Raw genomic sequence first — 115,343 nt, 5'->3', positions numbered from 1 at the left:
GTTCACGTTCATAACCCAAAGTGTGAACTTGCCCGCCAAAACCATCAAAAGGGTCTCCTAAATTATTGAGAGTATGTTTCAATAAACGAGCAAACATAGAACAGTCGCTGGTAGATTGATTGATTTGAAGTCCAAAACATTTTTTTCTCTCTTTACTAAAATAGTTATCCAACTTTTGGATTTCCTGTTTTTCTAAAACATTATTTTTCATTGTTAAATTTCGGGTTATAAGGTCATATTTATCCAGTCAAATATTTATACTTGTTCAAGCAGAAAAGTTGATAGAACAACAGATTGAACAATAATTATTAATTCATTCCTGACAAAGCCATGAAATCGAATTGGGACTTAGATAAAGTTTCAGTTTAGAGGATAATCGTAATAATCTTAGAGGTGGGGCAAAACAGATGATGAAGGTAGGAGTAAAATATAAGAAGTACCGTGTATAAATAGTTTTTTGCTTTTACTATGCTTGATTGTCAAATCATTGATTAGTCCTAATTATCTACACAGAGGGTACTTCTGTCAAAAATTTTAATGTGCTATTATAATTTTGCGAGGTCTTCTTCGCAGACTTTTTTCAATAAAGAAAGTCCTTTTTCGTTGGTCAATCTCATATCTTTTCTAAGGTCTGTCAAATGAGCAATAATATTTGCTGGAAAATCCATCTTCACCTTAAACTCTTGTCTGACATAAGTATTGTTGCCTTTTTCCAAAAAAGAATAGTTAAATTCTGGTTTAGCATCATAAGGTACTGTGATATTACATTTAATATTTACAGCCTTATTTTCCTCCAAACCAACTATTTCCTGATAGCCTTCGCTGGTTTCTTGAACACCAACCCAATGAAACTTAGAGCCAACTTGTCCATCAACTGCGGTGATGTCAAATTTTTGTTGCGGGTCTGTCAATCTAAACGGCGACCAACTCGGGTAGTTCTTGAAGTTTCTAACCTTGTTGTAAACTACACTGGCAGGAGCATCAATTTTCTGCTCAGAAACAATTACGATTTCTTTCTCGTCTGAAGAAATCATATTAAGAATAACAACCGCAATAACGATGATTCCTAAAAAAATACCCAAGAACTTGATTCCTTTTTTCATGATATTGTTGTTAAACGTTGAATTGTCTTAAGTGATGGTCGATATGCTTGTAATTATATTCTCCAACTTGCGTTTTGGTCATTTTACCAAAGAAAGGATGTGAAAAACCTTCGTAGTCGGCTTCACTTTTGCTCTCAAATTGGTTTATCAAATTAATCCATCTCATTCTGTTGTTTGAGATATAGCCATTTTCCTTAATCTTAAATTCTGGATGCGTAGGCTCATTTTGTTTAAATGGCGTTTCATCTTTTACCAGACTTTTAAGGGACATCTGACCAAAAATTCTTCCAATAAATAATCTATCGTAGCTTTTGATACGGAGGTACATTTCTTCCGTTTTGATACAATGTATTATCATTTGGTAAACATTCATTTTACCCCAATTTGAAGAGCTGCTATCTGATAGCTTTTCAATACGTTGAATTAACTCTTCTCTTACTTGTTTATCGAATATTGATTTCATGATATTTGTTGTTTAATAGAATTGTGTAAAAGTCCTAAGTATTAGGTATCAAGAGTAAGTACATTGTTCCGAATAATTTAATTGCAAAACCTATTCTCAATTTATTTATTCTCTGTACTTAAAATCTTAATACCTCGGACTTAATACTTTTCGGAAGTATATACTTAATGTCGCAAGTTAAATTTGAGTCGAAAAAACCTCACCCCCAACCCCTCTCCGATGGAGAGGGGAGCATTCGACCCCATTTTTCTCCCCTCTCCATCGGAGAGGGGTCGGGGGTGAGGTTTTGCGACATTAAGTACATACTTCCGATACTTTTTATAAAATCCCAAATGAGAAAGTAGTTTTTACTACATCGGAATAAGGTCTCTAATCTCAACGTTTCCGCCAATTTCTAAAATTGGAGAACCTTTTGCCAAAGTCAAAGCTTCATCTAAATCTTGTGCATTAATGACCATATCACCAGCAAGCACTTCTGAGCCACTCATGTGAATATTATCTACAAAACTGCCATCACTTTTCAATACTCTTCCTGAATATCCTAATTGATTTGTACCAACAAACTGACCATTTTGGGCTAAACTTCCAATCCATTGTCCCCATTTTTGACCTTCTACTTCCATTTCTTCTGGTGTAGGTTGATAGTTAGGATTGAAATCGTAGCGAAAGATTAATTTAAACTGTTTCATTTTTTTAGATTTTAGTTATTAGTTAAATATTTGATTTTAAAAGAATTACATTGGTACTACGTCTCTAATTTCAACGTTTCCACCAATTTCTAAGATTGGAGAACCTTTTGCCAAAACCAAAGCTTCATCCAAATCTTGTGCATTAATGACCATGTCACCAGCAAGCACTTCTGAGCCACTCATGTGAATATTATTGATAAAACTGCCATCACTTTTCAATACTCTTCCCGAATATCCTAATTGATTCGTACCGACAAACTGACCATTTTGGGCTAAACTTCCAATCCATTGTCCCCATTTTTGACCTTCTACCTCCATTTCTTCAACAGTAGGTTGGTAGCTTGGATTAAAGTTGTAGCGAAAGATTAACTTAAACTGTTTCATTGTTTTAGATTTTTAGTTAAAAAATAAAGTAATTATTATAAATATTTTTGTTGCAAAATTTAAGTAAGGGTTGGGATTTAGGGCTTAGAATGTAGTATCAAAACCCTTATTAATCAGGCTGTTACCTACCAAAACGCTAACACCTAAATCCCAATTCCTATTTACATTGGAATCACGTCTCTAATCTCAACGCTTCCACCAATTTCTAAGATTGGAGAACCTTTTGCTAAACCTAAAGCTTCGTCCAAATCTTGTGCATTAATAACCATATCACCAGCAAGCACTTCTGTGCCACTCATGTGAATATTATCTACAAAACTGCCATCACTTTTCAATACTCTTCCTGAATACCCTAATTGATTTGTTTCTACAAACTGACCATTTTGGGCTAAACCACCAATCCATTGTCCCCATTTTTGACCTTCTACTTCCATTTCTTCTGGTGTAGGTTGATAATTAGGATTGAAATCGTAGCGGAAGATTAATTTAAATTGTTTCATTGTTTTAGATTTTTGAACGCCCTCTTAGCTTTAATACCAATCAGACTATTCGGTTTATTATTTATTTGTATTTGTAATTGTGTATAAATCTTGAACACTACCAAGTCCTCCGTGCTGAGAAATTATCTTACTAACCTTCAAGTTTTTTTCTTTGATATAGTCCAAGAGATATTGAGAATTGTTCTTGATACTAACCTTTGCTTTTTCTGTAAATCCTCTTGGGGTATATCCACCCCAAACTTTCATAAATGTGCCGCTCCAAAGCTGGTCAGCCTGAATAATTATTTCTTCCTCTGGCAAATAAACAATTAACATATCTGACGAGTGAGGCGTAGCCGAAGACTTTGTAGCATTCAATCTGTGGATTTCAATTTTTCCATTTTCCAAGACAGTTACATTCTTCACAGGGTTGATTGTCAACGGCTTAGGGTTTGTAGCAAATTTATCTTTATTAAGGCTATGGTCTGCCGAAGTAACTTTTTTCAAAAACGGTACAGATTCTTCAGCAAGATAAATATTCCCCGTTTCTGTCAATCCTTCTCTGATTCCAGCAAAATGGTCATGATGGCAATGCGTTGAAATAATACCTTTGATGTTATTTTCATTAAAAGCTTTCTTGGCAGCATCAATCAAACTTCTTGTCCAATCTTGGTTCAAGGGTGTATCTACTAAATACAAGCCACCCGAAGTTTTTATCGCTACATTCCATAATCTGTTATCAGGTCTTCCAATGATTTTAACTGTCGGAGAAACATATTGTGGCTCCATTTTGTATGGTTTCATATCTACCGTTCCCAAATCAACTGCTCCATCGTTTACAGGTTCTGGCCATCCAAGATTCCAGGCGTTCCATCTCATGATAAATTGAGAGTTATATACCCCAATTTTAGATTGAACATCATCATAAGGTATTGGATCATTCACAACCTCTGGATTGAAAAAGCTATCACTAAATGAAGGATTTATTTTGATGTTTGAAATCGTTTCTTTTCTCAATAAATTCTTGTTATGATAGTGTTCCAGCGTAGTTGGGTACTGAATGCCGTTTACTTTTGTCCAGTTCTTGAAAACAACTTCGTATTTTACATTTCCTTGTAAAAAATCAACTTCATCCGTGCTTACTTTGGTAGGCAATTTGGTGTCTTTATCAAAAAATACCTCAAAAACAATAGAAGGAAATTTCTCATGACTGAAACTCAAAACTAAATTTTTCGTGTTTACGGTTTCTTTATTTTTGCTAAGAAGCACCTTTAATAATTGAAGTGGATTAGACATCATTTGAACTTTTAAATGAGCCTCAATTTCCGTCGAGAACATCGCCACAGGAGTGACTTCATTAAAGTAATATGATTTCCAAATATATTGGTCTGATTGAGAACCAACTCTGTCCGAAATGAATACATTTGGTCCTGAAGTTTCATAATATGCAGGCTGATTAAATTCACAGTAACTATAATCCATTTTCAACTTTCGGGCAGACAAATTACTATAACATTCATAAATATATTTGTTGCTCACCAAAGGCGTAGGCAAAGAAGGAATATCTTGTTCGTATTCATAACTCATTCCATCTACTTTAAAGGACACTGTTTTGTAATCTTGAATTGCTTGAGCATTGCCTGCTACTGAATTTAAGGCTTCTGATAATTGAATTTCATTGGGTGGGGTACTATTTTCTGCTTCCTTACAAGAAATAGTCAAGAAAATAACCGCAACTAATGCGTAAAGTGATTTTTTCATGGTTTTAGAGATTTTTAATTTTTGATACTAAAATAATTTGATTTTAAAATTTTGTGTTTCCGAAAAGGCAAGCAATTTCCCTGATGATATTGGGATATATCATCTTAAAACCTCTTTCTACGTCTTCAAATACAGATATTATCATCACCCTTTGATATATACGTCATACATCAAAGGGTGTTAATGGGGTAAGTTTTAGTTAGATTTTTATTCTTAATGAACTGATTAAGCCCGTTTCAACATGAAAACTCAATCTCTACTTTCCCTCACTTTTACTTATTTTGAAATTATGAATCAATTCTTCAAAACTACGATATGGTATTGGCTTTTCTAACCAATCAAAATATTGAACATTTTTATCTTGAAATTGCGATGCTCTGTAAGCACTGGTAAAAACAATGTTAATTAGTTTGTCTTCGCCTGTTTTTAACAAATGTTCAATACTTGATTCTTTATTTAATTGAACGTCCAAAAAAACAATATCTACGTCGTAATTGATACTTTTCAAATAATCAAAACCTCCTTTTAAGGTATCAAATGTATCCAATACTACTAAATCATTTGCTCTATTAGCAAAATTTACGAGTATAAGGCTTGCCCGTGGCTCATCGTCTATTATCACACATTTAAGTTCCATCCTGAATCGTTTAAGTGGTTTCGGTATATTAATTAAAAAATTTAATAGGTCAATTTATGATTTCCACGTCACATTATTAAGAAATTTGTCATTCTTTTTTGCTTTATCCTCTATTGGAGGGTGATCGCATTAATTTCTCATTTTGGTCACTGTTTAGCGTGTTTAATTATTTTTCCCTTTTTGTTGAATCAAAGCTACCTAAAACTTAAAAACCATGCTTTCTTCTTAGACTTGTTTCGATATATTTTCGACAGAATACTTGATTTGTTAGATATTATTTTTGACAAGTCCCAAACTGGAAGTCCCCAATCAAACACTTCAGCATAAATTATCCTAAAATTTATCTGAACTATCAATGGTTTGTTGCAGACAAACGATAGACCACAGATAGAACGGATTATACTGATTTTCGCTGATTATTCTTTATTTTATCTGATTGCGTCCCAGTGTAAATCAGTTCAATCTGTGGTCTAAATTTGTCTGCGACAAATAGTGTTTGAAATACTTTAATTTGACGGATATTTCATAGAATAATACTTTTGTTTTACTCATCTCTTTTGTTTTGCGGTCTCTTTTTTTTAGCGGTCTGACTATCGTCTGACCGAGGTAGAATAAGAATACTCGGTCAGACGATAGTCAGACCACTAAAGCAAGCCAAATTAAAGTTTTTCAAGCAATAGTATATCCTTCCGAAATTTATTAAACGGTGTATTCAATAACAGATAATAGTTTCAGATAGAAGCTCAATCCAATATTCATAAGAATTCAACCTATTTTATGCACTCAAATTCAATTTGTTAGTATACGTTAAATATACTGTGGCGATTTATTTGTAAATTTATTGTCATAACCATATTGATGATGTTTTACATAACCGATGGTAAACATTATTAAAAGTACAATTATATATTCCTATCCTCTGTTTGCTTAAATATTAAACTCTATCTCGAATCTAACTCATATACCCATGAAATTAACTTGTATTTTTGTTGAGGATGAAACTCCTGCTATGAATCTGTTGAAGATTTATGCAGACCGAACCCCAACCCTTGAAGTATTAGGTTTTTTTGATAGCTCAATGGAAGCTATTCAATTTTTATCAGAAAACCCCGTTGATGTAATTTTTACGGATGTCAATATGCCTCAACTCACAGGAATAGAGTTAACTCAATCTCTCAGGAATAAACCCTATATCATTTTTATTACGGCAAATGCCGAATATGCTGTCAATGGCTTTGACCTGGATATTGTCGATTTTTTAGTGAAACCTGTTACGTTTGAACGATTTATAAAATCGGTTAATAAAGTATTTGACCGAGAAGATAAAAAGAAGTTGGGAATTGTAAGTCACCATAATGAAAACGAAAATAAAGAAGAATTGGAAGACTACTCCATGACGAGTATTTATGTAAAAGAAAGTGGGAAAGTAATCAGAATTGACTTTGATGAAATTATTGCGATTGAAGGGTTAAAAGATTATGTCAAAATCATTACAGATGAAAGACCTATTGTAACGCACTTGACAATGAAAAAATTGGAGGAGCAAATTTTACCCAAATCTAAGTTTATGCGTGTCCACAAATCCTTTATTGTGGGGCTTCGTCAAATCCGAAAATTCGATGGTTTAGACTGCTATCTTGAACTGCAAAATAAATTACAAATACCCGTAGGGCCGCAATACAAGGAAGCTTTGATGGTAAAACTCAAACCAGTGAATTAGTATGCAAAAAATAATAGAATGGTATCTCAATTTTTACCCAACCAGTGGAGTTCCCCTAAAACGTAAATTAACCATCCATACTACATATTGGGTAATGTGGGGAATATTCAGTGTATTAGCTTTTATTGCACCATCAAGTATGGAGGATAAACTTTTAATTACTTTTTTCACAATACTGCAAAGTTGTACCATTTTCTATGGTATTACTTATTTTGCAATTCCTAATTTAATTTCTCCAAAACGATTTATTCTTGGAGTATTAGTTCTCTTTATTATCTATTGTGTGAATTACTCAGAAAGAATGGTATTTAATGTTTTAGTATTAAAACATAATTTATTTCCAATCAATGGTAATACATATAAATACGCCCAAATTTATGTCAAAAAAGGGATGTTTGGCATATTTACGCCTCAAAATATAATTTTTGAAATCTTTATTACATTAAGTAATGTTGCCCTTCCATTTATGCTAAAACTCAGTAGAGTAATTACAGATTACTCTATGCGAGTGGCAAGGCTAACCAAAGAAAAAACCGATTTAGAAATTGACTTTTTGAGAACTCAATTAAATCCTCACTTTTTGCTAAATTCTCTGAATAATATTTACAGTCAAGTGGTTAGTAAAGATGAAACCGCAGGAGATTCTATCATTGTACTGTCTGACCTGATGAAATATATTCTTTATAATTCGGGAGAACTACTGGTGGATTTAGACCGAGAGATTCATTTTCTCAGAGACTATGTTGATTTAGAAAGATTACGTGGCAATCGGTATTTAAAGATTCAATTTTCGCAAGAAGGTGCCATGAAAGGTTATAACATTGCTCCCTTGATTCTAATTAATTATGTTGAAAATGCTTTTAAACACGGAGGAATACCTTATGGAGATACTTTATTGATAGATATTGACATAAAATTTATTGATGAAACATTATATTTTAGAATTGAAAATGACTTTGTTGAGAAAATTGATAAGGGCAAAAAAAGCAAAGAAGGTGGCGTAGGTATTATCAATACCAAAAAAAGGTTAAAATTATTATACCCCGACAGGCATAGTCTGATAATCAAGAATGATAACCATAAGTTTTGTGTTGAAATAATGATAAAGTTGAAAAAAGAATAACTTTTGTCGAATACAAAATGGGGAAGTCTAAGGAAAATGAAATGTTGTCGAAAAGATTGTTGTTTAGGTCGAGTGATAAAAAAAGAGAGCTTTTCAATTTCTAATTTTGACTCAACAAAAAACAACAATCATAAACCTTTAAACAATGTTAACTATGAAAAATCAATTAATCTCTGCATTATCATTTGAAAAGAAAACAATTACATCCTTTGAAAACTCAAATGATGAAAATAGTAAAAACAATAAATTGGGAAAAAGTTTTCCTGCTTGTACAGAATATGTTTAATTTTTGAAGAGTATCCTAACATCTATAACGTATCCATTTTATTATTTTAATCATCATACACCAAATCAAATCTTCAAATGAAACTAACCTGCCTAATAATAGAAGATGAGCCACTGGCGAGAAGCCTTATAGAGAACTTCGCTAAGCGTACCAACAAGGTAACTGTTTTAGAACATTTTGAGGATTTGGATGAGGCGTTTAATTATCTTGAAAAAATTGAATACGAAGTAGATTTTATTTTTTTAGATGTTCTGGTTAGACAAAAGTCGAGTGTTCTTATGTTAGCCCAAACTGGTAAAGACAAGGAGGTACAAATAGTCTTTGTCAGTGCTTACCCTCCGAACCTATTTAAAAACTATGATATTCAGTACTTCGAATGGTTACAAAAACCCATTCCCTATCAAGATTTCGAGGAAGTTATCCAAAAACTCCATCTTGATAAAACCGCAAAATTTGGCGATGATGTATCGTCAGAAGAAGCATAAGCCCTAAAACCACCATTGAAGCATAGCCCCAATACTATTTCCAGTACCAAACTGGCTGTATTTTGCTATGCTTCAAAATTAGGGTTGATTTATTTAAGTAAATAGTTTGGGCGTAAAACCCGACTAACGTATATATAAATGCGTTTGGCAAACAATATCCTCAAACGCCAATCAATTTTTCTTTAGTTTGGCTTTTATGACAAAATCTGTAACCGTAAAATAATTAAAAAGGATAACTAAAAATTAAATAAAATGGACAAAACAGTATTAACAATGCTCGAAAACCTGAAAGAAAAAACAGGTCATTCTTTGGAAGAATGGAAAGAATTAATTTCAGGTCAAGGTTTTTCTAAACATGGAGAAATTGTAAAATTTCTAAAAGAAAAACACAATGTTACACACGGATACGCTTCTGAAATTGCTCTAAAAGTATTAGGTTCTGATGCTGACTCTGCCTCAGATACAGATATTTTGATTGAAAATCAGTATAAAGGAAAAGAACATTTGAAGCCATTTTACGAAAAATTAATTGCCGAAATTCAAAAATTTGACGGTGATTTTGAAATTGCTCCAAAGAAAACTTACGTAAGTTTGAAAAGAAAAAAACAATTCATCATCTTAAATCCAGCTTCAAAAACAAGGTTTGAAATCGGGTTTAATTTAAAGGGAGTTGAAGCAAACGATAAGTTGAAAGCTGAAAAACCAGATGGTATTTGCTCGCATAAAATCAACCTTTCTGATATCAATGAAGTTGACACAGAAGTGATTGATTGGATTAAAATGGCATTTGATAAAGCTGCATAAAACCTGTCAGACCGTTTTTGCCCCAACTCTTTTTTTCTTCTGTATTTCTATATTGTAGGAACATGAAGAGAAAAAGAGTTTTATTTTGCCCAAAGAAACGAAAAGCCGTTGAGTGCAAAATTCTTTCCTGTTTCTCTGATGCTCATGTATCAAAAACCATTCAGACACACCGTTGCAATTTATTGAGTATAAAATTATCACCAATGGAATTCACGACAAACATAGAAATGAGGCGGGGAGATAAAACTTTTTTATCGTCATTTGCCTTGATAGAAAATTGCTCTAAATTACGGCTTCAGCAGGTAGAATCAGCACTACATACCATTGAATATCAACGATATATATCATTTACTACCGATGTTAGAAAAGTAAGTTTCCTATTGGGAAGATACTGTGCCAAAAAAGCAATTGCCTCCTTGTTTAACATCAAGTCTCTCAATCAAATATATATTGATTCAGGGATTTTTAATCAGCCTATCATTAAATTACCCAATATCCCTAATATGCGAGTGAGCATCTCGCATGACGGCGTTTCGGCAGTAGCACTCGCTTTTCCCGAAGAACACCCAATGGGTATTGACATTGAAAGTATTGATGAAGATAAATGTTCAGAGATTTCTACTTACTTCACCAACCATGAAAAAACATTATATCAAGGAATCAATCATTCAAAAATCCAGATTGATACCATTCTGTGGACTGCAAAAGAAAGTCTATCCAAAGTATTGAAAACAGGTTTGACCACTGGGCTTGAAATTATGGAAGTAGAATCACTTGAAAAAGTAAATCAACGATACTTCAGAGGAACATTTACGCATTTTTCTCAATATCAGACTATCTCTATCATACACGGCGACAAAGTGATAACGCTATTATTACCCAGAAAAAGCATTGTAGAATTAGATAAAAACAGCAACTTATTTAACTAAAAATATCATGTTTAAGAAAAATATAAATTTACAAAATGTCCAGTTGGTGATGAATGCCTTAGAGCATCTAACCGATGAATTTGAGGTTTTGGAGAGTGGAGATGTATTTGGAGGTTATTCTCAATGGGATGAACTAAGAGAATTTGTAAACAAAGAAGACAAGTATTTTCCACCAAAAAGATAATATAAAACGGAACTATTTGTCGCAGACAAGATTAGACCACAGATTTAACAGCTTCGATGGATTTACACTGGGACACACAGTCAGATTATTCTTGATTTTATCAGCCTGTGCGTTGTCCCAGTGAAAATCTGTATTATCCGTAGTCTGATTTTATCTTGCGACAAACTCTTTATAGTTTCGAAACAAAATCAACTTGTCTGAAGGTTGATTTTTTAGGTCGAAGAAATGATTGCTTTTGTCGAAAATCATAAGAAAATCAATTCATAAGGGTAAAATTTGATACAACTAAACAATAAACCTATGAAAAACACTTCGAGTAACCTTTGGAATAATTTATCCTCAAAAGCAACTAATAACAGACTCGTATTGGCTGATATTGAATTCATTACAGATGATTTTGCTCATCAAATCAGAGGGGGTGATAAATATTATACGCCCATGTATGAATTAGAAACAAATTCAAGAACGAGGTTTTTTCTACCATCAATACTTTTAGAACCTTAAAAAAATAAAATGATGTCAAAGAAATTTTTTAGTATTCCTAAGTCAAACAAACGACTCAGAGAAAAAACAATTGAACACCTCGAACACGAAGGATTAATAGATTCAGATGAGGTTTTGGGCGGTAAACAAAACGACAAAGAACGTAATCAAGGCGGGTGGATTAAGGTTGAAAAATCTAATCAAACAAACCTCAATTTTCAAGATTCCAATGATTTCTTATAATGAAAGTTTCGGCAAATATCAGAGGAGTCGTGTTAAAGGTAGCAAGCCGATGTAATCTGAATTGTGAATATTGCTATATGTATAATTTGGGTGATGAAACGTATAAACTTCAACCCAAGTTTATGAGTGATGAAGTAGTTGATAATTTATTACTTCGCATTCAAAATTATATCTCTAAAAACAATATTAAAGACTTTCAATTCATATTTCATGGTGGCGAGCCTCTTTTGATTCAACCAACATTTTATCAAAAATTTATAAAAAAGGCAAACCTACGGTTTATAAACCAAATTTCTCTTGATTATATTATTCAAACAAATGGTGTCTTGTTAAGTCCTAAATGGTGTAAAATTTTGGGCAATTTAGGGATAAAAATAGGAATAAGCATCGACGGGATGACCGAACAAGCGAACCGTTTTAGGGTAAATCATCAAGGAGTAAATTCTTTGGCAGAAACATTAATTGGCATTAAAAACGCCCAACAATCAAGGCATTTAAAATACTTACCGAGTATCCTGACCGTCATTAATTCGGCTTTAGAGCCAAAGGATTTGTATCAACAATATAAAGAAAAAGGTATCAGAAATATTAATGTGCTTTTGCCCGATGGCACGTATGACAATCTACCTTTTGGACACCATTTTGACGATACCGTTTATGGTAATTGGCTCATTGAGCTTTTTGATAATTGGTTTTATGACACCGATAAAAACAAACCCCAAATAAGCGTTTTCAATCAATTGATACATTTAATATTGGGGGGCGACGGCATCTTTGATAGTTGGGGAGGCAGTGGCAATGTGTATTTAATCATCGAAACCAATGGAGATATTGAACCCCAAGACAGCCTGAAGTCGTGCGGGGACGGATTTACCAAAACCCATCTCAATGTACAACAAAATGAGTTTGAAGATATTTTTGAACATCAACTTTTTAAAAAATGTCTTGATAGTCAACAACGATTAAGTAAAAAATGTCAAAGTTGCGAAGTAGTAGATGTTTGCAACGGAGGCTTTATTACTCATAGATTTAGCCATCTTTCAGGCTTTGACAATCCGTCTATTTATTGTAAAGATTTAGAAAAACTGATTCGACACATCAGTGAAAGCATTGAACTTCAGATAGTTACAAAACAATAAATATCCTTTAGCCTGATAAGTTTCACCGTTAATCGAAAGTACGACATCAACGTAATAGAACCCAAAATAAACCCTTGAAAACAAAATGAATAGCAAGTTTAAATTCTTCAGACAACTTGATTTCATGGATTGTGGACCTACCAGTTTAAAAATGGTTGCCGCTTTTCATGGAAAAGACTATTCTATTGATTTTCTCAGAGCCAGTACCTATATCCAGCGTTCAGGCGTTAGTTTGAATGGCATTAGTGAAGCTGCCGAAAAAATAGGATTCAAAACACTAAAAGTAAAACTTACCGTTGAGCAATTAATATCTCAAGCTCCACTACCCGCCATTTTACACTGGAATCAAGACCATTTTGTGGTTATTTACCAAATCAAAAGAAGTTTTTGGGCTTTTTTGCCTTGGGTCAAAGATAAAGATGAAAAATTGGTAATTGCTGACCCTGGACATGACTTGGTGGTGGTTGACAAAACGACCTTTTTGAAATGTTGGGTAAGTGATGGAAACAACAAGGGAATTGCTCTTTTGCTTGAACCTACCCCAGAATTTTATCAAAAACAAGATACTACTCCTCAAGCAAAAACAGGGTTTAGTTTCTTGTTTTCGTACTTAACTCCATACAAAAAATACCTGACGCAAATATTCATCGGAATGATTTTTGGGAGTATTCTGAGCATGATTTTTCCTTTCCTGACCCAAAGTTTGGTAGATTTTGGAATACACCGACACAATATGGGTTTTATCCACCTCATTTTGCTGTCGCAATTGTTATTATTTATTGGGGGCGTTGCCGTAGATATGATTCGAAACTGGATACTTCTGCATATCAGTACCCGTGTGAGTGTTACGATTATTTCTAATTTTTTAGTAAAACTGATGCAATTACCCATTAGTTTTTTTGAAACAAAAAACGTTGGAGACATCACTCAACGCATCCAAGACCATCACCGTATCGAAACTTTTTTGACGGGAACAACGCTCAATACCTTTTTTTCTATCATAAATCTTATCGTTTTTTCGGTAATTCTGGGTATTTATAGCACCACTTTATTAAGCATATTTTTTGTTGGAAGTGCCTTGTCTGTGCTTTGGATTATGATTTTCTTGAAACAAAGAAAAAATTTAGACTACAACCGTTTTCAGCAAATGCGTGAAAATCAGGACAGTATCTTTGAGCTGATAACAGGAATGCAAGAAATAAAACTAAATAACTGCGAAAAAGCCCGTCGCTGGGATTGGGAACGTATTCAGGCAAAGTTATTCAAAATCAATATCAAGGGTTTAGCCTTAGAACAATATCAAGAGGCAGGCGTAACGTTTTTTACCCAACTCAAAAACATCATGATTTCGTATGTCGCTGCCACTCAGGTAATTGACAATAAAATTTCGCTCGGTGTTATGTTGAGTATCTCCTACATCATCGGTCAAATGAATGGCCCACTTAGCCAATTAATGGTATTTGTACGAAGTATTCAAGATGCCAAAATTAGTCTAGAACGGCTCGGGGAAATCCATAATAAGCCTAATGAAGAATTGGAGGAAGAACATTCTTTTGAAAAACTAAATGATATACTTCATACAAATAGCTTATTATCAGACAATTACATTCATAAAAACGACCCAACGCTTTCTCTTTTTAACAATAGAAATACCAAAGGAATTTGCTTACAAAATACATCATTTAGCTATGGAGGTCCAAGCTCACCGATGACTCTCAATCAGCTCAATTTACTTATCCCCGAAGGTAAAGTAACCGCTATTGTGGGTACAAGTGGAAGCGGAAAAACCACTTTATTAAAATTATTACTCAAATTTTATAGCCTAACCGAAGGACATATATTTATCAATGGCTCAGACCTAACGGATATGTCTGCCAAAAAATGGCGAAATGAATGCGGGGTAGTTTTACAAGATGGTTATATTTTCTCTGATACCATTGCCCGAAATATTGCCATTGATGGACAAAAAATTGACGAAGATAGACTCATTGAGGCAATTAGAGTTGCCAATTTACAAGAATATCTTAGACGATTACCTTTGGGACTTGCTACCAAAATTGGAAGTTCGGGCTCTGGATTAAGTGGCGGGCAACGCCAACGAATATTCATTGCTCGTGCGGTTTATAAAAATCCCAAATACATTTTTTTCGACGAAGCCACCAGTGCATTAGATGCTAATAATGAAAGAGTTATCATGGAAAACCTCCATGATTTTTTCCAAAATCGTACAGTTGTTGTCATTGCCCACAGGCTTAGTACGGTCAAAAATGCAGACCAAATTATCGTTTTGGAAAATGGTGAAATCAAAGAAGTTGGTAATCATCAAAACCTTACATCAAAGCGAGGAGTGTATTTTGACTTAGTAAAAAATCAGTTGGAATTAGTAGCGTAGCTTGACATTTGAGTTTTAACATTCCAAAACTCTTTAAAATTTGAGATTATATTTCATGACGATTTAAGACTTACTTCCCTTAAAAAGATGCCAGAGCTAAACCTACATATCCCCGACCGCAGTGATGAGATGCAAGAAATCATTGGGTATGTCCCTCATTGGGTTATTCGCTGGGGAGTATCCGTCATTTTTATTTCTTTAGCAATCATTTTACTAACTTCGTTGATGGTACAATACCCTGATACTCTGGTGGCAAATGCTCTTATCAATGCTCGTGAACAACCCCAAAAAATTACTTGGTATCCCACAGACCCTGACGTTACCTATGAATCAAAAGTAAAAAACGCCCAAAATGTTATTAATGGCGATACTTTGGTCATAGAAACCGACCATAAACTCAACACGCAACTTCCAATTATTTCTAAAGTAAGAGGTAAAACGTATCTATTGAAAGGCATCGAAAACAAACCAAAAGCTTGGATGTTATTAGTAGTCCCGCAAGTCGTGAACTTTGAAGTCCAGCTACAATTGCCCTTATATGGGGCAGGAAAAGTAAAAAAAGGACAACGGGTACTCTTACGCTTAGATGCCTATCCCCACAACGAATTTGGTTTTTTGGAGGGAGAAATCTCTGAAATTGTACCCGTTGTGATTAATAATCATTATCGTGCCAATGTAAAATTGACCAATGGATTAAAAACAAATATGGGGAAATCATTAGCCATTCAGCCCTTACTTCAAGGCTCTGCCGAAATAATGCTTGATGAACAAAAACTTTCAAAACGAATTTTTAGTACCCTTTTTTGAAATAGTAACTGTTTAAAACATTTACGGAATTGTCCTCAACTAAGTAATGGAACAAATTAATTCGACGCCACTTCGGGAACAGTTTTTTTATAAACCTGAAAGGGAACATTATTATCCATTAAAATCTTATAGACAGTTGTAGTAGAGGGAATAGAAAATGCTTTCATAATCTCTCGAATACTCCTTTGCTCTTTATAAGCACTTATCACCATTGGGGCAATTTCTTGGTAACGTGGAGACAAACCTTTGGGTCTTCCCCCCATTCTACCTCTGGCTCGTGCGGCTGCTTGTCCTGCTTTTGTTCTACGAATCAATCTTTTTCGTTCATGTTCCGCCAATAAAGCAAATAATTTAAAGACAAATTCCCCCGTTTCGGTCGTCGTATCAATCAAAGACTGCGAAAGGCTTTTGAACAAAATTCCCTTTTGATTTAGTTCATCAACCAACATAATCAATTCGAGGGTTGTTCTTCCTAAACGGTCAATATCCCAAACGACCAATTCGTCGCCAGCCCTCAAAATCTCTTTCACTTTTTCATACTCAGGTCTTAATTTAGAAACCCCTGAAACCTTTTCGTGAAAAATTTTATCACAACCATATTTTTTGAGAGCATCCATTTGGAGTGCTTCATTTTGTTCTTCTTTGGAAACTCTTACATATCCTATTTTCATACAAATCCTCTATTTTATAATACTTGATATAAATATAATAAAAGATAATTTGATTTTAAAAACAGAAATATTAAACACTGTGCTTAGTCAATACTCACTTCTCAATAATTTATCGTAAATTAAAACAGTAGCTTGATGAACTAAAATCTCAGGTTCTAAATAAAAAGTTTCTTTATCTCAAACAAACATGATAAACTTAAAAAGTATCCAGACAGAAATTGATGCCAGTTTTTTATACAAATTACTCGCAGAAAATGAGGAAGACGAAAACGTGGCGGCAGTATTTCATCAAATGAGCGAAATTGAACAAAGCCACGCTATTGCTTTTGCAAACAAAAATGGATTAGACCTTTCTAATTTGCCTTTACCATCTACACGGGCAAAAACACTTAAATTAATTGGAAAAATTTTCGGGTACGACTATGTTTTGGGGGTTCTTTTGGATACAGAAAAGAGTATTTCAAATGCAGTGGTAGGTGCAAGAAAAAAGAACAAGATGGCGAGTTCCATTTCTGACACCGCTCATGTAACAATTCTTAAAAATATTCTCGACAATAACCAAAAGGTGTCTGGTTCAAACTTAGCCAGATTTGAAAAAAGACATCGGTCTGTGGGTGGAAATGCTTTGAGAGCTGCCGTTTTAGGCGGAAATGATGGTTTAGTTTCTAATTTTAGTTTGGTCATGGGGATTGCAGGAGCAACCAATGGAAAAAGCGAAGTGCTTTTGACGGGACTTGCGGGAATGTTGGCAGGAGCATTATCCATGGCATTGGGAGAGTGGATTTCAGTCAAAAGTTCTCAAGAACTTTTTGAAAATCAGATGGCAATCGAAATGGAAGAATTAGAAACAAATCCAGAAGGTGAAGAAAAAGAATTAGCGCTCATTTACTATTCAAAGGGAATTCCAGAAGAACAAGCCAAAAAAATGGCAAAGGAAATTATGACCAATAAAGACCTTGCTCATGAAATTTTAGTAAAAGAGGAATTAGGAATCAATGCCGAAGATTTAAAAGGTTCAGCAATGGAAGCCGCCATCACTTCATTTATACTTTTTGCGTTCGGGGCAATCATTCCTGTCATTCCATTTTTCTTTTTTGGGGGTTTACAAGCCGTTTTATTGAGTGCTTCATTCAGTGCAGTTGGTCTTTTTGGCATTGGTGCCGCAATTACTTTATTTACTGGAAAAAGTGTTTGGTACTCAGGTTTTAGACAAGTTGTTTTTGGTCTAATTGCCGCCGCCATTACTTTTGGAATTGGGAAAATAATAGGCGTTTCATTAGCCTAAACAAGGTTTCAGAGAAAATACTTATTTTTTAATGGAACAACATAAAACACGATTTTTAAAACCCCACAAACCATTGATAATCAAGATTATGACAAAAATAATTCGTCATTATACTTACTTATTAATGCAAAGGCAAAATGAGCAGATTACAACCCTTTCATGCGTTTTAAACGATTGAAAGGGTTTATTTTATGCTAAAAAAACCTGCATTAGTAAATACATCGTTCCGATTTTTTATTCAAAATTGATTAATCCAATGGATTTTGAATGAGCTATCGCCTCATCAGTATGTTTGAATTGTAAAGCACAGATATCTTTATTGATAAGTTTACTGAATATTTCGTTTGTAGGTTTTTCTTTCTCCAAACTGATATTTCTGATGTAAATGGCTACAATTTTCTGTGGAAATTTATTCGCAATACTCACATAAATTTCGGGGTCTTTTTGTGAATTATCACCTAATAAGATGAATCGTTGTTTGGGAAATACCTCCAAAATTCGCCTTACTCTTATCAATTTTCCCTGATGTTTCGTTTTCCCTGTTTTGAATAATTGATACCATTTTTTAATTTCATTCAATAAAAAAGCTCCTTTGGGAAGGTCATTGTATTTGAAAAATTCATTCAAATCATCATATAAATTCCACTCACTACTCGAAACATAGAAAAACGGATTCAATAAATTGGGAGTTGTGTGGGCGAGCGATAACATTTGATAATATTTTACTACATCTGCAAATGTCTTCCTGCTTCTTGGGTTTTTGGTAAACATCACCCTCAATTTCTTGCCAGTTTCAGCCGAGTGCGACACCAAAACAGTATCATCAATATCCGAAATAAAGCCATATTGAGTAGAATGAGGAATGAAAATTTTGCCTTCTCCCGATGCCACAATGGCTTTATTTTCATCAACTGAATTGACAATAACAGGATGCCAACCAGCACTTACCGAATCATTTGATTTCCACTCAAACTTAAAAAAACCATCTTTTGCGGTTTTAGTTTCTAATAATTGATTATTCCAAGTCAATTGCACAACCTTGTTGGGTATTGGTTTTACGAAGAATAATTTAATCAAATGAATGATGTTCAGGAGAAGATTATCGGTAAATCTGTTTTTTATAGGTGGTTTATGAGCCAATACGTGTCCATAAACAACTAAGTTTTCTTTGTGACCGTAGCCATGATAAACTCGAATGGTAGATTTGGGTTGGTATGATGTTTTATTCATAATTTACTTGAATGAATGGGGTGTTTAATAAGTTTGGGGGAAGTTCCCCAAAAAACATTATCGAAAACTATGACTAAAAAAGATATACAAAGATTGTTTTTTGTGATTAATTCTGTATCTGGAAGCAATACAAATAATTGGGAGGCGATAATTACCGATTATTTTACCCAAACTCCCCATATTGTAGAATTATTTTCCCTTTCCAAAAATACTTCTATTCAACAAATTAAGGACAAAATTCTAACATTCAAACCCAACCAAGTCATTGCGGTGGGTGGTGATGGAACGGTAAAGTTTGTCGCCGAATGTTTAATGGGTTCTAAAATTGTCTTAGGGATTTTGCCTGCGGGTTCAGCCAATGGTTTAGCCCGTGAATTGGGCATTTCTGAAGACCACAAAACTGCTCTAAGTATAATCACAGACGGTAAAAATCAGGAAATTCATACAACCACAGTCAACCAACAACTGTGTATTCATTTAAGTGATATAGGCTTAAATGCGTATTTGATGAAACGGTTTGAGCAAAAAGGTGGTCGTGGAATGTGGGGATATTTTTTAGCATCGCTAAAAGTATTTTTACAAAATTCTCCTATGCAACTCGAAATGCACATTGATAATAAACAAGTTATGAAGTCGGCTTTCATGGTAGTCATTGCCAATGCAACCATGTACGGAACTGGAGCTGTTATTAATCCAATTGGTAAATTAGATGACGATTTATTTGAAGTGGTAATTATCAAAAAACGTTCGTTGTTGGAGGTTTTCAAAATGGTTTTTACCCACGAGAAGTATGATGAGGATAAAACCGAAATTTTCCATACCAATCAATTAACTATTAAATCTCGCAAAAAAGTGCATTTTCAAATTGACGGTGAATATTTAGGTAAAGTTAAAGAGGTCATTGCCGAAATAAATCCCAAATCATTAGTCATTAGAATTCCAAACTAAACTATTCATGTTGATTTTATGTGCTATTCATTTTAAAATTCACAACTCAACACAATTTTATTAAAAAAATAGAGAGCATTTTGAGTTGTGAATTTTGAAATAATTATTTCCGATAATTGAATCTTATCAGAAATAAAACTAAACTTCTTCAAAAATCATTTTCCAAAAATATTTCAGAGAATTGTTCCAATCCGAATGAGTTATGTCAACACTTTTGAAAGTCATAGAATCTAAAAATGGTTATAAAGCGAATCCGCAAGAGGACACCGTTTTTTATGTACCAATTCTATCATAAGGGAAATTGTAAAAAATAACGTACCATATTTGGCTTGGACAAACTTCCCGAAAGTTTTAAACTTTCGGGAAGTTCAGCGGCGAATAGTTGGTACTTTTAATTTTACAATTTCCCTAAACTAATTCATCCTTTTCATTGAACTGATAATATTAAAAAAATTGGTTATCATTCGCCAATAATTTCAAAATACTTACTCTACCACGACTCTCACTCGTTCAAGATTTTGAATTTTAGCAAAAGGTGAGTTATCAACTTTTCGTTGAGAAACTCCCCGAAGCGTAACAAAATAAGTCCCTTTCTTTTTAAAGGTGTATGCAGTGTTCAAAGTCACCTTAGAGCCTTCTGAATTTACAGACTTTATGATTCCTTTCACAGGGAACTTACCCTCTCCGTCAAAATCCCATTCAGCAGAAATAACCTTTCCAGCATTTTCTGGCACGTCAATGATAGCCGTAAAATTGACAGGCTTACCGATTTTTGTTTTTGTACTAACGGTACCGTCAGCTTTAAGTACAATTGTTGGTTGGATTCCTTTACGTTCTTTGGCTGTTGATGGAACAATTACTTGTCCATTATCAAGTTGATAAGAAGTGTTAGCTGGCGGGCTAACACCCTTCTCAACCCATGTACTCAGGTCTCGTAAGGCTTGTTGGAGTACACCAAGATAACTTACGAGATGAGTAGGGTCGCCTGGATTGGTAAAATCGGCATGATTGGCATGGTCGGTAAACCATACTCGGAAATTATTATCAATATTTTCTCCCAAATTTTCTTTTACTTTTGAGCGATACCAGTCTGCTTGCCACGGAAAAGCTTCGCTATCCCATAAGGATTCTAATAAAATCATTTTTCCTTTAAACTTACCCGATGGTAATACCCCAGAAGCAGCTCTTGTAAATAAAGGGCCTAATTGCATGGGGCGTTGCGGATAAAGCGGTTTACCATCGGCATCTCGAAACTGATTCCATACAGTATATTCTTTACTCGGTACTTGATGACGATGATAAGTTTGTGCCGCAAGAAAATTAGAATTATCAACCTGTACTTCATCTCCTATTTGAATAGAAGCAAGCACTTTGGGGTCAGTTGTGCCAACAACAATTTTATCCCCAGAAATTTTTGAAAGAAATATCTTTTTGCCTATTGCTACACCCGTTTTAATGATAAGGTCACCACCCAAAAAATCAACATCTGGCAAAATATCTTCTATTTGGAAAGCCACAGGCATCGAACCTTCTTTTCCACCTATGTTTTTCCATGCGGCATCGGCACTTCCACGAGCCTCTCCTGCCGTAGGTGCAGGAACTAAGCCCATTTTACCACCTTCTTCGGCAGTAATAATCATCTTTATTTTACTCTTTTGTTGAATGCGTGCTTTTAGTAATGAGGCAGTTGGATTAGCTCCAAGATAGCCTTGAACTTTCCAAAAATCTTGAAAATAGGGAGCATCAGCCATTGACATTCCTTGATAAAGAGCCGCAAAAGCATGAATTCCCATAGTTTTATAATTAAACCATGCTTTGGTAGGAAAGCCCATTTGTGTTACTTCTTTCAAGGCTTCTCTTTCTTCTGCATTCAACCCAGCATACATATCGCCACTTCCTCCTGGTTCTAAGGCATCCACAATTTGAGGAAATTTATCCTTTAATACTCTCATTGCGTGCATACGAACACTAAATACATTTGGAATAGCCACAGGTGAACCTACCACAAAAGGAACTGCTCCGTCCCAAGTATTGGTATTTTCTATTGCTCCGATAGTTCGATAAGCTCCGCCACTACCCCCAAAACAATAGCCATACGTGCGATGTGACCCATAGATTTCTGCTGCTTTTATTCTCGAATATTGAGCTGCCGCTTCATTGGCCTTAAAAGCTACAATTAAGGCATCTTTTCCAAAACCAGCCGCAGGGTCTGTAATTCCACCACCATTGGTTTCTACAAAATAAGCCCCACTGGCAATCGAAAAACCAATTTTGTCGCTCTCGCCTGTTGCACCTTGCGAAAGATTTTCATTATCAGGAACGGGCGTGATATATTGGAAAAAACGCCCCTGATATTGTTCTTTTACAGGAAAATAAAATGAAAAACGTGTTTCTGTACCTTTAAAACCACCATGAATATAACGGTGCTTTACTGGTTTTTCACGCCATTCGTCAATGTCTGTATAGGGATTTTTAAAAATTGGCTCTGTAATAGATACTTCTTGTGCAAAAGAGAGTTGTCCTGCAAATAGTACAATACAGCCAATGATTATGCTAATTGATTTTTTCATTGTCTAATTTTTAATAAGTTTTGATTTTTATAACCCCACTTTTCAGTCCTTGTGCCTCGGCTTTTATGATAGTTTCGCCTGATTTCCCCGTTGGTTGAACAATCGCTAACCCTCTTCCTTGAAATACCTTTTTCTCTGGTTTCTGGAAACTTGACATATCTCTTGGATTAGCATTTCCTACGCCTATAATTTTACCATTTCCTTCAATATTGAATTTTACTAAAACATTATCTACCGATGGAACAACATTCCCAAATTCATCCACGATTTCTACATTGATGTAGGCAAGGTCATTTTTACTGGCATTAATCGTGGCTCTATCGGGTTTTAAGCGAACAGCTACGGGTTTTCCTGCCGTTGTGATTGTTTCAGAAGCCACTTCTTTATCTCCTTCATAGCAATGAGCGATTAATTTTCCAGCTATATAAGGCACTTTAAATGTGGTAGTTATCGAACCTTTTTCAAGCGTTTTTTCTGCAATGATTTTTCCATTTAATTCAAGTTTTACGCTTGAACTTCTCGTAAAAACTCTTACTTGTAAAGAGTCATTTTCATGTCCCGTCCAAGTCCAAGATTTTAATTCATCTGGAAATCCATAAAAGCCCGTTTGTTCTTTGTATCCTTTTGGTAAAGGACGATGCACCATCATTTCAATTTTACTTCTTCGCCAAACAACATCTAAATAATATGATGCCGATTTTTTGTTACCAATCAAATCTAATTCTCCCGTGTATGAATTAAATATGGGCCATTGTGGCGACATAAAATCTTCTACAAAGCCATTCCATTTTTGATTTGTTCCTTTTGTTCGAGCCAAGCCAATGCCTGCTTCGCCCAAATAGTCGATGCCTGCCCAACTAAAAACTCCAATGACATAAGGATTTTTTTCAACTGCATTCCAGTTTTCTAATGCTTTTGGTGGAAAATATTCCGTAGCCATCATCACTCTTTTGGGAAATTTTTGATGGTCTTTTTCATAATATTGCATAGCATAATTGTAGCCTCCAACATCAAGCGGAGCAAATGAAGGAGCTGTTTCATCCCATTTTTTTCTTTTCATCAACGGAATATGAAATGGAATTGCTGCCGTTACAGGTCTGCTTGCATCTAAATTCCGCACAAAATCAGCTAATTTTTTAGACGTTTCATAACCCAAACTATCCACAACTTCAGGAATTTCGTTTCCAATACTCCACATAATGATTGAGGGATGATTTACGTCTTTTTGAATCATGGAAGTCAAATCTTTTTGCCACCAATCTTTGAAATAATCGGCATAATCATCGGGCGTTTTGTTGATGTTCCACATATCAAAAGCTTCATTGATAACCAAGATTCCCAATCTATCGCAAGCGTCTAAAATCTCAGCAGAATACGGATTATGAGCAAAACGAACGGCATTGTAACCATTATTTTTTAGTAATTCTATCTTTCGTTCTTCGGCTCTATCAATCGCCATCGCCCCAAGTACGCCGTTGTCATGATGAATACAAGTACCTTTGAGTTTTATGCTTTTTCCATTTAACGTAAAGCCCGTTTCAGCATCGAAATGAATACTTCTGATACCAAATTTTTGGGTGTATTCATCAATGATTTTGCCGTTTTGTTTCAAAATCATGTTGGCTTTATACAAATTGGGATTTCCAATATCCCACAGTTTGGGATTTTTAAGAATAATGGTTTGCTCAACTTTATTTTCCTTAGAAAGTTGCGTTGTATTTGTCGCAACTAATTTATTATCAGTCGAATACAATTCTGTCGTAAGTGAAATGTCAGCTATTAAATTTTTAATTTTTGTCGAAATAGAAATTTCTGCTGATTGTTCCGAAACCTTACTTGAAACAATTTGAACACCCCAATTTTCAATCTGTGTTGGATTAACGATATTTAGCCAAACATGACGATAAATACCCGAACCTGAGTACCAACGAGAATTATCTCCTTCGTTTTTCACTTCAACAGCAATCACATTTTCCTTACCAACAGGATTTAAAAAAGCCGTCAAGTCATACCCAAAAGCCGTATAGCCATTTGGGTGATTTCCTAAATGATGCCCATTAATCCAGACATCTGAGTTCATATAAACACCATCAAATTGGACATAAACCTTCTTGTCTTTTGCTGATTTATCCAATACAAAGTGTTTTCTGTACCAAGCCGTTCCACCCACTGTAAATGCCGTAGCATTTTTACCAATAGCATTTTTGTAAAAGGGTCCCCGACTGGATAGTCCCCGACTGGATAGTCCCCGACTGGTATCAGTTAGACTTTCGGTTAAATCTTCAATACTCCAATCGTGTGGAACATCCAATTTTCGCCAGTTGGAATCATTAAAATTGGTGGCTTTTGCGTCAATTCCTTTGCCTTTTTTAAATTTCCAATTGGCATCAAATGGCTGATTTCTTCCTGTTTTTATTTGAGAAAAAGCGGCTTGAAATGAGCATAAAATAATGATACTGAGTACTACGCAAATTTTCATGTTTTGTTATTTAATTTCTAATATTTTCACTTCACCTACCAATCCATTCGACATCAATTGTCCATCTGATTTTTTGAATTGTTTATAATGTGGATTTCCTTTTACGGCTTCGCCAATAAAATGGTTCAATAACGTTGGTAATACCCTGATTTCTATTTGATTAATACCACTTTTCAAGTATTTACCAATCGCTAAACGATAAGGCGAAATGATTCTTTTTCCTGCCCATTTTCCATTGATAAATACTTCGGCGGTATGATATACTTTGCCCAAATCGAGAAAATAGTTTATGTCAGAATCAACGCCTTTTATGTCAAATGAACTTTGATAAATCGCTTCTGTACCGATGTATTTAAAGGAATCATTGGTTTTCCAGTCGAATAAAGCACTATTACTTATTTTCACCGTATCTGCTTGAATCGACCATTTATCAATGGTTAAAAGCGTTTTGGCATTTGTTGGATTGATTGGGACTTTTGAAAGCGATGATTTATCAGCCATTGACTTGGTAGAAGCATACAAAATAACCGAACTATAAGGCGGAATTTGATAGTTTATTTTCGACTGATTGTCATTTTGTGTAATTGTGCCGTCTTCTGCATTCATCCAATAGCTTTCTATATATTTTTTATCCAAAGACAAAGACATTGTTTGCCATTGGTCGCTTTTATTCCAAATAAATTGAATACGGCTTCCATCGCTCATTTCTCGTTGAATTTGACGAGTAAAATGGTATAAATCGTTGAACTTTACGCTTTGTTTCAAAGAAGCAATCCAAGCATCAACTTGCTCATTTTCAACAATTTGAATACTATTTTTCTGTTGAATTGCTAATTTTAAAAGGGTAGCTACTTTTTTGTCATTTTCGGCCCAATTTAGAAAAGATGGTTGCTTGGTAGGCAAAGAACCTGCATTTAAAAAACGCATTCCTTGACTCGCCAATTTGGTAATTTGTTGGGCTGATTGGAGTTCAATTGTTGAATTCTCTGATAAAATAAGAGCTTGATAAATATTACCTCTAATATTGATTTGTTTGTCGTTGGTAAGTTTGGCTTCTTGAATAGATTTATCATTTACCCATTCCCAAGTAATGCCTTTTGCTTCGAGTTGGTTAATAATTTTCCATGTTTTTTCTGCCCATTTACTTTTTTCATCTGCTTGTTCTTTGGCTTTTTTCAAAGGAGGTTCAATGCCAGAAATTTCTCCCATTGTCATAATTTCCGTTGGGTTTTCGGGCATTTTATCAACATTCATGTAAGGAAAATAGATTAATACATCGGTTTTAGCTTTGCCAGCTCTCAACGCATATTGTGTCCGTTGGATGTACTGATTAAGGTCTTTTTGATATTTCCAGAAAATATCACTTTCGCCAAAATGAGAAGAAAAATTGACAGGTAAAACAGCACTTGAAAAGGGATACCAACCTTCTTTAGCAAAATCCTTTGGAAAATAGCGATAAGGAATGCCATGATAAATAATTTGATTCGCTCCTGCTGCAAACAATTTATCTACCGCCAAACGAGTTTTTTGTGGCGTTGTCATATAAGCTCTATTGACAAATACAACCGATTCGGAAGAAACAAGCGGACGATTGTACAAATGAGCTCCCGAAGAAACAATCTTCATATTTGCCTCCGAAGCCAACATACTTTCCATTTCTGGAATAGAAGCTAAACCAGCAATTGCCATCATATCCATGTTCAAACCATAAGTCTGAGTACGGTGCAATAAGCCTTGTTTTTCCATGAAATCTTTACTTGTTTTCAAGAAATGTTCTCCCAATAATTCACTCAACGTAAGGTCATAGTCATGACGAATACGAGTGTCTAATTCAGCATCAAACGTAAAATCTTTGGGAGCATTTGGATTGGCAAACGAAACATAATTATAGCCCCGTTGCATATTTGCCGACAAATAAGGCACAGGGTCATAACCACGATGTTTTTTAAACCAATTAATAAAGTCAACCGAGTAATGTCTGTCTGCTTTAAATTCATAGCTATCATTGAAAATGGCTCTCATCGGATTTCCAAAATATGGCTTTAAACCAGTACGTTCCCCAAATAAATAGTTGTATAACTTCAACACTTTTTCCGAATTAAAATGGTCAACAACATAACCCTGTTTTGCTTCAGCAGTCATTGTCATCTCGCCACTTGGCAAACTCCAATAAGCGATTACCTTCCAGTAACCAACTGGTAATGTACACGTTACAGAATCATTTACAACTTGCTGAGTAAGAATTATAGTTGAATTAATATCCAAAGGTGTTGTTCTAAGCGATACATTTTCTTTTCCTCCAGCAATCTGGGTTGCCACTACCGCCTGTAAAATAGAACTTCCAATTTTACTGGAAACTTTGGGCAAAGCTACCGTTAAGCGTTTTCCCCCTTCTACGGTAATTGCATTAAATTTCAGATTACGAAAACCGTCATTTCCCTGTAAAATTGAACTACCTGCTGGCCAACCACTTCCGTTAGTCATGTCAATAATGAGTCCTCTTTTACGAGCTTCTTCCATAACGGATTTTACGTTTTCGTAATAGAGTGGCGTGTCCCAACTGAAAATTTTATCACGATTTTCTGGCGTAATGGGCATACCCAATTTTAGGGTTTGTATTTCTACACCTGCAAAAGCATTATCGGCAAAAAGATTGATTTCTCTTTGTAATTCAGGGACATTCACATCATTTCCAGACCACCACCAACGAGCCATAGGCCCGAAATTTTGACTCGGTTTTTTGAACGTTGTAGGATTGAAATTGTATTTTGGAAACCAGTTTTGGCTTTGAGCAGTATTAAAACCAAACATTAAAATAAATATTCCCAAGAAACTGTATGAAAACCTTAACATCATTTTCGTTTTTTTACAAATGAAGTATATCCTTTAATTGGTAAAATGGATATCCTGTTAGGAGCAAGTAAAAAAGGCAGGTTTTAATCTCTGCCTTTCAAGAATATTTCACTTTTTCACTCTTTTTGCTTTCGCATCAAACATTCCCATCATCTGACCTTTCAAGTTATCATCATCTTCTTTTTTCAAAGGTAAACTTACGTCATAACCAGATGCTGAAAATGAAATTTCGATTTCTCCATCTTTTTCTTCAATGGCGGTAATCGGAATAGCTGCTTTTGTAGAGTCAGTCATATCCTTTAATTCACCTGTTAATTTCCCTTCCTTACGTACAAGAGTCGTTGCCATTTTACTGTCTCCATTGGGCGTACCGAAAATGGTAATCTCCCATTTTCCTACAAAAAAATCTGCTTTGGGAGCAGGTGATGAAGTTTGTGAAAAACCATTCATTACGATTCCGAAGAATAATGCGATTAAAATAACACTTGCTTTTTTCATTGGTTTGTTTGCGTTTTGTTGCTGGGTGGCACTCCACCACGATTTTGGATTCTAATAATAATTTCGAAGCAAAGGTAAATTGTTTTTTCTTATTGTCTATTAAAAAAGACAATAAAGTTTAATATTATTTTATATTTGAATATTCATGAAATAATAGTAAACTTTAAAAGGAAGGAAAGCGTAACATTGTAGCAATATTTTCAAAAAATTAAATAGGTAGGTACAAAGAACAAAACGTTATTCAAAAGCTTGTTCTCTTTCGATTGTCATTGGTTTTTTATCAATTTTGATAAAGAATGTAGGTTTACTTAGTTTTGACAGGGAAGCTGTTTAAACTTACGCAATTATGTCAATTCTTGATTAGATAGAATCTTATCGTCTGGTCGAGCTACCCCGTCTGACTATCGTCTGACGGAGTTGAACTTTACACGCAGTCAGACGGTGCAACTAAGAAGAATTATAAGTTCTATTCCTAAGAAATCTCAAAAGTTTAAACAGCTTTAGTACACTGTTTAATAAGTTATTTCAACTTCCCGAAAGTTCTAAAACTTTCGGGAAGTTCTCCAATCAAACATTTTAGGATGAAAATTATTCAGAAAACTTATTAAACAGTGTATTTAGATACAACCATCACTATTTCAGACAATTGAGTGGGATTTTGAATACTCCGATGAAATTGAACAGATACAAACGATTTACATTGTTACTCACTTAGCTTTGATATTCCAATGACATTATTTAGTATGTAAAGTTGTATAATTTTAGTTATGTTAAATAAATGCATGCTCCAATCCTGCGGTTGCTTTAAGAGGTACAGAATCTATCATGGAACATTATCAGAAATAATAAAAACCAAAATACCCATTTAACCAAAAACCCAATACAATCAAATTTTGAGCGTATTGGGTTTTATACTTTTATAATAAAGCAATTTTTATTTCACGGTTTGTCCATCAGTTAATCTCCAAATATTGAGAGGATTATCCGATTTAAGTTCGTCAGGCAATAAAGAATCTGGAAAATCTTGAAAACAAACTGGACGAGTAAAACGGGTAATACTGCCAGTCCCAACCGATGTACTTCTCGAATCAGTTGTTGACGGGAACGGCCCGCCATGAACCATAGCATGACAAACTTCAACACCCGTTGGAAAACCATTAATGATAAGACGACCTACTTTTTGTTGAAGAATTTCCAAAAGGTCTTGATATTCATTCAAATCGTCTTCATTTCCAAAAACGGTTGCAGTCAAATGCCCAGAAAGGGATTTTGCCACAGCTAATAATTCATCTTTTGAATTTCCTTCAACTACAATACTCGTTGGTCCAAAAATCTCTTCTGATAAATGCGGATTAGCAATCAATGTATCAATATCAGCATGAAATAATACAGGTTCAACGGCAGTAAAACCCGTTGGCATTTTACCTTTTCCGATTACTTTTGACAAGTTTTCTGATTTTTCAACGCCTTTTCTGTAAGCATCTTTGATACCAGAAGTTAGCATTACACCTCCGTTTGCTTCTTGAATTTGGGTTTCTAATTCAGTAATAAAAGCCTGATTTTTTTCCAAAAGTAACATTCCAGGATTCGTACAAAATTGTCCTACTCCTAAAGTCACTGAAGCCACAAAATTTTGAGCAATTGACTGAGATTTTTCCTGAATAATTCTTGGTAAAACAAACACAGGGTTTACACTTCCCATTTCGGCATATACAGGTATTGGCTCAGGACGTGCTACTGCTGTATCAAAAATGGCTTTTCCTCCTTTATATGAACCTGTAAATCCGATTGCCTTAATATTGGGGTGTTTTACTAATTCCTGACCAATTTCAAAACCATCATCAAAAAGTAGGGAGAAAACACCATCGGGCATATTAGTTGCCAAGGCAGCTTTTTGAATCGCCTGACCCACTAATTCTGATGTTCCTAAATGAGCGGGATGAGCTTTGAAAACCACGCAACAACCTGCCGCCAAAGCAGATGCAGTATCACCTCCTGCCACAGAAAACGCCAAAGGAAAATTACTTGCACCAAAAACGCCAACTGCTCCCAAAGGACGTTCCATTGAGCGAATATCGGGTCTGGCTAATGGCTGACGGTCTGGCAAAGCAGTGTCAATACGAGCATTTACCCACGAACCATCTTTCAATAGTTGAGCAAAAAGTTTTAATTGACCAATAGTTCTACCTCTTTCGCCAATGGCTCGTCCTTGTGGCAAGCCAGATTCTGCCATGTATCTTTCGGTAAGCGTATCACCCAAGTTTTCTATTTCTTCGGCAATTTTTTCTAAGAAAGTAGCTTTCTCAATTCCCGATTTTTTTCTATAAATCTGAAATGCTTTATCTGCTTTTTCAACAGCCATGTTTAATTCGTAGCGTGTTGCCTTGAAAAAATCTGTATTTAGATTTTCACCTGTACTTGGATTGATAGCTTTGAGGGTTATATTTCCCTCAGATGAACTGGCAAATCCAATAATATTTTTACCTGTTAGAGACATAATTGTCATATTACTTTTAAATACTTTGTGCAATAATTTTCTTCAATTCTTCTACTTCCGCCTCAGTAGGCATGGTAAGTGGCGGGCGAACATCCCCTGCACTTTTACCAATCAATTTTGCCCCTGCTTTAATCAAACTTACGGCATATCCATTCTTTTTACCACGTAATCTAACCAATGGAATATAGAAATTTTTCGTAATTTCTTCAACCGTTGCTGAATCTCCCGCTCGTAAAGCTTTATAGAATTTATTGGCTAATTCTGGTACAAAATTAAAGGCTGCCGACGAATATGTATTTACTCCGATTGATAAATATGCTTCTGCAATAATCTCAGCGGTTGGTACTCCTCCGATGTATGAAAGGCGTTTTCCAACTGTTTTGATAGTATCATTCAAATCTTGCATATTACCTGTACCGTCTTTTAAACCAATAAAGTTTGGACAAACATCTGCTAATTTTTTGATATAATCTGCCGATAAAACACCGTTTGCTCTGTTGTAGTAAATTACTGGTAATGAGGTATTTTGCATAATCGCTTTGGCATATTCAAAAACGCCATCTTGTGGGCATTCTGTTAAATATGGAGGAAAAAGCAAAAGGGCATGAACGCCTGCTTTTTCCGCAATTTTTGCATAAGCAATAGCTTCTGCAACACTTTTCCCAACACTTGAAATAACAGGAACACGTTCTGCCACAACTTTTACAGAAATATTCACGATTTGCTCGTATTCGTCTGCCGTAATTGAAAAAAATTCACCTGTTCCACCTGCCACAAATACCGATGAAACATCATGACTAACAAACCATTCAACACGGTCGGCAAAAGTTTCAGCGTTAAATTCGCCATTTTCTTTAAAATCTGTAATTGGGAAAGAAAGAAGCCCGTCTTCGAGCGATGATTTTATTTTAGATAATTCCATTTTAAAATTAGTTACTTATAATTGAGAATTTATTCCTTGTTATTGGTGGATTTGTTATTGGTTATTGGTGAATTGGTTATTGGTTTATTGGTTATTGGTAAACTGGTTTATTGGTGGATTGGTTATTGGATATTACTCTATTACTGATGTTACGCAAGATTTAAGGTTGAGCATCTCCGATGCTATTTTGACCTCTACTTTTCTTTCTACAAAGGTTATACTTCTCCGAAGTAATTATATCGATACTACTTCGGAGAAGTACAACCTTTGTAGAAAATGCAAAAATGATAGTCTTAGCATCGGAGATGCTTAACCTTAAAGTGTGCGTAACATCAATCTATTAGATGTAACCAGTTTACCAATAACTAACCAATATACCCGTAACCAGTTTACCAATAACCAATAAAGCAGTAACCAGTTTACCAATCTACCAATAACCAATCTACCACCTCGTTGCTTTAAATTTCCATTCTGGTTGGACTTTTTGCATTTCTATTTCGTCATTGCGTTTTGTCAGACCACACTTTTTATAATTTTCGTGCAGTTTTGCTAAAGCAACTCTGTCTAATTCTACCCCTAAACCTGCTCCCGTTGGTACTGCCACAGCTCCGTCTTCAAACTTCATTCTTCCACCCACAATAATTTCATCCGACTGCCAAGGATAATGCGTATCCAAAGCATAACGGAAATTTGGAATTGCTGCACCCAAATGTACCATTGCTGCCAACGAAATGCCCAAATGAGAATTGGAGTGCATGGATAAATCTCTTCCAAAGGTTTGACAAATACTCGCCAATTTCATAGAATCCTGCAAACCGCCCCAAAAATGGTGGTCAGACAAAATAATATCTTCCGAACCCAAAGTGTAACTGCTTGGAATATCCTCAAAAGAGGTCGTACACATATTAGTTGCCAATGGCGTTTTGAGGGCTTTTCTAACCTTTGCCATATTTTCTTGTCCACGGCATGGGTCTTCTAAATACTCCAAAATCCCCTCCATTTCTTTGCCATATTTGATAGAAGTTTCCACCGTCCACAGAGCATTTGGGTCTAATCGTAATGGTGTATTTTCGCCAAATTCCTTGTGCAATGCTAAAATGGCATCAACTTCTTGGCGTGGTTCAAAAGCACCACCTTTCAACTTAATAGACTGAAAACCAAACTCCTTACACATGGCTTTAGCTTGAGCCACAATCTCGGTTGGATTTAATGCACTTGCTTGGCGGGCGGCATCCCAACCTGTGGCATTGGGGTCTGTTCCAAAGGCTAATTCTCCGCCTGCTCCTTCGTATTTATAAAATAGATAGGCAGAAAAAGGTACGGCATCACGACGTTTGCCACCCAATAAATCAACAATGGGACGATTTACAATTTTTCCGATAATATCCAAACAAGCGACCTCGATGGCACTAAAAATATGCACCAAAGTACGCTGATCCCAAGGAGCATCGCCTCTGTCTGACATTTTATCTATTCCAAAATTGGCAACCAAAATATCCCGAATTTGATTGAGTTGAAATGGGTCTTTGCCGATGATAAACTGTCGACTTTTTTCAAGAGCTTTGTCAATGTCAATATTTCCAGGAATCTCACTAATTCCACTAATATTATCTTCTGTAACAAGTTCCACCACAGTACGTAAAGCATACGGAGCGTGAAGTCCAGCGGCATTGAGCAATGGAGGATCAACTACTGCAATGGGCGTAATATGGAATTCTTTTATTTTAGGAAGTTTCATGGTTTGTTATTGGTTATTAGTGGATTGGTTATTGGTGGATTGGTTATTGGTTCAGTTGTGATTGGTAAAGGGTTATTCTAAGATACCATTTCCACCAATAACTAATAACCAATCTACCAGTAACCAATTACCACTTACGTCAATGGGCCTGGGTTGAATAACACTAAATCGTTATATAAACCTAATTTATCAGTAGCTACCTTTTTGTTTCCACTGGCTATTTCGAGGATGAGGTGGAATAATTCCCAACCCATTTCTTCAATGGTTTTGATGCCAAATGCAACTGGACCTGCATCAAAATCAATTAAATCATGCCAACGGTTTGCCAATTTTGAGTTTGAACTCACTTTAATAACAGGAACCATATTTAGTCCATAAGGTGTCCCACGACCCGTTATGAACACGTGCATATTCATACCTGCGGCTAATTGTAAAGTTCCGCAAGCAAAATCACTGGCAGGTGTTGCCACAAAATTCAAGCCTTTTTTACGTATTTTTTCACCTGGAGAAACAACATCTACAATTGGACTTAGACCCGATTTTGCTACCGAACCAAGTGCTTTTTCTACGATATTACTCAATCCTCCCCCTTTATTTCCCGGTGTTGTATTGGCACTTCTGTCAGCTTTTCCAAAATTTAGATAATTGTCGTACCAAGCCATTTCATATTTTAGTTTTTGAGCAACTTCTTCATCAACAGCTCGTGGTACAAGTAAATGAATAGCATCACGTACTTCTGTAACTTCTGAGAAAAACACCGTTCCGCCTGCCTTTACAATTAAATCAGCTGCAAAACCAGAGACAGGATTTCCTGTTAATCCCGAGAACGCATCACTACCGCCACATTGCATTCCAACTACTAAATCTGCGGCAGAACAAGTTTCTCTTGTGCGTTGATTGAGTTTTTGCAAATGCTTATCAGCCATTTCCATGATGCCATCAACCATTTCATAAAATCCTTCAAAACGTTCATCTTGTAGATAGAGAATGGATGACTGACTATTATCGTCTGGCAAAAGACGTTCTGGTCGTAGTTTTTCACAACCCAAACCAATAATCATAATTTCACCCCCAAAATTGGGGTTTTGGGCAATGTGTTTAATGGTACGAATAGGAATAATTGCCCCAGGTGCATCAATCGCAATGCCACAACCATAACTATGATTAAAGGCTACCACATCATCAACATTGGGATAAAGTGGTAGTAATTCTTTCCTGATTTTATTTTCGATGAAATTGGTAATTCCTGCTACACATTGTACACTTGTGGTGATTCCCAACACATTTTTTGTACCTACGCTACCATCAGCATTTTTGTAGCCTTGAAAAGTAAACCCTTCTAATAGTTCTATTGGTGGAATAGTCGGTTTTTCATAAGGAATATCCTCTAAATTAGGAGGTTGCGGTAAACTGATATTACTTTCATTTATCCAACTTCCTTGTTCTATGATTCGATTTGCATAGCCAATTACTTGATTATAACGAATAACGGCATCACCTTCTTGAAGTGTTTGTAATGCCACTTTATGCCCCATTGGCACATCTTCAATCAACTCAATTCCATCTAAAACAATTGCTCCACGCTTCAATCCTGTCGGATTAGCCACAATTGCCACATTGTCATTTGGCGTTGTTTTTATTACTATATTTTGCATTTTTTTATAATTTCTATTTTGGGGAAATTGGTTATTGGTTATTGGTAGATTGGTTATCGGTTAATTGGTTATTGGTATAGACCCAATTTTACCAGTAACCAATCCACCAGTAACCAATCTACCAATAACCAATCCACCAATAACCAATCCACCAGTAACCAATCCACCAATCCCCAAATTTACACCATAGGATATAGCCAAGCGGCTATCATTGTTAAAATTACGCCTGTTAACCCCATGAAACTTTGCATCGGAGCAATGGTTTTTAGGGCTTCTTTTTCTGTTAAATTAGATGTTTTACACATAATCCAAAAACCTGCATCGTTCATCCAAGGAATTAATTTTGCACCACTTCCAATTGCCAAACACAAATAAACAGGATGAAAACCAAGATTCGCATTTTGAGCCATTCCTGCCAAAATCCCAGAAGCAGTAATTAACGCCACCGTAGCCGAACCTTGTGCCGTGCGAACAATGGCAGTTATCAAAAATGCCAATGGAATTAATGCCATTTGATAATCTTTTGTCAAATCTGCAATGCGTCCGCTAATTCCAGACTGTTGCAACATTCCACCAAAAGCACCACCTGCCGCAGTAATCAGAATAATACCACCGCCACTCATTAAGGCAGTTTGCACAAAAGCCGTGAGTTTATCTTTTGTTGTTTTTTTCTGATTTGCCAATACCAAAAGAGCAAAAATAGCCCCCATGAGAATGGCAATATTTTTATCTCCAAAGAAAACAATCACGTCAATAATTGCATTGATAATAGCAAAATCTGTATAAGCCGTATTTACTGTGTGAAATGCCTCTACCCCCGAACGAATACAAATAGTAATCAATGGAAAAACCGCAGGAAGCAAAGCCCAACCTAAAGCTGGTAATTCTTTATCATCTTTTTCAGCAATGGCCTTGATGTCTTCCAAACGTGCATCGGCAGAATCTCTTAACGGAATATCGAATTTTTTATTCAAAAATACTGCTATCAAATAACCAACTGTAATGGTACAAAGTCCAAGTAATGTGCCACAAACCATCATTAATCCAATCGGAACATTTAATGCACCCACCAAAAATAAAGGGCCTGGCGAAGGTGGCACATACGAGTTTGCCATTACTGCCCCTGCTATAACTGACAAAGCCAATAAAAGGTAATTTTTACCCAAACGCATACCCATTGCCTTCGCTAAGGGCATCATTAAAAAAACCACTGTATCTACAAAAACAGGAATTGTTAAGAAAAAACTACTCATCACAAAACCGATTGGAGCATTTTTTTCGCCCGTAATTTTTAGCATTGCTCTGATAATTTTTTCGGCAGCACCACTATCAAGCATGGCTTTACCGATGATGGCAGCCATCGCAATCAGAATACCAATTTTGGTACAAGTATTCCCAAATTCGGTACCAATGCGTTCACCGATACTTTTGTGTGCTTGTTTGAGTGCTTCAGCTTCTGAAAGACCTTTTGAGAGAAAATAATGCTCCACATATTCAATTGGTGTGAGCAAAGCAACCGCTAAGGCCGCCAAAAGAAGTGCTAAAAAAGGGTGTAATTTAAAGCCGATGATACCACCTACAACAACCACAACTCCAACGAATAAAATAAGTATTGGGTCTAACATTTGATAAGTACAATTGATATTGATTAAAGAGAAAATTTGAGTCTTCCAGTTTGATAAGTAGATTTTAAAATCTTTATCTACCTTATTTCTCGACATTCTAAGAAAAACATTGATTCTTAAAATCTACTGTTAATTATTATAATTCTATTTATTTTTTGTATTTAAGAAAGGCAAAATAACGTTCAAATGAAACTACTCAATCGTACTTTCAAATTCCTTAATAAATCGTATATTTAATAGTCTATTAACTTTCCGATAAACCACGGATATTTTTGCGGAATTAAATTTGATATTAATTGTTACTTCAAGCGTAAGTTTTCTTACACAATTTGATGGCATAGAAAATTAAAATTTACACGCATAAAGTCTTCAATATGGCATGGTTTTATCTTATTTTGGCGGCAGGTTTAGAAGCCTGCTGGATGTTTTCTCTAAAGTTTTTGTCGTTTACAAAATTTAAGATTTTGAATTTTCAAAACTTTACTAAGTCTGAAGGATTAACCATTTGGCTTCCTTTGGCTGGTTACATTATTTTTGGCATTACAAATACTTATTTTTTCTCTTTGGCAATGAAAAATATTCCAACAGCCATTGCCTTCACGATTTGGACTGCCATTTCGATTCTCTTTATCAAAATGGTAGAGGTGATTTTTTTACACGGAAAAATAAGTTTGCCTGAAATCGGATTTCTTGTCCTCATTTTGATTGGAATTGTTGGATTAAAGATGGTTTCCAAAACTTAGTAACATTCGCTTTATAAATATTCACAATTATTTACAATGACTTAATTTGCAGAAAATCAATAGGTTAAATAAATTTTACAAATTTGTGAAACCAAATTAATCAAATATGCAAAGACGTGATTTGCTTCGTCAGGCGGGTTTACTCGCTGGCGGCTTGTCCTTACCAAGTTTTGTAAAAGCTAACCAACCAACCACTCCTCCCAAAAGAGTCCTTCGTATTGCCCACATTACCGATGTCCACATTCAACCACTTATTGGGGCAGCAAAAGGCTTTGAAAAATGTTTGCATCATATTCAAAATCAGGAGATTAAACCCGATTTTATTATCAATTCTGGTGATTGTGTGATGGACGCACACCGAAGAAAACACGAAAATGTTCAGAAACAATGGCGACTTTTTAATGAAGTTTTGACTGCAGAAAGTTCATTGCCAATTTTTCATGGTGTAGGAAATCACGACATCTGTTGCGAAGGAGACAGTAATAGTAATTTTGAGGACGGCAAGAAATGGGCAATGGACGAAATGTCGATGGATAAAAGGTTTTATAGTTTTGATAAAAAAGATTGGCATTTTGTGATGTTAGACAGTGTTCAAAAGAAAAAAGATGGCAGTTGGTACACCGCTCACATTGACGATGAACAAATGGATTGGTTTAAGCATGACTTGAAAAATACACCCGAAGATAAACCTACTATGATAATTTCGCATATTCCTATTTTAGCGGCTTGTGTGTTTTTTGATGGTGATAATATGAGCGAAAAGGAAGGACGTTGGGAAGTGCCAGGTAGTTGGATGCACACCGATGCCAAAAAACTTTCGGGTTTATTTGATAATCATAAAAATGTAAAATTGGCTGTTTCGGGACATATTCACTTGACCGATAGAGTTGATTATAATGACGTTTCTTATTGTTGCAATGGGGCGGTTTCTGGCAGATGGTGGTTTGGGAAATATCAACACACCGAAGCTGGTTATGCCTTAATTGATTTGTACGATGATGGTAGTTTTACCAATCAATATGTGAGTTATTAACTACTGTGTTTAATAAGTTTAAAGATAATTTTTATCCTAAGGGGGAACTTCCCGAAAGTAGAAATAACTTTCGGGAAGTTTTTTCAGAGAGTTAAAATTCCCCAAATAACTTATTAAACAGTGTACTAACTCATTCAAATAAAAAAGCGGTGATTATCACCGCTTTTTTATTTGAATATTTCATCAATCCGTTTTCTACTATAACCCGCTCCAGTGGTCATTCCCTTACCACCGATACCCGTAGAGATAAAAATTTTGTTGTTAATTTGATGTTCAAAAACGCCACCATCTTCAGCCTGAGCATAATAACCAGCCCAGAAATTTTGAATCTTCCAATTGGGTAAATTCAGCATTCTCTTTGCCTCTTTTAGAATTAACTCATTGATTTCCATGTCAATACCGATTGGCAATTTAGCATTTTCATCTACCCCTGCGTATTCGTGAGAATCTCCAATAATGATTGAACCGTTGATTGCCTGTTTGAAAAGAATATGAATCCCCCACGTATTGTACGGTTTTTGCCACTCTGGAGTTTGCAAAAATGGATACGAATTACAAGACTTAAAACTGTCGTATCTTCTAATTGAAAGCCCTGATAAAATATTTCCGTTCAATTTTACTTCGGGTAAAGGAAAAGTTTGCATCATGTTTAATTTGCAAATTTTCATTTTACTTTCCTTAAAAACCTCTGGAAACAGAATTTTAAACTCATAACCATTACAAATAGCCACTTTCTCGGCATAAATAGTTTCATTTCCCGCCGTGGAAATTTCACAAATATCATTTTTTATTTCACAGCCTTTCACAACGGTATTATTCATAAAATGTAAGCCGTGATGCTGAATCAACATTTGCCGTACTCTATGAATCATTGTTCTTGGTTCAACAGAAATTTCGTCAGGAAAAAACAAACCACCTTTATAATATTCCGTGTTGAGCGTTGGAAAACGTTCATAACAAGATTTTTTGGGCAATAAGGTAGATGTATAATTTTTGAGTTTAAATAAAGCTCTTGTTTCTTCTAAAAGAGCCATTTCTTCATCATCAGAAGCAAAATAATACGAACCGTTTTGTCGAACAGTAATGTCAGTTTTGGCTTGAATTGATTTATAAATATTCAAAGATTCTCTTCCGTATTCAAACCATGTTTCAAGAGCCTGACCCGATGGAACAACTTGTCCAAAGTTTCTAACAGTGGCTTCAATTGGTTCTGAATCTTTTTCAATTAATAAAACCGTTTTACCTTTCAAAAGGGCATGATAGGCATGAAAAGTACCTAAAGTTCCCGAACCAACAACAACTAAATCATATTTTTTCATGGTAAATATTTTCAAAATTATGGAGTGGCAAAAGGAATGTCGTGTAGTTAAGCCGATAATTTATGAAACAGTGTATCAAATCATCGCTTTAAACTTTTTCAAGTCTGCATCGAAGTTTTCTTTGATGACGCTTTCATGCTCAATTTTCTCAATAATCACCTTCAAATCAGACACTTTGCTCAATAATCCGTCGTTTCGATGAATACTTAATTGCGGACGTGTATGCGTACCGTTAGTAACGCCTAACGACATACGACAACCCGCTCGGATACCCGATTTTAAGTCTGAAGGAGTATCGCCAATATTGAGAACTCTAAAACTATCATGAACATTTAATACTTTCATGGCGTGCTGAATCATGTATGGTTCTGGGCGACCTTTCAGCACTTCGTCTGAAGCAACGGATAACTGGATAATTGTATTTTTGTTACCGATATATTTTTTGTCAAGACCATCAAGCCAGCCTAATTTCCCTAAAATAATATCGGTAACTTTTCTGTAAAAACCTGTTGTAAGAGCAATTTGGATGTTTTTGGACTTCAAATAAGAGAAAATTTCTAAACAACCTTCTGTCGGATATATTTCACTTTGTAAATAATGACTCTCTAAAATATGACAAAATTTAGCGTAAGAAACATCTACAAACTCTTGTAAATCAGCATTATGCTCGCCCAAAACTTCTGTCCAGAGTAATTCAAAAACATACCTTTTAGAATACCCTTGTAATGCCAAAACACGCTCAGGTGAGACGGTCAGACCAGTATGGGAAGCCGCTTCTATAAAACACATTTCAACTTCGTGGCGGTCTTGAACTGTTGTACCTGCCATATCAAAAACGACTAATTCGATTGGTAACATTATCTTCTTTTTATTTTTGCTCAAAGGTAATTTACTCGTTTTAATCCTATATTAAATTACGATTAAGGCTCTGTAAAGTCCTGATTTTTAGGATTATTTGTTTGTAATGTTGCCATGAAATTCCCTTCATCATGCACAAAATCAAACAAATAATACACGCAAGGTCGCAACAGTTTTTGGCTCTTTTGCTGGGTATAGCGGCATTCAGCACCTATTTCTGTATGTATGCTTTTCGTAAACCTTTCACAGCAGGGAGTTTTCACGATGTTGAATTATGGGGGATTGACTACAAAATTATTTTGGTTATTGCTCAAGTTTTGGGTTACGCAACTGCCAAAGGTTTAGGTATCAAAATCGTTTCGGAAGTTCAACCTACACAGCGTGCCAAATATATTTTGGGAATGATTGCCCTTGCAGGAATTTGTTTGCTATTATTCGGGATTGTTCCCCCTCCGTACAATTTCGGTTTTATGTATTTCAATGGTTTGTGTTTAGGAATGGTTTATGGTTTGGTTTTCAGTTTTCTGGAAGGTCGGCAAATAACTGAAATTTTAGGAGCAGGTTTGGCAATTAGTTTTATTATTTCGTCGGGTATTGTCAAATCAATTGGAAAAGTATTTATCAATATGGGCGTTTCAGAGTATTGGATGCCCTTTTTTACAGGTGTGTTATTTTTTCCTCTTTTACTAATATCAGTTTACGGACTAACACTTGCACCAAATCCAACCGAAAAAGATCAAAAAGATAGGTCAGCCAGAACACCGATGAATGCCGATGCTCGTAAAAATTTCCTTCAAAAATATGGTATTGGTTTAATTGCCCTCATCATGGTTTATGTTTTGATGACCATTTTGAGAGATATACGAGACAATTTTGGGGTAGAAATATGGAAAGAATTGGGTGTAAGTGATGCTTCCATTTTTTCTAAAACTGAAATTATCATTGGTTTGATTATCTGCACTTTAACTGCCTTATTGTACTTCATCAAAGACCATAAAAGGGCTTTTTGGCTAAATCATTTAATGATTTTTGTGGGCTGTATCCTGATTTTTACATCAACTTTATTATTTCAAAACCGCTTCATTAATCCATTTATTTGGACGATTTTGATGGGTACTGGACTTTATATGGCTTATGTTCCTTTCAATGGAATGCTTTTCGATAGACTTTTGGCGACTTTAAAGGAAAAAGCCAATGTTGGTTTTCTATTTTACCTTGCAGATTTTAGTGGATATTTAGGAAGTGTTTTTATCTTGATTTATCAGAATTTTGGTAGTAAAAATGCTTCATGGCTTAATTATCTGACCGAATTATCCCTGATTTTACCCATTTTTTGCATGATTTTAGTGCTGATTTCCTTTGTTTATTTCAGTAGAAAATTAGTCGTTGATTTAGTTTTGGAGCAATCTACTATTCGTCGCATAACCCCTGACAGGGCAAAAAAGCCGCTGTCAGGGGTAAATCCGAAACCCTGACAGCGGCTTTTTTGCCCTGTCAGGGTTACTTTCTTGATTGCGACAAATAATAAATACTTCCGTTAAGTTTTAACGAAGAAAGTCAAAAATAGGATTCTTCAATGTTAAAATTTATTCTCTAACATTCGCATAACAAAACCTCCGAAAACAGTCTCTATTCTTCATATTCAAATAATGTTATCCTAAAAGTGAGGTTAAAGCAGATGAGTAGTTTTGCATCAAATTTAAAAACCCAACACTCATGAGGAACATTTTACAATTCACTTTTAGAGGGATTATTGTAAGAATCTTTCACCAAATTTTCTTTACAGTTTTGCTTCTCACTTTTTCATTGAACGCTTTTTCACAAGAAAGAATCGTTAGTGGAAAAATCATCGACGGAGCTGAAAAAAAACCTATCGCAGGGGCAACTGTTAGAATAAAAGGAACAGAAAGAGGAACATCAACAAACGCAGACGGAACCTACAAAATTGCAGTTAACGACAATGCAATATTACAATTTTCATTTATTGGATTTTCATCACAAGAAGTACAAACTGGCTCAAAATCAATCGTTAATGTTATTTTGAACGAAGATATTAGACAAGTTGAAGAGGTCGTTGTGACGGCATTAGGTATTTCTAAAGAACGTAGAAGTTTAACCAATGCTATTCAAACCGTGAAAGGTGCTGATTTAATCAAAGCACGTGAGCCAAACCCAATTAACTCGTTGGCAGGTAAAGTAGCGGGTTTGACAATCGGTGCTTCTGCTGAATTGTTAGGTCGCCCAAATGTAGTTTTAAGAGGAAATAGCGATGTTTTATATGTAGTTGATGGTGTGCCAATCAACTCGGATACATGGAATATTTCAGCAGATGACATCGAAACATATTCAGTATTGAAGGGAGCAAATGCTGCTGCTTTATACGGTTTTAGAGGAAAAAATGGAGCAATTTTAATTACCACTAAAAAAGGCTCTAAAGATAAACGTGGTTTCTCGGTTGAGTTGAATTCTTCGACCATGATAGAGAGTGGCTTCAATGCTATACCGAAAGTGCAAGACCTTTATGGGCCAGGTGACCACGGGCAATATTCATTCGTTGATGGGAAGGGTGCAGGTACAAATGATGGAGATTATGACATCTGGGGACCTAAATTTGACCCAACGGGTAACACTAAAATTGCTCAGTATGATAGCCCAATTGACCCTTTAACAGGTAAAAGAATCCCCACAGCTTGGACGGCTCGTGGAGCAAATAATTTAACTCGTTTCTTGCGTGATGGTGTTTTGGCAAATAATAACATTGCTATTTCAAGCAGTAACGAAAAAGCGGATGTACGTTTTTCATTATCACACAATTATCAGAAAGGAATTGTGCCAAATACACAATTGAACGTTACCAATTTTAGTGTAAATGCAGGCGTAAATTTCTCTAAAAAGTTAAGATTAGAGACAAACTTAAACTACAATCGTCAGTCAACGCCAAATGTTCCAGATGTGAATTATGGGCCTAACTCATTGATTTACAATATAGTTATTTGGGGTGGTGCAGACTGGAATGTGGACGATATGCGTAATTACTGGCAAGCTGGTAAAGAAGGTGTTCAACAAATTTATGCTGAATATCAACGTTATAACAACCCATACTTTGTGGCTAATGAATGGTTGAGAAGTCACTACAAAAATGATGTTTATGGTTATGCTTCGTTGGACTATAAAATCAATGATAATTTCAGCGTAATGGGACGTACTTCGGTAACAACTTATGATATTTTCCGTTCTGAAAAATTCCCATATTCGGCAACCGTTTACGGTCGTGAGGAAGCAAAAGGTGATTATCGTGAAGACAAAAGAACCCTTTTCGAGAATAACACCGACATTTTGATTAAATATAATCAGAAATTTAATAATGCCTTTGATGTGAAAATTTGGGGTGGTGGTAATATCCGTAGCTTCAAATACAACTCAAGTTATGTAACAACTGACTATTTGAATACGCCTGGTGTATATACTTTTGCTAACTCGTTAAGACCTGTAAAAGCATTCAGTTATTTAGCTGATATGGAAGTTCAAAGTGGATATTATTCGGCTGATTTATCGTATAAAGGTTTATTTACTTTTTCTACCACAGGTCGTGTTGACCGCCTATCTACACTTCCTGCTGGCAATAATACCTTCTTTTATCCATCATTTGGTTTAAGCACCGTAGTTTCAGATTATGTAAAATTGCCTGAAGAAATTTCATTGGTAAAACTTCGTGCTTCTTATGCCAATGTAAAAGATGGTTTAACACGCTCAACAATTACAACAAATCCAAGTGGTTCATATACCTTGAATTATGGTTCGGAATATGCTTCTTCTTACGATGGACCAAATTACGCAAACTCAGTAGGTTACGGAATTTCTCCAACGTATAATATTCTTCCAGGAGCAACGTATTCGGATAAAATCAACAATCCTGCATTAAAACCAAACTCTACTGAACAAATTGAATTAGGTTTAGAAGTTAGTTTATTGAAAAATCGCTTCTCGGCTGACGTAACCTATTTTACTTCTAATGATGGGCCAAGAATTTTTAACCGTGATTTATCACAAACAACAGGTTATACTTCTGCCATTGTAAACGGAATTAAAACACAAAAAACGGGTTTAGAAATTACCTTGAAAGGCTCGCCAATCAAAACAAATGATTTTAGTTGGGACGTACTTTTGAACGTTTCAAACTTCAAAGAAACTTTACAAGAGGTTTACGACGAAAACAATGTAAAAATTGTGCGTTTACCATCAAATTATTTTGTTTCTGGTAACGTTTCCACTCAATTTATCAATATCGGAGAAAGAATCGACCAAGTTTATATTGCTACTTATCAAAGAGCGGCTGATGGTCAAATTATCAATGATGCAGGTGGTCGTCCAATCGTAAATTCTCGTGGTACAATGGTTGGATATGCCAATCCAGACTACGTTTGGGGATTAAACAATAGAGTTTCTTATAAAAATTGGACATTGAGTTTTCAATTTGATGGTCGTGTAGGTGGAACAGTTGAAGATTATATTCGCAGACAAACATTCAGAGGTGGTCGCCATATTGAAACCGTTGAAGGTGCTTTTGGAACAGCTCGTGATTTTGATACACAAGGCATTAAATCTTATGTCGGTGAAGGCGTAATGATTACGGAAGGAACACCAACTTTTGACTCAAATACAGGTTTAATTACCAATATGTCATCGTTGAAATTTGCGACAAATACCATCAAAACGTATGCCCAAGACTATATCAGTCGCTACAACGGAACGGCAGAAGGCAACCTGATGAGTAAGACATTCTCTAAAATTCGTGAAATAACGGTAAGCTATAATTTCCCGTCTTCAATTTTGGCAAAAACGTTTATCAAACAAGCATCGGTTTCATTGGTTGGGCGTAATTTATTCTACTTCGTGGATAGCAAACACAGTGGCGTTGACTTAGACCAATTTACAGGCTTGAATGCAAGTACAGGTTTACAAACACCTACGATGAAACGTTTTGGTGTCAATTTGAATATCACATTCTAAGAAAAGATTGCCTCACCCGACCGACGTTCGGGTGAGGTTTTAACATAACTCCAAATGAAAAAATATATATTCTCTTTATTAATCATCTCACTTTTAGCAAGTTGCAGTGATTATCAAACGTTGGAAAAGAATCCAAACTTACCGACATCAGTACCTTCGTCAATTATTTTAAGAGATGTTCTTAGCAAAATGAATGATGGTGCTTGGAACAATATGATGCGTAACAACCAATTTTATTGTTCAAATTATAACTATTACGACCACAACGAATACAATTGGGGGAATGCAAGTTTACAATTTACTACTTTGAAAAACGTGGTAAAAATGGAAGAAGAAGCTAAAAATAGTGGTGCAAAAGATTTGAATCCATATTCAGCTTTAGGTAAATTTTTACGTGCTTATTATTACACCAATATGACTTTGAGAGTGGGTGATTTACCAGTCAAAGATGCCTTGCAGGGATTGTCGGTTGATAAACCAAAATACGATACTCAAAAAGAAGTTTTCGTTCAAATTTTGAAATGGTTGGACGAATCAAATAACGATTTGGCTCAATTAATCACAATGGGCGACAGAACTTTGGATGGTGATATTTATTATGCAAATGACCTTCGTAAATGGCAAAAATCAGTTAATGCCTTAAGATTGAGAGTTTTAATCCATTTGAGCAAAAGAACTGACGATACTGATTTGAAAGTAAAAGCAGATTTTGCCAATGTTTTGAGCAACCCAACAAAATATCCATTGATGGGTGATTTGTCGGAAAGTTTACAATATGTTTGGGGTACAAACAACAAATATCCACGCAATCCCGACAATTTAGGAAATAATGCCACTCGTGAAAACATGGCAAAAACCTACGTTGATTTATTGAAAAACTTCAAAGACCCACGTTTATTTGTGGTAGCAGAACCAGCAGATGCCCAATTGGCAAAAGGCTTAAAAGCAACTGATTTTGATGCTTACGTTGGGGCAAGTTCGGGAGAAGATTTAGCCGATATGTCGTCAAAAGCAGGTTTAGGTCAGTATTCATTTCAAAGCCGTAAACGCTATTATAGTTCATACACAGGTGAAAATACATTTGTCGTTAGTTATCCAGAAATGTGTTTCAACATTGCCGAAGCCATCAATCAAGGTTGGGTTACGGGCAATGCACAAGATTGGTACGAGCGTGGCGTAAAAGCATCCATGTCGTTTTATGGAATTACTGACGCAACGGCTTATTTAGCACAAAATTCTGTAAAATATGCAGGTAATAATGCAACAGGTTTAACACAAATCTTGAATCAAAAATATATCGCTTTCTTCCAAAATTCTGGATATGAAGCCTACTATAATTGGAGAAGAACAGGTGTTCCAACATTTTTGGTTGGTCCTGGCACTGCCAATGGTACAAAAATTCCCCTTCGATACCTTTACCCGAGTTCAGAATCTACTACGAATTTGGACAATTTAACCACCTCAATCTCTCGTCAATTTGGCGGAAGCGACAACATCAACTCAGCGATGTGGTTAATTAAATAAAAGTCAGTAAACGATAAATGGTTATGAATTTCAAAAGTAGTAGAGCTTTCTACTACTTTTCTTCTTTTAAAATTCATCTATATGGGGTTAGGATTTAGGTGATGAGTATTAGTACTGTAACTTGATAAAAGCGAAAATCTTAAATCCCTATTTAAAAAATATCTAAATTTTCAGTTTAATTACGAAATTATCTACTATTCATCGCACAACCGCAGACAGGGCAAAAAAGCCGCTGTCAGGGTTGAACCCGAAACCCTGACAGCGGCTTTTCGCCCTGTCTGCGGTTATTTTTTTGATTGCGAAAAATAATAGATAGTTCAATTTAATTATTCTAAATTTTCCACAAAACGATGTCAATTTCAGAATCTATCCTTCGCCAAAGACTTGATTCAATCTTTGGTTTATACGAAATTAATGGTTCAAACGAATACGTTGGCGAACCTGTAAGTATTTTAGAACATAGTTTTCAAACAGCACAATTAGCTGAAAATGAAGGCTTTGATGAAGATGTTGTTGTGGCGGCATTTTTACATGACATTGGGCATTTTCTTCCAAATAAAAATGAAATGAATGGCTTAGGACACATTTCGCATGAAATAGCTGGAGCAAACTTTCTGTATAAAAATGGTTTTTCAAACAGAGTAGCTCTTTTGGTAAGAAATCATGTGGAAGCCAAAAGATATTTAACGTTTAAATTTCCAACCTATTTTGAAAAACTGTCTGAATCAAGTCAAAAAACGTTGGCATTTCAAGGAGGAAAAATGACTGAAGAAGAAGCTCAATCTTTTGAAAAATCGCCTATGTTTGAGCTTTATTTGAAAATGAGAGAATGGGACGATAAAGCCAAAGAAGTAGATTTGGAAGACTCAAGTATTGATAAATACAAAGAAATTGCTTGGCGACATTTATCAGAAAGGTAAAAAATAAAGCTTGACAACTTGAGCGTTTTGCAAGTTGTCAAGCTTTTAAAATCTAATAAAGTCAATAAATAAACGAAACTATCTACAATTTGTCGCAGAATAAAATTAGACCACAGATTGTACTGATTCAACGGATTTATAAGGATAAATTTAAAGAAAAATCAGTGTAAATCTGTTTTATCTGTTCTATCCGTGGTCTAATTTTGTCTTGCGACAAATAGTAGATAATTCCGTAAATAAATAGCAAAAATAGATAGATTTGTAACCAAATATTTTAAACGATTGGGAAGGCTTATTTTATCGAACAAAATTACATTGTTCCGATTAACTCCCACTTAACGGTTCAACTCTAAACCAATCAAAATCTGCATAACCAGAATCATTAATTTGTGTTGGGCGGGTGCAGAAAATTCCCATTTTAGCACCAATCCACATTCCTACATCGGCTTTAAACACCTCTCCTACTTTTGTATAATTTTGATTATCAAGACTATACAAAAATTGACACTTCCCTCCTTCCGTAACTTTTACGCAAAGAAAAATATCTTTATTCGCTTCAACTTTAGCAATCACTGTTTCTTCTTCCGACGTTTTTTCATTAGCTTTTTTACAAACACCATATACCAACGACAATCCTTCTTTTGAACTTTTTAGAGCCAAATTGGCATAACTTTTACCCATAATTAGCAAGCCGACTTTCTCGTTTTCTAATTTTGGATTGGGTTTAAAGTTCAATTTTGTGGTAACCATAAACGTTTGAGCTGGAAATTTTTGCATCAACAAATTTGGAACGTCCCAAAGATTTTTAGCATCTTCTGGAATCTTGTAAGAATACAACCGTAAAAAACCTTGATTGCTCGTGGTATGCCAAATGCCTTTTGGATTTGCCTGCCATTGCCATTGCAAACCCATTTGAGTTGTATTAAACTCGTCGCTTTCTGGGGGTGTTTGAATTGGATATGTTTTACCAACATTTGGTTTTTTGTAAGTCAAAACGGGTTCTCCCGTACCGTCGCCGTCTTTGTCAATGCCAATAACTGGCCAATCATTGACCCATTTCATCGGTTGCAGATGCACAACTCGTCCATAAGTACCTTTATCTTGAAAATGTAAAAACCAATCTTCGCCAGTTGCCGTATTCACCCAAGCACCTTGATGTGGCCCATTAATAGTTGTATTTCCTTGAGCCATCACTACTTTACGCTCATAAGGCCCATAGATATTTTTTGACCGCAATACCAATTGCCAACCCGTTGAAACGCCTCCTGCGGGAGCAAAAAGATAATAATATCCATTGCGTTTGTACATTTTAGGCCCTTCAATGGTCGGGTCGAGTTCATGACCATCATAGACAATCACCCCTTCGTCCAAAACTTCAGTGCCTTCATTGTTCATTTTTTTGATGGTCAAAATACTTTTGATTCCTGCTCTGCTACCTGCCCAACCATGCGATAAATAGGCTTGACCGTCTTCATCCCAAAAAGGACAAGGGTCAATTAAGCCTTTGCCACCTTCTACCAATTTGGGCTCAGACCAATTTCCCGCAGGATTTTTAGTTTTTATCACATAAATACCAAAATCTGGGTCTGGATAATAAATCAAAAATTCGCCTTTATGAAACCGAATGGCTGGAGCCCAAACACCGTTTCCGTGTTGTGTTTTTGAGAAATGTTCTATTGGAGGCTGACGTTTGAGAGCATGACCAATCAGTTTCCAATTGACTAAATCTTTTGAATGAAGAATGGGAAGTCCAGGAACGGCATCAAAACTTGAAGCCGTCATATAAAAATCATCACCAACACGACAAGCGTCTGGGTCTGAATAATCGGCATCAATTACAGGGTTTTTGTAAGTGCCATTGCCAAGGTCAGAAACCCAAACTTTTGAAACATCATTTCCTTGTTGAGCATTTACTTTTGTGATACAAAAAGTGAGTACAACAATTAATTTAAAAAATATTCTAAAACGCATATTTTCAAGTATTTAGTCTTGCAATTCTCCTTATTTTTCTAAAAAATTAAATTCTTTTGAAGAAGCTCCTTCTGTAAATTCCACTTTATTTTTAGTGTTTTTCACATCCGTATTTTTAACATTGATGGCTTTTGTTCTATCCCCAGCAATTGAAAATAATTGTTCCGTTTCTATGGGATATTTAACGGAATCAAAAGTTAAAGAATTACTATTTACGACCGAAATAATAGGTTTTGTTTTGGTAGCCTGTAACACAACATTTTTGAGCGAAATGCCTTTGGTATCCACAAATTCAGCCCCAATTTCTGATTGTAAGATTAAGTTTTCCAGTTGAATATTCTCAATGGGCATTTCTTGAAGTCCACGAATAAAAACCCCTTTTTTTGCACCACTACAAACAATATTTTCAAATTTCATATTTCTAAAAATCGGCGTTCCTTCATTCACAACGGGTCTTTCATCACGTGGGGTGTCGGTCGCAAATTTTACAAAATAGTACATATCAAAGAAAATAGCTTCCTGAGCAATGTCTTTCATATAAATATTTTTAGCATAGATATTTTCAACAATTCCACCCCGACCACGCACAGATTTGAACCGAAGCCCTTTATCTGTTCCCATAAAAGTACAATCGTAAACAAAAATATTTCTTGCTCCGCCACTCATTTCGCTACCAACCACAAAACCGCCATGACCGTTATAAACCGTATTATTTCTGATAATTCCATTTTCGGTTGGCATACCACGCTTACGCCCTTCTTCATCTTTCCCAGATTTGATACAAATGGCATCGTCGCCTACATCAAGGGTACAATTTTCAATCAAGAAATTCTTGCAAGATTCAATATCCATACCGTCGCCATTATGGGCATATTCAGGATTTTTAACGTATAAGTTTCTCAAAGTCAAGTCTTCACACATCAAAGGATGCAAACACCAAGCAGGTGAATTTTGGAAAGTAATTCCGTCTAATAATACTTTTTTACAACGAGTAAAAACCACCAAATTAGGACGTAGATAATCTTTCATATCTTCAAAATCGCTTGGTTTTTTACCATTAATGAGCAACATACTTTTGCCCCCAACACTTGCTTGTTTGAACTGTTCGCTCGGATACCAAACTTTGCCATCGTCTTTCAAAACACCACCAGAAGCCACTTTGTGTTTCCATTGTTCTTCGGTCAATTGGTTTTTATTGACGGCACGCCAAACGTCGCCGTTTCCATCAATAATTCCTTGACCTGTAATGGCTACATTTTCTAAGTCTGTTCCTGAAATAGGCGACTGATTTCGAGCGGCACGTTTACCTTCATAAAAGCCTTCAACTATTGAATATTGAGCTTTATCGGTTGAAAAAAGTAAAGTTGCCGATTTTTTTAAGTGAAGATTTACGTTACTTTTCATCACAATTGGTCCAGTTAACCAAATACCTTGCGGCACAAGCACGACGCCTCCCCCTTTCTTGCTACATTCTTCAATCGCTTTATTGATAAATTGCGTATTAAGGCTGATTCCATCGGGTTTTGCACCGAATTTAACAATGTTCAACGTATCTTTTCGGAACGATGTTTTGGCAATTTTCGGGAGGTTTTGCCAACTATAAACGGGTGCTTTTTGAGCAAAATTAGCGGTATTAAAAATGGCAAGGAGAGCCAACACGAGCAATGATTTTTTTTTGTTCATTCTGATTTAAGTAGCTTATAATTGCTAATTTATTAAAGGTTTATAAAGATTTTCAAAAAATCCTGACAAGTTTAATGAAAGTTAATTAATTAATAATAAGGACTTTATCCATCTTTTCTTCGTCAAGAATTTAATTAAAAGCCCAATCTTAATTTTATAGTTTTGAGAAAAAACGGCAACTAAAACTATTATTGCAAATCATCAATCTTTAAAACACAAATACCCCCAAATTTCTACTAAAACTCAGAGGTAATTCATTTGATACCACCATTTTTGTAACCTATTTCAACCAACAAACTTATTAAAATCAGCAAAGCAAGTATGATAAAATATTGCCATTTCTTTAGCGTATCTGAGCATTCTGTCAATGAAACTGTTTAAAAAAAACAAAAAGTCGTAAGTAAGCATTGCAAAATAATGGCAATGTTTACTTACGACTCTTTGTCAATTTTACAGGAAACTCTACTTTTTATGCGTAGTCATTTTTATCGCATCAACCTCACTTTGTTTATAAATTGAACCATCTGCTCTAAAAATATCATGAAACCATAATTTGGGTTCTTCGCCACTTGGTAGCGGTTCGTCCCAAGCATAAATGGTATTTGTTTTTCCTTTTACCAAACCCCAATTTATTGCTCCTACTTTGTATTTTTCAAATACTGGCAAACAAGTTTCAAAAGTGCTTTTGTGCTTACGAGCCATGTATTCTGTACAAATTACGGGACGTTTATAGGTTGTTTGAAATCCGATAATTGCTTTCTCTAAATCCTCAGGAGAACGATAATTATGGAAAGTAATAATGTCTGAATTATTCAACATAAAATCATTACTCAAAGGATGGTCGTGCCACCAACCCGCAGTAATTGGTTGAGATGGATTTACGGCTCTTGCCCATTCGAAAGACTTTTTCAAAAGTGGCATTACTGCATCCAAATAACCCGAATTTGAAGGTTCGTTGTACATATCCCAAACAATTACACGATTATCGTTGGCAAATGCACCCATCACACCTTTGGTATAATCTTCCAATTTTCCCCAAGTTCTTGAATCGAATAACATTTTTGTACCTGGACATCTCGCCCAACCCGAATTATGAACACCTACTTTGGGTTCCATTTGCTTCCCTGCTTTTGGGTCGTCATTCCAACAAGAATCATACAATACAAACATAATTTTGATGTGATGTTTGTCGGCAATAGTCAAAAACTCATTGATTCTTTTCAAAAAACCCGCTTTATCGGTTTCGTAAGGAATATTATGTAAAAAAACTCGCATAATATTCATCCCTAAACCTTCAGCCCAAGCCAATTCTCGGTCGATAGTTACAGGGTCAAAAGTTTCAGCTTGCCACATTTCAAGTTCATTGATGGCAGTGCTTGGGATAAAGTTTGCTCCTACAAAAAGTGGTTGTTTGGCATACCAGCTATTCGCTTTTTCTGGCGACCACTGTTGTGCATTTGCTTGGAAAACGTTAATTAATAACAGTAATACAATAATTTTTTTCATGATTTTAAAATATTAAAACGCTTTTTATTCCCTCTTCCGAAAGGTAGTTGGTGTACTTCCTGTAAATTTTTTGAATTGCTTACAAAAATGGCTTTCATCGGTATAACCAAACTCGTCTGAAATTGCTGAAATCGTCATTTGGCTATACAATAAACGCACTTCAATCAGCTTTATTTTATGTTTGATAATGTATTGTTTCAAAGATTCGCCTGTGTGTTTTTTGAAGAAAATACTAATATAATCGGGTGCATAATTGAAAACATTGGCTAAATGCTCAATATTGAGGTCGTTGGGTTTATAAATATGTTGTTTAATATACATCAAAATGGCTTCCACCGAATCTTTCAGAACTGGACTGGTTGAAGTTTGCCCAAATAAATTTCGGGCGAGAATTATCATCATACTTCTCATCAAACTATCACGGATAATTTCAAAATATTGTGATTGTTGATTTTCGTATTCTGCCTCCAAAACCGCTAATAAATGATGAAGTTTTTGTTTGTCCTTTTTGTCCTGTACAATTGAACCACGACTTTGCGAGGAAGTGTACAAAAGATTTCGCCGAACTTGTTGCCAAGTGCTGTCTTTATCTTCATTTTCTATCTTATAAAAGGATTCATTGAAACGGATAAAACAAAATTCAGTAATGGCATTTATTTCAAAATCATGGTAATCTTCTGGGCCTAAAAGAAACACATCGCCTTTTGAATATTGAAACGAATTACCGTTAATATTATGAACTCCATTGCCTTTGAGAATGAAAATAATCTCATAATAAGTATGCTTGTGTACTGAGTGCATCCAAGATTTAGCCTCGAAATGATAAATATTAAAAGGAGTATGCAGGACATATCTTTTCATAATTATAAAGTGTAGAAAAGCACCAAGTTATATTGGATTTCTACAATAAATATCCGTTTTGTAAAGGTTAGTTTTGCAAGAGTATAATCAAATACTGTTTAACAAATATAAATATGAAACGCACATTCTTTTTATTTTGCCTGATAATACCACTTTTTTTGAATACTTCATTACAAAAAACAGATGAATGGACTCCATTATTAGATAAAAACCTAAGCCAATGGGAAACATATTTAAGTTACCGACATAAAAATGATTATAATGGAAAAATACCAAAAGACTCTTTAGGAAACATCATTCAACCCATTGGTTATAATAAGGATAATACAGGTGTTTTTACGGTTTTAGATGAACCAAACGGGTCTGTTTTACGAGTAAGCGGAGAAATTTATGGCTGTTTATTTACCAAAAAATCGTATGAAAATTATCATCTTACCTTACAAGTAAAATGGGGAGAAAAGAAATACGAACCCCGATTAAATAAATTACGAGATTCGGGTATTCTTTATCACTCTACTGGAGAAGCTGGGGTAGAATATTGGCGTTCATGGATGTTGTCGCAGGAGTTCCAAATTATGGAAGGACATAACGGTGATTTTTGGTGTCAAGCCAATTCAGCGATTGATATACGCTCACTGCCTGCTGAGGGCATAATGAATAGAATTGCCGATGAAAAACAACCTTTCCGAACTTTCAAAAGTGGTAGTGATTACTATTGTATGCGTTCGGAAAATCACGAAAGTCCTGCTGATGAATGGACAACCATTGACCTTATTTGCTATCAAGGAAAAAGTCTTCACATTGTAAATGGACACGTGGTGATGGTGTTGCAAAATTCACGTGCTACGCTTCCCGACGGCAAAGAAATTCCACTAACAAGCGGAAAAATTCAACTGCAAAGTGAAGCAGCAGAGGTTTTTTATCGAGATATTCGGATAAAGCCAATCAACTCGATACCAACTATTTATCAGAAGTTGTTTTTATAAATTTTCAAACGAAATAGGATAATTACGCAAAATTCAATAAATTGATTATCAACCATTTACCATTTTTCAATCATTATACTTAAATACAACATTCAATGAAAAGTACAACACGTAGAAACTTTTTGAAAGCTACCGCAATGACAACAGTCGTTGGAACAACCGCTAAGGCATCAGATAAAATAGATGCGAAACAAATATTTGTTCATCATGTATATTTTTGGCTAAAAAACCCAAGTAGTGAAGCCGATAAAGCAAAATTATTAGAAGGGTTGGAGGTTTTATCAAAAGTACCAGAAATCAAAATGGTACATATTGGTATGCCTGCAAGCACTAATCGAAGTGTCATTGAAAGAAGTTATTCGGTATCGTGGCTATTATTTTTTGAAAATTTAGAGCAAGAAGAAATTTATCAGAAGCATCCAATTCACCTAAAATTCGTAGCTGATTATTCGCATTTATGGGAGAAAGTAATTGTGTATGATTCAGTGGGTGCTCAAAGAAAATAAGAAGCCATTTTTGAATTAATTATACTTTGGTACTTTAAATAAATGGAGCAAATTTGACTTTGGAGAGCTTCCCGAAAGTTTAACCCCTAACGGAGTTATTTCGGGAAGCTGAAAGGTAAATACCCAAAATCTCAACACCTACTTACGACTTTGGTTGTTCGGCAGTAAATGGCTGATTATAATATCGTTTTCCAGTTGTTTTAAATAAAGCATTGGCAACTGCTCCAAAAACTGGTGGGAATGGCGGTTCGCCAAGTCCAGTTGGGTCGATGTCGTTTTCTACAAAATGAACATCTATTTTTTGTGGTGCTTCATTATGGCGAATCATGCGGTAATTATGAAAATTATTTTGCTCACTAACACCATCTTTGTGTGTTAATCCTCCATAAAACGAATTTCCAATTCCATCTACAACTGCACCTTGAACCATATTTCGAGCCGCATCGGGGTTTACAACTACCCCACAATCAACGGCACTCGTTACGTGTTCTACATAAGGTTGTCCGTCTCTGATTACCATATCTACTACATGACCAGCATACGAAGCATGACAGAAATAAGCGGCAACGCCACGTTTTTTACCTGCATTTTCGGGTTTTCCCCAACCAGATTTTTCTTTCAATAATTCTAAAACGCCAATATATCTGCTTGCGTCATAATCGTTGTTTTTGCCTACTGGATTGGCTTTTGCTTTTTTCAAAAGTTCCAAACGCATTTCAATTGGGTCTTTGCCCATCGCTTCTGCTACTTCATCCAAAAATGATTGTTCGGCAGCGGCATTGAAATTTGAGCGTGGGGCTCTAAATGCTCCAATGGTAATATTTGAAGGAATTTCCCAACCGTCAGCCAAATAATTATCAACTGCACCCGCTGGAAAACGATTGGCGTGAATTGGGTTTTCTGGAATACCACCACCCGTTACATGAAAACCTATCAGATTTTTATTTGCATCTAAAGCCGCACGATACGTTGCGGTGTACATCGGGCGATAGATTCCGTAAGTCATATCGTCTTCACGAGTGTAAATTAACTTAACGGGAGCTTTCATTTTTTGAGAAATACGAGCGGCTTCATATACATACGACCCATACGCTCTACGACCAAAACCACCGCCCATACGAGTCATTTGAATTTCGATTTTATCGGCAGGAAGATTTAGTAATTTTGCCAAAGTTGGCTCCATCCAACCTGGTGCTTGCAATGGGCCTGCCACTAAGGCTTTATCATCTTGCACGTGGGCAAAGAAATTCATGGGTTCCATGGTATTATGTGCCAAAAACGGTGCATTATACGTGCGTTCGATAATCTGAGTAGCATTTTTGAACGCTGTTTCTGGGTCGCCGTCTTTTCTTATTTGGTTGGCTGGTTTTTTTGACATTTCAGCCATTAACTCAAATTGCTTTGCCGTAGTTTCTAATCTTGCAGGAATGTTATTAACCGTTTTTCTACCACCAAAACCGCTAATTGTCTCTTTAGTTTCACTGATTGGTTCCCATTGTGCAACAATTTTCTTGCGAGCATTCATCACTTCCCAAGTGCTTTTACCAACTATGGCAATCATTTCATTAAAAGTACGAGTATCAAAACCGCCTTGCTCAAAACCATCATCATAAAGTTTGAAACTAAAAATATCTTTGATTCCTGCCATTTTTTTGGCGGCAGTGGCATCAAAAGATTTTAATTTCATACCAAATGCAGGAGGATGCTGAATCATGGCGATTAACATTCCATCAACTTTATAATCTATTCCAAAAAGTGGTTTTCCTGTAACTACTTTCGTGCCTTCGGAATTTTTCTTTGAATTTCTGACAATTGAAAAATCTTTTGGAGATTTCAATTTCACGTCTTTTGGCACAGCAATGGTGGCGGCTTTAATGCTCATTTCGCCATATTTTGCTGATTTTCCGCTTGAATGAGATAAAACGCCTGCTTTTGTTGTGATTTCAGATGCTGGAACGCTCCATGTCTGAGCCGCCGCTTCGATAAGCATTTGGCGAGCCGTCGCTCCTGCATTTCTTAGTGGTTTCCAGTACATTCTTACCGAATTACTACCACCTGTAAACTGTGGGCCGTATTTTACATTGTCGTGCGTACCCATTTCTACCACTACATTTTTCCAATCTACGTCCAATTCTTCGGCTACCATCATGGGTAGCGAAGTCATTACGTTTTGTCCAAATTCGGGATTTGGACAAAGGATTTTCACCACATTATCAGGCGTGATTTTAATGTATGATGCAAGCTCGCTCCAAGTTTCAGCCAAATTTAATTGAGCCATTTTATCAGCAGCTTTTGCATCAGAAAACCAACTAAAACTAAGCATTAATCCACCACCTGCTATGGCAGAAGACTTTAAAAAATCTCTTCTACTTTGCGATTTTATATTTTCCATTGTCTTTTCTTATTTAGCGTTTGATGTTTTGGCAGCCGTTTTGATAGCTTCCTTAATTCTCAAATACGTCCCACAACGGCAAATATTTCCGCTCATGGCGTTGTCAATATCTTCATCTGTTGGTTTGGGATTACTTTTGAGCAAAGCTGATGCCGACATGATTTGTCCACCTTGACAATAGCCACATTGTGCAACGTCGTGTTCTAACCATGCTTTTTGCACTGGATGTGTTGCATTTTCTGAAAGCCCTTCAATGGTGGTAATGGCTGATTTGCCGATGGCTGAAACAGGTAAAACACATGAGCGAGTAGCATTTCCATCTAAATGAATAGTACAAGCACCACATTGAGCCATGCCACAACCAAATTTTGTACCGGGCATATTGAGGTGGTCACGCAATACCCACAAAATTGGTGTTGAAGGGTCAACATCTACTTGTCGTGTTTTGCCATTGACTTTGAGGTTATATTTTGCCATAGTATGCTGAATTTATTTCAATATTAAAAAATTTAACAAAAATCTATAAAATAAATAATAAAAAATAATATTTTTCAAATACAAACTTACGAATTTCAAACAATTTATGGTGTCATCAACTTTATTTCTTAATCTGATGTGTATCTCTTACACTACTGAAAGATAAAGCCAACATTTTCCAATCTTTTTTGTGTTTTTGATAAACTTCTGTTACGGTAAACTCTACTTTTGCGTCGTTTCCTCGTACCACCGATTCGAGGGTAATTCTATTCCAAACGATGGCAGTTTTTCCAGAAACTTCTATGGCAGAATCATGAATGGTAGCTTTTTTGTACCAAATACTTCCCGTTTTGATGATGTCGAGTTCTTCTGCTTTTTTCCAAGTACCACTCATGTGAAGAAATTTTGCTTTGTCATCAAACAGTTTTTCTAATTTTTCAACATCTTTGTCTGCCATCCATTGCCACTTATCTTTTGATAATTGCATAACTGTTTGCTCATCTTTTGTGGATTGAGCAAAAACCGAAATTGAACAAAATAAGGCTAAGACTAAAATTTTTATATTGGTTTTCATTTTTGATAAATTGTTTTATTTAGATTAACAAATTTCTACTTATTCCGCTATTTCAATTGTATAAAAATTACTGCTTTTTCTACCATTTTTACTGATAATCATACAGGTAGGCGAAGAACTCCTAAATTTGTTCTCGAATCATTCACTAAAAAGATGGAAAAGATTGTAAACATCGACAATATCAGTGATTACAACGCCGCTTGTAACCACAAAACACTTCACCCATTGGTTAGTGTTATCAATTTTTCCAATGCTAATCCAAGAGATTGGGGCGATGTGGAAAGCATCCGATTTGAGTATGGCTTATATACCATTTTTCTGAAAGATGTAAAATGTGGAGATATACAATATGGTCGTCATTTTTATGATTATCAGGCAGGAACATTGGTTTTTTTTGAACCTGGTCAGGTGGCAACTTTTATAAATCCCAAAATGGTATATCAACCTGTTGGTTTGGGACTTTTGTTTCATCCTGACTTGCTGAGAGGTACAACGCTTGGGAAGACCATTCAAGATTATAAGTTTTTCAGCTATCAAACCAACGAAGCCCTGCATCTTTCTGACGATGAAAGGCAAATTATTTTGGATTGTTTGACAAAAATAGAATTTGAACTAAAACAACCCATCGACAAACACAGTAAAAAACTGATAACCAGCAACATAGAGTTATTTTTAAATTATTGTGAGCGTTTCTATGACCGTCAGTTTATTACAAGAGATGTAGCCCACAAGGGTATTTTGGAGAAGTTTGAAGACTTATTGAATAATTATTTCGCCTCCGACAAACCACAAACGGTTGGCTTGCCTTCGGTGGCTTATTGTGCCGAAGAATTGCATTTATCAGCTAACTATTTTGGTGATTTAATCAAAAAAGAAACAGGGCAATCGGCGAAGGAATATATACAAAATAAGACGATTAATGTAGCCAAAAATAAGGTATTTGAAGGTGATAAAACGGTGAATGAAATTGCTTATGAATTGGGTTTTAAATATCCTCAACATTTTACGAGATTATTTAAACAACGGGTGGGAATTTCTCCAAATGAGTACAAACATTTGAATTAAATATGCAAACAGTTAAATTAAATAATGGCATCGAAATGCCAATTTTAGGCTTTGGCGTTTTCCAAATTCCAGATGCTATTGCGTGTGAACAAGCAGTGATTGATGCCATCGAAACAGGCTATCGTTTGATTGACACCGCTGCATCGTACATGAATGAGGAAGCAGTAGGCAATGCGATTAAAAATAGTGGTGTTGAGAGGAAAAATTTATTTATCACAACCAAACTTTGGGTGCAAGATAATGGTTATGAAAACACCAAAAAAGCTTTTCAAAAATCGCTCGACCGTTTACAGTTGGACTATTTGGATTTGTATCTAATTCATCAACCGTATGGCGATGTTTTTGGCTCATGGCGAGCAATGGAAGAGTTGTACGAAGCAGGAAAAATAAGAGCCATTGGTGTTTCAAATTTTCAGCCTGACCGTGTTTTGGATTTAATGTTGTTCAATAAAATAGCTCCCGCCGTTAATCAAGTCGAAACTCACCCATTTCACCAACAGACTGATAATCAAGGTTTTTTACAAGAGAAAAACATTCAAATCGAGTCTTGGGGACCTTTTGCGGAAGGTAAAAATGATATTTTTCAAAATGAATTATTGGTTGCTATTGCCCAAAAATATCATAAAAGTGTAGCTCAAATTATTTTGAGGTGGCTCACACAACGGGGTGTAGTAGTTATTCCAAAGTCGGTAAGAAAAGAAAGGATGATTGAGAATTTCAATATTTTTGATTTTGAAATTGGAGCAGACGACATGGAAAAAATCAAAAGCCTTGATACTAAAACAAGTCTATTTTTCGACCATAGAAACCCAACGATAATTCAGTGGATGGCTGAGCGGAAATTGGATATTTAGCATTGAAAAGTTTCGGAATTATCTACTATTTGTCGCAAGACAAAATTAGACCACTGATAGAACACATAAAACAGATTTACACTGATTTTTCTTTAAATTAATCCGTGTAAATCCGTTGAATCAGTACAATCTGTGGTCTAATTTTATTCTGAGACAAATTGTAGATAGTTCCGAAAAGGTTCAATATAATTACTTTTGCAAAAAAGCGTTTCAAGGGATTTATAAATCCCTTGAAACTAAAAATTAGTTAAATTTCAGACTTCCATCAGGTTGATAGACGTATCTGAATGTGTAATATCGTCCAGCACTACTGGCATCTGGTTTAGCAGGCGTACCTTTATAGTAACTCAAAACTTCCATTTTAGCATATTTCCCCTCTCCCGTTTTTATTAATAATACTTTTCCAGCAATCGGAGAGATGATATTCGTTGCACCATCATAGTTATACCAGCCTTTTCCAGACCCCGTAGGAATAGCCAAAAGAGTTTTGGTGTCTTGCAAAATAACGGCTGAAGCAGGAACTTCTTTCGTTTCATCAAAAATACCTGTTAAAACAACCGCTCCACCAAGTCCTGTGCCAGACGTTCCACCATTTGTCAGGATGGTTGTTGCCCTAAAGGCAACGTCCCATTTATTAGTAGCAGAATCTGTGTTGGCTACTATTCCATTTTTAAAACTAAAAAAAGTATATTTTCCCGTAGCAACGGGCTGTCCAGTTCCTGATATTGTGGTTGGGTCGGCGGCTAAATCTTTAACAGTTTCTGATTTAATTGGGTCAACCACAACGGTTTCTTCTTTTTTACAGGCTACAAATAATGCAAGTGAAAGTCCGCAAATAGCGATTTTTTTAATTGAATACATGATTTTACTTAATTTATAAAGGGTTTATTTTTTACGACAATTCTTCACATTGGTAGCCCAAATTTCTGATAGCATGAATGACGCTCTCAATACCAATTACTCTTTCAGATACCACTTTTAATACTTTATTTACGTCATGAAAATCTATATTGAACTGATTGATTCCTAATGACTTGAGGGTATCCCAAAGTAACTGAATACCAATTGGAGAAGTAATATTTGTTTTTAGAATGAAGATTTCCATGTTGATTAATTTTTAGTATTTTGAGGAAGTAAATATCTATCCATCAGCCACATTTGGGCATCTGAACGACAATCAAAAATGCCAACTTCACACCCGAAAGTTCGTTTGGCTAAACACGCCGCAATATTTTTCCAAATATTGAGCGTTAAAAACGAATTTGTAACCATAGCAACCCCAAAACATTGATTTTTAAAAGACCTTCTATAACCTTTAAACCACTCATTTTCAAGTTTTAAAACGCCTCTTTCTCTTTGAATATGTCCGTTAGAAAAATCAAATAATAAACCAAATGAATCTTTTGTTTTGAGATTGTTACTTATTTCAGAGAGGTATTTTTTTGTATCCTCTACCGTCGTTTTTTGTCGTATTCTAAGGGTTAAAACAGGACAACTTGGGTTTCTGATTATTTCTACCATGTCAGTTATCGCTGATACTATTTCTAAAAAAAAGCCCTAAGTTCATTCTCTCACAAGCCGCAGAAATCAGCCCCTGCAATTCTTCTATTTCGTTGAAAGTCAGGAAAATACCAGATGCCGAAAAACCAAATCTCAATGATGGGATACTTCTCATATCAACAATTTCGATGACATAATATTTCTCGTTTGGTGGTACATCACTCAACCTTTGAAGAAAACCAACAAGGTCGCTCCAATTGAAAACCAACATGATATTTTTATATTTCAACTGAATTTCGTTGCAACAATTGCACTGAGTAATGTAAGATTCAGCGTTTTGGACTAAAATAGTGTGTGTATGCGTGTTTTCTTGTGTTTTCATAAGATAAATTATATAATTTGATGTTAAACTCAACTCATTACAAACAACTGACAATCAAACAATTGACTAATTTGTCAGCTTAAAATTTTGGACTTATCTACTATTTGTCGCAAGACAAAATTAGACCACGGATAGAACACATAAAACAGATTTACACTGATTTTTCTTTAAATTTATCCGTGTAAATCCGTTGAATCAGTACAATCTGTGGTCTAATTTTATTCTGCGACAAATTGTAGATAGTTCCGAAAAATTTTGGACTTATAATCCATAACATTTTTATAAACAGTTCCAACAAAGTTGGAACTGTTTGGGGTAAAATCAAGCGTACTTTTAGGTACAGGAATATGTCCCATAAAATGAGGATATTACCCAGAGAGGTGACTAAAATTGTTAATTCTCCACCCTCAATACATTACGATTATTGTCTTTTTTTAGGCTCAAGTTTGAGTCCTAAACTCAACCAAATTAGCCTGCCCGCTAAATTGGAAATTCGTTGAGGGTCTGTAAATCCTGCGATATTATCACAACCCATTTGTATTTGATAATGGTCTTTAAAGGTTTTATTTATGGAGAAATTCCAGAGAAAATAGCCATTGACAAACTCATCTTCTGTGTCAGCAATACTGTTGCCATTAAAATCTGCAAAACCGTATCTACTTCTATAAACACCTCTTAATGAAGAACTTATGTTATTTTTCTTGTTTTCATAAAATACTTTAATATTTCCTGAATGATTTGACCTGTTAAAAAGTCCTTCATATTCAGATGCCTTTACCCGAACCGTTTGAAAACTAATAGGGTCACGCCTAAAAACTTCGCCATTTTCTATTTTAGAGACAATTTCTTTATCTTTTGCTTCCAAAAATTGATACCCAAACGACCATGTAAAAGAATGTTGATTCAAAATGACTTGTTTACTAAATTCCGCTTCAATTCCCTGTGTAAATACTTTGTTTAAATTGAGATAACTAAACACATTTTGCCCATTGGTTTTTCGGGCAATCGCTTGCGTTTGAATCAAATTATTAATGTCATTTCTAAAAGCATTTACACTGATTTTCAAATTATTAGGTAAATTAATGGTACTTCCCAAATTGAATGCTAAAGAACTTTCTGCCTTGAGAGTTGACAACTGATTTACATCAAAAAGCATTTCAGAAATTTGATTTTCAGCCTGTAATTTTGCCACTCCATTGATGACTTCTTGCGTACCTAAAACACTATATCCAGCCACCGCATTGGTAAAATTGAGGTATAATTGTCTAAAATCGGGGGCTTTGAAGCCTACGCCTACTGAACCTCGCAAAGTAATTTCTGGCGTTAGTTGATACCCAGCCGAAAATTTTGGACTCAATTGTGATTCATAGGCAGAATGAGCATCAAAACGCCCCCCGATAGTTAGGTTTAGGTGATTTATTGATGAATTTTCGTATTGTAAAAAAGCATATTTGGTGTCAAATCGTTTAGTTCCTTCATATCGAGTGGCTTCTACACTTTCCCAAATTTGCCCTAAACCAACTGTTAAATTCTGCTTTTCACTTAAAGCATAATCTAATTGAACTTCTGGTCTTTGAAAAGTTTGAATAAAAAACGTATTATCATATACGTCATCATTTTTTTGATAGACTAAGGTAGAGTTTGTCCGATAACGTGACGTATAATAACGAGCGTTTACTTTTAATTTTGGCTGAAGTTGAATTCTAAGAATAGGAGTTAAATTCCAATCGGTCACTTTTCCCCAACCTGTTACCTTTTCATTTGCTGCCAAAAGTGCGTTTTCTTGATTTTCAACAAATAATCTTCCCGACATTGAGAATTTTATTTTTTCAGAAAAATCATAACTTACTTTTGGGCTAAAAGTAGTGTTTTGAAAAGGAGAAACTGTTGCTCCAAAAACTTCTGGACTAAAATCATAACCGTTCGTTTTATAATGATTCATGAAAAAAGACAAACCTAACTTATTGATTTTCAAAGCTATATTCCCAGAAAAGTCCATAACTTGGTTTGTGCCATACCGTAAAGAAATGTCACCTTTTGCTTTTTCGGGGCGGTTTGTGATAATATTAATCACTCCTGCCAATGCCTCAGAACCATACAAACTTGATGAAGGCCCTTTCACAATTTCGATTTGTTTTATATTACCAACTGCCAATCGTGAAAGTTCCAATGTTCCTGCGGTTCTTCCAATTAGTGGTTCTCCATCTACCAAAATCAAAGTATAATCGGGGCTAAACCCTTGAATTTGAACACCTTGCCCATGATCATTTTGAATGAATAAACCTGTTTGCTCTGCCAAAACATCATTCAGTCTCAGCGACCCCATCGTTTTAATTTGTTGCTGACCAATTAAGGTTACAGGAATTGAGAGAGAACCCAACTTCCGTTCGCTTCTGGTTGCGGTAACGACTATTTCTTCTAAATTTTTATGAGAAACACTATCCAAAACAATCACTTTCTGTGCATAAGTATTTGTTATACAGAGGGATAGAAATATTTTAAATAGGTTTCTCATAAGTAAGTAATCATTGTGTTTTGCTTTTGACATGACAAAGGTAATGCCTTATTTAGAATAATTCCAAATAAAAATCAATATTATTTGGAATTATTCTAAATAAAGTCAAACTTTGTGTCATAATTCATCCCAATCGCAACAAATGAGCAACCTATCAAACAACTTTTAAGCAAATAATTTAACGACATGACTCAAACATCTCACAAATTCAAAACCATTGTTGAACATCATCAAGGTTATATCGGCTTCTGCAATTGCTGTCAAATGGTAAATGTATGTTACAAAAATTCGCTTTTCTGTTTTCAATTATCTGAATATCAATGGTTTTGTGGCATCATCAACGAAAGAAAAAGTATGCTTGAGTTCCATACTTCTCACGGCAAAGAAATCATGATGAGAACCCCAATGAACAATTATTATATCCTTTTTAAAGAAAGTGAATTAGACGAATTATCAGAAATGCTACAAAAAGCCGCATTACTGGTGGAAACTTTTAGGAACATAAAAAATCAAAATTAATTTATGAAAAAAAGAATCTTAGCTATCATATTGATGGGAGTATCAATCTTAGCAAATGCCCAAAAATCAGAGGACATCAAGGCAATTAAAGGTCAATGTGGCTGTTTTGATGTAAAATTTAGTTATGCCGAAACTTTTGCTCCTGATAAATCCTATCAATTCCATGACCGTTATCGAACGGGCGGACGTGAATGGATTTTTGTCGATGAAGAAACTAAAAACGACCGCTTAGTTTTAATGCACCTTTTAGTAATAAACGATACAATGGTGATAAAACATTGGCGAGAAGATTGGGTTTATGAAAATACTGACCTTTTGGCTTATCAGAAAGGAACTGAATGGAAACCGCTAATTCTGCCCAAAAACGATGTAAAAGGACAATGGACACAGAAAGTTTTTGAAATAAATGATATGCCACGTTATGAGGGTTCTGCCTCTTGGAATCATCAAGACGGAAAACACACATGGGCAAATATTACCGATGCCCCATTGCCACGACGTGAATATACCAAAAGAGATGATTATCAAGTTTTACGAAGAAATAACCGTATTCATGTAACTGAAACTGGATATTTGCACGAACAAGATAACGACAAAATTATCCGTGGAGAATCGGGTGATAAATTATTGGCTCAGGAAAAAGGATTAAATAATTATGTTAAAATTGACGATTCGAAATGCCAATTAGCAGTTGAATTTTGGAAGAAAAACCGTGAATATTGGGTTGATGTCAGAACGGTTTGGGGAAAAATTTTGGCTGAAAATAAAGGTCTGAATATCAAAACTAAAAACGATGATGGCAAAATGCTTTGGAAAGAAATTGATGATTTAGTGGAAGATTTTAAGAAAAAAGACATTAAAAATGCTCAAAATCGCCAAATTGCCATCAGAACTTTACTCACAAAATATATTATTTAAGGAATCATTAAAGCCCACAAAACCTCTGGCAATCGTTCACGATTTTGTCAGAGGTTTTTTTTTGAATCCTTTAAAGACTCTTTCCTTTTCAAAGGAACACTTTAAAACATTCAATTTCTCCATAACTACCTAATATAAAACAAGTTGTAGCAAAAATTACCCAAAATTTCTCATAAGCACAACTGTCCACAAAATTAGATTTTAATGATTGTATGATGAAAAAGTATTCCTGAAAAGACTCAGGAGACTGAATTCAACACAAAAGGTTCTTCATGAATTATGGATTTACGTTAACTACTTTGACGATAAGGCGGCTGGCATAGATTTATTATAATTCTAACACATAGTTGTACTTATATAAGAACTCCTTTTTAAATAAAACTCAGTTTATATACTTTTTACCCATAATTTAAACAACATGAAAACTAAAAAGTCCCAACAACTTCAAGCCCAAATAGTAGATTCTACTAATGAATTTCTGACCACCAATCAAGGTGTGAAAGTAAATGATAATCATAATTCTTTAAAGTCGCACGAGAGAGGGGCTACACTCTTGGAAGATTTTATTGTGCGTGAAAAACTGGCACATTTTGACAGAGAACGAATTCCTGAGCGAGTTGTTCATGCACGAGGAACAGGAGTTCACGGTGTATTAAAACTTAAAAAATCATTGGAACAATATACTACGGCTGATTTTTTAAATAATACCGAAACTGAAACCCCGTTATTTATCAGATTTTCGACGGTGGCAGGTTTTAGAGGTTCTACTGATTTGGCAAGAGACGTAAGGGGTTTCGCTATAAAATTTTATACTGAAGCTGGCAATTTTGATTTAGTTGGCAATAATATTCCTGTTTTCTTTATTCAAGATGCCACTAAATTTCCTGATTTGGTACACGCCGTAAAACCAGAACAAGATAATGAAATGCCTCAAGCGGGTTCAGCTCATGATACTTTTTGGGATTTTATTTCACTCATGCCAGAGTCGGCACACATGATTATGTGGGTGATGAGCGATAGAGCAATTCCACGCAGTTATAGAATGATGGAGGGTTTTGGGGTGCATACCTATAAGTTAATCAATGCCGCAGGAAAAGTACATTTTGTAAAATTTCATTTTAAACCCAAATTAGGGGTACATTCGGTAGCTTGGGACGAAGCTCAACGTATCTCTGGTAAAGATTCAGATTTTCATAGAAGGGATTTATTGGAAGCTATTTTGGAAGGAAATTTTCCAGAATGGGATTTTGGCGTACAAATTATTCCAGAAGAAGATGAACACAAATTCGACTTTGATTTATTAGACCCAACGAAACTGGTTCCAGAAGAACTCGTTCCTGTTGAAATCATCGGAACAATGACCTTAAATAAAGTACCTGATAATTTCTTTGCTGAAGTAGAACAAGTCGCTTTTAGTCCTGCCAATATTGTGTCAGGAATTGATTTTTCTGATGACCCGCTTTTACAGGGAAGATTATTTTCGTACACAGATACGCAATTTCACCGATTAGGGACTTCCAATTTTAACGATTTACCAATCAATCGACCTCTTAATGAAGTTCATAATAATAATAGAGATGGTTTTTATCGCCAACAAATCAGTAAAGGAAAAATTAATTATTCGCCAAATTCATTAGGTGGCGGTTGTCCTTTCCAAGCAAAAGCGAGTGAAGGCGGATTTACTTCGCATAGTAGTGAATATACAGGAATGAAAGTTAGAACTAAATCAGACAAATTTTTCAACCATTTTTCACAAGCTATTTTATTTTATAATTCTCAAGCAGAATATGAAAAACAACATATTAAAGATGCCATTGCTTTTGAATTATCCAAGTTAGAATCATCCGAAATTTGCCAAAGAATGGTCAATAACCTGACCAATATAGACTTAGAAATGGCACAATATATTGCTGAAAAAGTTGGGGCAATTATACCTCAAAAGGTTTATAGATACGAAAACCATGCCGTTCCAGCAAATGCAAATCCTGCTGATTATCAATCTATTACCATAAAATCTTCTTTAGAAAAGTCAGAAGCACTAAGCATGGCTAACACTGTTAAAGGAAGCATTGCGACTCGTCAAATTGGGGTATTATTTGCAGATGGCTTTGATGAAAAGTCATTAGAGAATATTGTCCGAGCAATTAAAACAGGCGGTGGAAAACCAATTTTAATTGCCAATAAATTGACCGCAATCAAAGGAGATAAAGGAACAAATATTTCCCCCGACAAAACATTTTTTAACTGTGCTTCTGTATTATTTGATGCAATTTGTACAATTGGTGGACAAAAATGTGTTGAAAATTTAGCTAATACTCCCGAAGCTATTCAATTTTTAGACGAAGCCTTCAAGCACTGCAAGGCCATTGGGTTTGATGCAAATTCAGATTTATTAGTCGCAGAAACGCATTTATCTAAAAAGCTCAAACTTAACCATATTGGCGTGAGCATCGGAGGAAATACCATCGAATTTCTTAAATATGTAGGAGAACACCGTTTTTGGGAACGAGAATTATCTCGAAAAATCCCTTCATAATCAAGGCATTTCGTTTGTTAAATTTGAAGCTATTTAAACAGGTTCTCTCTGAAAAAACTTATCGGAACTATAACGAGTTTGTCACGAGATAAATTTAGACCACAGATTGAACGGATTTTACTGATTTTGGCTGATTTTTATTTATTTTATCAGACTGTGCGTCCCAGTGTAAATCTATCAAATCCGTACAATCTGTGGTCTATCGTTTCTAATTTTACACGATTTTTTAGTTCTACTTTAGCACTCTTGAAAAAAATAGCCCCGAAATGAATTTCGGGGCTACAAAATCTTCCGAGCATACGGCTCTTTTTAGGGCAAGTTTTAAATTGCCAAAGTAGAAATAGTAAAATTTTAGAAATATTTTACGTTTTAATACACTTCATCCCCTTTCAAATTCGCCTCCCACGCTCTTGGGCAGCAAGGCGTACTTGTGAATTTACTTCCCCATAACGATTATAGGAACCTTTTCTTTGCACAATTTCCATAAAAAGACCATTTAGTTCTTTACAATAAAAGTGAAAAAATTCTCCCGTCTCTTGACGGTCATAAAGTATATTAAATTGCTTCATTTTTTCAATTACTTCATCTGAAAGTTGCGTTTTTGCTTTCAAATCATCATAATAATTGGCAGGAATTGAAAGTATTAAATCTTTATTTTTAATGCTTTGGGCTGTCAGAAAAATATCTTGTGTTTGGAATGCTATCTGCTGAATTCCTGCTCCCGTGTTGGCAACAAATTTTTCAATAGCCGTTCCCTGACTTCGGGTTGAACTCAGCGGAATTCTAATATTTCCATTCGTATTTTTAGCAACTCTACTATAAACGATACCTCTTGGGTCTAAAATTTCGAGAGATTCTTCTATATCAAGCCCCAATAATGCCCGATAAAATAAGGTATTTGACAAATAAAAATCAGCACTAACCGAATGCCCAATATGGTCGAAGCCTGTAATTCCGTTGTCAATTTTATCGGTAGTAATTGGATTAAATTCTACTGGATAAAACTCTTTTTCGAGGTCTTTCTCGTCGATAAAATAATATAAAATATTGCCAATGCCTTTAGCAGCAGGTATATCCAACTCATAAATACTGGCTTTGCTTTTCTCCCAATGATACCCCAATTGATGAGTCCAATGCTGTATTTTTTGTTTATTTTCAGTTACAAAACCAATGGCACAAACAGCGTTTTGTTGGATATTTTGTACTTCCGCCTGACGGTTAATGACCATATTCACCCCGCCTAATTGATACAAACTTACATTTTTAATTTTGTGTCGGAAAGTTTCTACAAATCCTAAGTTTTCTAACATCACCACCAAATCATTTTGGCAACTGTCTGTGGTGGCAAACTCAACAAATTCAATAGATTTTAGTTTAATTTGACTTTCTTTTTCCTCTTTGCTTACGCCCTCCAACCAGATTAAAGAACGTTTGCCGTCACGAGCCACAGGGTCAATTTGGGAAGAACGAAATTCATCACTAAAAATCTCGTGCGATAAATAACCATCATAACCTGTGGCACAAACTGCCTTCATAAATTCTACCACAGGAAATGCTCCTTGCCCTGGAAAACAACGAAAATGCCTTCCCAAGTGCATCGCTCCCATGTCATATTTGGGAGCATCGGCAACTTGCACGATGGTAAATTTTTCTTTGGGAATGGTATAAATATCCTCAAAAGTAGAATTGAGGGCTGAAATATGAAAATTATCTAAAATATTACCCAAATTTGGGTGGTTGGCACGTTTTACAATTTCTACGGATTGATGATAAGTATTGACAAAACGCCCCCACGACAGGGCTTCGTAACCAATTTCAAAACCATGTATTTTTGCCAATTCGGCTATATCATAAAGGTCTTCTGCGGCTTTGTCGAGATTATTAATGGTATGAATTGAGGTATTACTACATATAAATAATTTCTTCGTTCCCAAAGCGTGCATCAACTCAAATTTATGCTTTGCCCTTTCCAAACTTCGTGATTTATAAGGTTCGGGCATGGCTTCATAATCTCTAAAAGGTTGTAGCCCTACAATTTCAAGACCCAAATCGGTTGTTATTTTGTTGAGTTCAACAGGCTGAATATCAGAAACTAACAGGTCATTTTCAAATAATTCGATACCATCATAACCAGCTTTGGCAATGGCTTTTACCTTTTCGATTAATGTTCCAGAAAGCGAAACCGAAGCAATGGAATGTTTCATATTTCTACAATAATTTTACTTTCGTCTCCTTTGGCTGCCAATTCCAAAGCGGACTGTAAATTTTGCAAATTTGTACAACTTGAAATAATAAAGTTTGGTTCAATGACTTTTGAAGAAATTAATTGGATAACACGCTTAAAATCAAATGGATGGTCATAAATTATGGAAGGTAAAATACTGATTCCTTCTCGGGCAATTTTGAGTGGTCGGAATGTAGCATTTTTTTCTGAAAGTCCTACCAATATAATTTCTGAACCTCTTGGTGCGGCAGCAGTTACTAAAGAAGCAGTAAAATTTGACCCTGCACACTCAAAAATGGCAACGACCTCTTCTTCGAGCCAAATGTCTTTAAGAATATCACTTTGTTCATCAATATTTCCTTCGGCAACAACAGGAATCACTCCCATATCGGTTGCTAACTTCATCTTTTCTGGATTTATTTCTGTCGCCAAAACCTTATATCCCAAACGAACGGCAAGGTGTGCCAGTAAAAGACCAATTGCTCCCAAACCAATCACCGCAATACAATCACCAGGTTTAGCTTTTGACTTCATTAACGAATGATATGATACCGCCATTGGTTCAATGGTTACAGCGTCTTCGTCAGAAATACTTGTTGGTACTTTCCATGCAAAATTGGCAGGAATAGAGATGTACTCTGCAAAACAACCTGCTTCATTTACGCCCAAAATACGCTTGTTTGTACATATATTACCATGCCCTGACAAACAATATTTACATTTCATACATGGGAAATTAGGTTCAATTACGACTCTCTCCCCGATTTCTCTTCCTTCAACGCCTTCGCCTATTTTATCAATATATCCTAAGCCTTCATGCCCAATAATGGTTGGTTTGTCCAATAATCTATGTCCTAAAAAAAGATGTACATCAGAGCCACAAATACCTATTTTAGACAGTTTTATTCTGATTTCCCCAAATTTTGGCTCAGGTAATTGTACTTCTTTTATCAGAATTTCATTTGGTTTCTCTAAAAAAGCTCCCAACATAGTTTTATTGATTTTAGTGTTTTTTATGATTTTTATTCAATCGCAAATATGAATACTATATCTATCATATCGGCACAAATGGAACAAAAGTACCATACTAATGCATAAAAATACCATCCTATTTTTACTTGAAATAGTCTTATTAATGGCTATTTTCTCTTTAATAATTAGAAAAATTTGTCTTTTTTTTGTGGTGTAAAAAAGGTCAAAAATAGACCGTGTATTTTTACTCATTGCGATTTGAGAACAAGGTTGGCACTTTTGGTAAAAAATATGGTACAATCAATCCATTATGATTTTTGTTAGTATTTAACGATATTAAATTTGTATTGAAAAAAAAGAATAAAAAATTGTACGATATAAAGAAACCTCTCAAAAAAATTATTTCAAAGATTACTTCATTTCAAACACAGACTTTACAAACTATATACTTAACCACTTGATTTTTATTATTTCCTTTTTAAACAAATAACCATTTCTAATATTTTAATCTGTCAAGAATGAAAAGAATTACTACTCAATTATGGTTTCTTACATTGATATTGTTAGTGACTAACAATATCTTCGGACAAGGAACAAATGCCAGTATCTCTGGAAAGATTACTGGTACAGATGGGGCTTTGCCTGGAGCTACTGTACTCTTGGTTAATACTTCAACTGGCTTTAAGACTGGAGCATCAGCTAAAGAAAACGGTTTGTATGACTTTAGAGAACTTCCTTTGGGAGGGCCTTATAAAATCACGGTGTCGTTTATTGGCTACCAAGGACAACAACAAGAAGGCATTATGCTCAACTTGAGTGACCATATTACGCTCGACTTTAAATTGAAAGAAGGAAAACAATTAGAAGAAGTAGTGGTGGTGGCTAATAGCATGAAGTCAAGAACGGACAGATTGGGAAGTGCTTTGGCTATTACTGGCAAAACGATTTCGGTAATTCCTACGCCAACTCGTAACTTCGAACAATTGGCATTTCTTTCAGGACAATCTAATACTCCTGAAGTTGGACAACGTAACTTAGGTGGTTTTGTATTGGCAGGTGGAAAAGGTGGTACAGGCGGTTTTACGGTTGATGGTGCAAACACTCGTCGTATGATGTTTGGAGCAACTTTAGATGGAGCAGCGTTTACTATTTCACAAGAGGCAATTCGTGAATTTGAAGTAGAAACGAATGATTATAGTGTAAAAAATGGTAGAAATAGTGGTGGTGTTGTAAAGGCAGTTACTAAATCTGGTACCAATACACTTCATGGTGCAGCTTGGTATTATGCGGGTGGTGGTTCTTTATCACAAAGTAAAAATGCTGTTGGAGCTCCACTTTCTTCTGTACCAACGCAAGGACAATACGGATTTACTTTGAGCGGCCCAATCATTAAGGATAAGTTATTTTTCTTTGGTGTTTTTGACCAATATAAAACATCTCCTTTGACTGACCCACGTACTCAATTATTTTTAGATTATGGCAATAGTACCTTTGCTGGTGGTACCACAGAAGCAAATACTTTTTATGGCTATAACGAATCTGATGCTCAAGCAGTTATCTCTGCTGCCAAAGCAAAAGGATATGATGTGGGTGATGGCGTAGGAAACTTGGTAAAAGATGCTACTACAACCAATATGTTTGGTAGATTAGACTGGAACATTAACAGTAAAAATACATTTGCAATTCGCTATAATTATTTACGTTATGACCTTACAAATGAAGGAAATTCGGGTAATGCTTTGAGTTTGAATACACCAATTTTACCTTCTACGAGAGTTTGGGGTACAAATTCTGGAAATTATCCTTTCTTAAATTTAGAACATAGAGTAACAGCAGATTTACGTACCACCATTAGTAACAATGTGCTGAATAAATTAATTGTTCAATATATTACTTCAGACCGTGCCAATAACCCGAAAGATGCCGTTCAAGAACCACGTGTTTATGTGGGGATTCCTGGAGCAAATGGTTTGACAGGCGGAACAATTGCTTTTGGACAATTGACTTGGATTCCTGAAATGATGCGTACCAGCAGTATTCAATTGATTGATGATGTTACTTACAATGCAAACAATGGCGTAACTTGGACTTTTGGAACAAACAATCAGATTTATTTCCAACAAGAACGTTTAGCTCACTGGACAGCACCAGTAGTAGTATATAATAATATTGCCGATTTGAATAATAACAAACCTTCTTTTTATCGTCAGTTAGTATCTAATACGCTCGATTTGAAGGCATTACAAACTTGGAACTTAGCAGAACTTGGAGCTTATGCAGAAGCAGCTTTCAATGTAGGTGATAATGTAAAAATTGAGGCAGGTTTACGTTGGGATATGTGGAAGCAATTTGGAAATGTTCCTACTCAAAATACAGCTTTATTAAACTCAAGTTTATTATGGCATGGAAGTCGCTTAGACAATACGTCGGGATTAAACACCAGTGTGATTCAACCAAGATTCAACCTTACTTGGGATATTACAGGAGACAAAACAAACATCTTCAAAATTGGTGGTGGTTTATTTGCTTCGCCTATTTCAACGCAAGCAATCACTCAAACATTCTATAATGATGGAGTATCAACCAAACGTGTTGACTATACAAACAATGCTGATATTATGGCAAATGTTGGTTCTGGTAATTTTGCTGACCCAAAAACTTGGTTATCAGCAAGAATCAACCCTACTGGTGAAAAAGTACCAAGCAATGCTGCGAACATCATTATGCTTGACCCGAATTTCAAAATGCCAAGCACTTTAAGATTTAACTCAAGCTATACGCATTTCTTCGGAGACCGTTTTAAAGCAACTGTTACAGGTTTTTATAACGTCGGATTTAATGATACTTATTGGGTAAATGCTAACAGAAAAGTAACAGGAACAAACCCTGTGGATGGTAGAGAAGTAATGGGTGTGGCAAATACTAACTTTGCTGACGTAATTGTTCATACCAATGCTGACTGGAATTCAAGTTATGCCGCTCTTCAATTAGACCTTTCGGCTAAGTTGGGTAAAGATGGTTTAATCAACTTTACTTATACAACTGCAAGAGGTTCAGGCGTAACAACGTATTCTTCAGGTGGTACATTTGACGATGCTGAGTTTGTTGGAGCAAATTATTATGATAGATTTAAAGGTTCTTTCAATAATTCATACCAAAATGGTGTGGGCGACAAAATTGTATTAATCGTGGCTTCTCCTCAAGTAAAAGGATTTAGTTTAGGATTAAACTTTACGGCAGCTCAACAAAAAAGATTTAACATCGTAACAACTGGAAACCCTAACAATGCCAATGATAGAGACTTAGCGTATATTCCGACATTAACACAAGAATATATGACTCCATTGGCTAACGTAGCACAAGAAGTTAGAGATGTAATTATGCAAAGTCAAGGTCAAATTTCAGGAGTTTATCAAGGAGTTTATCCTTGGATGTACCAAACAAGTGCAAGTTTGTCAAAAAAGGTAATGATTGGTAAATATGGTGTAACTGTAAGAGCAGATATGTTCAACCTTTTGAATATGTTTAGTTATACATCTGGATATTACCAAAATATCAATTCATCAGGTGATGATTTTTCAGCAGGACGCTTTATCAATTTATTCAATTGGAACTCTGCTGCTTCAAAATATACAGTTGACCCAACTCAAGGTGGATACATTCGTGGGGGTTCTCCATACAGTATCCAATTAGGTTTGAAAGTTGATTTCTAAAAATCTGTTAAGTAGAAAATGAAACCCTAATGCGATGTAATAACATCACCGACTTAATCCATCGGTTGATTGGTTTGGATTCGCATTCTTTAAACCAATCACATTAGGTGTTTATTTTTCATTGCTCATTCACGTGTACAACTTGCTATATTTATAACATTTCGGGTGGTAGAATTATCATCCGAAATTTTGAGTTAATAGGCTTTCAACATTTTCAATTATACTAATTAAAAAAAGAAATTGTGTTTTGAGTTTCAACAACTAAAACCTAACCACTACCAAAAACAGATAAACGAACCGACATCAAAAATATGACTTACGAAAACTTACAAACAAAATTTAAAAATCTCATTGACAATAGTCCAATGAGTACCTTTCAAATAATTATTGTGGCTATTTGCTTCATTCTTAATATGAATGATGGCATAGATGTTTTGGTTGTATCATTTTCAGGTTCTGATATTTCAAAAGAATGGACACTTTCAAAAACCGAGTTAGGCTATACTTTTAGTGCAGGATTGGTCGGAATGACGCTCGGAGCTTTCTTTTTGGCTCCTTTAGGTGATAAATTGGGACGCAGAAAAGTATTCATCATGGCACTTTGTTTGATAACCACTGGAATGCTCTTGGTGTATTTATGCAATAGTTATTCTCAATTTCTGATATTAAGATTAATTACAGGTTTGGGAATTGGCGGTATTTTACCAACTATGGCAGCGACGGCTTCGGAGTTTTCAAATAATAAAAATCGAGATTTTAATGTAGGTTTGGTACAAGCTGGCTGGCCTGTTGGAGCAATTTTTACGGGTTTTTTCTGTGCTTATGCCATTCCAGAATTTGGTTGGCGTTTTGCCTTTCTTTTTGCAGGTTGTATTTCATTTTTAATGCTTATTGGCGTACTAATTTACATGACAGATTCATTAGAATTTTTGTGTAAGAAACAACCTGCAAATGCCCAAGAAAATATTAATATCTTATTGGATAAAATGGGACACGAAAGTATTGCTGAACTACCACAAAAACCTTACGAAGCCACCAGTAAGCCCATTTCTGCTTTATTTTCGCCAACCTATTTCAACTCTACTTTAAAACTTTGGGGAGCTGTTTTCTTTGGGTTTTTAACACTTTATACTTTAATGAGCTGGGTACCAAATATCGCCAAAGATGCTGGCTTACCTTTTGAAATGGCAACTTATGTAGGTGTTGCTTTAAATGCAGGGGCTGCCATCGGAACGGCAGTTTTGGGATTAGTAGCAGGCAAATTTGGCTTAAAGAAAACCGTATTAGGGTTCATGCTTTGTGCCTTTACCATTATGTTAATTTACGGTAATATCACCTTAACGACATCCCTAATTTTTGTATTAATTTTCTTTATTGGAATTTTTGTTCAAGGCGGTTTCAACGGAATGTACCCAACCATGTCAAGAGTTTATGATACCGAAATCAGAACCACAGGTGTTGGGTTTTCGGTGGGTGTTGGACGTTTTGGAGCAATATTAGGTCCAACATTATTTGGTATTTTATCCGACTCAGGCATTAGTACGGCTACTTTATTTAGCCTTTTTTCAATTCCATTATTGATTACAGGTTTATGCGTAAGTAACTTAAAATCTAAAAATGTCAGTTAATAATTTCAATTAAAGACGTATCATTTTATAGATTGAACTTTTTTAATACATTGTTTAATAAGTTTCGGAACTATTTGTTACAGCTAATATTAGACCACACATTTTACTGATTTAACGGATAAATTCACAAAAATCAGTAAAAATCTGATTCATCTGTGGTCTAATTTTAAAGATTTAATACGTGTTTTACGGAAGTCGTCGTTCAAAACGACAACTTCCGTTGAAACTCAAAACACATCAAATATTTAAAAAATCAGTATTTAATCAAACTCATCAAACAGTATAACAAATTGATAATAAGCACACTACCAATTCCACAATCATTCCATCATCAATTCAAATTAAGACCAAGCATCAGCCCAAACCAAGGCTTATTTTGATAAATCCACAAATCCTGATTTGTATCCAAAAGATTATCAAAACCAATACTTAGTCCAATCGTCAATTTATTTACTGCAATAATCCCTGCAAGTCCTTTTTGCAAAATGATACCATCATATTCCGTACTAATGGAATTATTGGTGGTAGTGGGTGTCATTACTGTATTGCCAAGCCCTACAAAGACTCCCCCACTAAATCCAAAGTGATTGACTTTTCTTTTATAATTATTCAATGGATTTTGCTGATAACTGATTTGATAAACGTCCGTTCTGTGACCAATATAAAGATTGCCGTTGAAGGCAGTATTAAGTTGAGCAGGAATAATCTGTTTTACTTGTGGACGAATTTTGAGTAAGGTTGTCAAAATGTCAATATCAAGAGATGATTTGATAAATCGTTGTTTTATTGGGGAGAAAATACGAATCTGCTCAGGTAAATTTGTTGATATTTTCGAGGCAAGATTGGTAATTTTTATGCTATCGGCATTATTTTCAACGTAACAATTAAACTTTTTGTTATCAACTTTAAGTCGATAAACACCTTCTACCAAATCATATTTAGCGTTATTTTGTAATGTTGCACAACTCGACATAATAACCGCAAATTTTGACATAATGACCCATTTTTTTAGTCTCATTTTATAGTATTTTTTTGCGTTTAAACCAGTAAAATATAATAACAGCAATGATTACCATTACGCCCATGGTAAAAAAATAGCCCAAATGCCACCTCAATTCAGGCATATTCTCGAAATTCATTCCATAAATTCCCGCAATAAAAGTTAAGGGCAAGAAAAACGCTGAAAATATGGTCAGCAATTTCATCACATCATTGCTTTTCTGTGCATTTACCGACAAATAGGTGTTCAATAGGTTATTTGAATTTTCCAAAACTTCTTCATAACTCAAGGTCAGGCTCAACAATTTATCTTTAATATCTTGTAAAGCCGTTTTGGTTTGTTCCGCAACATCAATTTGGTTGACAACATTTTGTGTTATCTGTAAAAGTTTTTTTATAATTCGGGTTTGCGTTTTTTGAAAGTATAAATCCTCTAAAGAAATGACAGAATAATCTTTTAGGAAAATGGTTTTTTCAATCTCATCATTTTTATCACTCAAAAGCTTGAGAGGAGCATTATAAGTCTCCATCATTTTATGCAAGATATAAAGTAGGAATTCTTCTGAACTTGAAAAATTTTTAGAAATATTTTCTAAAAACTCAAAATTGGCTCTGTGGATAGTAATTACTTTTTTATCGCTATAAAAAAAGGCAACCTTATTAGAAAGGTCTGTAACATTGGTAACACGCTCATCAATATTTGCCGTATATGCTCTTAAAATCAGAAAACTATAATTATCCTGCGTTTCAAATTTAGGTAAGTGACCTGTTTCTAAACTATCCTTTATTTGAAAAAAATCTAAGTTAAATTCTTTTGCAATTTTATCAAGATTACTGCGGTCAGGTTGACAAATATCAATCCAGATGAAACGCTCAAACTTTAATTCTTTGACCCTTGTCTCCATTTACTTTAGTGATTTTATGTATTTACAACAAAAATATTAAAATTTGTTGGTACTTATCGTGTGTTTAAATTATAGGTTTAAATTGTTCCAAAACTTGGAAGTTCTTTAGTTCTACTTTGGCAACTCCGTATAAACAGGTTCATGATAAACTTCAAATTTGCTTCATTATTTATATGTTAAGGTTCATCAAAAACCTTAAAGGTTTAATAAACTTTAGGAAATCGTTACTTAAAATTTGTGAAGTTGTTTTGTAACAGTTTTAAAATGTTTACTTAAACTCACAATGAAAAAACTGTTATTCCCAATTTTTATTGTTGCTACACTGGCTTCATGTAGTGATAATGCTTCAACAGAAGTAACTGAAAACGCTAAAATTATTTTAAAGAAACAATCTGTAAATGAGTCACTTATCAAGTCTCTTTCAGGTTTTGAATCTCTTGAAATCTATCCTTTAATCTCTTCAGAGGATAAATTAGAAGGTTCGCCAAACTTTGTTTTTGGTCCTCAGCCAGACGGTGCTGGTATTTTCAAGAATCCATCGGGTAGCGGTTATATCATGCTCAATAACCACGAAATTGCCTTCTCTGTATCTCGTGTTTTTTTAGATGAAACCTTCAAGCCAATCAAAGGAGAATACATTGTTGATGCTGCTGGTGGAAATATGCGTTTGTGTTCTGCTACTTTAGCAACACCCGCAGAACATGGTTTTGGTCCATTATTTTTAACAGCAGGCGAAACAAGTGGAGAATCAATGATTCACGGTATCGACCCAAATGGTTCGGTAAATGACAAGTCTCGTAAAGACCGAGTTTTACCTGCTTTAGGTAAGGCTTCAATGGAAAACGCCGTGCCACTTCCTAAAGATGCTTTCCAAAATAAAACCATCATTATTATTGGTGAAGACGGCGGAGATGGACAATTGATTGCTTATGTTACCGACAAAGTTGGCGATTTGACGAATGGTAAATATTATGTTTTGAGAAGAACAAATCAAAATACCATTGAAACAGACATGAAGAAAGGTAGTAAGTACGATGTTGAATTTGTGGAAATTGCAGGTGTTTCAGCTTTAACGGGTGCTCAAATTGCCGCTAAAACGAAGGAGGTTAAAGCGATTTCATTTGCTCGTGTTGAAGATGTTGACTACGGTAAAGGAAGTGCCGCTGCTGGACGTGAAGTATATTTTGTAGCTACTGGCGTTAGTCAGGCTGACAAAGTTACGCCTGTTGATGGCTATACAATGTGGGGACGTTTGTATCACTTAACGATGGACGCAACCAATCCATTGAAAGGTAGTTTGGAAGTATTAATTGACGGTGGCGAAAATCCTGGAAATTCATTAGTGAATCCAGATAACGTATGTGTGACTCAAAATTTTGTGTATGTTCAGGAAGATGGAGATTCATTTTACAAAGAAACAAAACACGATGGACGTATTTGGCAGTATAATTTAAGTTCAAAAACGAACACGCCAATGTTAGAAATGAACCACCAACGTACCAACACAGTATTTAATACAAAATATAATCCTTCAAATGATGCTCGTTTGAGTTCATGGGAATTTGGTGCGATGTACGATATTTCTGATATTATTGGCAAACCAAATACTTTTATTGTTAACGTTCACCCACATACGTGGAAGGATGCAAAATTTGCTAATGCTGATGGAAGTGGCTTAATCACAAACAACGAAGGCGGTCAAGTTTTGGTTGTTCGTGGTATTGCAAAATAGTAATATTCTAAGTCAAAAAGCCTTCATACTTTGAGTATGGAGGCTTTTTTATTAAAATTCAACCCACCAAAATACGCTGTTTAATAAGTTATTTCAACTTCCCGAAAGTTCTCCAATCAAACATTTTAGGATGAAAATTATTCAGAAAACTTATTAAACAGTGTACCAAATAGGATAATTCATCGTAAAATACATTCCTTAAAATCATTCAAAATGAAAACATTATTGAGTTCGTTTATCTTCATCATTCTTATTATAGGAACTCATAGCTGTCAATTCAGTAAGAAACAAATTGCCACCGACAAGAGTAAAGCGATGTTTTTACAAGATTTGGATTCTCTCCAAAAATTGGTAGATACTTCCCTTTTGCCATTGGCTACACATTCACAATCAGAAGATTCACTTCAAAAAACATTTATCGAAGCAAGACAACTTTATAAAAAAATCGAACATTTTTCAGAGTATTTTCTGCCTGCTTCCAGCAAATTAATCAATGGAACACCCATTGCTGAAATTGAATTGACCGACAATGTTGTTAATGAACCATCTGGTTTTCAGGTAATTGAGCCACTTATTTATCCATTTGACACTGCCAAAAGAACAGATTTGGTTAGAGAAATCAAAAAACTAAAAAGGAGTTTAAATGCTGCTAAAAACTTTTTTGAGGTAATGCCCCTTACCGATGCTCATATTTTTGATGCTATCCGTTTACAAACTTTTCGTATCATTTCATTGGGAATTACGGGTTTTGACACTCCTTTAGCAAACTCATCGCTCACAGAATGTGCCATTTCTCTACAATCTATCCAACGATATTTAGATTTATATGATGATGATTCTGCCGATTTTATAAACATAAAAAAACAAAGTCAAAATGCTCAAATTTTCTTAGAAAAGAACGCTAATTTTGACACTTTTGATAGAATTTCTTTTATTTCAAATTTCATTAATCCGCTGAGCAGTAGTATTTTAGAGTTTCAGAAGAAACAAAAAATACACTCATTCAAAGAAGTTCGTTTACTTAGCCCCGATGCTAAAACATTGTTTGCAGAAGGTGTGTTCAATCCTAATTTTTTTACTCCAAATACAGATTCATACGTCAATCATGAGCGTGTACGTTTGGGTAAAAAACTTTTTTTTGACCCTGTACTTTCTCATGGAAATGTTCGCTCGTGTGCTTCGTGCCATCAACCTGAAAATGGTTTTACCGACGGACTCGTAAAGCCTTTTACCTTAAATAACAAAAAATTATTACCCCGAAATACACCAACGCTCTTAAATGTAGCCCTTCAAGGAAAGCAATTTTATGATTTACGAACAGATAATCTTGAAAATCAGAGTCAAGATGTAATTGAAAATAAAGATGAAATGCACGGCTCTTTGAAAGAAATTAGCCAAAAATTATCAGCCGATAAAAAATATATAGAACTATTCAAAAAGGCATTTCCAGAACAAAAAGGAAGTATTCAAGAACGTCAGATTGCGAATGCTTTGGCAAGTTTTGAACGCTCGTTAATCTCTTTAAATTCTCGTTTTGACCTCTACTTACGAGGCGACAAATCTATGTTAAATGCCTCAGAAATGCGTGGGTTTAATCTTTTTGCAGGAAAAGCAAAGTGCGGTATTTGTCATTTTACACCCTTATTTAACGGAACAGTTCCCCCAAATTTCACCAACACTGAGTCTGAAGTTATCGGTGTTCCTGCTACTCCACAAAATAAATCTATTGATAAAGATTTGGGGCGTTATGCTCGTTATCAATTTGATATTTGGAAGTATTCATTCAAAACTCCCACTTTGAGAAATATAGAAAAAACGAGTCCGTATATGCACAACGGCGTTTATAAAACACTCGAAGAAGTTGTTGAATTTTATAATCAAGGAGGTGGAAAAGGTTTAGGATTTGATTTACCGAATCAAACTTTACCCGAAACAAAATTAAATCTTACAGAAAGTGAGCAAAAAGATTTAGTAGCGTTTTTGAAATCGCTAACAGATTTGAAGATGGGGAAAATAAATTCACTTTAGCATTTACTTCAATAGTAACGCCCCTACGGATAAAATAACGGAACTATCTACAAAATTTAATTTGACGTAAAATAAAACGGAACTATATTACTTATTAATGCAAAACCGCTGACAGGGTGAAAAACCGCCGTCAGGGTCTTGTTTTATATCTCAAAACTTATTGGATTTACTTCCATGAATATGCTACAATTCACAAGTTTCGTAATCTTTTCTAAAATATCGTACCAAAATATACCCAAAAGTGAGTAGCCCAAGGATTCCGATAATGATTAAATCTATGGTAGCGTTGTAAAATATAGCGAGTGAAATTTGCATTAAAAATAATACGATTCCGAGTAATGTCTTTTTCATTTGTTACATGATTTTGGTTAAAAATTCTGATAGTAAACCTGCTCCAATACCAAAAATAAAGGTAATCGCAATGATGATTAAGGGAACTTTTACCCCACCCAATTTCTCTTTTGTCAATACCAACGTGAACAATCCAAATGATGGTGCCGTGAAAACCATCGCTGCTATTGCACCGTTTGAAAAACCTAAATTCAATAAAATCGTTCCTAATAAAATCTCAAATAATACAGGAATTGATAACAATGTACCTATAAATGAGATAATTACGACGATTAGAATTTGATTATATTCGGTGATATGATGCAATACTTCATTTGGAAAAATAACCCTAAAAATGGCGGTCAGTAATGTTCCTAACATCATTAAGGGAATCAATTTGTAAGCGATATTTCCAACCGCAATTAACCAATCTTCAAGGGCTTTGATAATGGTTTGGGCGAATGATTTTTCGGGAAAATAACAAGAAATCAAGTTGAATACTTTACTTTTTGCTTGAACTGTTTCGTCTTGCTTTACCCATTTTGAAACAAAAGGAACAACCACTAAAATCATCAAAGCACTAAATACAACCCTCGAAATAACAACGGCAGGATGAAACAAGCCGAACATCGTTACAATTCCAATCATATTGAGCAATGCACCGCCCAAAATAACGCCCAAAGTTGCTTCTGCACTTCCGCCTTGTGAGGTTAAACCAACTCCCGTAACGGCTGAACAATTGGCACACATATTTAAGGGCATTCCAAAAATACTGCCTAATGCTGCCCCTTTGATACCTTTCATGGCTAATAGTTCTTCTAACTTTTTCCAAGACAATAATAAGGATAAAGCCGCACCTCCAATAATCATGGCAAAAGTCATTCCTGTGGCGTTAGCTTCCCAAAAATTGGCACAACTCTTGGCTACTTTTATGACAAAATTGGTATCATGTTCAATGTCAAAGCGTTCGTGAAAATTGAGTTCGCCATGTTTGTGTGGAAGTTTACAAAGTCCTTCCGAGCATTCTACCTTTCGCTCTTCTGCTTTGAAGCGACTTCCTGCCAAAAACAACACCAAAACGCTAATGAGCATGGTGAGTTTTATGATATTTTCTTTATTCATTGTTTGCGGTTATAAATTAGTTTCCTACCATCAATTTATTCGTTGAAATTTCACCGCTTGGGATAGGCCAAATATAATTGTTACTCGTTAATAAAACCAAAGGAGCTGTTCCGATTGAACCCGTTTTGGCTGGCAAGGTCTGCAATTTTCTTTGTAAATCAAAAAGTCTGAAACCTTCCCCTAACAATTCTATCCTTCTTTCTGTCAAAATCGTGCCAATCAAAGCATCTTTTGAGCTTATATCAGCCTCTGGGAAAACATAACTTGGATTTGAACGATTTCTTACTGCCTTCAATAAAGCAGTTGCCGTTGTCAAATCATTATTATTGGCTGCTGCTTCGGCATAATTTAGCAATATTTCGGCATAACGAATTACAGGCACATAGTCACGGAAAGGAGCTGTTGTAATGGCAAATTTGCGTAATACCTTTTGTTTTGCTGAATTGGTAGAAATCAAACTTGCCCGAGCATCAGCACTTGAATTGAAGGCTGGATTACTTGAAATGCCCGCTGTGGCAAGAAAAATAATGGGTTGACTCAAATAATTAAATGCCAAAGCACTTTGCGAAGGGGGCGTTTCGGTGGTTGTATTGGCAAAAGGAATAGAGAAAATTGCTTCTGAACCAGTATAACTTCCTCCAAAAATAGTGGTAAAATTTGATTCCAATTTATGTGTCAAAGAACCCGCCGAATATTGATAAGGAGCAGTAGCAGAAACCAATTTTTGAGACTCTTTTACCACATTTTGATAATCTCCTTGAATCAAATAAACCCTTGTTTTTAAGGCAATCGCAGTGCTTTTCTTGGCTCTCGAAGTATTCAATAATGCCGTTGAATAAGCAGTAGGTAAACCTGTTTCGGCTTCGTTCAAATCCTTTAAAATTTGTGTATATATTTCGCCAACGCTACTACGAGCCAAATCATTAAAACCTGAAGAAGTAATGGGCGTAAGTCGAAGGGGTAAACCTAAGCCATTTTTATCCAAATTATAAGGTTTTGAATAGGTTTGAATCAAGCTTAGGTAACTCAACGCACGCACAAATTTGGCTTCGGCAGTATAAAGTTTTGCCACTGAATCACTCACGACGGTTGTGCCGTTGAGTTTGCTAATCAAGACATTAGAAGCATTGATGGCTGTATAACCTGCTCCCCAAACGTTATTGACAAAATCATTGGTTGAAGCTACGCTTTGTTGCCAAACTGCTGAACCTGTGGCAGCATTTCCATCATTTTGCCCAAATTCATCGGCACGTTGTTCATTAAAAACAATAAAACGACCACCATAAAAACTGGCGTTTTGGAGCTGTCCGTACAGATTATTTACCTGAGCCAATAGTTTAGCAGGTGTACTATACGCCGCATCTTCGGCCACACTGGTTTTGGGTACGGTGTTTAAAAAATCGCTATTGCAAGCGGTTAATGTTGTTATTGCGAGTATGAATATTATTGTTTTTTTCATGTACAAATTTTAATTTATTTGTGGTAATTCATTTTCTAAAAAATCGAATAAATTATATACTTTTAGCCCTTCCGCCTTGAGATAACTATCTCCGTTTGGAATAATAATAAATTGTTTATCTGGATTTAAGTCCTTTACACTCTCAAAAAAACCCTTTGAAACAGTTGGACTGTTTGATAATTTTATTTCTATCAATATTTTTTTACCTGTTGGACTAATCATTACCAAATCTACTTCTGCCCCCACTTGTGTACGATAGAAAAACAATTGCCAATCATACCCAATATTTCTTTTTATTTGCTCAATTACGTAACCTTCCCAAGAAGCACCTACTATTGGATTTTGCTGTAATTGTTCATAACTAATCACCCGTGCTAATTGATGTAATATGCCTGAATCTCGAAAATATATTTTAGGAGATTTCACCAATCTTTTTGTGATATTTATATGATAAGGTTGTAAACGTTGAATAATAAAACTTCCTTCCAATAAATCTAAGTATCTATTGATTGTCGGAGAACTCACGCCTAATGACCTACTTAAGTCATTCATATTAAGCAAATTACCGTTCAAATGACTTAACATTTCTAATAATTTTCGAGTTATCTCTGCACTCACTCCATAGCCTAATGCTTGTAAATCTCGTTCTACGAAAGTTTGGATAAAACTTCCGAGCCAACGGAAACTTTGCGACTCTTTTGGGGCATTCAAGGCATCAGGAAAACCTCCTTTTAACCAATGGTTTTGCATTGAAATTTGTGGAAATACCTCTATTAATGACAAAGGAGCAAGTTCGGTATAAGCTATCCTTCCTGCCAATGTTTCTGATGCTCCCTTAATCAAGTCTGGAGAAGCTGAACCTAACAATATGAACCGAGCAGGACGGCGGTCTTGGTCAACTAATGCTCGAATCAATGCAAAAATTCTTGGCATTCTTTGTACTTCGTCTATGATTATACATTTATCAGAATGACTGTTTAAAAATGTCTCAGCGTCATCTAAACGCCTTAAATCAGTATCTAATTCTAAGTCAAGATAAAGAGTTGATTTATCAATTTGTTTTTGCAACCATTTTGCTAAAGTTGTTTTGCCAACCTGTCTTGGACCAATAATTCCAACCACTGGAAAAAATGACAAATCATCAAGTAATTGCGAAGTAACCGTTCTTTTAAACATTGAAATTGTAAAGTTGTATTTTATTTTTTCAATGTAAATATATCATCTATTCCCCTAAAATCCAACATTCAAGCCAAACGTAAATACCTGAGCATTAGGGGGTACGTTTTGGTCTTTGCCCGAATTAATGGAATTACCATTGATAGAAACCTCTGGATCTGAACCTCTGTATTTTGTTAGCGTAAAAAGATTGCCTGCTTGGATATATACATGAGCCGATGAAATTTTATCTTTCAACAAGGTATTCTTTACTGGAATGTGATAGCCCAATGAAATATTTTTCAATTTTAAATACGAACCATCTTCTACTTTCGAGGTACTGGTGAAAGAGAAACCTGCCGAAACGTTGTCTCCGTAATATAATTTCTGAATTTCCGTAATTTGCCCTGGAGTCGTCCAGCGGTCTTTGATAAAGGTTGCGTTGTTAAAATAACGTTGGTCTGAATTGGTCGCTCTTGTTCCGTTATACAATTTATTACCCCCAACAAAGGTTAAATTGATGTTCAAATCGAAGTTTTTGTAACTGAATGAATTATTAAATCCTCCAAAAATCGTTGGCAACGAAGGTCCTTGTATCACGCCATCTTTGTAGTTATCAATGGCAGGAGCTGCTCCACCTTCTACATACGTCCATTTCGGAGAACCTACATGGTTATATTGCACTTCTTTTCCTTCGCTATTGATAAAAACCATAAGCCCATTCGCTGGATTTACGCCCTTGCAAGGCACAGCAAAAATTGACCCTATCGAATAGCCTACTCTCGTCATGTTTTGTACACCAAAAACACTGGGTACAAATACATCACTTACCAAAGAAGTTACTTCGTTTTTGAGCGTCGAAATGTTCAAGCCCATGTTCCATTTAAAATCTCCATAATTGGTAACAATGCCGTTAATGCCCAATTCGATACCCTGATTGTATAAACTCCCGACATTGGCATTGATATAATTGTTTGGAATCCCTGCCGAAAGCGATTGTGGAGCTTTCAAAATTAAGCCATCTACTACGTTTCGATAATAATCAAATTCAACGGTTAGACGGTCATTGAACATTGAAAAATTAAGCCCAAGGTCTAATTTTTTACTGGTTTCCCATTTCAAATTAGGGTTAGCCGTTTGCGAATAAGCTAAAGTAGGTACACCACCGTAAGTAGTAGAATTATACGTTCCGATGGCTGGATAATCGCCAATTTCGCTATTACCCACAACCCCGTAACTACCTCTAATTTTTAGATTTTGAACAAAATTTCCAAGGGGTGAATTTTTATAAAAACCTTCTTCTGAGATATTCCAAGCCACAGAAGCACCGCCAAAATCGCCAAATTTATTCCCTGTTGCCAAAGCGGAAAGTCCATCTCTACGAAAATTCACACTTAAAAAATATTTCTTCTTAAAATCATAACTCACGTTTGAAAAATATGACAACAAAGCATTCTCCGAATAGAAATTTCCCGCAGGAGCAATGTTACTAAATCCACCTTGATAATTAGTATAAGAAGGGTCAGTAACATTGGTTTGAGACGCTCCCCAACCATCGGTAATAGTGTTAATTCGCTCGTTTCCAGCTAATAAACTAAGATGATGTTGCTCGCCAAAAGTAGTTGTATATGTTAATGTATTTACCCAATCCGTTCTTAAAAACTTGGTAAAAGTATTGGTTGCCACGCCATTAGAGGCCGCTCCCCCACCGTGTACTGGATTAAGAAATGATTTGTTGGTTACTTGTAAATTATTGAGTCCGAAACTGGTTCTGAATAAGAGGTTTTTCAGCAGACTAATTTCTCCGAAAATATTACCAATTAAGGTATTATTTTCAGAAGAACTCAAATCAAGACTCTGAACCATTGCTAAATTATAGGCATTAATTGTTCCGACTGTCGCAGGAATATTTGCCCCATAACCTACGCTATTGCCATTTTGAATACTATATGAACCGTCGGTATTATAAACAGGAACGTTGGGCGGTAACACATAGGTCATCCTTGCCAAAGGTTCATTGGTAATATAATTGGTGTTGTAGGCAGACGAAGACATTGAATTACTGGCAACTGCTCCTGTGTTAGGTCCGATATTTTTGCCATTGCTATATGTAACGTTTGCCCCAACTTTTACTGCTTTATTCAATTGGTGACTAATATTCAGACGGGTCAAATAGCGTTCAAAAGTATTATTTTTGATAAAACTATTTTGATTGGTATAACCCGTTGAAAAATAATAACTGGTCGCCTCATTTGCTCCCGAAAGACTAATGTTATGATTATGCGATAAACCTGTACGGAAAGCCACATCATACCAATTGGTATTTACGGTGCTTCCATCTGCATTTTTTGACAAGAAAAAGCCATCCGTTTTGCCTGCATTTCGCAAGGCTTCATTTTTGATGGCTACATATTCTTCTGCATTGAGCAATTCGGGTAAATTATAAGGCGTACTCATGCTAAACCACGTATCATAACTAATTTTGGGTTTGCCAATTCTTCCTTTTTTAGTGGTAATCACCATCACCCCATTGGCAGCTCTTGAACCATAAATTGCCGCCGCCGAAGCATCTTTCAGCACATCAATGGATTGAATATCATTGGGGTTAATGTCTGCCAAAGGATTATTGCCAATTAGTCCACCGATAGAACCCACAAAAACAGTCACGCCATCAATCACCACCAACGGAAATAAACCCGAAGTAATGGTATTGATGCCCCTCACACGCATAACAGGCGTACTATTGAGAATGCTCGAAGGCTGAATCATGTCGATACCCGTTGCTTGTCCACCCAATAGTTGGTCGAAACTGGTAGCAGGACGATTCTGTAATTGTTTGGGCGAAATCGTAGAAACGGCTCCCGAAAATTCCGTTTTTTTCTGAATCATGTAACCACTCGAAACCATCACTTCATCGAGTTGATACGTGGATTCTTGTAAACTAATGCTAATAAAATCAGCGGATTTGAGGAGTATTTCTTGCGAAGAATAGCCGACTGAACTAACCTGTAGTTTCAGCGGCAATTGAGCCGAAGTTTTGAGCGAAAAATGCCCTTGCTTATTAGAAAGCGTTGCATTTTTTGTACCTTTTACAACAATAGAAACGCCTTCAAGAGCTGTGCCAGAAGCTACGTCAATAATTTGCCCTTTTAAAGTAAGGTCTTGGGCCGAAGCAGCGTAAGTAATAAATAAACAGAGGAATGATAAAGTAGTTATTTTCAGTTGATTAAAAAGACTAAATACCAAGCGATGGGTAATTGTTTTTTTCATTAGGATAATTTTACATTTTAAAAATCTTCTGCAAAATAAATGCCTAAAAAATGGAAATATTCGTATTTATGGAAATATTTTCAATATTTCCATAAATTTGGAATAATTAATATAAACATAAAGTATAAAAAGGTGTTTTAGTGATAACAAATGATTAAATCAATAGTTCTAATTCGTCTTTAGTAATCTTGAAAAAAGCCGTAGGTTTGACCCATCTTGTAGCCCCGAAATTCATTTCGGGGTGAAAATGACAAAAAAATCTTGAGTTCCGTAGGTACGATTTATATAAACAACCCTTTAAATTTCATGTTCCTACGAAACTTTGATTCAATTTCCGTTATTTACTACAAAATTTCCTGAGCTTACGGCTCTTTTTAGGGTAAGTTTTAAAGTGAACCTGTTTAATAAGTTTTCTGAATAATTTTCACCCTAAAATGTTTGATTGGGGGACTTCCCGAAAGTTTTTTCCACTTTCGGGAAGTTGAAATAACTTATTAAACAGCGTATTCAGTGTCAAAGTAGAATTAAGTATTTGTCGGGATTTATCCAGATATTCCGACTTCTCTATAAAAATTTACCCAACCCATTCCGATAAAAAGTAAAATAAAGAAGACAAGTGGCAAAAAGATTCGTAAGGGATTTACTTGGTGGATATCTGTAAATATTGCAACCTTAAATTTATTCCAATTTTCAGACTGAACAGAGACATGATTAAATATTTTAGGATAAAAATACAGTCTCAATTTTTCATGAAATTTTGAAGTTTCCTCCAAAAAATACAAGTGATTTTCTAAACCCGATTTTGCCAATTCATTAAATTGAATTTGTAAATGAAGCGTCGGAATAAACAAGGCTATATCTGCACTTACCCTGTTCCGCAATTTTAATTTTTCATTCAAGTCATTTACTTGCTTTGCAGACTCATCGTCGCCCATTTGTTGCATGGCGTAATACCAAAGCCAACTAAATTCAGCATCTGGAAAAGCAAATTTTCTGTATTGAGGATAATGACCGTAAAATTTATTAATTGTGGTTTTTTTATCAACGTCCCATTTTTCATGGTAACTTTTCCTTTGTTTAAGTGTCGTTTCAAAAGATTCTGGTGTTGGATATTTATTGACCAAATAATTATTAATTATTGCAGGTAAAATGATAATCAGCAATAACCACAACGATAACAAAAGTATGGCATTATAATTTGAGTTTTTGTGCAAAGACACGACCCAAAAACAGACTCCAAACCAAAAAATAACATAAAGTAATGAAGTTATGAAATAGGTGAAAAATATCGTATTGAGCGGTATTTGTAAGAAAAAAACCGCCAGCAAAAGGCTTATAATTAGAATCAATACAATGACAAAAAAGCGAACATAAAATACTGAACAGACATACAAGAAATAGTTTTGACATTGAACAAAGACTATTTTCCAAGTACCGCTTTCTTTTTCTTCAGAAATGATATTATAAGTAAAAGCGATGATTATGAGGGGAAATAAAAAAATCAGAACAAAGCTATAATCAATATTTCCAAGCAATAAATTGATAGGATTATTGAGGTCGGAGTCGTATTTCTGAGCTTCCAATCCTCTTATGGTTATGCTTTGAATTGAGGGGTTTATATCTCGTTGACCAATAGATAAAGCACTGATTGGCAGAGTGTTATTGATTAACGAAAACTTTGCGTAATAAAGTAAAAGCCCCATTTCATCGTGATGAAACTTGACATTTTGGTTAAGATGTTGTTTTTGATAAGTTGCCGTTGCTAAAATACTTTGATGTTGTTTATCCAGAAATTGTCTTCCAACGAAAATACTAACAATCCCTGCAAAAAGTAGGAATAATACCCCGATTTTTACGCTATTTGAGCGTAAAAAGTTTTTGAACATTAAGGTTATCATATTGCTTTTAAGGTTTTAGATAGGACGTTGATAAAGTATTTTAAGACAAAAATCCAAAAGAGAAATGCTGCTATCGAAACAAATTCGTTCTTGAAAACTTGAGTGATGTTTAAAGGTTTATATTCAAATTCATGTAAATGTTCCCAATGTTTTTTGTTGATAATTTGCTTTTTATCAGCCGAACTTTTTGATTTATTATTGATAAATTTTATTTGTAAATCATTCATCGCCTGAGCCATTTTATACCGATATTGCTCGGCTTGTTCTTGAAAATCTACAAAAGAGCGAAAATCAGTATTTGAAAGTGACATGGATATATTTTTGATAGCCATAAAAGGATTAAAAAACGCCATCACTTTCGACAAACTATTTTGTTGTTCATAAATTGTCATCAATTTTTGTTGATGTTTTTGGTAAATATTAGAACTAATTTGCTCTCCAATTTTCATTTGATACCCTCCATAATTAAATGGCAACTTTTGAACAGAATCTACCTGATAAACAGCTAATAATGAATCTTTTAAGGCTTTAAAATATGGGTCTTGAGGGTTATGACTATCTCCAACTTTTGTAATATCTTTATCAATTTGCATCTCAAATGTTGCTTTGGGAGGTGTCGGAAAGAATGCTTTTCCAATGGTTTGACTTACTCTTGGAAGTACAAGCGTAAGCATCAGCCAAAGCCCAATCAATGAGGTGAGGGCAGTTTTTGAAGTCTTACTTATGGCAGAAATCAGCACTGTTATCACACAAAAAATACTCAAATAAATACTATATAAAATAATGATTAGAAGCAATCTTAGTATTTCATCAAGTGAAATATTTGTGCCTTTCATATTTATCCAGACAATAAAAAAGGTTAATATCAAAGGAATAAAAAGTACCATCGTCCCTCCTATCAGTCCGTAACTTTTACCTAATATTAACTGCTTCCAACTTACGCCCTGACTTAATAATATTTTTAAGGTACTGTTTTCTCTTTCAGATGAAATACTGCCAAAACCGATAAAAAAAATCAGTAAGGGCAATAGCGTTTGTAAAATCATGGCAATGCTTATTTCTCCAAATCTTAACATTCCTGTTGAAAAACCTGCCTCTGAAAAATTGACAGAATTTTGCTTATGAGCTTCTAAATAAATAGAATTACCCAAAAAACTTTCCATTCCAAAATCAAAAATGCTTAATGATGATTTTGGTCGGAAGGCAAAATTTCCATAATGAGCCATTCTATGTGGATGTTTGTCGGGATTATCCAACCAATCTTTTCTCGACTGAGCTTGGTATTTTCTCTTCATTTCATGCTGAGTTTCAAAGTTTTCCCATCCTGAATACATGGCAAAAATGAACAACCCAATGATAAAAAAGGCAAGAATACCAATTGCTTTATTATTCAAAACAGTTTTGATAAAAAGCTGTGCAATAAGTATTTCTGGGCTCATTTTAGTAATATTTGTCTTAAAATTCATCTTCAATTTTAAAATTTATAGGTCAAAGTAAGTGTTGCATTTCGTGGCGAACCTGGAAATAAACGTAGGTAATTTTGAGCTCCCACCCAGTAAATTTCATTTGTTACGTTGTTGATATTGAGTGCCAACTGCACATTACTTTTAGTAGGAGTATAATACAGTGCGATGTCTAATAAAGTGTAAGCTGGTACTTCAAAAGCTCTCGAAAACCAAGGAATTTTACTCCCACTATATTGTAATCCTAAACCAATTCCTAAATCTTTAAAAATTGTATTTGATTCAAAATTGTAACGAGTCCAAAGGTTAGCACTATTTACAGGTACATTTTCCTTTCTCTCTCCTTTTAGTTTTTCGTTAAAATCCTCAACAATTTTGGCATCAATGTAACTGTATGAAGCATTGATTTGCCAATTGGGTAGAATATAACCCGCCAAATCCATCTCCATTCCACGACTTCTGTCAGCCCCTCGTTGTACCAATAAATCAGGTTGAGCTGGGTCATTGGCATTCATCAAGATATTTTTCTGATTAATTTCGTAAATAGAAGCCGTTAGATTTATGCGATTTTTAAATAAACTGGCTTTTATCCCCATTTCTTTTAAATCACTTTCTAATGGTTTAAAGGCTGAAGCCGACTTCTCCGTCCAGAAAAAAGAACCTGTACTCGGCATCAGCGTAACGGTGTTTGATTGGGGTTGATAGCCTTCCAAATACGTTCCATAAATATTTACATTTTTAAGAACAGAATAGGTTAGACCAACTCTGGGCAAAAGTTTTTTATTGGTAAACGAATTTTCATTTGGAGCTTTATAAAAAGTAATATCTTCAAACCATTCATTTCTGAGGCTCAGTAATAGGGTCAATTTATTCCATTGCAAAAAATCTTGAACATAAAAAGCATTGGTAGTTGTTAATGCAGACGGAATAACGGTACGTACATTGGCAGTGTAGTCATTGATGTTTCTAATGGTATAAGATGGATTATTCAAGTCGATATAATTGACATTTGGTTTGGGCAAAATAACGCCATTAATCGTTATTGTCTGATAATTCACCGCATTGGATACGGTAAATGAATTAGCAATTGTTCCATCTTTTAACAAAAATCCTCTACTTGCATTTTGCCCCCCTCCTTTCAGTTTTTGCCAACTTTGCAAATCATATCCTACCAATAATTTATGCAGAATTTTCCCCGTATTTACTTCAAAGTTGAAATAAGCATTCAAATTGTCAATGCTCCAACGTTGTTTGCGTTGTACAAACTGCATTCCAGCCAATGAGGTAATGGATTTTCCAGAAATATCAACCGCAAAAGCATTTGTGGTACGGTGTTCTTGTAAATCTTCCGTCCAAGTCTGCTTCATATAAGACGAATTAAAGGATACCTTTTTGGAAAATTTATGGCTTAATGTTGACGTAAGAATTAATTCTTTTGAATTGAAAAAATCATTTGGAGCGGTCAAATTTAAACTTATCGGCGTACTTTTTAAATTTGTTAATCCAGCCACCGCACCAAAAATTGGTTGTCCCCTATCCAAATTTCCATTGAGATGACTAATAATTAACTCAGCATTAATCGCCGTTTTACTATCTGGGATATACGAGATTGAAGGAGAAATCAAGAAAGAATTATTTTTGACCAAATCTCTAAAACTTCCTGCTTCTTGGTATGCACCATTTAATCTATACAGCAAAGTTTTACTATCATTTACAGGCCCTGTAAAGTCCATTGTTGCTCTTATTGTACTAAAACTCCCAACGCTCATACTAACGAGTTTTTTATTAAAATCCAACGGTTTTTTGGTCACCATATTGATACTTCCGCCTGGGTCAACCGATGAAAATGTGGCACTCGCTGGACCTTTTATAACTTCTATACGCTCAATATTTGAAGTAAGTGGTTGCAAAAAATAATATTGTCTGGTACGTAATCCATTAATAATTTGCCCTTCTTCATTTTGACTTATTCCTCTAATATTATACTGATTATAAAAACTTGAAGGAATAACACCGCTGGCAATTTTCACGGCATCAGCTAAATGAAACGCCTGTCTATCCGCCATTAATTCTTTGGTAACAGTGGCTATTGCTTGTGGAATATCTTTATTTAAAGCTGCTATTTTGGTTGCAGAAAAGGAATATTCACTATTATAATCTTTAGCAGCACGACCAACCACTTCAACTGTTTGTAATTCAGACACTTGTGGCGTTAATTCAATATTCAAAAAAATATTTTTTGAATTAATTTGATAGGTTTTATAGCCAATAAGTGAGAATTCTAAAACACCCGAACCTTCCATTTTAAACCTTCCTTCAGCATCAGAAATTGTTCCATTATTTGTTCCGATAAGTTTAATAGATGCTCCGACGATGGGAATATTTGTGGTAGCATCGGTAATTTTTCCACTAATATTTTGGGCTTGAGAAATGAAAGAACTAAATAAAATAAAAAATGTAAATAACTGTTTCATCATTGATTGGGTTAAGAGTTAAAGTTAGACCGTTTGTAAGTATAATGTTTCTAATTCATTGGCAGACAACTCTTTAGCATCAATAACCGACACTAAATTTCCTTCTTTCATAATGCCAATCCGATTTGCCACGTCCTTCGCTCTAAAAATATCATGCGTTGCCATCAGAATAGCCGTTCCATTTTTGGCTAATGCTCGCAAAATTTCTGAAAATTCGTTAGATGCTTTTGGGTCAAGTCCAGAGGTTGGTTCATCTAATAATAACACTTTTGCTTTTTTGGCTAAAGCAATAGCAATACCCACTTTTTGTCTCATACCTTTTGAATATCCTTCTAAATATTGCGTATGAGCCATTTTTTGTAAGCCCGCTCTCGTGAGAATATCGCCTAATTGTTCGGTGGAATATTTAAACCCAGCCAAAGACGAAAAGAAATGAAGATTCTCTATGCCTGTCAAATTAGGGTAGAGCATTACTGTTTCAGGAATATATGCTACGTATTTTTTTGTTTCCAAAGCATTTTCCTGAACAGAGATATTATTAATTTTTACGATTCCGCTTGTAGGCTCGACAAATCCTAAAAAAAGGTTAATTGTGGTTGTTTTTCCTGCTCCGTTCTGCCCCAAAAGAGCAAAAATTTCACCTTCTTCAATTGTTAGATTTAGAGAATTAAGAGCAGTTTGTTCTCCATATTTTTTAGTAAGATTTTGGGCTAATAACATAATTCAAGGCATTTGTAAGTATTCGTTAAAAATTAGTTTAGATTAACAATCATGTAAAATCTATCTTATTAATTTATGCAACAATGATGCAAATGTATATATTTTTTATTTATGAAACAATGTTGCATAAATAAAAAAGGCAATTGTTATTGATTTGAATAAATCTATGGAATGAGAAAAAAAATGGAACAATAACTTGTTAATGAAAAACCCTTGACGGGGTAAAACTGCCGTCAGTAGTAATTTTGAATGAATTTATGAGTTGAATGCTCAAGTATATAGTTGCTCAAAGGTGGACACAGTGTCCACCTTTGGAATAAAATAATTTGTTTAGAAAATTGATAAATAAAAAAGGTGGACACAGTGTCCACCTTTGAGTTAAAATATTTTGTTTAGAAAATTGATAAATAAAAAAGGTGGACACAGTGTCCACCTTTGAATTAAAATAATTTGTTTAGAAAATTGATAAATAAAAAGGTGGACACAGTGTCCACCTTTGAGTTAAAATATTTTGTTTAGAAATTGATACGTAAAATACCCCGTTAGTTAAGTATTTCGGGAAGTTGAAATAACATAACTAACTGGGTACTAAATACAATGATGAAAATAGGGGAGGGGCTTTCCAAAATAACTACCGCAAGGGTACATCTTTTAGCATGATATTAAACAAATTAACTCAAGAAACGAGATTCTTTAAATCTTTTAAAACCTTCTCCAACTCAGTGAAATTCTCTAAAGTGGGTGTATGTAAAAACTCATTAAGAATATTTCTTGCTGATGTTGCCACAGTTGAATTTATAGTTTTTTTAGACTCTTCAAATTTTATCGGATTAATTAAATCATCTAACTCCTTTACTGTTTCTATTTTTTTAACTATCTCATTTTCAACAAGATTACTACTTTTCAGTTTAGACAATTTCTGTAAATCTTTCTTAGAAATCTTTACTTTTCCTTCTAATACTTCATTTTTCAATTCTTTCGTGAGCATTTCTAAACCTTCTGCAAATTGCCCATCACGTCTAATCGTTCTCTCATCTACATTATATTGTTCTCCAATGGCAACGGCTGTTTTCTTAGAATCTTCTTCGCTATTTTGTTCTAATCCTACCCACTTAAATCTATTATATTGAAGACCTCGATAATAGGATATTTCTATTGGATTTACATTTCTACGTCCCAATTGCAAGTCAATCATAAAAGATTTAGCGTCTTCTAATGTTTCAAAATTCAGGATAGAAATATTATAAGGTATCTGATTTTCCTGGCAAATTTTAAAACGATTATGCCCATCCACCAACACAAATATTTCTTCATCTGACTCGTGGTTGGGATTTATAACCTTTTCAAAAGTTTGCCAAATTTTGATGGTATCCTGACAACCGTTCTGTAAAATATTTGCTTTAAGTTGCTCATACTCATCCTCTTGCAAAGGTTTTATCAACTCATTTAATTCATCTACAATTATGATTTTTTTCTTGATATTTTCAGTATTAATCAATCCATTCGAAATAGTAGATTGAGCTTTTGCCTTTATGCTATCTCTTAAATTTAACTTAGCCATTTTTAGGTTTGTTTAATTAATGATTTATGAAAGGATTTCCTTTGCCACTTCTTCGTAAGAAACTCCAACGTGAGATTTTCCTTTATAAACATAAAATTGTTCTGCCAATGCTTGTGCTTTGGCAACATCCACACTTTTCTTAATTTCGGACTCAAAGATGCGGAAACTTGAGTATTCTTCACGGACAAATTCTTTGTAAGAATCATGTACCGAATTTTTCTCAACCATCGTAAAAAGAATTCCTTCAACTACAAGATTATTTCCTCCATAAAGTTTCACGTCTTCGATGACATTAAAAATACTGTTTAAACCCACCACAGCGGTTGCCTCTGGATGTACCGTTATCAAACATGAATTGCTTGCATTAAGAGCGTTCATGGTCAGTAAACCTAATGAAGGTGGACAGTCAATCAAGATAAAATCATAATCTTGACTGATGGTAGATGAGGAAAGAGCCGCTTTTAAACGATTTTGATTTGACGCAGCCGTTAATAGTAAAGATTCGACTTCTTGTAGCTTTAAGTTGGACGGTACAATGCTTAAATATTCGTTAATTGGGCGAATTGCAAGCGATTTTTTGATGTCCAACATTGTATCAGCCACTTGCCCACTGTCGGCATCAATCCCATAAATATGGCTTAAATTTCCTTGTGAATCTAAATCAATTAACAACACTCTCAGCCCCAATCTGGCAAATGCTTCTCCCAAAATTGCGGTAGTTGTGGTTTTTCCAACTCCTCCTTTATTATTTACAATTGATATTACCTTAGCTTTGCTCGGCAGGCTATGATAGCCGTAATTAATTAATACGGGAGCAAGTTTTGCCAAATTTTTTTCCGATAATTCAGAATTGGACTGAAGAGCTTTATGTAGAGCTTGCCCTTTTATGTCTGCTTCCTTTTCAATACCTGAAACATTAAGGGCAGGTTTCATTTTGAAGAATTTACGAATGCTTTGAATTTGCATATATTTAGTTGAATTTCTTAGTACAAAAATAACAAAAAACTGATAAATTCATACCATATTTTTGACATTATGGATAAAAAAATAACAATTTATTTCCATTTACCCCGTTTATTTTATTCTTGAAATATGAACGTATTCAAAGACTAATTGCTTCATTTTCTATATCGGAACGTTTTTACAAAAAACAGAAGCTTCCTGTTCAATACATTAATATCGGAACGTTTTTACAAAAAATACACTAAAAAATGACCTAAATATTCACTATCGGAACGTTTTTGCAAATTACAAGGGCTAAAAATCTTCAACTATTGAGTTATCGGAACGTTTTTGCAATCATAAATAACTCATATTCAGACACTTATAATTCATTGATAGATTTTGGGCAATAGTGGCTCATGATACTTACTCAGTAAAAATTACATTTACGTTCCGTTATTACATAATTAATTGATTATCAGTTACTTAAATACTTTATTGCTGTTTTTAGGAAACAATAATAATCGTAAAGCCCTACTAAATATTCACTATCGGAACGTTTTTGCAGAATTATGCACATGAATATTTGATGCAAATTTAATTAATTCCGATATTTAATATGCTGATTATTAATAACTTATAAAAATATCGGAACGTTTTTGCAAAAAGCTATATGATTATTTCATCATTATCGAAACGTTTTTACAAATATTAAAGATAAACCCATTTATTGAAAATAAGTATAACTACTTATAAATAAGGGACTTACGAATATTAACGGAACGTTTTTGCAAATTTTGCTATTTAATCCCTATTTTTTCATTAAAGTTCTTAGAGGAATATGTTTATTCATAAAGGGAGAGAATTAGCATGAATCAAGTGAAATACTAATATTTTTATTAATTATCTCCTTGATTTATATATTTTTTCAATATAATTTGATTGATTTAGTGGCTACTTAAGTGTCTTATTATCAGTATCATACAAGCCTTAACGGAACGTTTTTGTATGCCTAACGGAACGTTTTTACAAAAAAACAAAGCCTTAACGGAACGTTTTTGTATGCTTAACGGAACGTTTTTGTAAAACAAATGAACTATATTTATATGTCTATTTAGGAGTTCGAAAATTAATATCCTTTTAAAATGAAATCGGAAACAAAAAGAACAGAGGTAAACTTAGTAATTGAGCAATATTCTGAACATGAATTTACACCCAATAGAAAAGATAATTACTTGCCCAATAAGTTGGTATTTGCCAATGCAGATTTCAGTAGAGTAGAGCAACGGCTTTTTGAGTTTTTTGTGAATCAAATCAATCATGGGGAAATAGAACCATCACATGGCATAGAAGTAAAAATCCCAATATCGGTTATCAATCAGTATGTTGAAACAAGACAAGTAATGGCGGTGACTCAATCAATGGCCCAGAAAGTCATCACTTTATCTGATTTATCAAAAAGTCAGCTTGAATTTACGCATCTTCCTGTATTTACGAGCATAGAGTACAATATAGACAAATCTGGGTTGCTCGTTTTTCGCTCAAATCCAAAACTTTCTCCTTATTTAGCTGAATTAGGAAAAGCTTATACCAAATATGAATTTAAAACGATACAAGGTTTAAAATCGTCCTATTCAGTGATACTTTATAAGCTTTTGGCGGCTCATATCGGACAACATAGATATTCATTCGTATATAGTATTGCGGAACTAAAAAAATTACTACAAATAGACCCTAAGAAATACCAGCACCTCAAGGGCTTTAAAGTACGAATTTTGGATATTGCTCAAAGAGAATGTGCTAATGCCCTCAATCCAATTATTTTTGAGTATGAAAATGAGGGAAATAAACAAAGAAACATCACACATATCCGTTTTAATGTGATTACAGCGGTGAACCTCAGTAGAATAGAAAAGCAAGAATTCAATGAGGCAGTAGAATTAAATCCTCAAATGGTTTATTCAAAAGTTCAGGAAATTATAGCCAAAGATTATAATTTCAGAGAACTACATCGGAATTTAATTGTTCAAAATGAAGAGTTTTTAGCCAAATTCGTGACCTTACACATTGAGTTTTCAAATGGGTTACATCCAAAAGTGAAAAATAGGAGTGCTTATATTTTAGCGTGCTTAGGTTTGGTTAAAAAGAAATGAAGGGTCAATGAATTGATTAATTCAACGCCCTTCATGGATAAAATTTGATGGTAATTCAAAGAATTTGGGAAAATGAAACGGAAGTATAAACTATTTGTCGCAGACAAGATTAGACCACAGATTTAACAGATTCGACGGATTTACACTGGTACGCACAGTCAGATTATTCTTGATTTTATCAGACTGTGCGTACCAGTGAAAATCTGTTAAATCTGTGAAATCCGTGGTCTAATTTTATGTTGCGACAAACTCTTTATAGTTCCGAAATGAAATAGAAACGATTTTCATTTTCGGAATAATATACTATTTGACGCAAAACCTCAGCCCCGACCCCTCTCCAACGGATAGGGGGCAGGGCTGAGGTTTTTATTGAAAAAACTTGACTTACGTCAAATTGCATATACTTCCGTTCATTTTAGAAAGAATCAACCTTGATTAAAGTGACAATGATGCCCTTACAATCACTCTACCTTTTCTTTTTAAGATTACACTAACCCAGTTAAATTTGGTAATAAATCCTTTGAGCAAAACGGTAATACCGCCCAGATTTGTTTGCTCAAAAGGTACAATTATTTCTTCTTGATTGTCATTAACCCACACACATTCATCTATAACTTTTAAGTTTCGTCCTGCAATATCTACTTGTTCTTTGGTGAGGGAAGAAATTGAATCAATTTTGACAGAATCATAATCACGGTAAGTCTCTACGATAGCTTTACAATATGAAATGGAGTTATCGTCTAAATCATAATCAATACGACAATCGGCACCCACTTTTACATAATTACCGATAGAGACTGCTCCTAAAATTTTAACATTTGCGGCACATTCAAAAAAATCACCAATCATGGGATGCCTCTGGTATCCAGCACGATTATCTGCAATTCCGTTTGCACCCAGCACCACACCGTTAAGCAAATAGGCGTAATTACCCACAATTGATGTTTCACCAATAACAATACCCGTGCCGTGGTCAATGACAAGTCCGATGCCAAATTTTGCCGCAGGATGGATTTCTATTCCAGAGAATGATTTAGCATTTTCGCTAATCATGCGAGCTACTGTGATAAAAGATGCGTCGAGCGTAAGTAAAGTATGAGCAACACGATACCAAAGTACCGCCTTAAATGTCAGATAACTATCTAAAACGTACTGATGATTTTTGGCTGCTGGGTCACGACTAACATAAGCATTCAAATCGGTTTCAATCAATTCAATAAGTGGCATCAAAAAACGTTCAGATTTAAACGTTGAATCCTTTAAGTAATGTTTATCGTAAACCTCAAAAATCATTTGAAGTATTTGTAAATGTATTTGGTTTAGTTCTTTCATGGGTTTGATTTTTAGATTACACAACAAAAAGTTCTTTTCTAAAAATGGCTTTTGGGAAATTGAAGGATACTCTTTGCATATTTGCTCCAAGACTTTTCTTAGAAGTCATTACTTCCCCTACGTCACCAAGACTCGGAAGATGCGTTCCACCACAACAATAGGTAGTGTCTCCAGTTTGCCAATACATCGCTTCTGGTTCGGTAGTGTGGGCAAAGGTTTTGGCTTCCCAATTTTCTTTTATAATCTGATTGGTATATTCACGGGCTTCGATAATTTGTTCATCAGTAAATTTATCTTCCAACATAAAATCTAAGCGAGCTTTTTCTGGAGAAATATGACAACCTCTAATTGATTGATAAATATCAGGTTTTATTCTTTCTAAGCCCATTAAAACAACGTGAATCCCTGTATGGCTGACACACAAACGGCTTCTTCGTTCAATGTCAATAAATATTTTTACAGACTGTCCAATGCTAAATTTGCCTAAATCTTCTTGGGCAACCTTATGATAAACTGGTGTTTCAATTTGGATAGAGGGAAAATCTTTTATCAATAATAATCTGCCATATCCTTTTTGGACATCCGTAAAAGCAGCCTGAGAATCGTCTGTAATGAGCATTCCACAGTCAGAAATTTGTCCGCCACCTTCTGCAAACGCAACGGTAACATCCGTAGCAATGCCTTTTTCGGGGTGGATTTCAGTTATTATTGCTTCGCAAGCAGATAAATAAGGTTGTTGTAAATGTAATCTTTGTGTTTTTCTCATGGTTGTAAACGGTTAAAGTAGTTTTCTATAAGTAGGGACAATCGTCAATCGGTTGAGGTTTAGAAATTTCCTAAGACTTATCTAATTCTACTCTGGTACTTTAAAAAAAAGATGGAAATTTGGGTATTTACCGTTCAACTTCCCGAAAGTTTTTAACTTTCGGGAAGTTCCTCCAAAAAGCCGTAGGTTTGACCCATCTTGTAGCCCCGAAATTCATTTCGGGGTGAAAATGACAAAATAAACCGTTGAGTTCCGTAGGAACGGTTCATCTAAACAAACCTTTAAATATCCTGTTCTTTCGGAACTTTGATTGAATTTTCGTTATTTCCCCGAAATAAATTTCGGGGCTACCAAATCTGCCGAGCCTACGGCTCTTTTTAGGGCAAGTTTTAGAGTGCCAAAGTAGAATTAAATAGTGGTTGTGAATTAGTATTGTTATGCGTTGACTATCAGATATTTATGTTTTTAATATGGTTTAAATTTGTACGATTCTTAATAATGAACATTTTTTAAACAATTTCGGTACTCATTATAATTATCGGCATAATACACACCGCTATCAGCAGAAATGGTAAGAATGGTTTTTCCTGAGCCAACTCTACTGGCTAATTTCTTAGCTGCCAATATATTAGCTCCACTACTGATACCCAAGAAAAGACCTTCCGTTGTATTGAGGTGGTCGCAAGTATCAATGGCTTCGGTGTAACTTATGTCTATCATATCGTCTAAGATTTTCTCATTTAGGGTGCTTGGTTTTAGCCCAACTCCCCAACCTTGTATGCGGTGTTTTACAGCCGTACCTTTTACCACATCCGAGTTAGCGGGTTGAACGCCAATGATTTTAATGCTTGGATATTTTTCTTTCAGAGCTTTTCCTACCCCGCTGATAGTACCACCACTACCAATGCCGCAGACGAAATAATCTATCCGTTCACCTCCTAATTGGTCAATAATTTCAGGCCCTGTGTACAAATAATGTGCCTCAGGATTAGAAGAATTGTGTAATTGATTGGTAAAAAAATGAGTTTCTGGATTAGCTCTGGCGATTTCATTGGCTAAACGAAAATGAGCGTCATTGCCTTGCTGCGAATCAGCTCTAATAACCTCAGCACCACGAGCTTCTAATAGTTCTATTTTTGTTTTGGAGTAGTTATCAGGCACGACAAACACACATTTATATTTGTTCTTCGACATAAGCAATAAACCATTTGCCATACTACCACCCGAACATTCTAAAATTTTGCTACCCCAACTATATTGGCTTAGTAAACCCTTAGCTTCTGCCACCTCAATGATATGTTTTGCCACTCTATCTTTAATAGAACCTGATGGATTTCCTCCTTCAAGTTTTACTAATATTCGGGCTTGGTTTTGGTAAGTGGCTACCTGTACGATAGGGGTTTTCCCAATCGCACTTTCTATATTTGAGTAAATCGTTTTCATAGTTTTAAAAGCGATATTAAGATTATAGATAACAGTTCAAATTAACCATTTAAATTATAAAGTCTTGAATACTAAGATTTTAGAAGCTGTTTAGGTTAATTTATTCGAGTTAAAAAAAGTAATTTTTAGGTTACAAATCATTCAAAAACTTATCATTTTCACGTTCAAAAAATTAACCTAAACAGCTTCTTAAAAAATCATAATGAACAAGAAGCCACATAATTGCTGTATAAAGGATAATGCTCGTGGTCTTCACATCCACAGTATGGACAATCTGCTTTTTGGTCGATGTCATAAATATCGAAACTCCACGACAAGGCATTAAAACACAGCAATTTACCTATCATCAATGTGCCAAATCCTGCTAAAATTTTAATGGCTTCAGTGGCACACATAATACCAACCATGCCCGGCAATACACCCAAAACGCCTGCTTCAGCACAAGATGGGGCTAATTCTGGCGGTGGCGGTGTTGGATATACGCAACGGTAACAAGGAGCATTTTCTTGCTCGGATGCGGGATAAAAAGTAGTAACCTGTCCTTCAAATCTGAAAACAGAACCATGAACATTAGGAATTTTCAGTTTTACACAAGCATCATTTATTAAATATCGAGTCGTAAAATTATCCGTTCCATCCAAAACTACGTCATAGTCACTCAAAATGGCATCTATGTTTTCCGCATTGAGTCTTTGTTTGATAGGAATAATTTTTATGGCAGGGTTGAGGGCTTCCAAACGCTCTTTGGCAGAATCCACTTTATACGTTCCAACGCTATTTTCGGTATGAAGAATTTGTCTTTGAAGGTTTGTTCTATCCACAATATCATCATCAATAATACCGATTGTTCCTACTCCTGCGGCTGCCAAATACCAAGCCACAGGCGAACCAATACCACCTGCACCTACAATGAGGGCTTTGCTATTGAGAAGTTTTAATTGACCTTTTTCGCCAACTTCAGGGATTAATAAGTGTCGTTTGTATCGCTCCAAATCCTCTGGCTTCAAGGTTTTAGGAATTTCAAAGGGAAGACCTTGATTTTTCCAATCACCAAATCCACCTTTGACAGAATAAATATGCTGATACCCTAATTCCTGTAAAGCAAAAGCAGAAACTAATGAACGTCTGCCTGATGCACACAATAGGTAAATTTCGGTTTCGCTATTGGGTATTTCATTGGCAATATTCATTTCAAGCATTCCTTTTGAAATTCTGATGGCATTGGTTGGGCTACCCGAATTAACTTCGTCTTTTTCTCGAATATCCAATAGGACAGCTCCTTGCGATTGTTTTTGAAATGCTGTATTAGCATCAACTTCTTTAATAACCCCACGAAGGTTATCTAAATATTTGTTTAATTGTATCATGAGTTTAGAGGGTATTATTTTTATGCTGTAACTGATTGAATATAAATCATTTTTTGCTTGCGAGACTGTCTCATTCGTCGTTTACTAATGACCGCCAAATAACTGAATAGACCAATACCAACAAAGAGAATAACCACACAAATTAAAAATTGTAAAATTGAAGGTTTAATAACCCACATAGCTCCTAAAAATTGAATAATGAGGATACTATATAAAATTTGAGCGATACTTTCTCGCCTCATTTTGCTAATTACGAAAGCTCCAAAAGGGGCAAAAAACACCACCACAGGAATACACGTTAACCAAAGTTCAAAAGCAAGCGGTTGAAAATCATGGTTGATTTTTGTATGAATAAAAACGCCTAACAATGTTTCGATGGTCATAATGATAACCGAAGACGGCGTTGCCACTTTTTCACTAACTTGATAATATATAGTCATCAAACAGAAAGTAAAAATATTGATTCCTGTCCCAAAAATGGATGATATAATTCCACCCACAAAACCAAACAAAACGAGTTTCAAAATATCCGATTTCAACAGGTTTTGAATACTATCAAAAACTTCTCGATGACTATTTTTATTCTGCAACCACAAGGCTATACCAAAACTCAACCACAGCGAAACAAAGAACAATTTGGCGTGCATTGGGGAAATTAAAGGAGCTATGTAATAAGTACCGAACACTAAGCCAAAAATACCCCCGATTGATACGTACAGAATATAATTCCAATCTACTTTAATCTTCAAACCCAAGATTAATAAACTGGCTGAAGTCATGCCGATACTTTGAATTGCAAAAGCAAAATTTCGGGTGACATCAGGTGGAATTTTCAATAATAAGGTAAATATAGGATAAGCAATGGCGGCACTTCCTTCAGGGCTTGCTCCAGCGATAAACGAACCAAATAACATGGTAAGGGCAGCAGGCCAGCGAGTGGCAAAAATACCGAAATTGTCGTGGCTAATCATGTACCATAACCAAGTGGAAATGACAGAAATTAGGAAAAAAATATAAAGCCACGGTTTGGGAGATTTGGCAGAGATTACGTTTTTCATAGTATTTAGAATTTTGAAATTAATCCAATCATGAGTTGATAATTAATCAGTTGAGTATAATCTATTGATTTTGGCGAGGTACTTTTGAGTGCTAATCCATAAATCTCAAGGTTATCGGCTACATTGTATTCAACCAATGCAGAAAGCTGATTAACCGAGTCGTCTATTGAGTACAGATTTCGTACATTGATATTCAGTTTATCGAATAAATCATTTTGTCCAAACTGAGTAAACACATAATTTTGACGGTTTAGGGGAAGTCCAGAATTTATCGACCTTCCTAAATTCAAATCAGATAATTGCCTGGTTACATCAAAATTATAATTTGGAGCAGTATTAATTTGTGTGGATAATCTATCAAATTGCTCCTGATTATACCCTTTGCCATGATAGAAATATTCAAGCTGAATGGTTGGTCCCCAGTTAAAAGTATAAGACGCTCCAATTAAACCAGAAATAAAGACTTTATCATTTTCTTCGCCATTTACCATTTCATAATTTAACAAACCTGTACTACTGCCGATGGCTGGATAAAAGCGATTGGGTCGATAATCAGCCGAAAAATCTGTCCACATTACTACCGACTCACTCACGTTTTTTTGGGCATAACCTCCAAGCCGAAATCTACCTACTTCATCAGCCGAAAAAATAACTCCTTCATTGTTGGCATCACCATAATGTTCAATAAAGAGTCCATAATTTCGTTCAAATTTCAAAAATGGTTCTTTGAAAACTGGCGTATTTGCTGCTCCCAAATTGGCAATCAAAGTATAATTCCATGAACTATTAGAAGAAAAACTTACCTCCAAAAAATCCATTGGAAATAACTCAATTTTGGGATTCAATCTGCTTGTATTGACAATAAAAGGGTTACTTGGATTGACAAAAATGGATGTTCCAATCTGTTTGTAATACCTTCCGCCTTGAACAAAAAACTGTTGATTGATTTGCCAACGAGATTTTAATTCTTGGAAGAAAAACTCTGTTGAATATCCTTCATAATTCCAAACGTGTTGTCCTCTGGGGTAAGGATTTTGCGGAAAATCTACATGGATACGAGGCTTTGCCCAAAAATCCAATCCTTTTAATTTCAGTCTGAAATCTGGTCTGAAATAAATTCCGCCATCATAATCATTCAATTTGGCAATTCTATTCTCTGGATTAATAGAACCAATTTTGTTGGCAAAACCCGTTGCTCGTCCGAATCCCATACTTTGAAGCGACCAAAAGAAGGTTTTTTTCTTCAAAGAATCTGTTTTTTCGACACAAAAAGCTTGCTGATTATAAAGTATAAGAAGTAAAATAAATATCTTTTTCATTGGTTTTAAGGTTGAGCAAGCGTTCAAAAATAATTTAGAAGCTGTTTAGGTTAATTTATTCGAGTTAAAAAAAGTAGTTTTTAGGCTACAAATCATTCAAAAACTTATCATTTTCACGTTCAAAAAATTAACCTAAACAGCTTCTTATAAAACCTCAGCCCAGTTGAGAGGGGCGGAGCGACCTACGCTCGTCTGAGGTTATTTTCTTAATCTAATAATCGGTCTTTTTGAAATTTAGAACTACTAAAAACGGGAAACGAAACACTCGAAATACTCAAAATGGTTTTATCATCTTTGTTAATCATATCAGAGATTGAAATTTTCGAGAGGTAATCATATTTCTGAGATTTATATTCAATTTTATTATGGTACTCAAAAGTTGCCGTTTTGATGAGTTTATCTGATTTTCCATAAAACTCAGCTTTTAAACCAAAATTCTCTTTCTTGCTTATCCAGTATTTCACCTTCGGATAAGTGATTAAATTATCTTTGGCTTTGAGTTCCAAAACCCAGCAATTGGCGTTGTTGAATGTCCCATTTTCTACGGACTCAATGGTATAGTCTTTCGAATAATTGGCAGCCGCAACATCTGCATTGGCGGCACTTCCCGAAAGTCTTTGTCGGCTCGAAATAGGGACGGGGTTGGTCAAACCTTGCTTGATAAACCACATATTATTATCACGAATCAACAACTTTTGTCCTCCAAACTTTTTGGGTTCTAAGAATGAAATCAGCGAATAAAAATGACTATCATTGGCAGAACCTTCAACAGATAAAACGAGGTCGTTTTTCAATTGCCCTTGTTCTATATTTTGAACTTTCACGTTCCATTCAATTCCTTCGCTACCACCACGATAGAAATCTGATTTTTTCAGTGCCTTAACAACTTCTTGGTCTTGAGAGAAAAGAACGTTTGCACATAAAACACTGATAATGAGCAATATTGAAAGTTTTTTCATTGATTGATTTAGTACAGTGTTTAATGAGTTTTCTAAATAATTCTTATCCTAAAATCTTTGATTGTGGGAACTCCCCGAAAGTTTTTTCTATTTTCGGAAGGTTCTATATTGGGGATAAAAATTGAACAGACAACTCATCAAATAGTGCATTTAGTTTTAAATTTAAGTTTTACCGTGATTTTTGTAGGACAGGTTAAAATCTGATTGACAGGTTGGGAACTTGTCCTACATAAGTCAAATTAATAAATCCACAAGCCTAATACCGAAGCAATAAGCCCAAAAGTAAAAGTTGCCATAGCTCTTTTCATATAGTTTTCATATAATTTATGAGCTTCTTTATGAGTGGCTAATTGGAGTTTTGGCCAAGTAGAGAATGTACCATACATCGTAAAACCAGTCATAAAAGTGAGTGCCAAAACCTTTCCGATAAGCATCAATATTTCTCTGGGAGTTTGGGGCGGATGGAGAATAACCAAACCAATTCCCGAAGACCAAATAAGAAATATACCTGTGTAAACACTATAAAACACACGGCTTCCTTGCCCAACGATAAACCTAAATGGAAACTCTTCTTCTTTGACTGTTTTTTTGGCAGCAGGCCAATCAATGAATGTTCCCATAAAAACTGCCCCAACCCAAACGATGGTAGCAATGAGATGAACATTTAAAAGAAATATTTTTAACATAACTGATTTAGGTTTAGGGAAATAATATTGAATACACTGTTCAATAAGTTTTTCTAAATAATTTTTATCCTAAAATATTTGATTTGTGGACTTCCCAAAAGTTATTTAACCGCAATGGATATTGTTTCGGGAAGTTGAAATAACTTATCGGAATTATGTACTTAAAAATGCAAATGCAAATTTGACCCAAATTAACCGCTGACGGGGTGAAAAACCGCCGTCAGGGTCTTCTTCCGTAACCCTGACGGCGGTTTTTCACCCCGTCAGCGGTTTTGCATTAATAAGTATATAGTTCCGTAACTTATTAAACAGTTTCACTTTTACAAACCCGTTTTTTGATGACATCCGTAACAAGTATATGGTTTTTTGAAAGCCTTTGAATTTATAAATGCCCCTAAATCAGTCGTTGGTTTTGCCGTTTTTCTATTAAGAGAGTGTTTCACTAAGGCTGCCTTCAAATCTTGTACCTTCCGTACTCTTTCAAAAAAGGTTTCTTTGTAATCCCAAGCTTCCAAGATTTTTCTTTTGTCGGTAAGAATATAATTGGACGCTCTATCTAATGATGTTATGTAATTATTTATTTCTGAAATATCATCATCAGAAAGGGTGCTTTTTTGTTGAATTAACCAATCTACTTTTTTGAGATTAATGTCAAATCGGTATAATGGCCCTAATATTTCAGGAAGCCTTCCTCCCAAATCTCGCAAAGCCCCAGGTACCAACCTTGTATTGATATTAAACAAGGGAATATCCATGTTTGGGTTCTTGAATGTATTGAGACTGTCTTTATAATTGGTGATAGTTGCCATCGTCATCAAGATATTCCAAACGCCCAAATCTTCATAATCTAAAAGATAGCGACTGGTGTAATTCATCAGAGAATCGTGGGCAATGGGATTGTTAAAATTATTTTTATTTTTCACCCTTTCTTGAACCTGCCTCACCGCCAAGTAAAAACCATAAGCCTTATCATTGAAACCTGTGAGATAAGTAGATTTGTGCGAAACATATTTGGCTCTTTCCATCATGGCTTCCAATTCTTTCTGCTCGTAATCAAAAGTGGTTGCGGGTAATTTAGAGTACAAACCCACCTGACGAGTCCCATTGATTTCTTGGAAAGTCAAATCTTTATCCGAGTATGTTCCTCCAATCGCCAAGAGATAAAAAGAATAATACATTCCTGCCAATTGAAAATTCTCTAAATCATTGAAGCTGGTAAATTTCCCTTGTGAATGTTCCTGTTCTAATTTATGATAGGTCTTCTCAAAATTTTCTATAAATTGAGGTGTCGAAGCCCTGATTTCTTTTGAATCAAAATTCAAATTATCAAAGTAAACAGCCCTAATATCTCTTAGAAATGACTGAACTTCCTCTTCTTCTTTTATGGGGATATTGGGTTCTTTACAGGAATTATTGATGAACAATAAGAATCCAGCGAAAACCCATAGTTTTAGTTTTTTCATCGTCTTAAATAGTTTAGAGAAAATTAGCATTATATCACCCGCCTGCTCTTGACAATAGCAATGCGACGGTATCGCCGTTGTTAATTTTGGTATGGATACCTTCCAAAGATTCGATATTTTTACTTCCCAAAAAGAGATTAATATAAGGTCTTACCCGACCATCTGACTCAAAGATTCGTTCTTTGATGTCTCCATAAATCCCATCAAGTGTATTGATGAAATCATCAATCTTCGTTCCTTCAAATTCGAGGTTGTCAATATAGCTGATATACTGCCCAAACTGATTTGGGAATTTTATTTTTACGTGAGTCTTTTCCATCGTTTTAATTTGATTGAATTAATGAATCTACAATTTGTTGATTAGCAATTTTTCTTGATACTAAAAATGAGGAGACAATCGCCACTATTGAAAATAATGCAAATACGAATATCAATTTTGGCACTTTGAGCATCAATACCAATGGCACTGCTACCGAAGCTACGGGCGGAACAAAAGATATTCCGATGACTTGTAAAATCCCTGCAATTGCCAGTAGGATAGGAATTGCCAACACACAACCCATGATACCCATGATTAATCCTTCGACACAAAAAAGTTTGACAACTTGGCTTCTGAGCATTCCGATTGCCCGCATCGTTCCAATTTCTTTTGTTCTTTCAGACACGACCATTTGCATGGTATTCAGCACGGTCAACAGCACGATAACCGAAATAATAATGGTCAATACTCTAAAAATAATGCCAAATAAAGTAGTAACTTTTTTGTAAGATGGAGATAATTCTTCCCAAGTTTTTGCCTCAACCTGCAAACCTGCACTTGACAATTGTTCCAATAATTGAGTCTTCACAACATCAATATTTTCAGGATTTTTCAAAGTTACAATCACTCTTTCAGCTCCATCAGTATCGTATAGATTTTGGGCTAACGAAAAATCAGAAAGAATGAATTTATCATTGGTAGCGGGGTTACCTGTGTTATAATTTCCAGAAATTTTCACATCAACGGCATTGGCAACGCCATCTTTTGTAGAAGTCAGTAACGTAAGATTTTGTCCATTTTTAATTTTCATCATCGTTGCTAATTCAGAACCCACAATCACCGTTGAATTATCCTGTTTTTTTGCTCCAAAAGTTACCATTCCAGCAATTTCAGTCCTTCCGTCCACGTTAGTTTTTATTAATTTTTGGTCATCCTCAGGCACAATCGCCTCAGTTACGAAAATGGTCGATGCTTTACCATTACTGGTTACGCCAAACATTCTGAGTCGGGGTGTTGCCAATTCAACATCCACATTTTGACGGGTTACCGAAAGGATTTTTGCTAATTCCTGAGCATTCCAAAGGTATTTTTCGGGTTCTAATTTTCCATTTTCATGAAAACCTTTTTTCGCAAAAGTCAAGTGACCAAAACGTTCGGCAACGATTGCCTGTCCTTTCAGCCTTGAAAATATGTTATTTAAAAAGCCTCCTAAAACTCCCAAAGCCACAAAACCCAAACAAACGGTCATGATGGTTACGATAGAGCGTCTGCGATGACGCAGAATGTTTCTGTATGCAAACTGTAAGTAATTCATGGTTTTAGTATTGGTTGATTAAAAGCCCATCCTCTATCTGCACAACGTGTTGAACACTATTGATGATTCGGTTGTCGTGAGTAGAGAATATAAAAGTTGTATTCTTGGTATAATTTAACTCTTTCATCAAATCCAGAATTTCCATACCTGTTTTAGAATCTAATGCCGCCGTAGGTTCATCTGCAATGACAACCGATGGATTAGTCACTAAAGCTCTGGCGATAGCAACCCGCTGTTTTTGTCCGCCACTCAAATTGGCAGGACGATGATGTAAATGAGTACCTAAACCAACCTCTTTGAGTATTTTTTCTGCCCTACTCAAACATACGTGGTTGGGAATTCCCTGAACTTGGAGGGCAAAAGCAACATTTTCGAGAGCATCTAATACAGGAATAAGATTATAATTCTGGAAAACAATTCCGATTTCCTTATTTCGATACATCGTTTTTTGATTATCCGACAGCGTTGAAATGTCAGTATCATTGTAACTGATTTGTCCATTGGTGGGCGTGTCAATCAAAGCTAAAAGGTTAAGCAAGGTGCTTTTACCACTTCCAGAAGGCCCAGCGATAGCCATAAAATCACCTGAATTGATGGTTAAATCTATTCCTTTTAAAGCCTGAACTTTCTGATTGCCAAGCTGATAAGTTTTACTAACGCTCTCAAAATTGATGAGTTTCGTAGTAGAAATCACTTCCTGTGTCATTGTTTGTTTTTTTAAATTTTTGACAAATTATAAGTATTTGGAATAAATAAATTGATATTGTGTAGGGGCGTATCGCATACGCCCACATCTCGACTTTTTGGGCGTATGCGATACGCCCCTACGTAATGATGACAATATTTAATATTATTAATTAATTTGTTATTCTTACTTACCTCATGGAATTACCT

93 protein-coding genes (1 of these 93 running past the window's edge) are annotated in these 115,343 nt (G+C 35.2%); 32 read left to right on the top strand and 61 right to left on the bottom strand.

Annotated elements, in window-relative coordinates; translation table 11 throughout:
• The 8 genes from VB796_RS18035 to VB796_RS18000 all read right to left on the bottom strand — a co-directional run.
• On the bottom strand, window positions 1-211 hold the 5' portion of the coding sequence (locus VB796_RS18035) for an aminotransferase class V-fold PLP-dependent enzyme (protein WP_323347976.1). The gene continues 938 nt to the left of window position 1, outside the view; only the first 211 of its 1,149 coding nucleotides appear in the window; the start codon lies at window positions 209-211; its stop codon lies off the left edge, out of view.
• Window positions 212-545: 334 nt separating this feature from the next.
• On the bottom strand, window positions 546-1,103 hold the full coding sequence (locus VB796_RS18030) for a hypothetical protein (RefSeq protein ID WP_323347975.1): 558 nt from the start codon (window positions 1,101-1,103) through the stop codon (window positions 546-548).
• A gap of 10 nt (window positions 1,104-1,113) precedes the next feature.
• Window positions 1,114-1,566 carry a DinB family protein gene (locus VB796_RS18025; protein WP_323347974.1) on the bottom strand — a complete coding sequence of 151 codons (453 nt, stop codon included), beginning with the start codon at window positions 1,564-1,566 and terminating at the stop codon, window positions 1,114-1,116.
• Window positions 1,567-1,916: 350 nt separating this feature from the next.
• On the bottom strand, window positions 1,917-2,255 hold the full coding sequence (locus VB796_RS18020; protein ID WP_323347973.1) for a YciI family protein: 339 nt from the start codon (window positions 2,253-2,255) through the stop codon (window positions 1,917-1,919).
• A gap of 45 nt (window positions 2,256-2,300) precedes the next feature.
• Window positions 2,301-2,639, bottom strand: a complete 339-nt coding sequence (locus tag VB796_RS18015) for a YciI family protein (protein ID WP_323347972.1) — start codon at window positions 2,637-2,639, stop codon at window positions 2,301-2,303.
• 161 nt (window positions 2,640-2,800) lie between these two features.
• On the bottom strand, window positions 2,801-3,139 hold the full coding sequence (locus VB796_RS18010) for a YciI family protein (RefSeq protein ID WP_323347971.1): 339 nt from the start codon (window positions 3,137-3,139) through the stop codon (window positions 2,801-2,803).
• A gap of 57 nt (window positions 3,140-3,196) precedes the next feature.
• Window positions 3,197-4,879 (bottom strand): MBL fold metallo-hydrolase, encoded by a 1,683-nt coding sequence (locus VB796_RS18005; protein ID WP_323347970.1) that lies wholly within the window; start codon window positions 4,877-4,879, stop codon window positions 3,197-3,199.
• A 256-nt stretch (window positions 4,880-5,135) separates the two neighbouring features.
• A complete protein-coding gene (locus tag VB796_RS18000; protein WP_323347969.1) occupies window positions 5,136-5,516 on the bottom strand; it encodes a hypothetical protein in 381 nt (126 codons plus the stop codon).
• Between the two features lie 967 nt (window positions 5,517-6,483).
• Between VB796_RS18000 and VB796_RS17995 the strand changes: the two genes are divergently transcribed.
• The 12 genes from VB796_RS17995 to VB796_RS17940 all read left to right on the top strand — a co-directional run bounded on the left by VB796_RS17995 (window position 6,484) and on the right by VB796_RS17940 (window position 16,111).
• Window positions 6,484-7,236 (top strand): LytTR family DNA-binding domain-containing protein, encoded by a 753-nt coding sequence (locus tag VB796_RS17995; protein ID WP_323347968.1) that lies wholly within the window; start codon window positions 6,484-6,486, stop codon window positions 7,234-7,236.
• Between the two features lies 1 nt (window position 7,237).
• Window positions 7,238-8,359 (top strand): sensor histidine kinase, encoded by a 1,122-nt coding sequence (locus VB796_RS17990; protein WP_323347967.1) that lies wholly within the window; start codon window positions 7,238-7,240, stop codon window positions 8,357-8,359.
• 154 nt (window positions 8,360-8,513) lie between these two features.
• On the top strand, window positions 8,514-8,645 hold the full coding sequence (locus VB796_RS17985) for a hypothetical protein (protein WP_323347966.1): 132 nt from the start codon (window positions 8,514-8,516) through the stop codon (window positions 8,643-8,645).
• A 77-nt stretch (window positions 8,646-8,722) separates the two neighbouring features.
• A complete protein-coding gene (locus tag VB796_RS17980; RefSeq protein ID WP_323347965.1) occupies window positions 8,723-9,130 on the top strand; it encodes a LytR/AlgR family response regulator transcription factor in 408 nt (135 codons plus the stop codon).
• A 252-nt stretch (window positions 9,131-9,382) separates the two neighbouring features.
• Window positions 9,383-9,934: a DUF5655 domain-containing protein gene (locus VB796_RS17975; protein ID WP_323347964.1), complete on the top strand. Its 552-nt coding sequence runs from the start codon at window positions 9,383-9,385 to the stop codon at window positions 9,932-9,934.
• A gap of 203 nt (window positions 9,935-10,137) precedes the next feature.
• Complete coding sequence (locus VB796_RS17970) at window positions 10,138-10,863, top strand: 4'-phosphopantetheinyl transferase family protein (protein ID WP_323347963.1); 726 nt, start codon at window positions 10,138-10,140, stop codon at window positions 10,861-10,863.
• 7 nt (window positions 10,864-10,870) lie between these two features.
• Window positions 10,871-11,047 carry a hypothetical protein gene (locus VB796_RS17965; protein ID WP_323347962.1) on the top strand — a complete coding sequence of 59 codons (177 nt, stop codon included), beginning with the start codon at window positions 10,871-10,873 and terminating at the stop codon, window positions 11,045-11,047.
• 300 nt (window positions 11,048-11,347) lie between these two features.
• Window positions 11,348-11,551: a hypothetical protein gene (locus tag VB796_RS17960; RefSeq protein ID WP_323347961.1), complete on the top strand. Its 204-nt coding sequence runs from the start codon at window positions 11,348-11,350 to the stop codon at window positions 11,549-11,551.
• A gap of 12 nt (window positions 11,552-11,563) precedes the next feature.
• Window positions 11,564-11,773 (top strand): hypothetical protein, encoded by a 210-nt coding sequence (locus VB796_RS17955; RefSeq protein ID WP_323347960.1) that lies wholly within the window; start codon window positions 11,564-11,566, stop codon window positions 11,771-11,773.
• Window positions 11,773-12,912, top strand: a complete 1,140-nt coding sequence (locus VB796_RS17950; RefSeq protein ID WP_323347959.1) for a radical SAM protein — start codon at window positions 11,773-11,775, stop codon at window positions 12,910-12,912. Before VB796_RS17955 ends, VB796_RS17950 begins: the two co-directional genes overlap by 1 nt.
• Window positions 12,913-12,997: 85 nt before the next feature.
• Entirely contained in the window at window positions 12,998-15,304 is a 2,307-nt protein-coding gene (locus VB796_RS17945; protein WP_323347958.1) for a peptidase domain-containing ABC transporter, read from the top strand.
• Between the two features lie 87 nt (window positions 15,305-15,391).
• The gene (locus VB796_RS17940; protein WP_323347957.1) at window positions 15,392-16,111 is read left to right on the top strand and encodes a hypothetical protein; all 720 of its coding nucleotides are present in this window, start codon (window positions 15,392-15,394) and stop codon (window positions 16,109-16,111) included.
• A gap of 56 nt (window positions 16,112-16,167) precedes the next feature.
• Here the strand turns inward: VB796_RS17940 and VB796_RS17935 are convergent, their stop codons facing one another.
• Window positions 16,168-16,782 (bottom strand): recombinase family protein, encoded by a 615-nt coding sequence (locus VB796_RS17935; RefSeq protein WP_323347956.1) that lies wholly within the window; start codon window positions 16,780-16,782, stop codon window positions 16,168-16,170.
• 187 nt (window positions 16,783-16,969) lie between these two features.
• On the opposite strand from VB796_RS17935, the gene VB796_RS17930 reads away from it, so the two are divergent.
• On the top strand, window positions 16,970-18,067 hold the full coding sequence (locus tag VB796_RS17930) for a VIT1/CCC1 transporter family protein (protein ID WP_323347955.1): 1,098 nt from the start codon (window positions 16,970-16,972) through the stop codon (window positions 18,065-18,067).
• A 234-nt stretch (window positions 18,068-18,301) separates the two neighbouring features.
• On the opposite strand, the gene VB796_RS17925 is transcribed toward VB796_RS17930, so the two are convergent.
• Entirely contained in the window at window positions 18,302-19,297 is a 996-nt protein-coding gene (locus VB796_RS17925) for an App1 family protein (RefSeq protein ID WP_323347954.1), read from the bottom strand.
• Window positions 19,298-19,366: 69 nt separating this feature from the next.
• On the opposite strand from VB796_RS17925, the gene VB796_RS17920 reads away from it, so the two are divergent.
• Window positions 19,367-20,245 (top strand): diacylglycerol/lipid kinase family protein, encoded by an 879-nt coding sequence (locus VB796_RS17920; RefSeq protein ID WP_323347953.1) that lies wholly within the window; start codon window positions 19,367-19,369, stop codon window positions 20,243-20,245.
• A gap of 485 nt (window positions 20,246-20,730) precedes the next feature.
• Here VB796_RS17920 and VB796_RS17915 read toward each other — a convergent pair whose 3' ends face one another.
• The 10 genes from VB796_RS17915 to VB796_RS17870 all read right to left on the bottom strand — a co-directional run bounded on the left by VB796_RS17915 (window position 20,731) and on the right by VB796_RS17870 (window position 37,082).
• Entirely contained in the window at window positions 20,731-22,815 is a 2,085-nt protein-coding gene (locus tag VB796_RS17915) for a hypothetical protein (protein WP_323347952.1), read from the bottom strand.
• A 10-nt stretch (window positions 22,816-22,825) separates the two neighbouring features.
• Window positions 22,826-25,294 carry a glycoside hydrolase family 2 TIM barrel-domain containing protein gene (locus tag VB796_RS17910; protein WP_323347951.1) on the bottom strand — a complete coding sequence of 823 codons (2,469 nt, stop codon included), beginning with the start codon at window positions 25,292-25,294 and terminating at the stop codon, window positions 22,826-22,828.
• Between the two features lie 6 nt (window positions 25,295-25,300).
• A complete protein-coding gene (locus tag VB796_RS17905; protein ID WP_323347950.1) occupies window positions 25,301-28,147 on the bottom strand; it encodes a glycosyl hydrolase in 2,847 nt (948 codons plus the stop codon).
• A 108-nt stretch (window positions 28,148-28,255) separates the two neighbouring features.
• Window positions 28,256-28,645, bottom strand: a complete 390-nt coding sequence (locus VB796_RS17900) for a hypothetical protein (RefSeq protein ID WP_323347949.1) — start codon at window positions 28,643-28,645, stop codon at window positions 28,256-28,258.
• A 934-nt stretch (window positions 28,646-29,579) separates the two neighbouring features.
• A complete protein-coding gene (locus tag VB796_RS17895; RefSeq protein WP_323347948.1) occupies window positions 29,580-31,142 on the bottom strand; it encodes an aldehyde dehydrogenase (NADP(+)) in 1,563 nt (520 codons plus the stop codon).
• Window positions 31,143-31,158: 16 nt separating this feature from the next.
• Complete coding sequence (kdgD, locus tag VB796_RS17890) at window positions 31,159-32,064, bottom strand: 5-dehydro-4-deoxyglucarate dehydratase (RefSeq protein ID WP_323347947.1); 906 nt, start codon at window positions 32,062-32,064, stop codon at window positions 31,159-31,161.
• A gap of 442 nt (window positions 32,065-32,506) precedes the next feature.
• Window positions 32,507-33,802, bottom strand: coding sequence for an enolase C-terminal domain-like protein (locus VB796_RS17885; RefSeq protein WP_323347946.1), 1,296 nt, complete (start codon window positions 33,800-33,802; stop codon window positions 32,507-32,509).
• A gap of 134 nt (window positions 33,803-33,936) precedes the next feature.
• Window positions 33,937-35,457, bottom strand: coding sequence for a galactarate dehydratase (garD, locus tag VB796_RS17880; protein ID WP_323347945.1), 1,521 nt, complete (start codon window positions 35,455-35,457; stop codon window positions 33,937-33,939).
• Window positions 35,458-35,517: 60 nt separating this feature from the next.
• Window positions 35,518-35,658 carry a hypothetical protein gene (locus VB796_RS17875; protein ID WP_323347944.1) on the bottom strand — a complete coding sequence of 47 codons (141 nt, stop codon included), beginning with the start codon at window positions 35,656-35,658 and terminating at the stop codon, window positions 35,518-35,520.
• Window positions 35,637-37,082, bottom strand: a complete 1,446-nt coding sequence (locus tag VB796_RS17870; protein WP_323347943.1) for a GntP family permease — start codon at window positions 37,080-37,082, stop codon at window positions 35,637-35,639. Before VB796_RS17870 ends, VB796_RS17875 begins: the two co-directional genes overlap by 22 nt.
• A gap of 374 nt (window positions 37,083-37,456) precedes the next feature.
• On the opposite strand from VB796_RS17870, the gene VB796_RS17865 reads away from it, so the two are divergent.
• Window positions 37,457-37,825 carry a DMT family transporter gene (locus VB796_RS17865; protein WP_323347942.1) on the top strand — a complete coding sequence of 123 codons (369 nt, stop codon included), beginning with the start codon at window positions 37,457-37,459 and terminating at the stop codon, window positions 37,823-37,825.
• A 106-nt stretch (window positions 37,826-37,931) separates the two neighbouring features.
• Window positions 37,932-38,858 carry a metallophosphoesterase family protein gene (locus VB796_RS17860; protein WP_323347941.1) on the top strand — a complete coding sequence of 309 codons (927 nt, stop codon included), beginning with the start codon at window positions 37,932-37,934 and terminating at the stop codon, window positions 38,856-38,858.
• Between the two features lie 167 nt (window positions 38,859-39,025).
• Here the strand turns inward: VB796_RS17860 and VB796_RS17855 are convergent, their stop codons facing one another.
• A complete protein-coding gene (locus VB796_RS17855) occupies window positions 39,026-40,177 on the bottom strand; it encodes a TIGR03364 family FAD-dependent oxidoreductase (protein ID WP_323347940.1) in 1,152 nt (383 codons plus the stop codon).
• 75 nt (window positions 40,178-40,252) lie between these two features.
• Entirely contained in the window at window positions 40,253-41,035 is a 783-nt protein-coding gene (locus VB796_RS17850; RefSeq protein WP_323347939.1) for an HAD family hydrolase, read from the bottom strand.
• A gap of 131 nt (window positions 41,036-41,166) precedes the next feature.
• Between VB796_RS17850 and VB796_RS17845 the strand changes: the two genes are divergently transcribed.
• The 4 genes from VB796_RS17845 (at window position 41,167) to VB796_RS17830 (ending at window position 48,489) form a co-directional block, all read left to right on the top strand.
• A complete protein-coding gene (locus tag VB796_RS17845) occupies window positions 41,167-42,510 on the top strand; it encodes a DUF5690 family protein (protein WP_323347938.1) in 1,344 nt (447 codons plus the stop codon).
• A 241-nt stretch (window positions 42,511-42,751) separates the two neighbouring features.
• A complete protein-coding gene (locus VB796_RS17840) occupies window positions 42,752-46,045 on the top strand; it encodes a SusC/RagA family TonB-linked outer membrane protein (RefSeq protein WP_323347937.1) in 3,294 nt (1,097 codons plus the stop codon).
• 54 nt (window positions 46,046-46,099) lie between these two features.
• Window positions 46,100-47,569, top strand: a complete 1,470-nt coding sequence (locus VB796_RS17835) for a SusD/RagB family nutrient-binding outer membrane lipoprotein (protein ID WP_323347936.1) — start codon at window positions 46,100-46,102, stop codon at window positions 47,567-47,569.
• 350 nt (window positions 47,570-47,919) lie between these two features.
• Window positions 47,920-48,489 (top strand): HD domain-containing protein, encoded by a 570-nt coding sequence (locus VB796_RS17830; RefSeq protein WP_323347935.1) that lies wholly within the window; start codon window positions 47,920-47,922, stop codon window positions 48,487-48,489.
• Window positions 48,490-48,813: 324 nt separating this feature from the next.
• Here VB796_RS17830 and VB796_RS17825 read toward each other — a convergent pair whose 3' ends face one another.
• The 4 genes from VB796_RS17825 to VB796_RS17810 form a co-directional block, all read right to left on the bottom strand.
• Entirely contained in the window at window positions 48,814-50,460 is a 1,647-nt protein-coding gene (locus VB796_RS17825) for a glycoside hydrolase 43 family protein (RefSeq protein ID WP_323347934.1), read from the bottom strand.
• A 30-nt stretch (window positions 50,461-50,490) separates the two neighbouring features.
• Window positions 50,491-52,143 (bottom strand): glycoside hydrolase family 28 protein, encoded by a 1,653-nt coding sequence (locus VB796_RS17820; RefSeq protein ID WP_323347933.1) that lies wholly within the window; start codon window positions 52,141-52,143, stop codon window positions 50,491-50,493.
• A gap of 462 nt (window positions 52,144-52,605) precedes the next feature.
• Window positions 52,606-53,649 carry a glycoside hydrolase family 2 TIM barrel-domain containing protein gene (locus VB796_RS17815; RefSeq protein ID WP_323347932.1) on the bottom strand — a complete coding sequence of 348 codons (1,044 nt, stop codon included), beginning with the start codon at window positions 53,647-53,649 and terminating at the stop codon, window positions 52,606-52,608.
• Between the two features lie 24 nt (window positions 53,650-53,673).
• Complete coding sequence (locus VB796_RS17810) at window positions 53,674-54,510, bottom strand: AraC family transcriptional regulator (protein ID WP_323347931.1); 837 nt, start codon at window positions 54,508-54,510, stop codon at window positions 53,674-53,676.
• Between the two features lie 113 nt (window positions 54,511-54,623).
• Here VB796_RS17810 and VB796_RS17805 point away from each other — a divergent pair, with 113 nt between their 5' ends.
• On the top strand, window positions 54,624-55,496 hold the full coding sequence (locus VB796_RS17805; protein WP_323347930.1) for a DUF1080 domain-containing protein: 873 nt from the start codon (window positions 54,624-54,626) through the stop codon (window positions 55,494-55,496).
• 95 nt (window positions 55,497-55,591) lie between these two features.
• Window positions 55,592-56,002, top strand: coding sequence for a Dabb family protein (locus VB796_RS17800; protein WP_323347929.1), 411 nt, complete (start codon window positions 55,592-55,594; stop codon window positions 56,000-56,002).
• A gap of 142 nt (window positions 56,003-56,144) precedes the next feature.
• On the opposite strand, the gene VB796_RS17795 is transcribed toward VB796_RS17800, so the two are convergent.
• From VB796_RS17795 to VB796_RS17785, 3 genes are all read right to left on the bottom strand, one after another.
• Window positions 56,145-58,394: a xanthine dehydrogenase family protein molybdopterin-binding subunit gene (locus VB796_RS17795; RefSeq protein ID WP_323347928.1), complete on the bottom strand. Its 2,250-nt coding sequence runs from the start codon at window positions 58,392-58,394 to the stop codon at window positions 56,145-56,147.
• Between the two features lie 9 nt (window positions 58,395-58,403).
• A complete protein-coding gene (locus VB796_RS17790) occupies window positions 58,404-58,871 on the bottom strand; it encodes a (2Fe-2S)-binding protein (RefSeq protein ID WP_323347927.1) in 468 nt (155 codons plus the stop codon).
• A gap of 121 nt (window positions 58,872-58,992) precedes the next feature.
• A complete protein-coding gene (locus VB796_RS17785; RefSeq protein ID WP_323347926.1) occupies window positions 58,993-59,445 on the bottom strand; it encodes a nuclear transport factor 2 family protein in 453 nt (150 codons plus the stop codon).
• Window positions 59,446-59,598: 153 nt separating this feature from the next.
• Here VB796_RS17785 and VB796_RS17780 point away from each other — a divergent pair, with 153 nt between their 5' ends.
• On the top strand, window positions 59,599-60,510 hold the full coding sequence (locus VB796_RS17780) for a helix-turn-helix transcriptional regulator (protein ID WP_323347925.1): 912 nt from the start codon (window positions 59,599-59,601) through the stop codon (window positions 60,508-60,510).
• Window positions 60,511-60,512: 2 nt separating this feature from the next.
• Complete coding sequence (locus tag VB796_RS17775) at window positions 60,513-61,364, top strand: aldo/keto reductase (RefSeq protein WP_323347924.1); 852 nt, start codon at window positions 60,513-60,515, stop codon at window positions 61,362-61,364.
• A 243-nt stretch (window positions 61,365-61,607) separates the two neighbouring features.
• Here VB796_RS17775 and VB796_RS17770 read toward each other — a convergent pair whose 3' ends face one another.
• The 5 genes from VB796_RS17770 to VB796_RS17750 form a co-directional block, all read right to left on the bottom strand.
• Window positions 61,608-62,225 carry an HmuY family protein gene (locus tag VB796_RS17770; protein WP_323347923.1) on the bottom strand — a complete coding sequence of 206 codons (618 nt, stop codon included), beginning with the start codon at window positions 62,223-62,225 and terminating at the stop codon, window positions 61,608-61,610.
• Window positions 62,226-62,256: 31 nt separating this feature from the next.
• Entirely contained in the window at window positions 62,257-62,469 is a 213-nt protein-coding gene (locus VB796_RS17765) for a hypothetical protein (RefSeq protein WP_323347922.1), read from the bottom strand.
• 5 nt (window positions 62,470-62,474) lie between these two features.
• Window positions 62,475-62,885, bottom strand: coding sequence for a hypothetical protein (locus VB796_RS17760; protein WP_323347921.1), 411 nt, complete (start codon window positions 62,883-62,885; stop codon window positions 62,475-62,477).
• Between the two features lies 1 nt (window position 62,886).
• Window positions 62,887-63,246, bottom strand: a complete 360-nt coding sequence (locus tag VB796_RS17755; RefSeq protein WP_323347920.1) for a DUF6686 family protein — start codon at window positions 63,244-63,246, stop codon at window positions 62,887-62,889.
• Window positions 63,247-63,667: 421 nt separating this feature from the next.
• A complete protein-coding gene (locus VB796_RS17750) occupies window positions 63,668-65,761 on the bottom strand; it encodes a TonB-dependent receptor (RefSeq protein ID WP_323347919.1) in 2,094 nt (697 codons plus the stop codon).
• Between the two features lie 186 nt (window positions 65,762-65,947).
• On the opposite strand from VB796_RS17750, the gene VB796_RS17745 reads away from it, so the two are divergent.
• The 3 genes from VB796_RS17745 (at window position 65,948) to VB796_RS17735 (ending at window position 69,734) form a co-directional block, all read left to right on the top strand.
• Window positions 65,948-66,280: a DUF6686 family protein gene (locus VB796_RS17745; protein ID WP_323347918.1), complete on the top strand. Its 333-nt coding sequence runs from the start codon at window positions 65,948-65,950 to the stop codon at window positions 66,278-66,280.
• A 3-nt stretch (window positions 66,281-66,283) separates the two neighbouring features.
• On the top strand, window positions 66,284-67,198 hold the full coding sequence (locus VB796_RS17740) for a DUF6607 family protein (protein WP_323347917.1): 915 nt from the start codon (window positions 66,284-66,286) through the stop codon (window positions 67,196-67,198).
• Window positions 67,199-67,616: 418 nt separating this feature from the next.
• Window positions 67,617-69,734, top strand: a complete 2,118-nt coding sequence (locus tag VB796_RS17735) for a catalase (protein WP_323347916.1) — start codon at window positions 67,617-67,619, stop codon at window positions 69,732-69,734.
• Window positions 69,735-70,123: 389 nt separating this feature from the next.
• Here VB796_RS17735 and VB796_RS17730 read toward each other — a convergent pair whose 3' ends face one another.
• Window positions 70,124-71,938: a bifunctional sugar phosphate isomerase/epimerase/4-hydroxyphenylpyruvate dioxygenase family protein gene (locus tag VB796_RS17730; protein WP_323347915.1), complete on the bottom strand. Its 1,815-nt coding sequence runs from the start codon at window positions 71,936-71,938 to the stop codon at window positions 70,124-70,126.
• Entirely contained in the window at window positions 71,935-72,948 is a 1,014-nt protein-coding gene (locus VB796_RS17725) for a zinc-dependent alcohol dehydrogenase (protein ID WP_323347914.1), read from the bottom strand. Before VB796_RS17725 ends, VB796_RS17730 begins: the two co-directional genes overlap by 4 nt.
• Window positions 72,949-73,448: 500 nt before the next feature.
• Between VB796_RS17725 and VB796_RS17720 the strand changes: the two genes are divergently transcribed.
• On the top strand, window positions 73,449-76,643 hold the full coding sequence (locus tag VB796_RS17720) for a TonB-dependent receptor (protein WP_323347913.1): 3,195 nt from the start codon (window positions 73,449-73,451) through the stop codon (window positions 76,641-76,643).
• 311 nt (window positions 76,644-76,954) lie between these two features.
• Complete coding sequence (locus VB796_RS17715; protein ID WP_323347912.1) at window positions 76,955-78,271, top strand: MFS transporter; 1,317 nt, start codon at window positions 76,955-76,957, stop codon at window positions 78,269-78,271.
• 331 nt (window positions 78,272-78,602) lie between these two features.
• Here VB796_RS17715 and VB796_RS17710 read toward each other — a convergent pair whose 3' ends face one another.
• A complete protein-coding gene (locus VB796_RS17710) occupies window positions 78,603-79,289 on the bottom strand; it encodes a hypothetical protein (RefSeq protein ID WP_323347911.1) in 687 nt (228 codons plus the stop codon).
• A 1-nt stretch (window position 79,290) separates the two neighbouring features.
• A complete protein-coding gene (locus tag VB796_RS17705; RefSeq protein WP_323347910.1) occupies window positions 79,291-80,175 on the bottom strand; it encodes a CorA family divalent cation transporter in 885 nt (294 codons plus the stop codon).
• A 283-nt stretch (window positions 80,176-80,458) separates the two neighbouring features.
• Between VB796_RS17705 and VB796_RS17700 the strand changes: the two genes are divergently transcribed.
• Window positions 80,459-81,907, top strand: a complete 1,449-nt coding sequence (locus VB796_RS17700; protein WP_323347909.1) for a hypothetical protein — start codon at window positions 80,459-80,461, stop codon at window positions 81,905-81,907.
• Window positions 81,908-82,120: 213 nt separating this feature from the next.
• On the top strand, window positions 82,121-83,935 hold the full coding sequence (locus tag VB796_RS17695) for a cytochrome-c peroxidase (protein ID WP_323347908.1): 1,815 nt from the start codon (window positions 82,121-82,123) through the stop codon (window positions 83,933-83,935).
• Between the two features lie 183 nt (window positions 83,936-84,118).
• Here the strand turns inward: VB796_RS17695 and VB796_RS17690 are convergent, their stop codons facing one another.
• The 11 genes from VB796_RS17690 to VB796_RS17640 all read right to left on the bottom strand — a co-directional run bounded on the left by VB796_RS17690 (window position 84,119) and on the right by VB796_RS17640 (window position 100,353).
• Complete coding sequence (locus VB796_RS17690) at window positions 84,119-84,286, bottom strand: hypothetical protein (protein WP_323347907.1); 168 nt, start codon at window positions 84,284-84,286, stop codon at window positions 84,119-84,121.
• Window positions 84,287-84,289: 3 nt separating this feature from the next.
• Window positions 84,290-85,387: a permease gene (locus VB796_RS17685; protein WP_323347906.1), complete on the bottom strand. Its 1,098-nt coding sequence runs from the start codon at window positions 85,385-85,387 to the stop codon at window positions 84,290-84,292.
• Between the two features lie 16 nt (window positions 85,388-85,403).
• Window positions 85,404-86,846: a RagB/SusD family nutrient uptake outer membrane protein gene (locus VB796_RS17680; RefSeq protein ID WP_323347905.1), complete on the bottom strand. Its 1,443-nt coding sequence runs from the start codon at window positions 86,844-86,846 to the stop codon at window positions 85,404-85,406.
• 9 nt (window positions 86,847-86,855) lie between these two features.
• Window positions 86,856-88,022: an ATP-binding protein gene (locus tag VB796_RS17675; protein WP_323347904.1), complete on the bottom strand. Its 1,167-nt coding sequence runs from the start codon at window positions 88,020-88,022 to the stop codon at window positions 86,856-86,858.
• A gap of 54 nt (window positions 88,023-88,076) precedes the next feature.
• Window positions 88,077-91,271, bottom strand: coding sequence for a TonB-dependent receptor (locus tag VB796_RS17670; RefSeq protein ID WP_323347903.1), 3,195 nt, complete (start codon window positions 91,269-91,271; stop codon window positions 88,077-88,079).
• Window positions 91,272-91,813: 542 nt separating this feature from the next.
• On the bottom strand, window positions 91,814-93,169 hold the full coding sequence (locus VB796_RS17665) for a DUF3526 domain-containing protein (RefSeq protein ID WP_323347902.1): 1,356 nt from the start codon (window positions 93,167-93,169) through the stop codon (window positions 91,814-91,816).
• Window positions 93,166-94,608 carry a DUF3526 domain-containing protein gene (locus VB796_RS17660; protein ID WP_323347901.1) on the bottom strand — a complete coding sequence of 481 codons (1,443 nt, stop codon included), beginning with the start codon at window positions 94,606-94,608 and terminating at the stop codon, window positions 93,166-93,168. The genes VB796_RS17665 and VB796_RS17660 overlap by 4 nt, the downstream gene beginning before the upstream one ends.
• A gap of 35 nt (window positions 94,609-94,643) precedes the next feature.
• On the bottom strand, window positions 94,644-97,106 hold the full coding sequence (locus VB796_RS17655; protein ID WP_323347900.1) for a TonB-dependent receptor: 2,463 nt from the start codon (window positions 97,104-97,106) through the stop codon (window positions 94,644-94,646).
• Between the two features lie 24 nt (window positions 97,107-97,130).
• Window positions 97,131-97,826 carry an ABC transporter ATP-binding protein gene (locus VB796_RS17650; RefSeq protein ID WP_323347899.1) on the bottom strand — a complete coding sequence of 232 codons (696 nt, stop codon included), beginning with the start codon at window positions 97,824-97,826 and terminating at the stop codon, window positions 97,131-97,133.
• Between the two features lie 676 nt (window positions 97,827-98,502).
• Complete coding sequence (locus tag VB796_RS17645; protein WP_323347898.1) at window positions 98,503-99,387, bottom strand: hypothetical protein; 885 nt, start codon at window positions 99,385-99,387, stop codon at window positions 98,503-98,505.
• A 24-nt stretch (window positions 99,388-99,411) separates the two neighbouring features.
• The gene (locus VB796_RS17640) at window positions 99,412-100,353 is read right to left on the bottom strand and encodes a ParA family protein (RefSeq protein WP_323347897.1); all 942 of its coding nucleotides are present in this window, start codon (window positions 100,351-100,353) and stop codon (window positions 99,412-99,414) included.
• Between the two features lie 1,121 nt (window positions 100,354-101,474).
• Here VB796_RS17640 and VB796_RS17635 point away from each other — a divergent pair.
• Window positions 101,475-102,482: a replication initiation protein gene (locus tag VB796_RS17635; protein WP_323347896.1), complete on the top strand. Its 1,008-nt coding sequence runs from the start codon at window positions 101,475-101,477 to the stop codon at window positions 102,480-102,482.
• Window positions 102,483-102,917: 435 nt separating this feature from the next.
• Here VB796_RS17635 and VB796_RS17630 read toward each other — a convergent pair whose 3' ends face one another.
• The 12 genes from VB796_RS17630 to VB796_RS17575 all read right to left on the bottom strand — a co-directional run bounded on the left by VB796_RS17630 (window position 102,918) and on the right by VB796_RS17575 (window position 115,155).
• Window positions 102,918-103,814, bottom strand: a complete 897-nt coding sequence (locus VB796_RS17630; protein ID WP_323347895.1) for a hypothetical protein — start codon at window positions 103,812-103,814, stop codon at window positions 102,918-102,920.
• Window positions 103,815-103,830: 16 nt separating this feature from the next.
• The gene (locus tag VB796_RS17625; RefSeq protein ID WP_323347894.1) at window positions 103,831-104,580 is read right to left on the bottom strand and encodes a hypothetical protein; all 750 of its coding nucleotides are present in this window, start codon (window positions 104,578-104,580) and stop codon (window positions 103,831-103,833) included.
• Window positions 104,581-105,072: 492 nt separating this feature from the next.
• Entirely contained in the window at window positions 105,073-106,023 is a 951-nt protein-coding gene (locus tag VB796_RS17620; protein WP_323347893.1) for a cysteine synthase family protein, read from the bottom strand.
• 197 nt (window positions 106,024-106,220) lie between these two features.
• Window positions 106,221-107,390 carry a molybdopterin-synthase adenylyltransferase MoeB gene (gene moeB / locus VB796_RS17615; protein WP_323347892.1) on the bottom strand — a complete coding sequence of 390 codons (1,170 nt, stop codon included), beginning with the start codon at window positions 107,388-107,390 and terminating at the stop codon, window positions 106,221-106,223.
• A gap of 20 nt (window positions 107,391-107,410) precedes the next feature.
• Window positions 107,411-108,448: a sulfite exporter TauE/SafE family protein gene (locus VB796_RS17610; protein WP_323347891.1), complete on the bottom strand. Its 1,038-nt coding sequence runs from the start codon at window positions 108,446-108,448 to the stop codon at window positions 107,411-107,413.
• A gap of 5 nt (window positions 108,449-108,453) precedes the next feature.
• Window positions 108,454-109,767, bottom strand: coding sequence for a hypothetical protein (locus VB796_RS17605; RefSeq protein WP_323347890.1), 1,314 nt, complete (start codon window positions 109,765-109,767; stop codon window positions 108,454-108,456).
• Between the two features lie 206 nt (window positions 109,768-109,973).
• Window positions 109,974-110,726, bottom strand: a complete 753-nt coding sequence (locus VB796_RS17600) for an outer membrane lipoprotein-sorting protein (protein WP_323347889.1) — start codon at window positions 110,724-110,726, stop codon at window positions 109,974-109,976.
• Between the two features lie 239 nt (window positions 110,727-110,965).
• A complete protein-coding gene (locus VB796_RS17595; RefSeq protein ID WP_323347888.1) occupies window positions 110,966-111,412 on the bottom strand; it encodes a hypothetical protein in 447 nt (148 codons plus the stop codon).
• Between the two features lie 320 nt (window positions 111,413-111,732).
• Complete coding sequence (locus tag VB796_RS17590) at window positions 111,733-112,875, bottom strand: hypothetical protein (RefSeq protein ID WP_323347887.1); 1,143 nt, start codon at window positions 112,873-112,875, stop codon at window positions 111,733-111,735.
• A 34-nt stretch (window positions 112,876-112,909) separates the two neighbouring features.
• Complete coding sequence (locus VB796_RS17585) at window positions 112,910-113,194, bottom strand: hypothetical protein (protein WP_323347886.1); 285 nt, start codon at window positions 113,192-113,194, stop codon at window positions 112,910-112,912.
• A gap of 4 nt (window positions 113,195-113,198) precedes the next feature.
• Window positions 113,199-114,449: an ABC transporter permease gene (locus VB796_RS17580; protein ID WP_323347885.1), complete on the bottom strand. Its 1,251-nt coding sequence runs from the start codon at window positions 114,447-114,449 to the stop codon at window positions 113,199-113,201.
• Between the two features lie 4 nt (window positions 114,450-114,453).
• On the bottom strand, window positions 114,454-115,155 hold the full coding sequence (locus VB796_RS17575) for an ABC transporter ATP-binding protein (protein ID WP_323347884.1): 702 nt from the start codon (window positions 115,153-115,155) through the stop codon (window positions 114,454-114,456).
• Window positions 115,156-115,343: the final 188 nt, after the last annotated feature.

Origin of the sequence: Arcicella sp. LKC2W, assembly GCF_034931005.1 — a bacterium.
GTDB lineage: Bacteria > Bacteroidota > Bacteroidia > Cytophagales > Spirosomataceae > Arcicella.
This window is presented reverse-complemented; position numbering and strand designations above follow the sequence as displayed.

Excerpts from the sequence above, each read along its gene's own strand:
- VB796_RS18030 (WP_323347975.1), bottom strand. The coding sequence starts at position 1,103 with ATGAAAAAAGGAATCAAGTTCTTGGGTATTTTTTTAGGAATCATCGTT.
- VB796_RS18025 (WP_323347974.1), bottom strand. The coding sequence starts at position 1,566 with ATGAAATCAATATTCGATAAACAAGTAAGAGAAGAGTTAATTCAACGT.
- VB796_RS18020 (WP_323347973.1), bottom strand. The coding sequence starts at position 2,255 with ATGAAACAGTTTAAATTAATCTTTCGCTACGATTTCAATCCTAACTAT.
- VB796_RS18015 (WP_323347972.1), bottom strand. The coding sequence starts at position 2,639 with ATGAAACAGTTTAAGTTAATCTTTCGCTACAACTTTAATCCAAGCTAC.
- VB796_RS18010 (WP_323347971.1), bottom strand. The coding sequence starts at position 3,139 with ATGAAACAATTTAAATTAATCTTCCGCTACGATTTCAATCCTAATTAT.
- VB796_RS18005 (WP_323347970.1), bottom strand. The coding sequence starts at position 4,879 with ATGAAAAAATCACTTTACGCATTAGTTGCGGTTATTTTCTTGACTATT.
- VB796_RS18000 (WP_323347969.1), bottom strand. The coding sequence starts at position 5,516 with ATGGAACTTAAATGTGTGATAATAGACGATGAGCCACGGGCAAGCCTT.
- VB796_RS17995 (WP_323347968.1), top strand. The coding sequence starts at position 6,484 with ATGAAATTAACTTGTATTTTTGTTGAGGATGAAACTCCTGCTATGAAT.
- VB796_RS17990 (WP_323347967.1), top strand. The coding sequence starts at position 7,238 with ATGCAAAAAATAATAGAATGGTATCTCAATTTTTACCCAACCAGTGGA.
- VB796_RS17985 (WP_323347966.1), top strand. The coding sequence starts at position 8,514 with ATGAAAAATCAATTAATCTCTGCATTATCATTTGAAAAGAAAACAATT.
- VB796_RS17980 (WP_323347965.1), top strand. The coding sequence starts at position 8,723 with ATGAAACTAACCTGCCTAATAATAGAAGATGAGCCACTGGCGAGAAGC.
- VB796_RS17975 (WP_323347964.1), top strand. The coding sequence starts at position 9,383 with ATGGACAAAACAGTATTAACAATGCTCGAAAACCTGAAAGAAAAAACA.
- VB796_RS17970 (WP_323347963.1), top strand. The coding sequence starts at position 10,138 with ATGGAATTCACGACAAACATAGAAATGAGGCGGGGAGATAAAACTTTT.
- VB796_RS17965 (WP_323347962.1), top strand. The coding sequence starts at position 10,871 with ATGTTTAAGAAAAATATAAATTTACAAAATGTCCAGTTGGTGATGAAT.
- VB796_RS17960 (WP_323347961.1), top strand. The coding sequence starts at position 11,348 with ATGAAAAACACTTCGAGTAACCTTTGGAATAATTTATCCTCAAAAGCA.
- VB796_RS17955 (WP_323347960.1), top strand. The coding sequence starts at position 11,564 with ATGTCAAAGAAATTTTTTAGTATTCCTAAGTCAAACAAACGACTCAGA.
- VB796_RS17950 (WP_323347959.1), top strand. The coding sequence starts at position 11,773 with ATGAAAGTTTCGGCAAATATCAGAGGAGTCGTGTTAAAGGTAGCAAGC.
- VB796_RS17945 (WP_323347958.1), top strand. The coding sequence starts at position 12,998 with ATGAATAGCAAGTTTAAATTCTTCAGACAACTTGATTTCATGGATTGT.
- VB796_RS17940 (WP_323347957.1), top strand. The coding sequence starts at position 15,392 with ATGCCAGAGCTAAACCTACATATCCCCGACCGCAGTGATGAGATGCAA.
- VB796_RS17935 (WP_323347956.1), bottom strand. The coding sequence starts at position 16,782 with ATGAAAATAGGATATGTAAGAGTTTCCAAAGAAGAACAAAATGAAGCA.
- VB796_RS17930 (WP_323347955.1), top strand. The coding sequence starts at position 16,970 with ATGATAAACTTAAAAAGTATCCAGACAGAAATTGATGCCAGTTTTTTA.
- VB796_RS17925 (WP_323347954.1), bottom strand. The coding sequence starts at position 19,297 with ATGAATAAAACATCATACCAACCCAAATCTACCATTCGAGTTTATCAT.
- VB796_RS17920 (WP_323347953.1), top strand. The coding sequence starts at position 19,367 with ATGACTAAAAAAGATATACAAAGATTGTTTTTTGTGATTAATTCTGTA.
- VB796_RS17915 (WP_323347952.1), bottom strand. The coding sequence starts at position 22,815 with ATGAAAAAATCAATTAGCATAATCATTGGCTGTATTGTACTATTTGCA.
- VB796_RS17910 (WP_323347951.1), bottom strand. The coding sequence starts at position 25,294 with ATGAAAATTTGCGTAGTACTCAGTATCATTATTTTATGCTCATTTCAA.
- VB796_RS17905 (WP_323347950.1), bottom strand. The coding sequence starts at position 28,147 with ATGTTAAGGTTTTCATACAGTTTCTTGGGAATATTTATTTTAATGTTT.
- VB796_RS17900 (WP_323347949.1), bottom strand. The coding sequence starts at position 28,645 with ATGAAAAAAGCAAGTGTTATTTTAATCGCATTATTCTTCGGAATCGTA.
- VB796_RS17895 (WP_323347948.1), bottom strand. The coding sequence starts at position 31,142 with ATGTCTCTAACAGGTAAAAATATTATTGGATTTGCCAGTTCATCTGAG.
- kdgD (WP_323347947.1), bottom strand. The coding sequence starts at position 32,064 with ATGGAATTATCTAAAATAAAATCATCGCTCGAAGACGGGCTTCTTTCT.
- VB796_RS17885 (WP_323347946.1), bottom strand. The coding sequence starts at position 33,802 with ATGAAACTTCCTAAAATAAAAGAATTCCATATTACGCCCATTGCAGTA.
- garD (WP_323347945.1), bottom strand. The coding sequence starts at position 35,457 with ATGCAAAATATAGTAATAAAAACAACGCCAAATGACAATGTGGCAATT.
- VB796_RS17870 (WP_323347943.1), bottom strand. The coding sequence starts at position 37,082 with ATGTTAGACCCAATACTTATTTTATTCGTTGGAGTTGTGGTTGTTGTA.
- VB796_RS17865 (WP_323347942.1), top strand. The coding sequence starts at position 37,457 with ATGGCATGGTTTTATCTTATTTTGGCGGCAGGTTTAGAAGCCTGCTGG.
- VB796_RS17860 (WP_323347941.1), top strand. The coding sequence starts at position 37,932 with ATGCAAAGACGTGATTTGCTTCGTCAGGCGGGTTTACTCGCTGGCGGC.
- VB796_RS17855 (WP_323347940.1), bottom strand. The coding sequence starts at position 40,177 with ATGAAAAAATATGATTTAGTTGTTGTTGGTTCGGGAACTTTAGGTACT.
- VB796_RS17850 (WP_323347939.1), bottom strand. The coding sequence starts at position 41,035 with ATGTTACCAATCGAATTAGTCGTTTTTGATATGGCAGGTACAACAGTT.
- VB796_RS17845 (WP_323347938.1), top strand. The coding sequence starts at position 41,167 with ATGCACAAAATCAAACAAATAATACACGCAAGGTCGCAACAGTTTTTG.
- VB796_RS17840 (WP_323347937.1), top strand. The coding sequence starts at position 42,752 with ATGAGGAACATTTTACAATTCACTTTTAGAGGGATTATTGTAAGAATC.
- VB796_RS17835 (WP_323347936.1), top strand. The coding sequence starts at position 46,100 with ATGAAAAAATATATATTCTCTTTATTAATCATCTCACTTTTAGCAAGT.
- VB796_RS17830 (WP_323347935.1), top strand. The coding sequence starts at position 47,920 with ATGTCAATTTCAGAATCTATCCTTCGCCAAAGACTTGATTCAATCTTT.
- VB796_RS17825 (WP_323347934.1), bottom strand. The coding sequence starts at position 50,460 with ATGCGTTTTAGAATATTTTTTAAATTAATTGTTGTACTCACTTTTTGT.
- VB796_RS17820 (WP_323347933.1), bottom strand. The coding sequence starts at position 52,143 with ATGAACAAAAAAAAATCATTGCTCGTGTTGGCTCTCCTTGCCATTTTT.
- VB796_RS17815 (WP_323347932.1), bottom strand. The coding sequence starts at position 53,649 with ATGAAAAAAATTATTGTATTACTGTTATTAATTAACGTTTTCCAAGCA.
- VB796_RS17810 (WP_323347931.1), bottom strand. The coding sequence starts at position 54,510 with ATGAAAAGATATGTCCTGCATACTCCTTTTAATATTTATCATTTCGAG.
- VB796_RS17805 (WP_323347930.1), top strand. The coding sequence starts at position 54,624 with ATGAAACGCACATTCTTTTTATTTTGCCTGATAATACCACTTTTTTTG.
- VB796_RS17800 (WP_323347929.1), top strand. The coding sequence starts at position 55,592 with ATGAAAAGTACAACACGTAGAAACTTTTTGAAAGCTACCGCAATGACA.
- VB796_RS17795 (WP_323347928.1), bottom strand. The coding sequence starts at position 58,394 with ATGGAAAATATAAAATCGCAAAGTAGAAGAGATTTTTTAAAGTCTTCT.
- VB796_RS17790 (WP_323347927.1), bottom strand. The coding sequence starts at position 58,871 with ATGGCAAAATATAACCTCAAAGTCAATGGCAAAACACGACAAGTAGAT.
- VB796_RS17785 (WP_323347926.1), bottom strand. The coding sequence starts at position 59,445 with ATGAAAACCAATATAAAAATTTTAGTCTTAGCCTTATTTTGTTCAATT.
- VB796_RS17780 (WP_323347925.1), top strand. The coding sequence starts at position 59,599 with ATGGAAAAGATTGTAAACATCGACAATATCAGTGATTACAACGCCGCT.
- VB796_RS17775 (WP_323347924.1), top strand. The coding sequence starts at position 60,513 with ATGCAAACAGTTAAATTAAATAATGGCATCGAAATGCCAATTTTAGGC.
- VB796_RS17770 (WP_323347923.1), bottom strand. The coding sequence starts at position 62,225 with ATGTATTCAATTAAAAAAATCGCTATTTGCGGACTTTCACTTGCATTA.
- VB796_RS17765 (WP_323347922.1), bottom strand. The coding sequence starts at position 62,469 with ATGGAAATCTTCATTCTAAAAACAAATATTACTTCTCCAATTGGTATT.
- VB796_RS17760 (WP_323347921.1), bottom strand. The coding sequence starts at position 62,885 with ATGGTAGAAATAATCAGAAACCCAAGTTGTCCTGTTTTAACCCTTAGA.
- VB796_RS17755 (WP_323347920.1), bottom strand. The coding sequence starts at position 63,246 with ATGAAAACACAAGAAAACACGCATACACACACTATTTTAGTCCAAAAC.
- VB796_RS17750 (WP_323347919.1), bottom strand. The coding sequence starts at position 65,761 with ATGAGAAACCTATTTAAAATATTTCTATCCCTCTGTATAACAAATACT.
- VB796_RS17745 (WP_323347918.1), top strand. The coding sequence starts at position 65,948 with ATGACTCAAACATCTCACAAATTCAAAACCATTGTTGAACATCATCAA.
- VB796_RS17740 (WP_323347917.1), top strand. The coding sequence starts at position 66,284 with ATGAAAAAAAGAATCTTAGCTATCATATTGATGGGAGTATCAATCTTA.
- VB796_RS17735 (WP_323347916.1), top strand. The coding sequence starts at position 67,617 with ATGAAAACTAAAAAGTCCCAACAACTTCAAGCCCAAATAGTAGATTCT.
- VB796_RS17730 (WP_323347915.1), bottom strand. The coding sequence starts at position 71,938 with ATGAAACATTCCATTGCTTCGGTTTCGCTTTCTGGAACATTAATCGAA.
- VB796_RS17725 (WP_323347914.1), bottom strand. The coding sequence starts at position 72,948 with ATGTTGGGAGCTTTTTTAGAGAAACCAAATGAAATTCTGATAAAAGAA.
- VB796_RS17720 (WP_323347913.1), top strand. The coding sequence starts at position 73,449 with ATGAAAAGAATTACTACTCAATTATGGTTTCTTACATTGATATTGTTA.
- VB796_RS17715 (WP_323347912.1), top strand. The coding sequence starts at position 76,955 with ATGACTTACGAAAACTTACAAACAAAATTTAAAAATCTCATTGACAAT.
- VB796_RS17710 (WP_323347911.1), bottom strand. The coding sequence starts at position 79,289 with ATGAGACTAAAAAAATGGGTCATTATGTCAAAATTTGCGGTTATTATG.
- VB796_RS17705 (WP_323347910.1), bottom strand. The coding sequence starts at position 80,175 with ATGGAGACAAGGGTCAAAGAATTAAAGTTTGAGCGTTTCATCTGGATT.
- VB796_RS17700 (WP_323347909.1), top strand. The coding sequence starts at position 80,459 with ATGAAAAAACTGTTATTCCCAATTTTTATTGTTGCTACACTGGCTTCA.
- VB796_RS17695 (WP_323347908.1), top strand. The coding sequence starts at position 82,121 with ATGAAAACATTATTGAGTTCGTTTATCTTCATCATTCTTATTATAGGA.
- VB796_RS17690 (WP_323347907.1), bottom strand. The coding sequence starts at position 84,286 with ATGAAAAAGACATTACTCGGAATCGTATTATTTTTAATGCAAATTTCA.
- VB796_RS17685 (WP_323347906.1), bottom strand. The coding sequence starts at position 85,387 with ATGAATAAAGAAAATATCATAAAACTCACCATGCTCATTAGCGTTTTG.
- VB796_RS17680 (WP_323347905.1), bottom strand. The coding sequence starts at position 86,846 with ATGAAAAAAACAATAATATTCATACTCGCAATAACAACATTAACCGCT.
- VB796_RS17675 (WP_323347904.1), bottom strand. The coding sequence starts at position 88,022 with ATGTTTAAAAGAACGGTTACTTCGCAATTACTTGATGATTTGTCATTT.
- VB796_RS17670 (WP_323347903.1), bottom strand. The coding sequence starts at position 91,271 with ATGAAAAAAACAATTACCCATCGCTTGGTATTTAGTCTTTTTAATCAA.
- VB796_RS17665 (WP_323347902.1), bottom strand. The coding sequence starts at position 93,169 with ATGATAACCTTAATGTTCAAAAACTTTTTACGCTCAAATAGCGTAAAA.
- VB796_RS17660 (WP_323347901.1), bottom strand. The coding sequence starts at position 94,608 with ATGAGCCCAGAAATACTTATTGCACAGCTTTTTATCAAAACTGTTTTG.
- VB796_RS17655 (WP_323347900.1), bottom strand. The coding sequence starts at position 97,106 with ATGAAACAGTTATTTACATTTTTTATTTTATTTAGTTCTTTCATTTCT.
- VB796_RS17650 (WP_323347899.1), bottom strand. The coding sequence starts at position 97,826 with ATGTTATTAGCCCAAAATCTTACTAAAAAATATGGAGAACAAACTGCT.
- VB796_RS17645 (WP_323347898.1), bottom strand. The coding sequence starts at position 99,387 with ATGGCTAAGTTAAATTTAAGAGATAGCATAAAGGCAAAAGCTCAATCT.
- VB796_RS17640 (WP_323347897.1), bottom strand. The coding sequence starts at position 100,353 with ATGCAAATTCAAAGCATTCGTAAATTCTTCAAAATGAAACCTGCCCTT.
- VB796_RS17635 (WP_323347896.1), top strand. The coding sequence starts at position 101,475 with ATGAAATCGGAAACAAAAAGAACAGAGGTAAACTTAGTAATTGAGCAA.
- VB796_RS17630 (WP_323347895.1), bottom strand. The coding sequence starts at position 103,814 with ATGAAAGAACTAAACCAAATACATTTACAAATACTTCAAATGATTTTT.
- VB796_RS17625 (WP_323347894.1), bottom strand. The coding sequence starts at position 104,580 with ATGAGAAAAACACAAAGATTACATTTACAACAACCTTATTTATCTGCT.
- VB796_RS17620 (WP_323347893.1), bottom strand. The coding sequence starts at position 106,023 with ATGAAAACGATTTACTCAAATATAGAAAGTGCGATTGGGAAAACCCCT.
- moeB (WP_323347892.1), bottom strand. The coding sequence starts at position 107,390 with ATGATACAATTAAACAAATATTTAGATAACCTTCGTGGGGTTATTAAA.
- VB796_RS17610 (WP_323347891.1), bottom strand. The coding sequence starts at position 108,448 with ATGAAAAACGTAATCTCTGCCAAATCTCCCAAACCGTGGCTTTATATT.
- VB796_RS17605 (WP_323347890.1), bottom strand. The coding sequence starts at position 109,767 with ATGAAAAAGATATTTATTTTACTTCTTATACTTTATAATCAGCAAGCT.
- VB796_RS17600 (WP_323347889.1), bottom strand. The coding sequence starts at position 110,726 with ATGAAAAAACTTTCAATATTGCTCATTATCAGTGTTTTATGTGCAAAC.
- VB796_RS17595 (WP_323347888.1), bottom strand. The coding sequence starts at position 111,412 with ATGTTAAAAATATTTCTTTTAAATGTTCATCTCATTGCTACCATCGTT.
- VB796_RS17590 (WP_323347887.1), bottom strand. The coding sequence starts at position 112,875 with ATGAAAAAACTAAAACTATGGGTTTTCGCTGGATTCTTATTGTTCATC.
- VB796_RS17585 (WP_323347886.1), bottom strand. The coding sequence starts at position 113,194 with ATGGAAAAGACTCACGTAAAAATAAAATTCCCAAATCAGTTTGGGCAG.
- VB796_RS17580 (WP_323347885.1), bottom strand. The coding sequence starts at position 114,449 with ATGAATTACTTACAGTTTGCATACAGAAACATTCTGCGTCATCGCAGA.
- VB796_RS17575 (WP_323347884.1), bottom strand. The coding sequence starts at position 115,155 with ATGACACAGGAAGTGATTTCTACTACGAAACTCATCAATTTTGAGAGC.